This window comes from Pseudofrankia asymbiotica (genome assembly GCF_001983105.1).
Lineage (GTDB): Bacteria > Actinomycetota > Actinomycetes > Frankiales > Frankiaceae > Pseudofrankia > Pseudofrankia asymbiotica.
This window is the reverse complement of the sequence record NZ_MOMC01000010.1, coordinates 57,672-153,373: the sequence shown is the minus strand read 5'-3', so window position 1 is coordinate 153,373 and position 95,702 is coordinate 57,672. Positions and strand designations below refer to the sequence as shown.

Below are 95,702 nucleotides of genomic sequence, written 5' to 3'. Positions count from 1 at the left end.
GGCCACACCCACCACGTCAACACCAATTCCAACGACGAAGAAGGCCACCTCCCGCAGGAAGACCCCCACACCTGGACCACCAACCCAGCCAACACGGCGTCCGACACCCAGACCAGGACACGGAACAGACCGAGCAATCGGCCGGGTGCCAACGACCCCTGCCCGTTCTAGAGAGCTTGGTCGGCGAAAGCCGCGAAGATCGAGTCAAGTTGACCTACCGCGGCAGGTACCCGCTCTGCGGCGCGCCACGCGAGTCCACCTGATCAGCGGTTTCGGCGTTAAGCCTCGACCATTGTCACTAAGCGTAGCGAGCGGTGGCGGTGGCGGCCGCAGTGGCGGCGCGGCGGCGGCGGCGGCGGTCGATCATTGGTCGGCGGATCGCTGGCCCTGCGCGAGCCTGCTCTCAGGCCGGAACCGCAGCGCGCACGCCTCGTCGAGCTGGGGCGAGGGCGGGTGGCCCCACCAGGGCCATGACGGACCGCGGCGGAACTCAGGAGCGGAGCGCGACGGCTCGCAGGGCGATGTCGACGGAGGCCTGGAGATCTTCGCGGCTCGCACCGGCCGCGGCGTGGACGGCGTGGCCCTCGCTGAGCGCCATCACGAATCGTGCCAGCGTCCGRCTGTCCATACCGTCCGGGAGGTCACCTTCCTTCTCCGCGCGGGACAGTCGCTCCTCGAGGGCGGACTCGGTAGCAGCCCGGCCGGCGGCGAGGATCTCGGAGATGCGGGTGTTCTCCGGCGAACAGGCCAGGCCTCCCTGGATGGAGAGACAGCCCGCGGGGTGATCACCGGCGGTGAGGCCGTCGGCGCTGGAGCGCAGGAAGGCCTCTATCGCGGCGTACGCGGTGGGTTGATCGAGTGCGGCGCGAGCGGTGGCCACCTGCGTCTCGTGGTAGCGGGCGAAGGCGCGCTGGAACAGCTGCTCCTTGCTGCCGAACGTGGCGTACAGGCTCGGCCGGTTGATGCCCATCGCGCCGGTGAGCGCGCTCAGCGTCGCGCCCTCGTAGCCGTGTCGCCAGAAGACCTCCGCGGCTCGGCCGAGGATCGCCTCCTCGTCGAAAGCCCGCGGCCGTCCGATGGCGGGCGCCTCAGTGCTCACGAGATCAGTCTACCGCTCGGTACAGAACGTGGCCCGGCTCACCAACCGATCGGTACAGAACTTGCTACCGTGGCTTCACAACCGATCGGTACAAAATTGCACCGCGGTCGGCCGCACTCGAGTGTCGCGTTCGTTCCTGGCTCTCAGCGGCCCGCTCCGGCCGCATACCTGGAGGAGACGCATGACCGTTACACTGATCACCGGCGCGAACAAGGGCATCGGTTTCGAGACAGCCAGACAGCTCCTCGAGCTGGGTCACGTCGTCTACATCGGCGCGCGCGACGTCGAGCGAGGCGAGAAGGCCGCGGCGACGCTGGGCACACGAGTTCACCATGCCGTTGGCGCTCTACTCGGCGTCCAAGTCGGCAGCCACCATGCTCACTGTCCAGTACGCCAAGTCCCAGCCGGGTATCAAGTTCAACGCGCTCGAGCCCGGCACCACCGCCACCGACATGACCGCCGCCTTCGGAGTCGGAAGATCAGTGGTGGAAAGCGCCAGGACTGTCGTGCGCCTGGCCACGCTCGGCCCCGACGGCCCGACCGGGACCTTCACGGACGAACTCGGAGAGTTGGACTGGTAGGCGCGCAGGAACCTGGAAAACAGGAATATAAGGACGATCCGATGACCGACGACCGTCTGCGTGGCTAGCGCTTGTGCCCGACCGCGAAGACGCGGCGGAACGGCAGCAGCACCCGGCCAGCGCCGTCGGCGGGGAACGTCAGGGCCAGGCGCCGCTTCAGTTCCCGCTCGAAGGCGGGGCGCAGGTCGTCCGGCAGCGCGGCGAGGATGGGCCGCAGGCTCGTGCCGGCGATCCAGGTGAACACCGGGTCGGGCCCGGTCAGGACGTGCAGGTAGGTGGTCTCCCAGGCGTCGGTGGCGAATCCCTCGCCGGCCAGGGCGCGCCAGTACGCCACCGGGTCGTGCGAGGCACCCACCTCGACGTCGGCCGTGTGGGCGGCGTACGGCGCCTCGGCGGCGAGCGCCGCGCCCAGCGTGTGGCTGGGCGCGGCGAAGTTACCGGGCACCTGGAACGCGAACCAGCCACCCGGGCTCACCGCGCGCCCGAGGACCGCCAACAGGTCGAGGTGACCCGCGACCCAGTGGAAGGTGGCGTTCGAGAGCAGCACGTCGACGCTTCCGGCGGCCGCGGTGGCCGCCCAGTCGCGCAGGTCGGCGACCTGCCAGGCGATCCGCGCGTCCACGGCCTTCGCGATCATCGCCGGGCTGCGGTCGACACCGACGACGCGAGCCGACGGCCACCGGTCGGCGAGCAGGGCGGTCAGGTTGCCGGGGCCGCAGCCCAGGTCGACGACCGTGGCCGGCTCGGCCGGGACCCGGGCCATCAGGTCCGCGAACGGCCGGCCGCGCTCGTCGGCGTAGGTCAGGTAACGGTCCGGGTCCCAGGTATCCGCCACCGCAGCCTCCAGACCGCCGAATCCCAGAGCGGCACGCCATCCCGGCACGCCAACCCTCGGGCCGCCAACCCTCGGGCTTACTACTGTGCCCCGGCGGCCAGCCAGGCGTCGAAGGTGGTGGGCAGGATGCGGGCGTCCGCGCCGGGCAGCAGGACGTTACCGGCCATACTGACGCCGTGCGGCCCGTCCCAGGTCGGCACGAGCCGGATCTCCTGGCCGCGCGCCGCGTGGGTGCGCCGCGCCATGTCGACCAGGTCCTGGGTCTCCGGGCCGGCGATGTCGAGCCGCTCGCGCCGGGGCTCACCGACGGCGATCTCGGCCAGGACCGCGGCGACGTCGGCGGGGGCGATCGGCTGCATGAGCAGCGGCGCGACGACCGCCGTGCCGTCGCGCTCCGTCCAGGAGGCGACCATGGCGGCGAAGTCGTGGAACTGGGTGGCGCGCACGATCGTCCACGGCACCGGCCCCCGCTCCACGGTGGCCTCCTGCGCCAGCTTCCCCGCGTAGTGCGGGGTCACCGCCGGTTCCGTCATGCCGACGATGGACAGCGGTACGTGATGCCCCACGCCGGCGCGCTGTTCCGCGGCCAGCAGGTTCGCGGTGGTGGTCGTGAAGAAGTCGACCACCGTCGCGACGTCCTGGGCCGGGCTGTTCGAGCAGTCGATCACGGCCGCCACCCCGTCCATCGCCTTGTCCAGGCCGTCGCCGGTCAGGACGTCGACGCCAAGGGACCGGGCGACGGGAACCACCTCGTGGCCGCCGTCCCGGAGGATCTCGCTGGTGAGCCGCCCGATCCGGCCCGTCGCTCCCACTACCGCCACCCGCATCGCTACCTCCGCGCCTCTGGCCTCGCACGTCCACTATTTCGGAGGAAACATATCTCCAATATCCTAGATCATGCCACCTCCGGTACGGTGGCGGCGTGAGGCTGCCGGAGAGCACCGAGTGGCTGTTGCACTGCGCGGTCACACTCGCCCAGCTGGAACCCGGGCAGGCCACCGCCGCCGRCCAGCTCGCCGACTACTACGGCCTGCCCCTGCCCTCCCTGGCCAAGCAGCTCCAGGCACTCGTGCGCGCCGGCGTGCTCACGGCCACGACCGGTCCGCGCGGCGGGTTCCGGCTGGCCCGGGACCCGGCGGACATCACGGTCCTGGAGGTCGTCGAGGCGGTCGACGGCACCGCTACCCCCTACCGGTGCCGCGAGATCCGCCAGCACGGCAGCGGCGCGCTGCCCGGCGAGGACTGCGCCGAACCCTGCGTCCTCGCCACCACCATGGCCCGGGCGCACCAGGCCTGGCGCGACAGCCTGAGCTCCGTGTCGCTCGCCGACATCGTCGGCGATCTTCCCCCCGGCATCCCGGGCCGCACCCGCCGGCTCCTTCCTCAGCGGTGAGCCGCGGGCGCCTCGACGGTGGCCAGCGCGCCTCGACGGTGGCTAGCGGGAGGTGAAGTCGCAGCTCAGGCGCTTGACGCCGTTGATGAAGCTGCTGGCCAGCCACTCGGGCTCACCGACCGCCCGGATGTCGGGGGCCTGGGCGAACAGCTCCCGCCACATCACCGAGATCTCGCGGCGGGCCAGGTGGGCGCCGAGGCAGAAGTGCGGGCCGGCGCCACCGAAGCCCAGGTGGGGGTTCGGGTCGCGGCGGACGTCGAACCGGTCGGCGGCGGCGAACACGGCCTCGTCGCGGTTCGCCGACGAGTAGAACAGCAGCACCTTGTCGCCGGCGCGCAGCCGCTGCCCCGAGATCTCGACGTCCTGGGTGACCGTCCGGCGCATCCAGCGCACCGGGCTCGACCACCGGACGATCTCCTCGACGGCGGTCCGGCTCACCCCCGCCACGTCGTTCCGCCAGGCGGCCCGCTGCTCGGGAAACGCCGTCAGCGCGAGGAGCGCGTGACTGATCGCGGTGCGGGTCGTCTCGTTGCCGGCGACCAGCAGCAGGATGAAGAACGAGGCGATCTCGCTGTCGTCGAGGCGTTCGCCGTCGACCTCGGCGAGGGCGAGCGCGGTCGTGAGGTCCTCGGTCGGCTCGGTCCGCCGGCGCGTCGCCTCCTGGTGCAGCAGGTCGGCGAGCTCCGCGCCGGCGCCGAGCAGGGCGGCCACGATGTCGGCGCCCTCCGGGACGTAGTCCGGGTCGCCGGAGCCGAGGATCACGTTCGTGCAGCGGAAGACGTCGCCGTACCGCTCCCGCGGCAGGCCCATCATCCGGCAGATGACCTCCAGCGGGAGCCGGGCCGCGACCCGCGAGACGAAGTCGCCCGGCCCCCCGGCGACCAGGTCGTCGACGATCGCGCGGGCGATCGCCGCGATGTCCTGCTCGGTCTGGGCGATGATGCGCGGCGTGAACGCCCGGGAGACGCTGCGCCGCAGCCGGTGGTGCCGCGGCGCGTCGAGGTTGATCATCCCGCCGAAGAACTCGAGGAACTCGGGCGGCAGGTCCTGGATCGAGGTCGCCCTGCGGGCCGAGGAGAAGGTGCCCGGCTCCGAGCTGATCCGGACGATGTCCGCGTGCCGGGTGACCGCGAAGTACCCCGCCCCGGACGGGATCAGGTCGTTGGCGAACGGCGGTTCCGAGTAGAACGGCAGGCCGGGCCGCGCGCGCAGCACGGCGAACGCGGCGGCGATCTCGGCACGCGGCCGGACCCAGAAGGCGAGGTCGGAAAGGTCGACGTCGTCGACCGCCCCGATCGGACCGGCACCGATGGCGGCTGACATGACTCTGCGTCCCTCCTGTCGTTCGGCTGGCCCGCCCTCTCCCGCTGCCGCGTGTCACGCGTACCCGCCACGAGCGACTGTTCCAGCCAGCCGTCCGCGCGCGGTGGACACGGCCGGCGGACACGGCCGGCGGACACGGCCGTCCGTGCTCGTGCCGGCGAGGCAGCACCAGCGTCGCGGTAAGTGTGACCCGGATCGCATCGCACGGTGATCCGAAACGCCATACCGGTCCCGCGGGAGCATCACCGATCAGGTGGTCGAGGGCGCGGAACCGCTCGCGCCGTCACGTCGGCGCGGGGCCGTCCAGGTGAACGAGCAGGACGGCGATGTCGTCCTGCTGGGATTCGGCGGCCGGCACCTGGCTGGTGAGCGCGTCGGCCAGTCGGTCCAGGTCGGGGCGGGCGGCACCGGCATCGGCGCCGGCGGCCGCGGCGTGGGCGACGCCGGCGCGGCGGGAGACGAGCCCCGGGAGGTGACCCGCGAGGAGGGCGGCGGCCTGGTCGATGCCCTCCTCGATGTCTCGCCCGCGCTGCTCGACGAGTCCGTCGGTGTACAGGAGAAGGGTCGAGCCCAGGGGCAGCGGGACACTCGCCTCGTCGCGCCCACCGGCGTCGCCGACGCCGAGCGGGAGCGAGCTCGCGTCGGCGAGAGGCCGGACGGTGCGCTGCCCGGCACCACCGCCGGTACACACCAGCGGCGGAAGATGACCGGCGTTGGCATAGCTGAGCCGCGCCCCGCCGCCGGCGGGATCCTGTTCCAGGACGGCGTAGAAGACGGTCGCGAAGCTGTCCGTGTCGAATCCCTGGGCCAGCCGGTCGAGGCGGTCGAGCACCTCCCCCGGGCCAACCAGCTCCCAGGCATAGGCCCGCAGCATGCTGCGCAGCTGCGCCATCGTCGCGGCCGCGGGCAGGTCGTGGCCCATGACGTCACCGATGACGAGTCCGACCCTGCCGTCCGGCAGCAGCAGGACGTCGTACCAGTCGCCTCCGACGCGGGCCGTGTCGCTCGCCGGGAGGTACCGGGCGGCGAGCGACATGCCGGGCACGGTCGGCATGTCGGGAAGCAGGCTGCGCTGCAGGGTCTCGGCGACCGTGTGCGCCCGCCTGTAAAGGCGGGCGTTGTCCAGCAGCATGCCGGCGCGTCGGCCGAGATCGACGGCCAGGTCCTGGTCGTCCTGGTCGTAGTGGCGGCCGGACGCCGCCGTGGTGATCAGGCGTAGCACGCCCACCGCCCGGCCGCGGGCCGGCAGCGGGACCGCGAGGAAGGAACACGGCCGCATCCGGCGGTAGGCGTCGAGCTGGGCGGTGCTGGTGGCGGCTAGCACCAGGTCGTCGTCGCGGACCTCGGACACCAGGACCGGCCGACCGGTGGACAGGACGTGGTCGATCAGTCCCCAGGCGGTGTCGGGCAGGCCGCGGGCGGCCTCGCCCGCGATGAAGTCGGCCTCGAGCCCGGAGTCGAGACCGACGAGCGCGATCCGGTACGACTCGTCGTCGACCACGGCCAGGTCGACCACGGCCAGGTCGGCCAGGCGCGGCACCAGCACGTCGGCCAGCGCGCGCGGGGCGGCCGGCATCTGCCGCAACGCTCCCGACATCGCGTCGGTGACCTGTCCCAGCAGCTCAAGGCGGCCACGCGCGGCGCCCTCGACCCGCGCGGCCCACTCGGCCGTGGACCGCGCCCGCTGCTCCCTGACGAGCAGCTCCTCCCGCTGCTCCCTTGCCTCGACCTTGGCGGTCACGTCGTCCTGCACGCCGACGAAATGCGTGAGCCGGCCGGCCCGGTCGAACACCGGGGCCAGCGCGATCTCGTTCCAGAAGGTGCTGCCGTCCTTGCGGTAGTTCAGGATCTCGACCCGGGTCGGGCGGCGCTCCCGCTGGGCGTCCCGCAGCCTGGCGGCGGCCGCCGGGTCGCTGCGTGGTCCCTGCAGGAAGCGGCAGTTGCGCCCCACGGCCTCGGCGAAGGGGTAGCCGGTCACTCGGGTGAAAGCATCGTTGACCCAGGTCAGCGGGGTGTCGGGCTGGTACGGATCGGCGATCGTGAAGCTCACGTCCGTGCTCTGCACGGCACGTTGGTAGAGGTCGTCAACAGACGCCATGCCCACGGACCCACCCGCCGGGTCGGCGGATACCGTCCGACAGCGCCCGGCGCGCCCCGAGCGGGCGGGCACGTCGTGGCTTGGCCACGCACGATCGCCCCACCCTTGCTCACCGTATGTGTCATCGCGATTTCGTCGCGCATCCACCCCTCCAGCTTAGGTCCGACTCCTCACGACGGCCGATCGGCGACCGACGCCCCCGATCGGCGAGAACACGATCGGCGGCGTGCTGACGGTCGGCGGGCGCGGAACCGGCCCGTGGACCGATCCGGCGGTGCTCGCCGCGGCGATCCCGGCGAGCTGCTCCGCCGGCGCTTCGGCCGGGGCAGAGTGGAACGCGGCCCGGACGGTCCTCTCCGCCCTGGACCCGCATCGCGTGTTCAGCGACGCCTTCCTGGACACCCTTCCTGCCCTGACCCTCCAGCCGCCTGGCCCTCGGGGCGCCAGACCGGTGCCTCCATCGCGGGCTTCGACGCGGGTTTCGGGTCGACGACCGGAGGGGCAGGGCGAGGTCAACCCGTCGAGGTTCGCGGCGTTTCCTCGGCGTGGAGCGTGCAGTAGAAGATCCCGGCCACCAGGAGCGGACCGGTGACGAGCAGGCCGGCGGCCGGTGAGACGAACGTCCACAGCGCCCCCGCGGTGACGGTCGCCGCGATGCGTCCGAGGCTCTGGATCGCCGCCAGGACTCCGAAGGCGGTCCAGCGGGCGTCGCGTGACGCCAGGCGGCCCACCCCGGCCTACTCGGCCGCGTCGACGGCTCCGGCCGCGGCGCCGGCCAGGACGAAGAAGAGCGCCATCAGCTTAACTTTTGACAGGCCGGCCCAGGGCTTGGCAGCACCCTTGTCGAACCAGCGCCGACGTGGTGGGAGCGGGACGCGCTGGCCACGACGGCCGGAGGCCGCCGCGCTACGGGCGGGGCCAGCGGTCATCAATGGCCAGAACGGGCCAGTCAACGCCGCGGCGGGCGCCGTCCGTTCCGGTGACGAGAGGCCGGTCGCACAGGCTGGCCGTCACGCAACGTGCATCCTCGCTCTCGGCTCTCCAAGTGTGACCGCGTCGCCACCCCGCGCACGAACTATCTATATCAATGAGGCATCGACCTGTAAGCATGGCCGCGCGGCCGCCGGGATAACCCGCGCCAGAAGACTGTCTGGCAAGCCGCAAGTGCGCCGGATCGGCCCGCCCGCTTATCGGATTTATCTATACGAGCCGGTTCTTAACGGTCGGCACGTCCTCGCCTCGAAACGGGACGGCGCCGCGGTTGGGGCCCCGCCGCCGCGCCCTACCGGCTGCATCCACGCCACCGCCCAGGGCACCGCTCGCGGTGGGCCGCCCCCTGGATCGATGTCCGGATGCGTGACGGCGCTCGTCACGGTACGTGCGGAGCGCGGCGAAGGTGCTGGACCAGGGCAGGCGGTCAGTTCGAATCAGCCGCCGACTGGTCAGGCAAAGTGCTTGCCGTTCCCTGCCGGGATGCGGGAAGCTCACACCGCGCCGCTGGCGAGGGAATTCCGCACGGCCAAGCCCAAGTTCCGACACCGCCACCCGGCATGCCCGAGAAGCCTCCCGGAAACCGAGCAATGAACCATCGGTCGAAGAACCGCCACCATTGGGCGGTCGCCGACCGGGCCGGCTTTATCACGGGCCGCCAGGAAGTCCATCGGCGTTGGAAAGACCGAATCAAAAAATGTCCACGGATGGGTGATGCATGCCATGACCGAGCCTGTCAACGTCACCGACGGCCCAGAGGTGCCTGACAACCAGCTGAGCCTCAGCACCGCGGCCGCGCGGAATCTCGCGACGACCACCAAGTCCGTCCCGCAGATGCAGGAGATCTCCTCCCGCTGGCTGCTGCGCGTCCTGCCCTGGGTACAGACCGCTGGCGGCGTCTACCGCGTCAACCGGCGGCTCACCTACGTCGCGGGCGACCGCCTCGTCACCTTCATCAGCACCGGGTCGGACGTCCGGGTCGTGCCGGCCGAGCTCACCGAGCTGCCGCCGCTGCGCGGGTTCGACGGCCCGGAGCTCACCGCCCTCGCGGACGGCTTCGTCCAGCGCGAGTACTCGGCCGGCGACGTCCTCGTGTCGGCCGGCGACGCCGCCGACGAGGTCTTCCTCATCGCCCACGGGAAGGCCGAGAGACACGCCCCGGGCACCTACGACGACGAGCGGTCGCTGGGCATCCTCAGCGACGGCGAGTTCTTCGGCGACGAGGTGCTCGTCGAGGCGGCCACCACCTGGGACTACACCGTGCGCGCGGTCACCGGCACGACCGTGCTCGCCCTGACCCGCCAGCGGTTCCAGGAGATCGTGGACTCCTCCGACGAGCTGCGGGCGTGGATCGGCGACTACCGCACCCGCCCGGCGCCGGCGCAGAACAGGCTGGGCGAGRCGGAGATCACGATCGCGGCCGGCCACGCCGGCGAGGCGGCTCTGCCAGGYACGTTCGTGGACTACGAGCTGGCACCGCGAGAGTACGAGCTGAGCGTGGCGCAGACCGTGCTGCGCGTCCACAGCCGGGTCGCCGACCTCTACAACGAGCCGATGAACCAGCTCGAGCATCAGCTCCGGCTCACCGTCGAGGCGCTGCGCGAACGCCAGGAGCACGAGCTGGTGAACAATCCCGACTTCGGTCTCCTGCACAACGCCGACCTGCGCCAGCGGATTCACACCCGCAGCGGGCCGCCGACGCCGGATGATCTGGACGAGCTGCTGAGCCGCCGGCGTAGCACTCATTTCCTGCTCGCGCACCCCCGAGCCATCGCCGCGTTTGGCCGGGAGTGCACCGCGCGCGGCATCTATCCGGCCACCGTGCTGTTCCACGACCAGCACGTCCCGGCGTGGCGCGGTGTTCCGATGCTGCCGGTGAACAAGATCCCGGTGAGCCCGACCGGTGCCACATCCATTCTCGCGATGCGTACGGGCGAGGAGAACCAGGGCGTCATAGGCCTGCATCACGTCGGCCTTTCCGACGAGCTGGAGCCGGGTCTTTCGGTCCGTTTCATGGGCATCAGCGAAAAGGCGATCCTCTCCTACCTGGTGACGACCTACTACTCCGCGGCCGTCCTGGTCCCCGACGCGCTCGGCATCCTCGAGAACGTGGAGATCGGGCGCTAGCACCGGACAGTTCCGTGGCCGCGGTGGCGGAGACCCTCCGCCACCGCGGCCACCGCCCAGCGAGAGGAAGGCGGATCGGCCCATGCAGCCGTTCGTGTTGCCGCGTTTCTACGTGCCCTATCCGGCGCGGCTCAGCGCCCACCTGGAATCGGCCCGGTCGCACAGCCGGGCCTGGGCCGCCGCGATGGGAATGATCGACGCGCCGGACGCCGGCGTGACGGTCTGGAGCGAGCGCGACTTCGACGCGCACGACTACGCCTTGCTGTGCGCCTACACCCACCCGGACACCTTCGCCGACCGGCTCGGCCTGATCACCGACTGGTACGTCTGGGTGTTCTACTTCGACGACCACTTCCTCGAGCTGTTCAAGCGCACCGGTGACATGGCCGGCGCCCGCGAGTACCTCGACCGGCTGCGCGCCTTCATGCCCCTCGACGGCGGCGGGGGCGCGGCCGGTGAGGGAACCGCCGACGCGGCGCCGGCGAACGCGGTCGAGCGGGGTCTCGCCGACCTGTGGGCACGGACCATCCCGGACCGGTCCGCGGACTGGCGGCGACGGTTCGTGACCAGCACCCGCAATCTTCTGGACGAGTCCCTGTGGGAACTGGCCAACATCAACGAGAACCGGGTGTCGAACCCCATCGAGTACATCGAGATGCGACGAAAGGTCGGGGGCGCGCCCTGGTCGGCGAACCTCGTCGAGCACGCCGCCGACGCCGAGGTACCCGCCGCGATCGCCGCCCGCCGTCCGATGCGGGTGCTGCGCGACACCTTCGCCGACGCCATCCACCTGCGCAACGACCTGTTCTCCTACCAGCGCGAGGTCGAGGAGGAGGGCGAGCTGAGCAACGGCGTGCTGGTGGTGGAACGGTTCCTCGGCTGCGCCACCCAGACCGCCGCCGACCTCGTGAACGACCTGCTCACGTCCCGGCTGCACCAGTTCGAGCACACCGCGCTCACCGAGGTCCCCCCGCTGCTCGACGAGCACGGGATCGACCCGCTGGCGCGCCTCGCCGTGCTCGGGTACGTCAAGGGCCTGCAGGACTGGCAGTCGGGGGGTCACGAGTGGCACCTGCGCTCCAGCCGCTACATGAACGACGGCCCGGCCCCGGCCGATCTCCTCCCAGCCGGCGACGGGACCGCCGCCGGGCCCACAGCCGGGTCCTCGGCCGCGGGCGACCTATCGCCCGCCGCGGGGCCGCGCTCCGCCGGCGCCGGCGCGCTGCTGGCCGGTCCGACGGGATTCGGCACGTCAGCCGCCCGCGCCGTCGAATCGATCCTGGTCACGACGCCGCGGCGCCTGCGCGCGTTCRGCCATGTCCGGTTTCAGGCCGTCCGGCCGCCGCGGGCACCGGAGCCGTACATGCCCTTCCCGGTGGGCGACAACCCGCACCTGGCGGGCACCCGCGGGGAGACGGTGCGGTGGGCCCGGGTGATGGGCCTGCTGGACCCGGTGCCGGGGATCTGGGACGAGCACAAACTCGTCTCCTACGACTTCCCGCTCTGCTCCGCGGGTCTCGACCCGGATGCCACCCGGGCCGAGCTGGACCGGTCGGCACAGTGGCTGACCTGGGGAACCTACGCCGACGACTACTACCCGGTCGTCTTCGGCCGGACCCGCGACCTCGCCGGCGCCCGCGCGTGCAACGAGCGGCTGCGCCAGTTCCTCCCGGTGGAACTCGAGGAGGGACGGGTGGCCGAGGCCATGCCGGCGCCGGCCATCCCGCTGGAACGGGCGCTCGCCGATCTGTGGGCACGCACCGCGCCGCCGCTCGACCTCACCGGCCGCCGCGCCTTCCGCCGGGCGGTCGACATGATGCTCGACAGCTGGCTGTGGGAACTGGYGAACCACGCGGCGAACCGGATTCCCGACCCGATCGACTACCTGGAGATGCGCCGCTCGACCTTCGGCTCGGAGCTGACGATGGCGCTGGCCCGGCCAAGGGGCGAGCACGGCATCCCGCCCGAGATCTACGGGACGCGGCCGATCCAGGCACTGGAGAACTCGGCGATGGACTACGCCGGCCTGCTCAACGACATCTTCTCCTACCAGAAGGAGATCCAGTTCGAGGGCGAGCTCAGCAACGGCGTCCTGGTGGTGGAGAACTTCCTCGACTGCCCGCGTGAGCGCGCCGTCGGCGTCGTCAACGACCTGATGACGGCCCGGATGTGCCAGTTCGAGCACATCGTCGAGCGGGAGCTGCCCGCGCTGTTCGACACCTACGACCTCACCGACGAGGCCCGGGGCGCGTTGCGGGCCTACGTCGACGACCTGAAGAACTGGTTGGCCGGCATTCTGCGCTGGCACCGAGGTACCCGCCGCTACGACGAGGCCGAGCTACGCCAGCATCCGGCGGCCGGCGTCCCGCCGTTCGGTTCCCCGATCGGGCTGGGCACCTCCGCCGCCCGGCTCGCCGCCGTCAGCCGAGGGCGCGGTCGAGGTTGAACGCGGCGCTGATCAGCGACAGGTGGGTGAAGGCCTGCGGGAAGTTGCCCTGCTGCTCCCCGGCACGGCTGATCTGCTCGGCGTAGAGGCCCACGTGGTTGGCGTAGGTGAGCATCTTCTCGAAGGCGAGCCGCGCCTCGTCGAGCCGCCCGGCCCGGGTCAGCGCCTCGACGTACCAGAACGAGCAGATCGAGAAGGTGCCCTCCTCGCCGCGAAGGCCGTCCGGGCTCGCCTCCGGGTCGTAGCGGTAGACCAGCGAGTCGGAGACCAGATCCTCGCCGAGCGCGTCCAGCGTGGACAGCCACTTCGGGTCGGTGGGCGAGACGAACTTGGCCAGCGGCATCATCAGGAGGGAGGCGTCCAGGACGTCGTCGTCGAGGTGCTGGACGAACGCCCGCCGGTTCGCGGACCAGCCACGGCTCATGATCTGCCGGTAGATCGCGTCGCGGCATCCCCGCCAGCGCGCGAGGTCGGCTGGCAGCCCGCGACGGTTCGCCATCCGGATCGCCCGCTCGACCGCCACCCAGCACATCAGCCGCGAGTACAGGAAGTTCTTACGACCGCCGCGGGTCTCCCAGATGCCCTCGTCGGGCTGGTTCCAGTGCTCRCAGACCCAGTCGACCAGGACGCAGACCTCGTCCCACAGGCCGCTGGAGATGGGCTGCCCCCATTTGTCATAGAGGTAGACGGAGTCGATTAACGCTCCGTGGATGTCCAGCTGGAGCTGGTCGGCGGCGGCGTTGCCGACCCGTACCGGGGCGGAGTCCTGGTATCCGCTGAGATGGCCCATCTCCTCCTCTGGAAGCTCGCCTCGGCCGTCGATGCCATACATGATCTGGAGCGGGCCGCGGGGGCAGTTGTGGCGCAGCGCGACGCGCTCGGAGAGAAAGTCCATGAATGCTCGCGCCTCGTCGGTGAACCCCAACCGAAGTAGCGCGTAAACGCAGAACCCGGCGTCCCTGATCCATACGTACCGGTAGTCCCAGTTGCGCTCGCCGCCGATCTGCTCGGGCAGGCTGGTCGTCGGGGCCGCCACGATCGCCCCGGTAGGGGCGTAGGTGAGCAGCTTGAGGGTCAGCGCGGAACGGTGCACCATCTCCCGCCACCGGCCTCGGTAGCGGGACGCGGCCAGCCACCGGCGCCAGAACGCCACCGTCGCGGTGAACTCCCGCTCCGCCTCGGCATGGGGACACCCGCGCGGCACGATGTCACCGCCCACCCGGTCAAGGGCGAAGACCGCTGACTCCCCCTCCAGCAGCTTGAAGATCGTCCACACGTCCTGGCCGTCCCCGTCGAGCGGCACCGTGGCGGTCAGCGCGAGGGAGAGCGACGCCGACTCGAACAGCGTCGCCCCGTCCTCGGTCCGGACCGTGTGCGGCAGCCTGGCGTAGTCGAACCGCGGGGCCACCCGCGCACGCATCGGGATGGACCCGCGCACGCACACCACCCGACGGATCAGCCGATGCCGGCCGACCGCGCTCGCGTCGCCGATGATCGGCATGAAGTCCTGGACCTCGCCCACGCCATCCCCGGTGAAGAACCGGGTGATCAGGACGTTGGTGTCCGGAAAGTAGAACTGTCTCGACCTCGCCGGCGCGTCGGCCGTCAGCTCGAAGCGCCCTCCCCGGTCCGCGTCGAGGATCGAGCCGAAGACGCTCGGAGCGTCGAAGGACGGGCAGCAGTACCAGTCGATGGTCCCGTCGGTGCCCACGAGGGCGACGGTGCGCAGGTCGCCGATCAGCCCGTGGTCGGCGATCGGCAGGTAGCGCGGGCTCCCGGCCCACCGGTCCTGCCCGGTCATGGAACTGTCGTTCCCTGCGGGAGCGGACCGGTAACGAGCACGGGTGGCGGGCGTGACCTCGGCTACCGGGATCTACCCGGGCCCGAACCGTGCGTGGGTCACGCCGTCATCGAGGTGAAGGCGTTCGGCTGACCACGCCGCCGAGACAATCACTGACGTGTGCCCTGAGGTGCGAACGTGACGGCCATGGCGGGTCCGGTGGTGGTCGCCGGGGTTGCCAACGTGCAGCAGACGGTGCCGGTGGACGACTTCCCGCTTCACTACGCGCCGGTGCGCTATCTGCCCCACCGGCTGCGGCTGGAGGCGGGGGGCGTCGGGCTCAACGTCGCCCGCGTGCTGCGCGCGCTGGGATCCCCGGTAGTGCTGGCGGCGCTGGTCGGCGCCGATCCGGCCGGTGTTCTCGTCCGTGCCGAGCTGGAACGCGCCGGCCTGGGCGGCGCCGGGGTCGTGGCGGCGGCGAGTACCCCGACCTCCGTGGTGCTGGTCGATCCGCGCGGCGCCCGGCAGGTCCACACCGACCTCAAGGACCTTTCCGACGCCGGCTACCCGCGGGCGTTGTTCGCCGAGCTCGTGGCCGGCGCCCAGCTCGCCGTCGTCTCCACCGTTGGTTTCGCCCGGCCGCTCCTGAACGTCGCCAAGGCCGCGGGTGTGCCGATCGCTGTCGATGTCCAGACCGTCACCGGGGTCGACGATTCCTACTGCGGGCCGTGGCTACGGGCCGCCGACGTCCTGTTCTGCTCCGCTGAGCGGCTCGACACGGATCCGGCCGTCTTCGCCCGGACGGCGCTGGAACGCTTTCGCGCGCGGATCGTCGTCGTTGGGCTGGGGGCCGACGGCGCTCTGCTTGCCGTCCGAGGGCGTCCCGCCCGCTTTGTTCGCGCCGTCGCCCCGCACGGGGTGGTCGACACCACCGGCGCCGGTGACGCCCTGTTCGCCGGCTTCCTGCACTACTGGCTCGGCGGCGGCGACCCGGACGACGCGATGGAACACGCCGTCCTCGTCGCGGGCTGCGCCGTCGGCACCGCTGGTACCAGTCCTCATATCGACGAGGCGCACATCGCGGACCTGCTCGCGCGCCCCCGCTGAGCCAACCGACTGGATCATGGCATCGCGGGCAACCCGCCGAAGTCGCGAAGACGCGTCGACAGCCTGAGTGGGAGGACGCGGCTGGTGGCCACGGCCAGCTCCGCCTGGGCGAACACTGCCCGCCGCCCGCGCCTGGAAGGTCAAAGACAAGTCAGACGCCACGCGTCACCTGTGGCGCGCTGCGTCTGACAGATCTCCAGAACTCGCGACGTGGTGGGTCGACGTTGCCTGTCGCACTAGTATTTCGCCATGTTTGGTGCTGGAATCAGCGGGTTGTCGCGGTCGCTCGGCGGGATACTCGTCGCCGGAGCCRTCGTCGCCGGCTGCTCCAGCGAGACGAACGAGTCCAGCCCGCCGTCTCCGTCCTCGTCGCCGTCGCCCGCGCCACCTCGGTCGGTGTCGTTGGCCCCGGTATCTGTGCCCCCCTCGCCCTTGTCACAGGACGCGCACCCACCGCTCGCCGGCTTCGGCGAGGTCCATGACCTCGGCACGGTGGTGAGCATTGACGGCACCACGCTCCGACTCGACCCGAAGGCCTACGTCCACTGCACCCCCGTGTTCGGCGACAGCACGGGGCCCTGCCTGGACGGTTATCGGATCGATGACCTCGGGGCGGAGATCCGTGAGTACCAGCTGACGCCGACGGTCAGGTTCACGTTCTCGGTGGCACCTGAGAAGTACGAGACCGGCGACCTCACGGACTTGCGGAACTTCGCCGCGTCGACTCCCGGAAAACTGGTCATGCTTCAGTCCGACGCGTCGGCGCGGGTGATCGCCGTCGGCCAGCCCTGGCTTCCCTAGCCCGGACCTCTCGCGCACCGGTCAGATGTGATCGCGGCCGCGGTACGGTGAGCGCGGAGATCACTGGGTGGTGGTTGGCGTGAGGAGCCAGCGCGCGAAGCGGTCGTCGCCCAGTTCGGTGTACCAGCGGACCTTCAGCGTGTAGCAGGTATGGCCTGTCCGGAGTAGCAGGCCCGGGTCGGGGGCGAGAGACGACGGTGGTCCGTGCTCGACCGGGACTGGTCCGGGCCGTGGGTCCGCCAGCGGGGTGGAATGAGGGCCGAGGCCATCGACGGCGGAGCTGAACAGGGCGATGTCGCCGCTGGGCACAGAGAGCGGGTCGCCGTCGTCATCGTCGCGCGAGGGGAAGGACAACGCGGCGGAAAGCGCCTCGCCGTAGTCGGGACCCGACGCCTGGACGAGAGCGACTGTGCCCATGTCGGACGTGAGGACCTCGATCCAGCTGTYGTCGCGGACCACTCCATCTCCGCCGACGAGGACCGCCCGGCCCGTGCCGACGGGCAGGCTCGTGACCTCGATCCCCGCCTCGACGACCTGGTCGAAGTGGCTCTCGTCGCTGTGGCCCCGCCAGTCCGCCCGAAGCCCGACGTCCATCGCCAGGAACGGCTCGCCGTTGGTCCACAGACGCCCCAGGTGCACCCAGCCATTCACTGATCCACTATCGCGCAGGCACCCTGCTTATACGCGGCGGGGCCTCGCGGCAGGGACATAGTGTGACCAAGGTGAACGTGTACGAGGTCGCCGCCCGTCTGCCCGATATCTCGGTGCTCCGTGATCGATGCCGCGCGTTGGCGATGCTTGAGGCGATCGTTTGCCCGGAGTGGGAGTTCCGCTACTACTCGTTCGACGCCTCGTGGGCGCCGGCCAAGGAGATGGCGTCGATGCGTGATGGCAGCGGGGACGCGTACTCGATCGTCTTCGGCCCGGCCGGGGCTTTCATCCGCGGCTTCGACCACGAGTCACCGATGAGTCCCGTCGTCGTGGGAGGTCTGTGGCCCGGGCTCGTCGACACCGTTCCGGAGGTCTTCCAGGCCCACGTTGACGAGCCCGCTTTCAGCTTCGACGGCCGTCTGGAGGCCACCTTCGTTCTCTGGCGCCAACACCACGACGACCACTGGCGGACCGGCACCATGGAGCTCCCGCCCCATGCGGGACACCGCGAGAGCCCCGACGGCGCTGAACTGCTGACCATCCTCTGTGACCCCGGCCCGAACATCTATCTGGCCTTCGCCGCCGACTACTACGAGGTCGCGCTCGACACTGTCGCCGTCAGCCGCCTCTGGACGCTTCACCCGCTCGACGGCACGACCGTGACGGCGCTGAACCCGGATCTCACACTCGCCGACGTCCGGCAAGACGCCGAGCAGACCGGATACCCGGTCACACATCCGCGGACTATCGGGCAGAGCGACCCACTCGCCGGGGCCACGTGACCACGCCTCATTCTGCGGATAGCGATCTCACCTGTGCGGTCCATGGACGGGCGGTGCTACGCATTTCCCGACGGCCGAGGCTCGGAGAACGGCGCATAACCTGTGTCGTCCCTCTCGAACTCGTCGCATCCGTCATGCTCGAACACCAGGCGCCCGTCGTATGAGGAAGCGGCGTTCACACAAGCACCCCAGTCGCCACCGAGCGGGCCTTCCAGCGGAACGTAGTGGAGACATCCCCCGCACTACTCGTTGTACCACTCCTCCAGGTACGAGGGGGCGCCTGTATCCCGGTTGCGTGGGGCGGCATTCATCCAGCGCCAATGGATCCGTCCATAATCTTTAGCCATTACCGGCTCCTCGGAGTTCGGCGGACCGGGTTCAGCGAAGTCACGCGCCTCACGTGATCCTCCGGCGGCTTGTGCAGCGGGGATGTCAGCCGAAGAGACGTCATGCGTCGGCGGGATCGCGCAGCGCGAGGGCGTCGGCCTCGCACAACCCGGCACGGACGGCCACACGGCGCCGGGATCGCACATCCGAGCTACGTCGAGGCCGGTATTCCGATTCCCGGCCGCAGCCGCACACCTGGAACCCCTCATAGCGCAGGCCCGCGTCGAGGACCGCGGTGACCGCGCCCCAGCCGCTGTCGTCGGCTCTACGTGGGGCCGCGAAGTCGTGGCCGGCGTATCGCATCGGTACGCGGCACCGGGTACACAGGTGCTCGGCGCCGTCCCAGGGATGCTTGTGGGACTGTCGGCAGGCGACGCACACGTAGTGGACCTTATAGGTCACGAACGCGTACCTGCACATTTTCCAAGTATAAGTCGACCCAGCCCTTTCCGCGGTACGCACAGGTCTCCACGAAGTCGTCGGGGCGGGCTGTCCCTGAATGAGCCGGTCCTGCGGCCAAACGTTGTGGATCACACGCCGGGTGGCCTAGCGAATCAGGCGGTCGTCGCCCTGGGGTCGTCGAGAAGCAGGGACATCAGGCTGACGAACTCACGCCGCTGTGCCGCCGTCAGAGGGGCGAGGAGCCTGTCCTGGATTCCGTCGATCACCGCGTCGAGGTCGAGGAGCTGCTCGGCGCCCTTCTGGGTGATGGTGACGATGTTGCGGCGCCTGTGTTCGGGGTCGACGGTGCGTTCGACGAGGCCGCGCGACTCGAGCTCCGACAGTGCGGCGGTGACGTCACTTCGGTCGATCCCCGTGTTGCGGCCCAGCTCGGCCTGGCTGGCGGGTCCCCACTCCTCGAGCGCGGCCAGCAGTCGGTAGTGGTAGCCGCGAAGGCCGCTGCCGTGAGCCTCGAAGCCCGCGTTGAGCAGCTCCGACGAGCGTGCGTACGTGCGGCTGATGAGCCAGGTCGGGCGGTCCTGGAGCCGGGCCAGGGCGCGGCCGGGCTGATGGCGAGGCATGGGCACACCCGCACGGTAGCACTTGTTGGCCGAGCCAACACTGGCTATGTTGGTGTAGCCAATATTGTTCGCGCCAACACTTATCCGCACCCGCCGCCAAGGAGATCTGGCACATGAACGCCTCACCCATGAACCAGCCCAAGCGAATCCTCATCGTCGGGAGGAGCCCCAGCGTGCTCGTCGAGACCGTCGGGATCCTGCGCGGCAAGGGCTACGCCACGGACGCGACCAACCAGTTCGACCGTGTCCTGGACGACTACGACGTCACGGGCGTCGACATCCTCGTCTTCGGCGGCATGGTTCCGCTGGACACAAAGCAGTACCTCCGCGAGGAGATCTCCAGGCGCAACCCGCATGCCATCGTCGTCCAGGGCCTCGCCGGAATCGCCGGGCTCATCGTGGCCCAGGTGGAGGGTGTCACATCRGTCGATCGGAAGAATGACAGTGAGGTCAGCTACGACGCGGCTCGGCGCTCGATACACCTGACGCTGAACGAGCCCGCGCAGGTCGCCGTCCAGGCCTGGTGGGCCACTTCGCTCACGCCTCCGGAACCGAGGAGCACCTCGATGCGGGTGCTCGATTCCGGGTTCGCCGAGGGCTCCCATACGATCCCGCTGCCGTCGCGAATCCCGATGCGGGCCTCCTACGTGACCGTCGCCGTCGACGCCACCGTCCACGCCTTCACCGTGGGTGCCATGCCGACCTCGGTCACCCGCATGGTCCCTACCAGCGGCAGGTCCGCCGATGGCTTGTCCGGCGGCGGCGGGCTCCCGCCCGTCGCCGAGGTGAACACGGGCGTTCATGGCCGATAGAACCCCGTCCGTCGGAAGCCGATACCGGGGCCTACCGCGCGCCTCGGGCCGGGCTTGGCTCGGCGGGTGTTTCGGCTGCCGGTGACGGTGACGGCGGCGGCGGCGGCGAATCCGGAGTGTCGACGAACTGGCGGGCCTGGAGGGTGAACAGGTCGCGGTAGATGCCGGGGCGGCTCATCAGCTCGGCGTGGTCGCCCTCGTCGACGACGAGGCCCTCGTCGAGCACGTAGATGCGGTCGGCTGTCCGGACGCTGGCGAGCCGGTGTGTGATCAGCAGGACGATCCGGTCCCGGCCGAGCCGCCGGATGAGGCTGAAGAGGGTCTGCTCGGCGCGGGCGTCGAGGGCCGCGGAGGGCTCGTCGGCGATCAGGAACGGCGCGTCCCGGTAGACGGCGCGCGCACAGGCGATCCGCTGCCACTGGCCGCCGGACAAATCGTGGCCGGAGGTGTACTGGCGGGCCAGCGAGGTGTCATAGCCGTGCGGCAGCCCGTCGATGACCTCGTCGGCGCCGGTGGCCCGGGCGGCGGGGATGACGCTGTCGGGGCCGTCGGTCGCCAGCCGGCCGACGCGGCCGACAGCGATGTTCAGCCGGGCCGACATGGGCCAGCGGGTGTAGGACTGCGGGATCAGCCCGACCCGTTCCCGGACGCTGTCCGGGTCGACGCCGGCGAGGTCGACGTCGTCCCAGCGCACGGCGCCGGAGTCCGGCAGGTACAGGCCGGCGAGGACCTTCGCCAGCGTGGACTTGCCGCTGCCGTTCGCGCCGACGAACGCGACCACCTGCCCCCTGCGCAGTTCGACGGACACACCGCGCAGCGCCGCGGTGCCCGTGTGCGGATAGCTGTAGGTGGCGTCGTCGACGCGGATGACCTCCGGGCTTGTCGGTGCCGCCGCCGCCCGCCGGGTGGGGATCCGGCGGGCCGCCTCCTCGATCCAGGCCCGGTACTCGCCGAAGTAGAGGAAGTTCTCGTAGGCCTCGGTGAGGCTGGTCAGCGCGGTCCCCAGCGCGCCGCGCCCGTTGCGGATCGCGAGGACGGCGGTACCCGCCGCGGCGAGCGGCATGATGCCGGCGTCGAGGAGCAGAACGAGCGTGAGGTAGACGGCGCCGAGGGCGAGCCCGGCCACGGACTCGCCGATCAGCCGGTACCGGACCTGGCCGCGGCCGACCCGCAGCTGCTCGGCCTCGTACCCGCGGGCGAGCAGCGTGTACTCGTCCAGCAGGAAGCCCCCAAGCCCGAACGAGCGGATCTCGGCGGCGCAGTCCCGGTCGATCATGCGGTACCGCAGCATGTACTGCCGCCGGACCTGGCGGATGGTGCCTAGCCAGGAGGCGTACGCCAGCCGGGCCGAGCGCGCCGTCGCCCAGCCGTCCGGCAGGATCGACAGGACCAGCAGCGGCAGCAGCAGCGGGTGCAGCACGGTCAGGACGCCGCCCGCGGCCGCCATCCGCACCGCCGAGGTGAACACGTCCGCGGTGTTGTCGACGAGCTGGCGCCCGCCGGCGGCGCCACGCTCGGCGGCGTCGAGGTCGTCGACGAACCGCGGGTCGTCGTAGGCCATCACGGAGGTGCGGGTCGCGACGTCGAGCAGCCGGACCATGCAGACCCGGTCGATCCGCGGGCCGAACCGGCTGCGCAGCAGGCGTTCGACCAGCGTCAGCCCGACGCGGACGACCCCGGCCGCGGCCACCAGCGCCAGCGCCGGCAGCGCCTCGCGGATCCGGTCCGGCGTCGGGCCCTCGCGCAGCAGCTCGGTGAGCGCGCCGGCCACGGCGAGCAGGCCGGCCGCCTCCGCGAGCCCGGACACCACCCGGACGGTGACCAGGGCCAGCAGCCCGGCGCGGTCCGCCTCCCAGGCGAGCGACCACGACAGGCGGAGCAGGCCCGGCAGCCGCCTGGCCATGGTGCGCACGCCGGTGCTCTCCATCGTCTTCTTGTGCTTCGTCCACGCCCCGGTGGCGTCCTCGTCCTCTTTTCCGTACGTCAGGACGGGATCGTGCAGCGCGGCGCCGCTCGCCGGAAGGCCCGCCGGTGGAGGGCCGCTGGTCTCCTCGTCCCGCTCGGAGCTGGGAACGCCCCGCTGAGTTGGTGGCACGCTGATGACGTCAGGGTTGCCGTCCACCCGTCCAGCGTCGGCGAGAAGCCCGCGCCGGAACCCGGATTCTGAGGGTCTTTCGCTTCTCGCGCACGGCTGGGCGGCCCTGCCAGCATTTGCCCCTGTTTCAGACCCGCCTCGCCGTCAGTGGCCTTCCGAGCCGGCCAGCGCGACGTCGAGGACGGGCTGGATCCGCGCGGCGAGCCAGGCGTCGGGCTTGCCTCCGGCCGTGCTGGCCGTGCTGGCCGTACCGCCTGCCAGGCGCCGCCAGCCGAGGCCGGGCGCGAGCAGGGAGAGATCGCCGGCCGCGCGCCGGACCAGTGGGAACCGTTCCTCCCACGCACCGGCCCCCGGGTCGGGGCCAGCGGCGAAACCGACGACGAGCTCGGCGGGCGACGAGATGCCCGCGGCGATCTCGTCCGGCCCGCCGGCCGCCGCGGCGGTCAGGACGAAGGTGTGGGTGACCGCTCCGGCGCTCCCGCCCGGGGGCACCGCGGCGAGATCCAGGGAGCGGACCTCACTGCCCAGCCGGACATACATCCGCGACCCGGCCCCGGCCCCGGCGCCAGCGCCAGGGCCAGCGGCGGGCACGGAGGTGTGCCCACCCGCGGCGCCCGCGGGCGGCCGGATGGTCACCCGGATCTCGACCCGGTTTCCGGTGACCCGGCGCAGCGGGATGAACGAGCCCCGGTAGCTGCCCGGGATGTCCGCGTCGACGAGCTCGTCCGGTCGCAGCCGGTAGAGCGCGCGGCCGGGCATCCGGTCAGGCAGCGCGGCGACGGCGGGCCCGATGTCCGCCGCGTAGACGATCGGGCCGTCGAGCCCCGGGCTGTTGCGCAGCGTGTGGTACGGGACCTGGGTGTACCGGCTGGCCACCCCCGGCGTGACGACGACCAGCGCGGGGCCGGGCAGGTTGTCCGGGACAAGGGCGTCCAGGAAGTCGTTGCCGGCGTCGACGCTGTGCTGCACGTCGATCCTGGGCTGGAGGGTCGGCACCGTGAGCGCCGCGAGCCCGGCCACGGCGAGCGCCATCGCCGTGGGCCGGACGACACCGCCGAACCGGGCGGCCCGCGCGCGGCGGACCGGCCGGGCCGCGTGCGCCGCCCGCGGCGTGTGCGGTCGCGCCGGCAGCAGCGTCCACAGCCACCGGGCGCCGGCGGCAGCGAGGATGACCACCGGGGTGAACCCGGCCAGGTGGTAGTGCGGGCCGAGCCCGTTGCGCAGGCCGGGCACGGCGAACGCCGACCCCCACCAGAAGAAGTAGCCGGCCAGCACCACCCCGGTCGTCGCGAGGAGCAGCAGGCGCTCCGCGCGCCGCCGCGGCGCCAGGATGCCGACGACCGCGAGGGCGATCAGGCCCAGCCCGCCGAAGTACCAGCTCGGCGCCGCGCTCAGGGTGTCCCGGAGCGCGTCCTCGGCCAGGTGACGGGTGAACGGGAAGCTCGACTCGGTGGGCAGGATGCGCCGCGAGCCGAAGCCGAACGTGTCCAGCGGGTCCGAGGCCGACAGCGGCAGGCGCAGCGGCGAGCCCGTCACGTACCAGCAGTAGGCCAGCAGGACGGCGACCAGCGGTGCCGCGCCGAGGGCGGCCCAGGCCGAGCGGGTGGCCAGGGTCCGGGGCGCCCGCCGCTGCCGCACCGCGACGAAGAGCAGGAGGGGCAGCGCGACCAGGACCACGTCGTACGGCCGGTTTAGCAGGGCGAACCCGACGAGCGCGCCGCCACCGATCAGCGCGGGACGCGATCCGGTACGGGCCCCGCGCAGCAGCAGGGCGCTGGCCAGCGTGAGCACGGCCGCGGCGCAGGCGTAGGCGAGCGGAAGGGCGGTGTGCAGCAGGACGAGCGGGGACAGGGCCAGCAGCACGGCGGTCGCCAGGGCCGTCCAGACGTCGTCGAACAGCTCGCGCGCGAGCAGGTAGGCGCCGACGACCCAGCAGGCGGCGACCGCCGCGGGGGCGACGGTCATCGTGCCGAACAGCGCCTGGGAGACGGCGAGCAGCGCGGGCCAGCCCGGCAGGTACTTGGTGAAGACGTGGTTGCCATGGATGCCGGTCAGCCATGGCTGGAAGAACGGCTCCACCACCCGCGCGTCCAGGGTGAGCCGCCCGTGCAGCAGCATCCGCGCCTGCATGACGTATGCGGCCTCGTCGGCGTCCCCGGATCCACGCGGGTAGAGGAATGCCTGCAGGAGGAGGCTGCCGACGAAGGAGCAGAGCGCCAGCAGCAGGACCGCTGCGGCCGGTGCGCTGACCCGGACCCGCCGGAGCCGGTGGAGCGGCCGGAGCCCACGGGGGCGCGCCGGGACCCTCGGGGCCGGTTCGGTGCGCGGCTCCGGGGCGGCGACCGGTGCGGGCTGAGCCGGGATGTCCGGCTTGCGGGTGGCCGTCTCGGGCGCGGAGGAGTCGATGGTCATCGCGGCAGGCCGCGTCCTGACCCGGCCGTCATGGCCGCCTCACGGGCCGGCCCCGTCGTCCCCGATCACGTGTCCGACCCATCTGATGCCCGCCCGCCCTGCCTGTCTCGCGGCCACTAATCCGACATGCACCACCACCAGCACATTCGCGCCAACTGGGATGATAGGTAGTGCGCCAGTCAAGTCGGGCAGGGGTGTCGCCGGCCCACACGCGGGCTTACGTCCAGGTACGAACCCGGGCGGACCCGTCAGCGTGCGGGGTTGCGGGCGGCGATCGCGGCGTTGAGCGCGGTGGCGAAACCGGTCCAGGCCAGGTACGGCAGCAGCGCCGCCCCGGCCAGCCGGTCGGCTCGCCAGGCGCGTGCCAGGAGCGCGGCGTTGGCCGCGTCCAGCGCCGCGATCTCGGCCAGCGCCCAGCGCGGGCGCCTGGCCCGGAAGAACAGCGGCGTCCAGCCGGCGTTCAGGGCGAGGTCAACCGCGAACACGCGCAGCAGCCGCCGCCTGCGCCGCTGGTCGCCGGAGCTGGCGTCGAGCGCGCGGGCGGCCGCGAACGCGATCGAGGCGTACAGCGGCGTCCAGACGGCGGGGAACGCCGCCGGTGGCGGCTGCCACGCGGGCTTGTCCAGCGCCCGGTACCAGGCGGAATCGGGGCTCGTGGCAGCCGCGCCGAGGGCGGCGGCGCCGGCCGTGGCCAGGCTGGTCCTCGCGAAGGTCAGACCGTTCATCCCAGTCTGGTACCCGGCGGGCGCCGAGCATCCCCCGGGGCGCCGGGGCCGCCGCCGAGGCGGGGCCCAGGCCGGGGCTGGGCTGGGCTGGGCTGGGCTGGGTCAGATCATCGCCTGGAACATCCAGTGCTGCATCTCCAGCTCCTTGAGCGCGTCGATGATCAGGTCCTGGGTGACCGGGTCCGGTTCCGCCGTCGCGTCCATCCGGCCGCGCGTCCGGGTGATGACGTCGGCCAGGACGTCGGTCATCAGCCGGACGACCTTCTCGTCCTGGACATAGCCGGACTCGACCCCGTGGATCTGGCCGCGGTGGGCGACGGTGCCCACCTGGCCGTCCGGGTTCACCCCGATGGCCACGGCGCGCTCGGCCGCCAGGTCGGTGTGGCGGCGGGCGACGTCGACGGCCTGGTCGAGCTGGCGGTGGATCGAACGGAACGTCCGGCCGGTCACGTTCCAGTGCAGCTGCTTCGCGAACAGCGAGAGGTCGATCAGGTCGACGACCATGCCCTGGAGGGCCTCGCCGGTCACCGTGCGCGCGTCGTCGGCTAGCGGGCTGCGAATCGCGGTCATGGTGCTCCTCTCCTCGCGACGCCGGTTGCGTCCCTGTCTGGATGCCCATCGAGCAGATCGTTACGGCCCCCTGGCGCCCCGGCGGCTGATCCCGGCACCCGGCCGCGGGGGTGGATCCGGCGGTTTGGGCCTGTGCTGATAGAAGTGGGGAACGGCGATCGGGTCGTGGCGCGGCGCGACGGCGCCAGTGCCGAGGTCACCGCTGGACGAGAGGACGAGGCCGTCCCGTGGCACAGGCAGACGCGCAGGGCGAGGCGAGCGAGACCTCGCTTGAGGCATGGCGGACGGACCCCGTCCCGCCGGAGGCGCGGCGCGCCCAGCCGGTCGAGCTGGACATCGAGATCCCGCATTCCGCGCGGATGTACGACTACTACCTGGACGGCAAGACGAACTATCCGGCGGACCGCGAGGCGGCCGAGCAGGCGCTGTCCGTCTTCCCGCACCTGCGGGTCTACGCCCAGCAGAACCGGGCCTTCCTCCATCGGTCCGTCCGCTTCCTGGCCGAGCACGCCGGCATCGACCAGTTCCTCGACGTCGGAACCGGGATCCCGACGTCGCCGAACCTGCACGAGGTCGTCCARGCGGTCCTGCCGGCGGCCCGCGTGGTCTACGCCGACAACGACCCGATCGTGCTGGCGCACGCCCGCGCGCTGCTGACCAGCTCGGCGGAGGGTCGCAGCGCCTACCTAGAGGCGGACCTGCACCGACCTGACGACATCCTCGCCAGCCCCGTCCTGTCCGGGACGCTCGACCTGACCAGGCCGGTGGCACTCTCCCTGATCGCGATCCTGCACTTCTTCCCGGGCAGCACCGACCCTGGCGCCCTCGTGCGCCGGCTGGTGGYGGCCCTGCCCGCCGGCAGCTACCTGGTGCTCAGTCACGGGACCAGCGACATCGCGCCGGCGGAGACCCAGCGCGTCGTCGACGTCTACAACCAGCGCGGCATCCCCTTCCAGACCCGCGGCCGCGACGAGCTGGCCGCGCTGGTGCCCGCGGGCCTGGAGATCGTCGAGCCCGGGATCACGCTGCTGCACCGCTGGCGCCCGGACGCGGATCCCGACCTCTACTCCGACGCCGACGTCAGCGCGTACGGCCTGATCGCCCGCAAGGGCTGACCGTCAGCCCATGCTCCGGCCGGCGAGCTGACGTGAGCCACCGCCGCGATCAGGCCTGGTCGGGCGGGTCGCGGTCGGGGGCCGCGGGCAGAGTCACGGTCACGACCAGGCCGCCGCCGTCGCGAGCCCGGGCCCTGGCCTCACCGCCATGGGCCTCGGCCACGGACCGGACGATCGACAGTCCGAGCCCGGCTCCTCTGGCGGTGATCAGTCGTTCGGTCACCATCCGGTGGAACGGCTCGAACAGCGACGGGACGTCGTAGGGCGGCACGGTCGGCCCGGTGTTGGACACCTCGATCTCCACCAGGCTGTCGTCCCGGGCACGGCTGGCCACCCACACCTCGCCGCCGCGGCCGATGTTGTGCCTTATGCCGTTCTCGACCAGGTTGTGTACCAGTCGCTCCAGGAGCAGCGCGTCGCCACGGGTCGATGCCTCGGCCGCCGACTCGTGCACGACGACCCCGGCGCGCCTCGCCTCCGTCGCGGTCTGCCCCACGACGTGGGTCACCACGTCCGCGAGGTCGACGGGACGACGTCCGGTGATCTCCTTTTCCGAGCCGGCCAGCAGGAGCAGGCCGCTGATCAGCCGCTCGTGCCGGAGATTGATCGTCAGCAGGTCCTCCCCCAACTGCTTCACGTCCGCGGAGACGGACCGGCGGTGCATCGCCACCTCGACGACGGCGCGGCTCACCGTGAGCGGTGTGCGCAGTTCGTGCGAGGCGTTCGCGATGAACCGGCGCTGCCCGTCGAACGACCGGTCGAGCCGTTCCACCATCGTGTCGAACGCGTCGGCCAGCTCCTTCACCTCGTCGTTCGGCCCGCGCAGGGCGATCCGCTCGTGCAGCCCTCGGTCGGCCGCCGGCGCGCCAGCGATCCGGCGGGCGGTGTCGGTGACCCGGTGCAGCGGCGCGAGGACCCGACCGGCGACCAGCCAGCCGAAGCCGGCCGCCGCGCCACCGACCACGCCCAGCGCGATCCCGCCCTGGACGAGCAGTGACCTGATCGCCGCGTGGCGCAGCTGGTCCTGCTGCTCCCGCCACCACCGCTCGGCGTCCGCACCGGTGATCAGCGGGTCGTCGCCCGAGGGCGCGGCCGTCCGGTCGCCGAGGGTCGCGGAGGTCGTCACCTTCCCGCCGACGTCGATTCGCTGGGCGAGCACCTTCATCCCGGAGGCGCGCAGCTGCTGCTGGAACAACGCGTATGTGGCGCCGAGTAGCACCACCCCGGCGATGAGAAACAGACCGGCGTAGATCAGCGTCAGCCGCGTCCGCAGCGTGCGGCGACGTGGCGCCGCCCCAGGCCGGCGCGGCCGGCGCGGCCGGAGTGCCGGCCCCCGCCGCGGCCGCGACGACCGCGACGGCGCGGGGCGTCCCGATGGGAGCCGGACGGTCGTGGCGGTCATGGGATCTGGTATCCGACGCCGGTAACGGTCTCGACGACCTGTGGGTCACCGAGCTTGCGGCGCAGTTTGAGGATGGCGAGCCGCACCGCTCCGGTCAGCGGGTCGGCATGCTCATCCCACGCCTTCTCCAGCAGGAGCTCGGCGGACACCACGGTCCGTCGGCCCGCAGCAGCTCGGCGAGGACGGCGAACTCCTTACGGGACAACGGCACATACTGGCCATCCCTGAACACCTGCTGCCGGGCCGGGTCCAGGGTGATGCCCGCCCGGCTCAGCACCGGCGGCGTCGCCGGGCGGGCCCGCCGGCCCAGCGACCGGACCCGGGCGGCGAGCTCCGCGATGGCGAACGGCTTGGTCAGGTAGTCGTCCGCGCCGAGGTTGAGCCCGTCGACCCGGTCGGTGACCTCGGCGGCGGCGGTGAGCATCAGGACCCGGGTGTTCGCGCTGGACTCCACCAGCTCCCGGCAGACGTCGTCGCCGTGCACGGCCGGCAGGTCCCGGTCGAGCACGACCACGTCGTAGCTGTGGACCATCAGCCGGTCCAGCGCTGCCTCGCCGTCGTACACGACGTCCACCGCGTGCGCCTCGCCTCGCAGCCACTCCGCGACCGCGTCGGCGAGCATCGGCTCGTCCTCTGCCACCAGTACCCGCACGACGCCACTCCGCTCATCCCGTCGACCCGCCGACACATGTTCGCCGACCACTCTGTTTCTTCACTGTTAGCGCAAGCTGATGATCTTGAGAGGTCACGGCCGGAGGGCGGACCGCCGACGGTCGCCACGGAAACGCCAGCGAAACGCTCCGATGCGTTGCATCAGCGCTCGACCGGCCGCGACCAGCGCCGGCCGAGACAGCGCGAAATCGCAAGGAGACGACGTGATACGAAGGCTTTCCCTGCGAATGCCGACGGTTCTGGCGGCGCTGCCGCTGGTCCTGGTGCTGGCCCTCACCGGCTGCGGCGCCGGCGACGGCAGCGCCACGGTCGCCTCGGCGGCCGGTGCCGGATCCGGTGGCGCGGCCGGGACGAACGGCGGCGCCACAGCCACCGGCACCCCGAGACCAGGGGACCTGGCCGTGAAGTTCGCGCAGTGCATGCGCGAGAACGGCGTCGACATGCCCGACCCGGTGGACGGCCGCATCGAGCTGCGGGTCGACCCGAGCACCCCGAAGGAGACCGTCGACGCGGCCATGGAGGCCTGCCGCGAGTACAGCCCGCAGGCGAACGGGTCCGCGGGTAGCGACCCGGAGATGGAGGCGAAGGCCAGGGAATTCGCCGCCTGCATGCGGAAGAACGGCGTCGAGGCCTTCCCCGACCCCGAGCCGGGCCAGCGCGGAATCATGATCGGCCCGGAGGTCGGGGACGACCCGGACTTCCAGACCGCCCAGCAGGCCTGCGACGGCATCCTGGCCGGGAAGGGATGACCCGGGTGACCCTCGAGGAGCAGACAGACCACCGCGAGCGGGTCCGGACCGCCGAGAGCCGTCGGCGCGGCGGCCGCGGACGGCGACGTGGCCGACGGATCGCGACTGTCCTCACCGTCATGGCCGCGGGCGGGGCGGCGGCCACCTCGGCGGTGCTCGGTCTCGCCGACGACGGCGAGGCGGCAGGGTCGAACGCCACCGCGCCGCCACCGAACACCGCCGAGGTGACCCGGCAGACGCTCACCGACTCCCGGACCGTCGACGGTGACCTCGGCTACGGCCCCTCGACCACCTTGGTCAGCCGCCTGCCGGGCACCGCCACCGCGCTGCCGGACACCGGCGCCCGGATCACCCGCGGCCAGCAGTTGTTCCGGGCCGACGACCAGCCGGTGACGCTCCTGTACGGGACGATGCCGGCCTACCGGTCGCTGCGCGCGGGCACCGAGGGCCAGGACGTCCTGCAACTCGAGGAGAACCTGGCCGCGCTCGGCTATTCCGGCTTCACGGTCGACGACTCCTACACCGACGAGACCGCGCGCGCGGTCACCCGGTGGCAGGAGGACCTGGGACTACCCGGGACGGGCCGGGTCGAGCTCGGCCGGGTGGTGTTCGYGCCGGACGCCGTCCGGGTGGACGCGGTCACCGCCGAGCTCGGCGGTCCGGTGGGCCCCGGCAGCCCAGTACTGAGCTACACCGGGACCGCCAAGGCCGTGACCGTCGAGCTGGAGACGTCCGAACAGCGGTTGGCCGCCGACGGCGCCGAGGTGACCGTCGCCCTCCCGGGCGGGGCGAGGACCCCCGGCCGGATCGACGAGGTGTCGACCCGGATCGTCCCGGGCGACGGCCCCGACGCGGATCCCGCCACCACGGTCGAGGTAGTGGTCGGGCTGCCGGAGCAGCGGGCCGCTGACGCCTACACGCTGGCCTCGGTCGACGTCACGTTCACCGCGGGCCGGCGGGCCGACGTGCTCACCGTCCCGGTCGCCGCGTTGGTGGCGCTGAACGAGGGCGGGTTCGGAGTGGAGGTCGTCGACAGGGCGGCCGGGACCTCGCGGTATGTCGCGGTGACCATCGGCCTGTTCGCCGACGGCCGGGTGGAGATCTCCGGTCCCGGCATCGCCGAGGGCGTCACGGTGGGGATGCCGGCATGATCGAACTACTCGAGGCCGCCAGGGTCTACCCGGGCGGGGTCGCCGCGCTCGCCGGCGTCACCCTGCGGATCGGTCGTGGCGAGCTGGTCGCGATCGTCGGGCCGTCCGGGTCCGGGAAGTCGACGATGCTCAACATCCTCGGCGCGCTGGACCGGCCGACGTCCGGGACGGTGCGCATCGACGGACATGACGTGGCCCGGCTGGCGGACGCCGAGCTCTCCGCGCTGCGCGCCGGCCGGATCGGCTTCGTCTTCCAGCAGTTCCACCTGGCTGCCGGCGTCAGCGCCCTGGACAACGTGGCCGACGGGCTGCTCTACCGCGGCCCGCGGGCGGCGGCGCGGCGCCGCCGGGCCGCCGAGGCACTCGAGCGGGTCGGCCTCGCCCACCGGATGGATCACCGGCCGCACGAGTTGTCCGGTGGCGAACGACAGCGGGTCGCCGTCGCCCGAGCCATCGTCGGCGACCCGCCGCTGCTGCTCGCGGACGAGCCGACCGGGGCTCTCGACTCTGTGTCCGGCGCCGGCGTGATGACACTGCTGCGCGAGCTGCACGACCACGGGACCACGGTGATCGTCATCACCCACGACCGGGAGATCGCCGCGTCGCTGCCTCGGCAGGTCCGGATGCGCGACGGCCGGATCGTGGCCGACTCCTTCGCCGGCCAGGTCCGGACGCCGGTCAGCGAGGTGGCGTGATGACGGCGCCGCCGGCCCCGGCGCCCCCCGAGCCGGCGGCCCGACCGGCGCGGGCGAGGCCGGCTGGCGACGGCGCGCTCGCGCCGGCCCGGATGCGGCCAGGGGACGTGGTGAAGGTCGGAGCCGTGGGGCTGCGTACCCGCCCGCTGCGGGCGTTCCTGTCCGCGCTCGGCATCGCGATCGGGATCGCCGCGATGGTCGCGGTGGTCGGGATATCGTCGTCGTCCCGCGCCGATCTGGACCGCGCGCTCGACGCGCTCGGCACCAACCTGCTGACCGTCTCGCCGGGCACCACCCTGGCCGGGAGACAGGCGTCGCTGCCAGCGGAGGCCGGGGCGATGGTCGGCCGGATCGGCCCAGTCGAGTCGCTGTCGGCGGTCGGGCGGCTCAGGGACGCGAAGGTCTACCGCACCGGCCGGATCCCCGCGGCGGAGACGAACGGGATCGCCGCCTACGCCGCCCGCGCCGATCTGCTGGCCACCGTGGGCGGCGAGCTGGCCAGCGGCACGTGGCTGAACGAGGCGACCAGCGGCTACCCGGCGACGGTGCTCGGCGCCGTCGCCGCGCGGCGGCTCGGGATCGGCCACGCCTCGCCGGACATCCGGATCCTGCTCGGCGGGAGCTGGTTCACGGTCGTCGGCGTCCTCGAACCGGCGCCGCTCGCCCCTGAGCTGGACACCGCGGCGCTGGTCGGATGGTCGGTGGCCGCGTCCAGGGCGGGATTCGACGGGCATCCGACGACCATCTACGTCCGGCCGCGGGGAGATCAGGTGGAGGCGGTCCGCGACGTGCTCGGCGCCACCGCCAACCCGGAGGCGCCGAACGAGGTCGAGGTATCCCGCCCGTCTGACGCGCTCGCCGCCCAGCGGGCGGCCGGGGACGCCTTCACCGGCCTGCTGCTCGGCCTCGGCGGGGTCGCGCTGCTCGTCGGCGGGGTCGGCGTCGCGAACACGATGGTCATCTCGGTACTGGAGCGGCGCTCCGAGATCGGGCTGCGCCGCTCGCTGGGGGCGACCAGAGGCCAGGTCCGCGCACAGTTCCTCACCGAGTCGCTGCTGCTGTCCGCCCTCGGCGGCGCCGGCGGGGCACTGCTGGGAGCCGCGGCCACCGTCGGGTACGCCGCGGCGCGGGGCTGGCCGCCGACGCTCCCGGCCTGGGCGGTGCTCGGTGGTCTCGGCGCGACCGTCGTCATCGGCGGGCTGGCCGGTCTCTACCCAGCGGTCCGCGCCGCCCGGCTCTCCCCCACCGAGGCGCTGGCGGCTCCGTAGGCGAACGGCGCCCCTGCCCCGGTCGCCGTCGGCCGCGTCCCTTCGCGTGACCGGGGCGGGCGGCTCCCAGGCCTGTCGCCGTTCGGCCCGGGAACCGGGCTGTCCTCAGGGGCACCCGGCGTCGCGCGCATCAGCCCTGGGACGTCGCCGCCGGCGCGAGACGGGCCCGGGCGGCGCCCAGGGCCTCGCCCGCCTGTGCGTGCCAGGCGGCGACGAGGTCCCCGGCGGGCACGGCGCGGCTCAGGGACGCCGTCTCCCCCGCCCACAGGTTGACGAGTTCCGGGTCGCCGCGACGACGTCCCTCGGCCCGCAGCGGCGCGGTGATCCGATGGACACGCGGGTAGGCCGCCGGGGCGTCGGCGCCGTGCTCACGGGTGAAAACGTTGTCGAACCCGCGGGCGAGCCGCCCGGTGAACGCCCGGCTGACGACGGTGCGCCGCCCGCCGGCGAGCGCCGCCCGGTGCACGTCCGACGTGCCCGCCTCCGGGGTGAGCAGGAACGCGCTCCCGAGGACGGCGGCGTGGGCGCCGGCGGCCAGCACCGCCGCGATCCCGGCCCCGTCCGCGATGCCGCCCGCCGCCAGCACCGGCAGGCCGACCGCGGCGCGCACCCGGGCCAGCAGCGGCATGAGCGCCAGTCGCACATCGGCGCCCTCCGCGTCGTCCGGGTCGATGCCACCGCGGTGGCCGCCGGCCTCCCAGCCCTGCGCGATCAGCGCGTCCGCGCCGAGAGCGGCGGCGGCGATCGCCTGCCGCTCGTCGGTGACCGTGACCGCGACCGGTATCCCGGCCCCGTGGCAGCGGGCGACGTCCTCGCTGGTCGGCAGGCCGAACGCGACGCTGAGCAGGGCGGGGCGCGCCGCGACCACGATGTCGAGCTTCGCCGCGAAGTCGTCGTCGTCCGCCGCCCCGGGCGGTCCGGCTGGTCCGCCGGCCCCACCGGGACGGGGGTCGCCGGGTGCCACGCCCAGCCGGGCGGCGAGCGGCCCGAGGCGCTCGACGTAGGCCGCGACGGCCGCGTCGAGCGCCTGGGCCGCCGCGCCCCGGGGCCTCCCGCCGCCCAGGAACAGGTTCACGGCGAACGGGCGGCGGGTGAGCTCACGGGTCCGTTCGACGTCCGCGGCGAACCGGTCGGCGGTCAGGTAGCCGGCGGCGAGCGTCCCGAGCCCGCCGGCCTCGCCGACCGCCGCGGTGAGCTCGGGCGTCGACGGCCCACCGGCCATCGGCGCACAGACGATCCTGGTCGGCACGTGTGGCAGCTCCATGCCCGTGACCTTCCCATGGCCAGCCGGCCCGATCCCGAGCGCACGGCGGGAGGCCTCGGCCCGAGGCCCCTGGTGGGCGGCGTCGAACGCGCCGTGCCGGCGAGGCGCCGCGGGCGGCCCGACGGTGATTCCGCCGCATGCCACGCCCGGGAAACAAGAATCAGGTTCTTGTACTGAGAGGAAGACCCGTCTCGTCAGTTTTCCCCAGGGACAGCCAAAAGAAGGCCGGAATTCTGGTTCATCTGGATGAGGCTATGCTCACGTTCCAGAGTGGAATCGGTGGCCGACCATGGTGGGCGGACCAGAGGACCGGCGGCCCGGCGACGTTCGAGGCGGTCGCGAACAGGCGACGAGTCGCGACCGACGTCACGGCACGGGCGCGGGCCGCACGGGCCGTCGCGGCTCGCCGGGAGAGGTCCGCCAGCCCGCCGCGGTCCGGCGCGACATCATCTGGGAGTTGTGCATGCACGCGACGGGTGACGGGCATGGCGGGCCTCGGCTGCCGAGAGCGAGCAGCCGATTATCGGCGCCCGGCCGCGCGCCGGTAGGCCACCAGCTGCCGCGCCGGGCGGTGCGTGGACGGACGCGCGCGGGAACGCTGTCTCTCGCGCTGGCGCTCGTGGCGACGGCCGGCTGTGCCGCCAAGGCCGGCGAGACCGCCGCGGCGAGCTGTGACGCGCCGGGCGTGACCCCCGACGCCGTCAAGGTCGGGCTGCTCTATCCGGACAGTGGGGTCCTGTCCGAGGCCTTCAAGGCGGCGCGCGGCGGGGTCGAGGGCCGGATCGGCCTGGCCAACCAGTCCGGCGGCGTCAACGGCCGCGGGATCGACCTGGTCTGGCGCGACGACGCCGCCACGGCGAGCACCAACGGCACGGCGGCCAGGGAACTCGTCGAGAACGTCCCGGTGCTGGGGCTCATCGAGCTGAGCACGGCCGTCTCCGGGTCCGCCGACTATCTGGACAGGACGGGCGTGCCGGTGACCGGCCTTACCGCCGAGTCACTGTGGAACGACCACGCCAACATGTTCTCGTTCTCCTATCTTTTCGCCAAGGGCACGGCGGTCACCACCTTCGGCCAGTACGCCAGGGCACAGGGCGGCACGCGGGCGGTCGTGCTCGAGGACGCCGCCGACGGCCCCTCCGTGGAGATCGCCAACCAGCTGATCGCCAGCCTCAGGAGCCAGGGCATCGACACCGTGGATCGGGTCGGCTACACGACCGGGTCGAGCAGCGCCGCGCGGACCGCGCAGGACGTCATCGACAGCGGGGCGGACGTCATCGTCGGCACCGTGGCGATGAGCAGCATCGCCGAGGTGCTGGCGGCGGTGCGCACCGCCGGCGGCGATCCCAAGGTCGTGCTGAGCCCGAGCGGCTACAGCCAGGCGCTGGTGCGCGAGCAGGGGCCCGCCATCGCGGGCCTGACCATCTGGGTCAACTACACCCCGTTCGAGGCGGCGTCGCCCGCGATCCGCAGGTACCAGAAGGCGATGGCCGACTTCGCCCCCGAGCTGGACGACCCCGATCAGGAGGTCGCCGTCGCCTCCTACATCAGCGCGGACCTCTTCCTGCGCGGCCTGGAAGCCGCCGGCTCCTGCCCCACCCGGCAGGCATTCATCACCGACCTGCGCAAGGTCACCGACTACGACGCCGGCGGCCTGGTTCCCGGCACCGTCGACCTCTCCCAGAACCGCGGCAAGCCCAACACCTGCTACGCGTTCGTACGCGTCAACGCCACCGCCACCGGCTTCGACCTCGCCGACAACAACGGGTCCGGGCAGTGGTGCGGCCAGCTCCTGACGGGGGCGGCCGCGGGCACCGGGTGACCGGCCACGTCTGACCGGTCCGCGCCCGACCGGTCAGACGCGGTCGATCCGGGCACCCTTCCGGGCCCGGGCGGCCACGGCCTTCCGGCGGCCACGGCCCCCGGCGTGCCGTTGGTTGTATAAAATATTCATTGACGGACTGAAGCCCAGCCCTCCCCCGCGGGGCCGCCAGAACCCGCGCGAACCACCGGCCGGGCCGGCATCCGTCTCGGCCACCCCATCTCCGCCACCGTCGGCGGCGCCGACCGAGGGCAACCGCCCGCGTTCCGCCCCCGCCCGACCCCGCGCGAGACACCAGCACGTCCTGGCGCTTCCTCATCTCGTACACGAACGCTGATCGCGGGTGAGCCGAGTGGATCGGCTGGCAGCTGAAGGAGTCCGGCCGCCTGGTCCCGCTCCAAGCCTGCGACTTCGTACCGGACTCACCCCGGGCCGGCCACTACCGACGCCGCGACGTCCACCAACAATGATCACGGATGCGACCTTGCCGTACTAGACTCCTGAAAGGATCAGGTGGCATAAACGGTTCGGGAGCGGAATGACAAAGGATAGCGACGATCTTGTCGTCAAGGCGGCCGACGAGGATCAGACCGCGGCTACTCTGCATCGCATCGAGCAGATGCTCGAAAGGCTCCTGAACCCGCACGGTCTCAACAGCGGTGGTGGCACCGGCACCAACGGAGGCACAAGCGCCGCCGCCATTCCGGACGGCACACCGGTGGTGATCGTCGATAGTTCGGGGATGCCGATCGGCACCGGGACGTATGACGCCAGTACCGGGACCATCCGCCAGAACGGTTCGGAGACGACTGTCATCGTGCGCACGAGCGCCGGGTCCCGGGCCACGATCGGGGGCCCCGGCGGTGCGCCTGTCGATATCGGCAGCACGAGCCCAGACCGGGAACCTATCCCGACCTCGGGAACGGTTTACCAGCCCGTCGACCCCAGCTTGTTCGAGTTTCGCAGCACGGGCCCGAACTGGCAGGAGTCGAAGTGCGTGAGGTTCGGCCTCGCCTTCCGTGTCAGCGGGTACGTGCTCCAGACCGTCGACCTCTTCGTCCGGGTGGGCGCGCCGAAGCGCCTCAACAGTGGGGTGGCCATCTCACCGGCTCGCGCGGCGGAACTTGCCGCGCTCGCCGTCGCGGAGGCGGCGCCGCCACTCGTCGAAAGCCTCGAGCTGGCCGTCCTGGACCCGTCCGGGGCGCAGCCCAGGTTCCTGGCACTCATGAGCGACATGCTCAGGCTGGCGGGATTCGGCTTCCGTGCCAATCAGTGTTTCACTCAATAGCATCCGCGCGGGAGCCGCACCGAACGCGGGCATCGCCACCGCGGAAGACGACAGAATTCCGTCGTCGCTGCTCCCCGTAGGTCGGCTGTCAAACCTGGTCTCGCTCGGCGGCGGTCCTTCTCGTCAGGCGGGTGAGTCGGTCAGGTACTCCTCGCGGAGCCTCCCCTTCGCGAGCTTGCCGGTGGGCATCCTTGGCAGCTCGTCGCGGAACGCGACGACACGCGGCACCTTGTAGCCGGCGATGCTGTCGCGCAGGTAGGCGCGAAGCTCATCGAGCACCCGGTAGCTGACCCGCTCCCCCGAGGTGCCCATGACGACGGCGGCCTTCTCCGGGTCGGTGGCCGCGTGCGAACCCGGGTACATCAGCGGACCTCCAGGCGGTGGGAGTCGGGCACCGGCGACGGCCGGAGATTCGTGGACCGCGGCGCCATGTCGGTCGTCATGTCTCCGCCTCGATGAGCTCCAGCGACTCCAGGTCACGGATGGCGGCACAGGCGCGCTCGGCCATCGACAGGAACATCCGGTCGGAGCCCGCGGTGCGGACCCCGGCGGCGTAGACGCAGCCAAGCACCGTGATCAGCGGGCCGTGCGGCAGGCCGCGCCGGTAGTCGGTGAAGCAGTCCGCGGCCGAGTAGCCGGTGACCCCGAGCTCGACGAGCCGCTGGTGGTAGGCGAGCACCAGGCCGGCCTGGTGCTCGCGGCGCACGTCCGGGGGCAGCGCCGTGGCGAGGAAGTAGGCGAGGTCCCGGCCCGGCAGCCCGATCGAGATCGTCTGCCAGTCGACGGCGCATACCCCCGGGCCGTCCGCCGGGAACAGCAGGTTGTCGAGCCGGTAGTCGCCGTGCAGTACCGAGAAGGGCGCTTCGTAGCCGCTCTGCCAGCGGTAGGTCAGCGCGGCCGCGCGCCGCAGCGTCTCGGCGTCGAGCGGGTCGAGCTCAGCCTGGTAGCGCGCGACGAACTCGGCGGTGGCGGCGGCGTGCAGCTCGCCCATGAACGCCCTGGCGGCGTCGTCGGAGCGCTCCAGCCAGGACGACTCGGCGCCGAGCAGCGCGCCGTTCCAGAACGGGGCGTGCAGCCCGGCCAGGTTGCGGACCGCGTCGGCGGCCTGGTCGACGTCGCAGCCGGTCTCCTGGCTGCCCGCCCTGGCGGGGTGCGCGTCGGCGAGCACCAGCGTGAACAGGCGGGAGTCCGGGCTGATGGCGGCCTGCCAGCAGTGCGGTGTCCGGATCCGCACGCGGCCCGCGAGGCGGGCGTAGAAGCCGACCTCCTTGCGGTAGCCCTGCCGGACGACGCCGCGGTCGGCCGGGTCGCCCGCGCCCATCTTGACCACGACGGTGCGCGGGGCGGTGGTCACGCCGCCGTCGGACCCGCCGGCGCCGGTCGGGCCGCCGGCGGCGTACTCCAGGTGGAAGCGGTAGCTGGAGCCCATCTGGCCGGTACCGACCGGCTCGTGGCGCAGCCCGGTCACGGTGACGTCACCGGCGCCGCCGCGCAGCGCGGCGGTCATCCAGGCCGGGGTGATCTCGGTCGGGTCGTCGACGACCTGCGCGGCCGTGCCGATCCCGGCGGCGTCGTCGCCCTCGCCGGGCGCGCGGCGCGTGGCCGGTGCGTCCACGTCCGCCGTGCCGTCCGTGGTGGTCATGCCGCCCGCCCCGGGTTGGCCGGCAGGCCGGACAGCCCCGCCGGGCGGATGTCGCGGTAGGCGCGGACGACGGGCGTGAGCTCCGCCGGCGTCGCGCCGTGCATGATCACCCCGGTCACGCCGAGGTCGAACTGGCGGGCCACAGCCTGGGCGCACTGCTCGGGGCCGCCAGTCGCGGCCGTCGCGAGCCACTCCGGTGGGATCAGCGTCGCGATGTGCTCCAGCTGCGCCGTCGTCGCCTTGGCGTCGATCCCGCCCTTGATCGAGGTGACCACCTCGTCGGCGCGGAAGCGGGCCAGCACCGCCGGGTCCCAGTCGTTGACCCGGACCATCAGGTCGCCGTAGCCCTGCAGGTAGGAGCCGAGCCGGCCGGCGGTCTTGAGCAGCCGGCGGTCATCGGGGACCTCGTCGGAGACGGTGGCCAGCACCGACCAGACCCGTACGCTCGCCGGGTCGCGGTCCGCGGCCTTGGCTCCGCGCGCGACGGCGGCGAGCGCCTCGCGCACCGCGGCGTCGGAGTAGAAGGTGTGCAGGATGACGCCGTCCAGGCAGCGGCCGGCGAGTTCCAGCGAGCGCGGGCCGAGCGCGGCGAGCATCACCGGGATGTCCTCGTCGAAGTCGGCGTCCTGGTGCAGGTAGGGCCAGGCGCCGGCCGGGCCGTCGTGGCCGAGCACCATCTCGCCGTGCCACAGCCGGCGCAGCACGCCGACGAAGTCCTCGATCTGCGCCCCGGTGATCGGCTTCAGTCCGAGCGCCTGGAACAGCCGGTCGAAGCCCCGCCCCAAGCCGAGCGCGAACCGGCCTCCGGTCAGCCGGTGCATCGTGGCCGCCATCGTCGCGGTCACGATCGGATGGCGGGTGTTGTGGTTCGTCGCGCCGGTGGCGATGCCGATCGACGTGCTGACCGCACCGGCGGCCCCGGACAGGATCGCCGCGTCCTTGGTGCTGAACCGTTCGGAGATGAAGGCGGCGCCGATGCCCAGATCCTCGGCGGCGCGCACCTCGTCGACCAGGTCACGTGGCGCCGAGCTGTGCCCGGCCAGCGTGTAGAAACCCAGCTCGGTGAGCTGAGGAGGGCCCGCCGGCTGGTTCGGCGGCTGGTTCGGCGTCACGTCATGCTCCGTCCGGGTCGGTCCGGCCGGCCTCATGGCGGCCGACTGGCACTCCAGGTATCCCTGGAAGCCTCCGGGCCGTGGGCGGGCGGTTCCGCTCGGCTCACCGCGCCGGCTCTCGAACGCCTCGGCGTGGCCCGGAGTAGGCGACCGCCGCGAGCGGCGGGTCGTACGACCAGATGTTGCATAAAGTATCCTCTCCCCGGACGGCGCACAACGATCGCCGACCGATCCGCCCACCATCGCCATCGCGCCGGCCCTACACCTTCGACATCGGCCGCAGCCCCAACCCCCAGCTCGGTTTCGGCGGCGGCGGGCCGCACTTCTGCCTCGGCCGGCACCTCGCCATGCTCGAGATCGAGCTGATGTACCGGACGCTCGCCGCCCGGGTGCGCCGCGTCGAGCCCCTCGGACCGCCCAGCCGGCTGCGCTCCAACCTCGTCAACGGCGTCACCGCGATGCCGGTCCGACTCCTTCCGACCTGACGGCCGCCACTGTCAGATACAGGACATTCCCAACCGATATGGGCGGCCCGAGGCCAGTCGGCCGAGCACCTGCTCGCGACTGCCGCGGGGGCATCGCCGCCCGCCTCCACACCGACGGGCCAGGCGGCAGTGGCATGCCACGGTCCGTCAGGAGCGGCCGAGGCCGGCCATGGGCACCGTTCGACCACGTTCATCACTTGTGGGAGACTCCCTCCCATATCCGCTGAAGGTGAGGGGAGTCATACCGCGCGGCGACGTCACGCGCGGAGCTCGCCGGGGACCGGCCTGGCGGTCCGGCCGGCGGTAGCCGTCGTCGGCCCATCTCCCGGCGGGCGATGACACGGATCCTCCTCAGATCGGGAGCCAGGATGGCACGCGACTCTCGGCCACAACCCCGTTCCATCGTGTTATAAAATATACATTATCTAAACCGTCCAGTGGGGACGGCCGACCCGGCGCCCCGCAGGAGGAGGTCATCGATGCGAGGTACCCGATTAGTCGCCGTCCTGGCCGCGACCGCCGCGCTCAGCGCCGGCCTGGCCGCATGTTCGGGCGGCGGTGACGACGGCTCCACCCAGGCGCAGGTCATCGCCGCCGACGACGTGAAGGTCGGCCCGCCGTCCGGCTGGAGTGCCGGCGGCTTCACCCCGGACGCGGCCAGCCTCAGGTGCGGCCAGACCGCGTCCGACCCGACCCGCGGTATCACCGACACCGAGATCACGGTCGGCGGCCTGGCCTACCTGACCAGCCCGAACGGCAGCTCGATGGCCGGCACCGAGCTCGGCGCCAAGGCGCGGTTCGACCGGGCCAACGCCGAGGGCGGCATCAACGGCCGTAAGATCAACTACGTCGGCACGCTGGACGACGGCAACGACCCGGCCCGCAACGGCTCCCAGGCCAAGTCCCTCGTCGACCAGAAGAAGGTCTTCGCGGCCGTCCCGGTCATGACCAGCAGCGCCAACTACCTCGACACCTTCTGCTCGGAGACGGTCCCGTTCTTCGGCTGGGGCTTCAACCTGGGCTTCTGCCAGACCTCGATCGGGTTCGGCATCACCGGCTGCCAGTTCCCCGACAGCAAGCTCGGCGTCAGCTCGACCACCTACGGCCTGATGATCCAGGCCATGTTCGGCGGTGCCGCCAAGGGGAAGACGACCGCGCTCGTCGGCGTCGACAACGACTCCGCCAGCGCCGGCCTGCACGAGCTGGCCGCGCAGATCCGCGCCGTCGGCATCGACGTCGTCTACGAGAAGAACCCGATCCCGGTCGCCGGGATCACCGACACCGMCCCCGTCGTGAGCGCCATCATGACCTCGGACAAGGGCGCGCCGCCGGACGTCGTCCTGTACGTCGCGGACTTCAACTCGGTCATCAAGCTCACCGGCGCGCTGGCCGCGGCCGGGTACCAGGGCAAGAACCTCAACCCGGTCGGGTACGACCCCCGGCTGGCCGGGTTCAAGGACCTGCAGAAGTCCTACACGATCGTCCAGTGGGAGCCGGGCGTCGACACCGCCGTCCCGGCCATCAGGCAGCTGGCCGACGACTTCGCCAAGTACGCCCCCGACGCCGCCATCAGCCTGCCGGCCATGGCCGGCTACTGGGCCGCGGACATGTTCGTCACCGCCGCGACCAAGGCCGGCCGCGACCTGACCGTGGACAGCTTCCTCAAGCTGCTCAACAACAACTACTCCAACTACGTGGAGGACGCGGTGCCCGAGACGCGGTGGCCGGTCAACCACTACGTCAGCGCGCCCTGCGCCTCCATCACGCAGCTGAACGGCGACAAGTTCGACATCACCAGCAAGCTCGCCTGCGGCGCGCTCGTCAAGAAGTAGACCGGGGCCGCCACCGGTCCTGAGAGCTGGCGGCACCACGTGGAAGGACCCGCCCGGACGGACGCGTTCCGGGCGGGTCCTTCTGACCTGGGCGCGCCCGAGGAATCCCGCGGCACAGATTCCGGCCGGCCCCGGGGCGGATCTCCCGCGCGGTCAGGGGCGGGCGACCACCGTCTCCGGTCGCGCCGGCGCCGGCGCCGGTTGTGCGGTGACCGGCTGCAGGAGGCGCAGGCAGATGTCGACGAGGCGTTCCAGGGGGCGGTCTCGCTGGGCGACGGTGGGGATGAGGACCCTCGCCAGGACGCAGCCGAGCAGCGTGTCGAAGACGTCGTCGGGGTCAGCCGCCGGGTCCACGGTGCCGGGCGGCGCGGCCCGCAGGATGTCGAGAAAATGGGGCCGGGCCGAGACGGCGAACCACGTCTCGGCGGCGTTCGCGCGCCCGGCCACCTGGTAGACGGCCAGCAGCCCCGGCACCGCGGCCCGCGCGGCCGGGCCCGCCATCGTCGACGCGTAGGCGCGGACGAAACGGCGCAGGTCGCGGCGCAGGTCGCCCGTCGGGCGCACGGTGACCGGTGCCAGCCCCGGGAAGACGGCCTGCTCGATGATCTCGACACGTGACGGCCACCGGCGGTAGATCGCCGACGCGTGGACCGCGGACCGCTCCGCGATCGCCTGCAGCGTGGTCGCCTCGAACCCCTGCTCCACGAGCAGCTGCCGGGCGGCGTCGAGGACCCGGAGGTCGATGCTCACGTCACGGGGACGGCCCCGGCGTCCGTGCGGCTGGTCCGAGGTCATGGGCCGATCGTACGGCGACCAGCTATTACGGGAGCCTCGATCCTGTTTCCGCCCTCCCGCCCGCCGGCGGGGCCGACGACGGCGCCCTCGCGCCGCCGTGCCCGGACGCCCGCGGGCCGGCCGCTATGCGGGCCTCTGGGCCGCGGGGAGCACCTTCTCGACCACCGTCGTGAGGTAGCGCCAGCCGATCTCGGGCGGCAGGCCGCCGACCAGGGGGTGCAGCTGCAGCACCTCACCCGCCCGCACGAGCTCCACCGCCTCGTCGACCGCGAGGATCTGATGGCTGCGTCGCTCCGCGCGCAGCTGTTCGGCGGTCCGCGCGAACGACAGGCTCGCGGTGTCGGTGTTGCCCTCGTTCCAGGCGGCGTAGCTGCGCACGTCGTGCATCAGGTAGGGCCCGACCTCGTCCCACGCCCGGTCGACGTCGTCGGCGACGAACACGGTGGTGGGCTTGTCCGGCGAGTTCAGCATGCACATCCCGGGCTCGTGGCCCGCGGCGCGGGCCGCTTCCTCGTAGGCGACCTGTAGCTCCTTGCTGTCGCTCTGGGCCAGGAAGCCGATGCCGTGGCGGCCGGCGCGCCGGGCGGCCGCCGGGCTGCCGCCGCCCCAGAAGACCGTCGGCCCGCCCGGCGTCAGCGGCGTCGGGGTGACCTGGACGCGGCGGCCCTCGTGCTCGAACGCCTCGCCGGTCTTGGCTCGCAGCAGCAGCGGCAGCAGCTCGTCGGCGAGCCGGCCGCGGCGGCGGAAGTCCACGCCGTACATCTCGTACTCGGCGGGCAGGTAGCCGATGGCGGCGACGTAGAAGAGCCGCCCGCCGCTGAGGATGTCGAGCACCGCCATCTCCTCGGCGAGGCGGATCGGGTCGTACAGCGGTAACGGCAGGGCGGCGACGGAGAGCGGGAGGGTGGCGGTCCTGGCGGCCATCGCGGCGGCGAGGACCAGCGGCGCGGGCAGGTAGCCGTCCGCCGACATGTGGTGCTCGCAGAGCACCGCCGTCACGCAGCCGCGCGTCTCGGCCCACGCGGCCATCTCCGTCGCGGCGGCGTACAGCTCCCGCGCGGGCGCCCCTGTCGCGGGCGCTCGCATGTCGAACCGCATCATGAACATGCCGAACCTCCTGTGCCGGGCAAGACGGTGCCGAGGGCTCGGGCCAGCGGTCATGCGTCCTGGGCCTGGGCCGTCCGGGCCGCCGCGCGACCGGGTACGGCATGATTTCGGGATGGACCATCCCGAAATAGGGTGGGTATGTCAACCGGTCGGGGCGGGGAGAAGCAGATGACGGACGACCTCGACGGGTCGGTAGAGCACAGATATGCCACGGTCAACGGCGTCACGCTGCACTACGTCATCGGCGGCGAAGGCCCGACGGTGATCCTGCTGCATGGCTTTCCGGACTTCTGGTACACGTGGAGGGCGCAGATCCCCGCGCTGATCGCCGCCGGTTTCCGGGTCGTCGCGCCGGACATGCGCGGGTACAACCTGTCGACCAGGCCGGCCGGCGTCTGGAACTACCAGGCCAGGGTGCTCTGCGACGACGTCGACGGGCTGATCGAGCATCTCGGCGAGGACCGTGTCCATCTGGTCGGGCACGACTGGGGCGGATTCGTCGCCTGGTTCTTCGCCATGCGCCATCCGGAACGGCTCCACCGGCTCGCCGTGCTGAACATCCTGCACCCGGAGAGCTTCTTCGCCGGGCTCCGTAGCTGGAGCCAGCTCAGGAAGAGCTGGTACATGTTCTTCTTCTGCCTGCCGGTCCTGCCGGAGAAGCTGCTCGGAGCCCGCGGCCGCCGCGGCCTGCTCCGCGTCTACGAGACCGAGCCCAACACGCCCTTCCCGCCCGAGGAGATCGACCGGTACCGGATCGCCTACCAGGACGACAGCGCCCTGACCGCGACGATCAACTACTACCGCGCCTTCATCCGTGACCGGAAGGACCTGCGGCGCAACCACATCCGCCGGACGGACACGCCGACGCTGGTGCTCTTCGGCGACCGGGACCCCCACCTGCGCGCCGACCTCGCCGAGCCGCCGCCCCACCTCGTCCCCGACGCAAGGACGATCCACTACTCCGACGCGGGCCACTGGATCCAGCACGACCTGCCCAATGAGGTCACCAAACAACTCACCGCCTTCTTTCGCGGGTAGATCGGGCTCGTCCCGTCCGCCCACGCCGCATCCCGGCGTGTTGGCGGTCATGACCCACGGCGTCGCGGATCGGGTCACCCGGGCGGCCGGGTGACCCGCCAGGACCGCCGGTCCCCAGGCGGCTGGCGGCTGGCGGCTGTACGCGATCGGCGGGTAGCGACGCCGTGATCGCCTCGCGCCGAGGCTGGAAAGCCGCTCCGCGCTATTTCACGTGAGCTTCACATCAGCGCGGCGAAGGCCCCGATCAACGCTTGGCGACGAAGGGGACGTTCTCGGGGGCCGCCTTGCGCGCCGCGAGGAGCGCGGTGGACTGCTCGCCGATCGGCAGGCGCAGCGGAGGGGTGTCGAGTTCCGCGGTGTCGGCGATCGCGCGGGCGACCTGTTCTGGCGTGATGAAGGCACTGGGGTTGTAGCGGCCGACGAGCAGGTCAGGGTAGGGGTCGTCGGGCAACTGGTAGGTCAGAGGTTCATCGAGCGCGCCCGAGCTCACCGTGCCGGGTTCGAGCAGGGTGGTCCGGATCCCGAACCCGGCGGTCTCGACGGCCAGTGACTCGACCAGGGCCTCGAGTGCCCACTTCGTGGCGGCGTAGGCCGCGCTGCCCGCCATCACGAGGCGGCCCACCATGCTGGAGACGAACAGCAACCGTCCATCCCGGCGCTCGCGCATCTGCGGCAGCAGCGCCTGGGCGACTCGGATCGCGCCAGCGGTGTTCTGCGTGAACAGCCGCTCGATCTCGGCCACCGGGCTCGCCTCGACCGAGGCCAGGAAGATCACACCCGCGTTGGACACCAGGACGTCGACCTGGCCGGCGGCGGCGACGGCCTCGTCGACGGTGGCCTGGTCGGTGACGTCGAGGCGGAGCCGCTGCGCCACATCGAGATCGTCAAGCGTTCGGGGATCGCGCGCGGTGGCGATGACGCGGTAGCCGCGGGCGGCGAACTCGGCCGCGGTTGCCCGGCCGATGCCCTTCGAGGCCCCAGTGATCAAGACAGACGTCACGAGCTCTCCCATAGATAGGAAAATCCAACTCACTCGTCCGCCGCCGGCCGGCGGTGGGCCCGGTCATCGGGCGGGCGGTTCCAGGACGAGGACGGGGATCTGCCGGTCGGTCTTCTTCTGGTACTCGGCGTAGTCGGGGTACGCCGCGACAGCGTGGTTCCACCAGGCGGCCTTCTCGTCGCCGGTCACCTCACGGGCCACCAGCCGCTGCCGGACGGGACCGTCCTGGAGCTCCACCTCCGGGTGGGCTCGCACGTTGTAGTACCAGACGGGATGGTTGGGTGCGCCGCCGAGCGAGGCCACGACCGCATAGAGCCCGTCGCGCTCGACCCGCATCAGCGGGCTCTTGCGTATCTTGCCCGTCTTCGCGCCGACCGTGGTGAGGATGACCACCGGCCGGCCGTTCAGCATCGTGCCACGGGTGCCGCCGGAGTTCTCGTACTCCTCGACCTGCTCACGGACCCAGTCCGCCGGGCTCGGCTCGTAGTCACCGGTGAGAGGCATGAGCCGATTCAACGCCGCGCCGCGCCATCCCGCCCGTCGACCTCGACCTCGACCTCGACCCCGGCGGCCGGCGGGCGGCGGCCTCCTGCGCCGCCGGCCGGCGGGCGGCCGGATGTCGCGTCCGGCCGCCCGCCAGTCCCGGGCTGGTCAGACCGGCAGGAGGTTGTGCCCGGTCGCGGTCGGGTTCTGGCCGGCTCCGAACCGTTCGGCCCGTTCCCGCAGGGTCGCGGTCGCGCCGTCCCGGCCGAGCATGATGCAGTACTCCCCCGCCCGGATGCCGCGCAGGACGTCGTCGGCGAGCTCCTCGAGCGGCTGGATCGGGATCTCCGTGCCGGCCTTCGCCGCCGATTCGACGAGCGTCGCGACCGTCATCGCCGGGGTCGTCCGCGGCTTCTCGCGGGCGAGCTCGGCGGGCCGGTTGCGATCCGACGTCCACAGGCCGGTGTCGAGCAGACCCTTGCCGGACGGGAGGAACAGCGACACCGCGATCGGGTGCCCCTCCTGCGCGAGCTGGGCGCCGAGGCACTCGGTGAGGATCGACACGGCCGCCTTGCTCGCCGCGTACACCGACGCGCTCGGCATCGGCGCGACCGCGCCGTCACCGGACGACGTGTTGACGACGTGGCCCGGCTCACCGGAGGCGATCATGCGCGGGACGAACGAGCGGACGCCGTTGGCGACGCCGTGGACGTTGACGCCGAAGGTCCAGCGCCAGTCGTTGGGCGTCGTCTCCCAGACCTTCGCCGACGGCGGCCCGACGCCGGCGTTGTTCACCAGTACGTGGGTGCGCCCGTGAAGGCGGAACACCTCCTCGGTCAGCGCCTCGACCGAGTCCGCGTCGGAAACGTCGGCGACGACGCCGCCGATCTCGGCGCCGGTCGCCTCGCGAAGCGCCGCGACGGTGGCGTCGAGGGCGTTCTTCTCGATGTCGGAGAGCACCAGGACGGCGCCGGCGCGGGCGAAGGCCTCGCCGAGCGCCCGGCCGATGCCCGCCGCCCCGCCGGTGATGACGACGACCTTCCCGGCGAAGTCGGTGATCCTCGGAGCCAGGCTCGGGGCCGGGATCGGGGTGGCGGTCATGCGGCGGCTCCGGCTGGTCCGTGGACGTCCTCGACCGTCAGGCCGATCCGGTCGACGACCGGCGCGAGCCGCGCCAGGTCGAAGCGGTACAGCTCGGCGGCGTTCAGGCCGAGGATGCGGCGGGTGTCGGCCTCCGGCACGTCGGCGAACCGGTCGCGCAGCCACTCCCTGGTGTGCGGCCAGGTGCCCTCCGGATGCGGGTAGTCGTGCCCCCACATCAGCCGCTCGACGCCGATCTCGTGGCGACGTTCCACCTCGACGCGGCCCATGACCGACGACGCCATCCACACGTTGCGGTGGTAGTACTCCGAGGGCTTCATCGTCATCCCGTCGCGGAACGTCTTCGGCCCGAACTTGCGAGTGGAATGGTCGCCCTCCCATTTGGCGTCCATCCGGGTCAGGATGTCCGGCACCCACCAGGCGCCGTTCTCCGCCAGGGCGTACCTCAGCTTCGGGTGGCGCTCGAAGACGCCGCCGAGCAGCAGCGCCCAGAGCGGACGGGCGGCCCACCAGTACGCCTCAGTGGCATAGATCGCCAGGAAGCCCGGCGCCCAGGTGTAGTCGGTCGGCCCGACACCCGAATGGGTGTGCACGACGAGACCCGCCTCGGCGCACACCGACCACAGCGGGTCGTACACCGGGTCGTTGTACGCCGGGTAGCTCCCCCACTTCGTCGGGATCATGATCCCGCCGCGCAGGCCGTTCTCGGCCGCCCACTCGGCCTCGGCCACCGCCGCCGCGACGTCGTGCAGCGCCGGGACGATCGCGATGCCGTAGCGCCGCTCCGGGTCGTTCTGGCAGAACTCCGCCGCCCACCGGTTGTGCGCCTGGGCGCCGGCCATCACCAGCACCGGATCGCTGTCGCCGGAGGAGTTGAGTCCTGAGCCGAACGGCGACCCCGAGACGCCGCCGACGCCGGCGGCGTCCGCGTCCGGGAACACGACCTCGGCCGCGACACCCTCGGCGTCCATCTCCTTGGTGCGCACGGCCGGGTCCCAGGCGCCCTCCATGCCGCCGTGGTCACCGATCTCGGAGTTCCACTCGGCCAGGAACCTCTGATGGTCGTCCTCGGCCACCAGCGCGGCGGCCGTCACGTCCGCGGCCTGCGCTTCGTCGAAGGCCTCGCGGTACTTCGGGTCGATGTACTCGCGGTACTGCTCGGGAGGCAGCCCGGCATGGGTGTCCGTCGAGATGAGCAGGTATTTGTCGCTCATGACCCTTCTCCTGGTATCGGGTCGTAGGTACTTCGGATGCCTGGGGCGCCGCCGCGCGGGTCAGTGGTCGTAGCGGGTGTGCGCGAACGGCTCGAACGCGACCGGGTCGACCGGGCCGACGACGCTGGCGCGGTTCACCGAGGACCGGGTGGTGTAGAGGATCGAGACGGTCTCGAGCACCGGCAGGTCGACGACGGGAGCGGTGGGCTCGTCGCGCAGCACGAGCTTGCCCTCGACCTTCTCGACGCTCGCCGGCGTGCGGGTCTGGTCGAGGCGGACCAGCAGCGGGTCGCCGTCGAAGCCGGAGCCGGAGACGGCGGGCATGAACTTGTACCACCACTGCGTGGCCGGGTAGGGCTCCGGCACCGGCAGGCTCTCGGTGACGTCGCCGACGATCTCGACGAAGGTCACGCCGTTGCGGGTGATCCGCCCCTCGACGTGGTCGCCGTCCCGGGTGAGCTCCAGATCGGCGAGCTTCTTCGGCTCGCCGTGCTTCTCCCGGCTGATCGAGATCGCCGACTCCAGGTCGATCGGGATCAGCAGCGGGTACTCGCCGGTCACCCCGTCGTAGACGGCGTCGACGGCGATGTAGCCGACCAGCTCCTTGTAGTGGTAGGCGCCGAAGTGCAGGTCGATGTCGGTGACCCGGACATGCACCCGCGGCTCGGCCGGCGGGGTCAGCGGTGGCGGAAGCAGCTCCGCGAGCACCGCCGGATCGGTCAGGTAGACGACCTCGAGCGACGGGATCGGCGGCAGGCCGGCCCCGATGCTCGCCTCGGCGTCGGACTTCCTCTCGACGGTGCGTACCCAGCGGTTCCCCATCGGGACCCTCCTCGTCAGTCAGGCGTTGTCAGCGGCGGCGGGGGTCGCCCTCGGGCCAGGAGTAGAACTGCTGGCACCAGCGGCGCTGCTCGGTCACGGCCTTCTCCGAGGGCCGCAGCACCGGCGGATCCTTGAAGATCTTGTTCTCCCAGATGGGGAGGTCCTGGCTCACGCCGGCGGTGAAACTGATCGACGCCTTCTCGGCCGCGCCCTCGCCGAGCGACCGCGGCGCGGTGAAGATCCACCGGACGTGCACGTTCTCCTCGTCGATCGGGGTCGTCGAGGAGACGAACGTGGTGTAGCCCTTCACCCGCAGCACGCCCAGGCCCAGGCCGAAGCCCTCGCGCACGAAGTTCCCGTCCATCCCGACCGTGCGCTTGTAGGGGCCGTCGGTGTGGAACTCCTCCTCCGGGATCGCCGGCGTGCCGTGCACGTACTTGAAGTGCGGGGTGTCGACGTTGTTCTCGGCCATCTCCTGGCAGCAGGTCGCGACCTCGAAGTCCTTGACCACGATCGGAAGCCACTCGGCGTCGTGGAACTCGGCGACCTCGGGCACCTCATAKGTCGGCTCCGCCCGCTCGAGGTGGTGCCAGGCCCAGATCATGTGGTTGCGCTCGACCACCGGGTAGGAGCGCGCGGTGGCCGTCTTCGGGATGAAGGGGTTGTCGTCGTAGGGCACCTCGACGCAGGCACCGCTCGCGCCGTCGAACCGCCAGCCGTGGAACGGGCACCGCAGCGAGCCGTCGACGACCCTGCCGCCGACGCCGAGGTTCGCGCCCAGGTGCGGGCAGTAGGCGTCGAACAGGTACGGGGTCCCGTCGTCGCCGCGGAAGAGCACCAGGTCCTTGCCGAAGTAGAACAGCGTCCTCGTCCGGCCGGGCTCTATCTCGTCGGCCCGGGCGACGATGAACCAGCCGTTGGGGATCGGGAACGGGAAGCGAGGCGCGCGCTCCCGGCGGACCCGGGTACGCAGGGACAGGTCGTAGAGGGTGTCCGGCCGCTGCGGCATCGGCAGGCCGACCAGGTCCTGCGCGGCCGTCGCGGCGACGRCCGACGTCCCGTAGACACCGGTCAGGCCGGGCCGGCCGGCCCTGGTCTCGCCGGAGATCGTCATGTGCTGCCTCCCAGAGAGGTGCGCGCGGGGAGAGACGGAGCAAGATCGGATAAGATATCCGATCTTGCGAGACGGCGAATCAGGGGCGCGCCGTCTACTGAACCATCATTCAACATGATGAACGAGTGGTCTACAACACTGTTTTTCGGGACGGCCGACCGACCGTGAGGTGCCGGAAGACGCGGCACGGGCGCGCACGGGCGGGCACACAACCGCCCACGTCGCCGAGTTCGTCGGCGACGTGGGCGGTAGCGGCCGTGCGGCAGCCGCGGTGGCGGCCAGTAGCAGCCAAGGCGATGTCAGGGCCGGATGAGGATCTTCCCGTCGGCGACGACCTGGGCCAGGTCGTCGAACGCCTCGTTGACCTGGGYGAGCTCGACCTGCCTGGCCAGCAGCGGCGCCGGGGCGATCAGGCCGCTGGTGAACGCGGCGATGACGGTGCGGAACTCCTCCGGCGTGTAGTACACGGCGAAGCCGAGGGAGACCTCCTTCATCACCGCCGCCCACGACTGGAACGGAGTCGGCTCGATCGTCACCCCGGCCATCACGATCCGGCCGCGCGGCCGGGCGGCGGTGACGCAGGCGTCGAGCAGCGCGGCCTTCCCCGCGCACTCGGCGACCACGTCGTACGAGCTGGCCTGCGCCTCCTCGACGGCGGCGAGGACGTCGGTGGCCCCGAACGACCCGGCGGCCGCCCGGCGCTGCGCGGCCGGGTCGACGGCGGTGATCCGGCGGGCGCCGCGCGCCCGCGCCCAGGCGACGGTGGTCAGGCCGACCGTCCCGGCGCCGACCACGAGCACGTCGTCACCGTCGCCGAACCGCCCGGCGCGGGCCGTGTGCAGGCCCACCGCGAACGGCTCCACCAGCGCGCCGTGCAGCGGGTCGATCTCCGGGGTCAGCGGGAACGCGGCCGCCGCCGTCACCACGGCCAGCTCGGCGAAGCCGCCACCGACACCGCCGAGCCCGACGAGCCGCACCTTCGGGCAGTGGATCACGTAGCCGGCGGCGCACCACTCGCACCGCCCGCACGACAGCGCCGGCAGTACCGCCGCGTGCGCGCCCTCCCGCCAGTCCGCCACACCGGGCCCGACCCCGACGACCTCGCCGCCGAACTCGTGCCCCATCACCGTCCCCTCGGGCATGGCCGCCCGCGCCTTCACGTCCGAGCCACAGAACCCGCAGGCCGTGACCCGCAGGAGTAACTCGCCGGGACCGGGCGACGGGTCCGCCACCTCGGTGATCTCGTACCGTCCGCCCGTGGCGACTACAGCCGCACGCATGGCACCTCCACTGACCGGCGGCCGTCCCGCGGCCGCGCTACCTCGTCCGTCCCCTAATCCATATACATGTTTCGGGACGAGGCGGCCGGCAGCGGGGCGGCTCCGCGACGACCTCGACCCCGCAGACGTCCTCCTCGCGCTCGGCGGGTTCGCGCTGATCCTCGGCGGCCAGCCCCAGGCTCCGGATCTGGGCCGGCGCCTCTTCGACCTTCTCCTCGGCGGCCTGTCCCGGCCCTGATCGGCCGGAGCCCCGGTCACGGTGCGAAAGGTTCGGACGTGTGCGGACCTGCCCGGGCGGCGACCCTGGAACGGAAGGGGGATGAGGTGTCGCTTGACGGTGATCGCGCGGATGGCCGCCGCTCGCCCGCCGCGTCCGCCGACCGCGGCCCCGCCGGCCTGACCCGGAACGCCGACCTGGCCCAGGGGGACCACCTGGAGCAGGGTGCACACCTGGCTCAGGATCCGGCGGAGGCCGCGGCGGCGAGCGCGGCGGTGGCGCGGGTGGACGGGCCGGTCAGCGAGCGGACGTACCGGCGGATGGTCGGCGGTACCGCGCTGCTGATCGTGGCGGCGCTCCTGCCGCTGGACTTCCTGACTGGCCGGCGGCTGGTGGTCTTCCAGGGCGTGGCCCTGGTCGCCTGCAGCGTGTTCGCCGTCACCCTGGCCGCCGTCGCCATCGTGCGCAGCCGCGGCGTCGAGCGACGCTGGCGGCTGCTCGTGAGCAGCGGCCTGCTCTCCACCCTGGTCGGCGCGGTCTACTGGAGCATCGTCTGGGCGGACCCCGGCCGTTCCTTACTCAGGCTGCGCGCCGAGGACGGGATCTACCTCCTGGCCCCCCTGCTGGCCCTGATCGGACTGCTGACCATTCCGACCACCCCGGCGGACAGGTCCGGCGCGCAGCGCGCACCTCCGCTCGCCGCCGACGACGACGGCGCCGGACGCCTGGTCGCCGCCGTGGTGGTCGCGCTCGATGGCCTGGTGATCGTGGTGTCGATGTTCCTGATCGCCTGGGTGGCGGTGCTGAGACACGTCGCCGAGAGCGGTGTCAGCGGGTGGCCGTTCGTGGTGGCGCTCGCGTACCCGCTCAGCGAGGTGGTGCTGGTCGTGGTCGCCCTGCTGCTGCTGACGTTCCGAAGGCCCCACAATGGCAGGGCGATGTGGCTGCTCACCGTCGGGCTGCTGTTCTTCTCCATCTCCGAGACGACGCTGGTGTACCTGACGGTGCGGGGGCCGTTCCAGGTCCAGGACACGGCGCTGTACTGGATCGGCCTGGTTTTCGGCCCGCCGGTCCTCGCGCTGGGAATGGTGATCCCGATGGCACCGGCGAGGAGCCCGCGGGTATGGCTCGGCCGGATCGGCGGCGAGGACCTGTACCTGTGGGTCCATGCCTACCTGCCGTATCTGCCGGTGGGCGTCGCCTCCCTGCTCGTCGTCGTGCCCGCCGTCCGGGGCGAGGCGTTGCAGGGCCTGACCCTGCAGCTCTCGATCGTGCTCGCCACGCTGGTCGCGGTCCGCCAGATGGTCACGGTCGCGCAGAACACCCGGCTGCTGGCGAGCCTGCGCGCGACACAGCGCGGGCTGCGCCACCAGGCGCAGCACGACCCGCTGACCGGCCTGGCCAACCGTTCCCTGTTCACCGCCGAGGTCGACCGCGCCGTCGACGCCCACCGGACCGCCGGCCGGCCGCTGGTCGTGCTGTTCTGCGACCTCGACGACTTCAAGATGGTCAACGACACCCTCGGCCACCACGCCGGCGACGAGCTGCTGCGCGCGGTGGCCGGGCGGCTGCGCGGTGCCGTCCGCCAGGAGGACCTCACCGCCCGCCTCGGCGGCGACGAGTTCGCCGTCCTGATGCGCGGCCTGCCCGACGGCCCACGGGCGATGGGTGAAAACACCGCCGCGCGCATCCAGGAGGCGCTGCGCCCGGCGTTCCAGGTCCACGGCCGGCGGCGCGACGTCCAGGCCAGCGTCGGTGTCGCCGTGGCCGACACCAGCTCCCCGGTCGCCAGCACCGAGGAGCTGCTCCACCGTGCCGACCAGGCGATGTACGCCGCCAAGAACCGCCGCCGCCGCGCTCGCCGGACCACCCGCGGCCCGCGGCGGACCGCCCGCCGCTGAGGCCCTGGAACTCACTGCCGGCCGCATTCGTCGCGCGCTTCCGCAATTGTTTCCTAAGTGGCGCGGTGTAGGCGAGGATCAGCGTGTCGTAGTCGCGGACCGGCGGCGACGATCGGCGGTCCGTCGCCGACTTGACGATGGGTGGCGACCGGGTGAGCCTGCGCCGGCGGGTGGACGCGGCCTGGCCGCGCGTTGCCGGCGCGGACCCGCCCAGCGGTGCCGGCCAGCCCGGATGCCACGCTCCGCGTCGGCGGCCGTGGACACCGAGCCGGCCTGAGCCGGCGGTGTCCTCACAGCCGGGCCGCCTCCGGATCGTTGGCGTCGGCGGCACTCGCTCGGGCCGGTGGGAGGTCGGGTCGGGACGGTGCTGTGGCTGGCGAGTCCAGGCCGAACGAGGCGAGGGCCGCCGCCACGAGTGCTCCGGCCGACACGTACCAGGCGTGCTGGAAGACCGCGTGGCTCGCCGCGCCGGAGGCGCGGCCCAGGATCGCGACCAGGACGCTGATCCCGATGACCGAGCCGAGCTGGGTGGCCATCGTCACGATCGCGCTGCCGGTCGCGGAGTCCTTCGGTGGCAGGCCGACTGTGGCCCGGGTGATCGCGGTCGGCACCGCCAGGCCGTAACCCAGGCCGAGGACCACCCAGGTCGGCAGGAACGCGGCCACGAACCGCGGCTCGTCGGTGACCAGGTGGATCAGCATGATCGTGCCGATGGCGGCGAGCAGCGCGCCCGCGACCGCGATCCGTCCGGCCCGCAGCCGGGTACGCGCCTGGAGGGTCTCCGCGACCGCCGAGCCGACCGCGAACATCACCGGGCCAGGCGTGGAGGCCAGCCCGGTGCGGATCACCGAGTAGTGCCAGTGACCCTGGAGCCACAGGATCGTCGAGAGCAGCTCGATCCCGAAGGCGATGAAGGCTACGGTGGCCACCAGGTTGGCGGTGGTGAACACCCGGTTCCGGAACAGGGAGAGGGTGATGACCGGCGCCGGGTGGCGGGCGGAGCTGGCCAGGAACAACGCCAGCGCGACCGCCGCGAGGACGAACGCGACGACCACCCGGACGCTCGACCAGCCCCAGTCCGGCGCCTTGACCAGCCCCAGGGCCAGCGCGCCGATCGCGACGATGAGCAGCCCGCCGCCGCGCAGGTCGGGCAGATGGTCGCCGGCGTCCCGGCTGCTGGGCAGGTAGCGGGCGCCCATCGCGATCGCGGCCACCGCGACCGGGATGTTCACCAGGAACAGCCACCGCCAGGACGCCTCCACGAGCAGGCCGCCCAGCACCGGGCCGGAGGCGGCCGACAGCGCGCCGGTGGTGAACCAGATCTTCACGTAGGTGCCGACCTTCGCCGCGGGCGCGGTCAGCAGCACCAGGCCGAGGCTGGCCGGGGTGAGCAGGGCCGCGCCGACGGCCTGCAGGACCCGGAACCCGACCAGCACCCAGATGTCGCCGGACAGGCCGGCGCCGATGCTGGYGACGGCGAACACGGTCAGGCCGAGCAGGAAGCCGCCCTTGCGGCCGAACCGGTCCACGAGGCGGCCGGCCGGCACCAGCAGCGCGGCGTAGACGATCGCGTAGCCGTTGAGCACCCAGCTCAGGTCGCCCAGGGAACCGGCGTGGGTGCCGCGCCCGATGGCGGGCAGGCCGACGTTGGTGACCCACACGTCGAGCTGGGCCAGGAAGCTCGCGATCGACAGGATCGCCAGCAGCAGGGCCGGGGAGACGGGTCGGGCGACGGCGCCCGCACGGCGCTGGCTCGGGATGGGCGGGACGGCGCCGAGGGTGGGACCGGCCCGGTCGGGCTGGGCGTCCTGCTGAGTCATGAGGTGGCTCGCATCTCGCGGTCGGGGGCCCGGCGTGTGCGRCACGGGACCCGGTCGGCATGGAGGCCCAACGATCTGGACTGCTCAGTAAAGAACCCCGAGGGTTCTGGACTATTCCGCCAACAACCAGATCCGTGGATACGATCGCCCGATGGGGCGCCCACCTGGCTTTGACCGGCGGGAGGTGCTGGCGGCCGTCGAGCGCGAGTTCCGCAAGAACGGCTACGACGGGACGAGCCTCGATGACATCTCGGCCGCGACGGGGCTCGGCCGCGGCAGCCTCTACGCCGCCTTCGGCGACAAGCGCACGCTGTTCCTGACCGCCCTGGGGGACTACTGCGACCAGGACGAGGCGTCTGGCGCCGCCGCGTTGGCCGGCCCGGACGAGACCGCGATGGAGCGCCTGCGGGCCTACTTCATCGACGCGGTCGACCGGCAGCTGAACGACCCCGAGCAGCTGGCCTGCATGACCAGCCGCTTCACCGTCGAGCTGGCCGGACGCGACCGGGACGCCACGGCACGGCTACGCCAGGGCTTCGAAGCGCAGCGGGCGGCCCTGGCCGGCTGCCTGCGGGCGGCGCAGCGCAACGGCGACCTCGATCCGGCGGCCGATCCGGTCACGCTGGCGACGTTGCTGGTCGTCGACTTCCGGGGCATCGGCTCCCTGATCGGGATTGGGCTGGACCGGGCTGAACTCGTCGCCGTCGTCGACGCGACCCTGGCCGGCCTGCCCGCGCCGCCCCCGTCGGCCGCCGCGTCCTGACCGGCGCCGGCGCGTCCTCACCGGCGCCGGCGCGTCCGCCAGGCCACACCCTGGACCAACCTTCGGAACCTAAAGCTGATCTTGTTTCACTGGCATTCCGCGCCGGCGTGCGGTCCGCCGTCTCGATGGCCGCCCCTGATCAGGGGTGCACCACGGCCCCATCCGTTGCGACACCAGTGCCGCCACCGAGCAGCAGCCACGTGAACAACCGATGTGGGCGAGACCTCCCAAGATCACAATTGCCTCGACAGGCGAAGGCTAGAGGTCGATGACGACCTTGCCGTGCACGTGCCGGCTGGCCTGAAGCTCGACTGCCGCGCGGATCTGCTCCACCGGGAAAGTCGCCGCGATGGGCACACGAAGCTGACCCGCCGCGACCAGGCGAGCGATCTGTTCGATGGCGCCGGGGGCGGCGTTGGCGCCGTTCGCCGGTGTGATCCCGTCGACCTGTGCGGCGATGGTGGTGATGCGCTCGTCAGGCACGCCAAGTTCTCGTGCCACGTGCATTGTCTCTGTCCCGAACAGGTCGATCGCCGCGGTGACCCCGGCGGGAGCCATGGCGCGGACCCGGTCGAGCAGGCCGTCGCCGTAGGCGACCGGCTCAGCCGCGAGGGCGCGCAGGGCGTCGGCTGATGTCGCCGATCCCGTCCCGATCACTCGTGCGCCCGCGAGGCGGGCGAGCTGGACAGCGAACACGCCGACCCCGCCTCCGGCGCCGCCGATGAGCAGCGTGTCGCCCGGTCCCGGGTTGACGACGGCGAGGGCGGCCGCGGCCGTGCACCCCGCGATGGCGAGGGTGGCGGCGGTGCGGTCGTCGACTCCGTCGGGGGTCCTGTGCGCGTCGCCGCCCACCGCGATGGCCCCTGCCACGTCGATGACGACATGGTCGGCGACCGCGCGGGAAAGTGCGCCACCGAACACCCGGTCGCCGACCGCGAACGCGGTCACGCCGTCACCGGCCTGGTCCACGACCCCGGCGTAGTCGGTTCCGAACCCGAACGGCGGGGTCAGGCCGAACCGTGTGGCGGTGTCCGCGTCGGAGGTGATGATCCAGTCCATCGGGTTGAGTCCAGCCGCGGTGACCCGCACGCGGATCTGCCCGGAGGCGGCCCGCGGCGCGGGTACCTCGCGGAGGCTCAGGACCTCGGGTCCGCCGAAGGACTCGAGCCGGATCGCTCGGCTGGTGGTCGCCGACGTGTGGACGCCCGGTTTCTGCATGCTCACGTGTCTCCCTTGGCCGCGACAGACGGCGACGAAAACGGACTATGCTCCGTTTGCAGTAGGCACCCTACCGCAATCGGAGCGTGTTCCGTTTTGGCAGAGTCAGACACTCGCGCGCTGCGTGCGGACGCGACCCGCAACCGCAACCAGCTCCTCGACGTGGCGACCCGCGTGTTCCTCTCTGCCGACGGCACCGAGCCGTCCATGCGCGCGATCGCACGCGAAGCTGGGGTCGGCATCGCCACGCTCTACCGACACTTCCCCACCCGCGAGTCTCTCGTCGACGCGATCTACCGCGATCAGGTCGCGCGGCTCACCGCCGGCGCCCGCGAGCTACTCGCCCAGCTTCCCCCGCCCGCGGCGCTGCGACGCTGGATGGACCTGTTCGGGGAGTGGATCGCTACCAAGAACGGCATGCTCGACACGCTGCACGCGATGATCGACTCGGGCGAGATCGCCCACGCCCGGACCCAGACCGAGCTGCTCGCGGCCATCGACGCCCTCCTCGACGCCGGCCGCTCGACGGGCGAGCTTCGCTCCGATGTCACCGCCGAAGACATCGCCGCCAGCCTGATCGGCATCTTCACCGTGGCCCACCCACCCGACGCCAGGGCAGGTCGGCTGCTGAACATTCTGATGGACGGCCTACGGCCTACACCCTGAGCCGCTCCTCCAGCCGCGAACAGCGCGGCGATCGAGGTGAGGCGATGGCAACAACCTCGCGAGATAGACCACCTGGCCGAGCCCGCGCCCGCGAGCCGAAGCGCACCGAAGATCGCCTACCTGGATCTTGTCATTTTCGCCAGGGAGACGACATCCGGCTTGGGAAAACGACACGCGGCGCGAGAACCTACCTGTGGGTTCCGCCGTCGATCTTCCAACCGGTGACGTGCTGCCAGGGGTTTCCCAGCCCGGATGTCAGTAGGCGAAATGCTGACCTGCCAGGTTCTGGTGGCAGTTCCGCGGCGAGATCGACAGGCCTGGTTATGGCGACCTCGCTGCGGCGCTCGCCGCGCAGCGGGCTTTGGTACTCGGCGAGCAGGTCCGCGGGAGCTCGCCCCGCCTACGGGTGTCCTCGGCGTCGAAGGCTGAGCCATCCAGCGGCAGCGGGCCGCCGGCCATCGATGCTGGCAGTGGCGTGTGAAGCGGGTCGGTCAGTGTCACCATGACCGGCATGATGCCCTCGTCGAGCGGGCGAGCGGCGGCGCACATCGCCTCGATGGCGGCCGCGGTCTCGTCTTCGTACTCGCCGGAGAAGCTGGTCCGTACGCCGCTCGGGTCGAGCAGGGTGTAGCGGATCTTACTGTCTGGGTGCTGCTGCACGTAGCCGACGCCGATCAGGTTGTTGAGTCGGCGCCCTGCATGAGCGCGTCAAGGCCCGTGTAGCCGTGGGCACGGTTCAGGTCCTCCCAGCGCACCTCGCTCCTCACAAGATCAGTCTCCTGGTGCGTTGAGGTGATTCAGGCCGATCGTGAGCGTCAATTTGTAGGTGACCTACAAGTCGATGTTGGTGACCCGAGAGGTTAGCCTGCTGGACCGTCCGGGGATGGCCTGGCAGCGTTGCACGAGGTTCTCGTGGCGAGTCTTGGCGATCTGAGTGTGAAGGGGACAACGTGGCGGGCGGCGAGGTCGTGGTTACGGGCATGGGCGCAATGACTCCAGTTGGAGCCGATCTACATGCCTCGTGGAATGCTCTGACGGCGGGAACGTCTGGTATTCCAACATTGGAGGAGCCGTGGGCCGCTGACCTGCCGGTGCGTCTCGTGGGTCAGCTGCCGGCCGATCCGGCCGCGTCGCTGTCCTACCGGGAGGGGCGCCGGTTGGATCGGTGTGAGCAGATGGCGGTGGTGACCGCCAGGGAGGCCTGGGGTGACGCGGGGACGCCGGCAGTGGAGCCGGAGCGGCTTTCCGTGGTGATCGGGACGGGCATCGGTGGAGTACGCACGACCTTGTCCCAGCAGCAGGTTCTGATGGAGGCCGGGCCTCGCAAGCTTTCGCCGCATGCCATCACGATGTTGATGGCCAACGGGCCGGCTGCCTGGGTCAGCATCGACCTGGGAGCGCGGGGCGGCGCCCGTACCCCGGTGAGCGCGTGCGCGTCCGGAGCGGAGGCGATCGCGGACGGCATGGAGATGATCCGCCGGGGCAGCGCCGACGTCGTCGTCGCCGGCGGTGTGGAGGCCCCGATCGCCGGCCTGACGCTGGGTGCGTTCGCTCAGATGAAGGCGCTCTCAACCCGGCACGATGACCCCGAGGGCGCCTCCCGGCCGTTCGACGCGGATCGGGATGGCTTCGTCCTCGGGGAAGGAGCGGGCCTTGTCGTTCTGGAGCGCGCCGAGTTCGCCCGTGCTCGCGGTGCCCGTGTGTACGCGACGGTGGCTGGCGCCGGGATGACGTCCGACGCCCACGACATCGTCGCCGCCGACCCCGGTGGGCAGGCCCGGGCCATCAGGATCGCTCTGCGCACGGCCGGGCTGGCCCCGACAGACATCGGTCTGGTCCACGCCCACGCAACCTCGACTCCGGTCGGTGACCCGCTGGAAGCCGAGGCACTCACCCAGGCCATCGGCAACCACGCCGCGGTGACCGCGTCAAAGTCGATGACCGGGCACCTTCTCGGTGCCTCCGGGGCCATCGGCGCGATCGTCGCGATCCTCAGCCTCCACCACAAGCTGATACCACCGACCCGCAATCTCGAGCACCTCGACCCGGCCATCAAACTCGACATCGTCGCGGACAAAGCACGGCGAGAAAACGTTCACGCCGCCATCGGGAACTCGTTCGGATTCGGCGGGCACAACGTCACCCTGGCCTTCAAACCTGCATAGAACAAATGGCGCTCGTCGGCGGCCTCGCGGAGCTGGCCGCAAGATCCCATCCCCATTGCCTGCGGAGTGGCGGCGCAAGCTGGGAAGTGGCGGTGAGGGCTGGGAACGCGACGGCTCGGGGAGCCTCTCAAGATCTATTCCACCCATTGCCGGTTGAGTGGCGGAGCAAGCTGGGAAATGGCGGAGGGAGCTGGGAACCCGCGACGGGGGAATCTAACGGCGCACCAGCTGAATGGCGAGGCTCCGCGGTCTAGTGTTCGAAGGCGGCTGACCGGCGGGGCCCCGCTGACCTTCGCTTGTCGGTGAGGCGTCGGATCTGCCGGCCACGCCGGCCACGCCGGCCACGCCGGCCACGCCGGCCACGCCGGCCACGCCGGCCACGCCGGCCACGCCGGCCACGCCGGCCACGCCGGCCACCGCATGCTCACCCGTCATCCTGTGCTGTCGAAGGTGCCGCGTCCCACCCGACCAGTGATCCGGGAGCGCGGTCGAGCCGCCTCGGAGGCGCCCGTGTCCACAGATGCTCTCTCGCCCGCGGCCGCTCAAGTGCCCGCTGACGCCTCCGCCACGGCTCGGGCCGAGCCTCCCGCTCCCTTACCCAACCGGGTCGCCCGCCTGCTCGGCGTGCGGATCCCGATCGTCCAGGCACCGATGACCTTCATAGCCGGGGCGACGCTCGCCGCCGCCGTGTCGAACGCCGGCGCGCTGGGCATCATCGAGACCACCTCGCCGCAGGGTCGCGCGGACCTGAAACGGGTCCGTGACCTCACCGACCGGCCGGTCGGCGCCAACGTCGCGCTCGCGATGCGCAAGGATCCCAGCGTCATCGACCTTCTGGTGGAGGCCGGCGTCAGCACGGTCCTCACCTCGGCCGGCGACCCGACGGTGCTGACCGGACGGCTGCACGACGCGGGCCTGACCGTGTTCCATGTGGTCGGCAGCCTGCGCAACGCGCTCAAGGCGGCCGATGCCGGGGTGGACGGCCTCGTCGTCGAGGGCGTCGAGGGCGGCGGGTTCAAGAGCGCCAGGGCGGCGTCGACGCTCGTGCTGCTTCCGCTGGTGGCGTCCCGGGTGTCTCTCCCGATCATCTCGGCTGGCGGGATCTGCGACGGGCCGTCGATGGCGGCGGCGATCGTGCTCGGAGCCGAGGGGGTGCAGATGGGCACCCGGATGCTGGCGTCGCGGGAGTCGCCACTGCACGACAACGTCAAGAACGCCGTGGTGGGGGCGGACGAGACGGGCACCGTCATGATCTCGGTTCCCGGCCTGCCGACCATGCGGGTGCTACGGACCCCGGCGGCGGAGAGGGTGCTGGCCACCGGCCGGCCGGAGGTGGGCCTGGACGGCATTCCGGCGCTCTACTTCGACGGTGACCTGACGGCCAGCCTCGCGAACACCGGCCAGGTCGCCGGCCGCATCGAGCGCGTCGAACCGGTGGCGGACATCGTCCACGAGACATGGACCGGCTGCCGCCAGATCCTGGCGGCAGCCGGCGCGCGCGCGAACGGCTGGTAACGGCCGGAACGGTCGGAACGGCCGGGAGGCCGCCGCCCGGCCCTCCCGGCCACGGCGGCTCAGACCCGGTACAGCTTGGCGGCGTTCCCGCCCATGACCTTCTGCTGGGTCTCCGGGCGCAGGGTGGAGATCTTCTCGGCCACCATGCTGAGCGGGTCCGGGTGCAGGGACGTCGGGTGCGGGAAGTCGGTCTCGAACATGATGTTGTTCTCGCCGACCTGGTCGATGAGGTGCTGCAGGTCCCCGCGGCCGTTCTCGAACCAGAACGTGGCGTACCAGTTGCTCTCGAAGTACTCCGACGGGCGCTTCTGGAGCTTCTTCGCCCACATGGGCGCGTTCTCCTCCAGCTCGTAGTCCATCGCCTCGAGCATGAACGGCACCCACCCGATGCCGCTCTCGACGGAGACCAGCTTCAGGTTGGGGTTACGGTCGAACATCCCCGAGTAGCAGCTGTTGAGCAGGAGCTGCGAGTTGTTCTGGAACAGGGAGGCGCCGCCGATCGCCGGCTTGACGTAGTCGTCCTGGCTGGGCCAGTACGTCGTGCCGAAGTAGGACAGCGACGTCTGGCTCGCGCCGATGTGGAAGTGCACCGGCAGGTTCAGGCCCGCGCAGAGGTCCCAGAGCGCGTCCCAGGCCGGGTCGCCGAGGTCGGGCGAGCCCGAGTCCTGCGGGTGGGCGGTCATGTTGATGCCGCGGGCGCCCAGCGCGGCGCAGCGCTCCGCCTCGCGGACGCAGCCCTGCAGGTCCCAGGCGGGCATGATCGGCATCGGCAGCAGCCGGTTGCCGGACTCCGCCTGGATCTCCTGCATCGCGTCGTTGTACATCTCGACGCAGAGCCGCAGCAGGGACGTGTCCTGGACCGAGTTCCGCAGGTTCTGACCGCCGAGGCCGATGGCGTTCGGGTACAGGATCTGCGTGTCGATGCCCAGCTCGTCCATCAGGCGCAGGCGCGCGGCCGGATCCCACGCCGCCGGGTGCACGTCGCCGATGCCCCACGCGCCGCCCTGGGAGTCGCGGAACGGGTGCTTCTTCCCGTCATGGTCGATGGTGCCGCCCGACCCGGCCTTGCCGAAGGTCTTCCCCTCGATGACCCACATGTCGACGCCGTCGATCCGCTCGACGTGCGGCACCCGGTCCTCGTACCCCTTCGGCGCCCGCTCGGTAAAAAGATCATGCCGCTCGGTCATGTGAGCGTCCGCGTCGATCACCCGCAGACTTTCAGCCAGCTTGACCACTCAGGCCTCCTTGCGCCGTTCGACCACACCGTCCCGATGCCGAGCTGAGCGTACGCTCACTTCCCAGCACCGGCAATCTCCAATTTTTTGTTTTTTATTGACGCGTGCCGACCGGCGCGGCCACGATGGCGACGTGGCGGCCCAACCCCTGTTGCGACGGGCGAAGACGAGCGCGGCGGTCGTCGAGTACGTCCAGCGCGAGATCTTCGACGGCCGCCTGCGGTGCGGCGACCGCATCGACGTCGAGCGCATCAGCTCGGCACTCGACGTGAGCCCCACTCCGGTCCGCGAGGCGCTCGTGCTGCTCGAGCGGGATGGCCTGGTCTCCACCAGGGTGCACCGCGCGACCCTCGTGCAGCACTTCGACGCCCGCACGCTGCGGGCGGACTTCCACGTCCTCGGCCTGCTGGGCGGCGTCGCGGCCGCCCGCGCCGCGACGGACCGCGACCCGGAGGTCATCGCCCAGCTCCAGGACCTCCTGCGGGAGCTCGGGAGAAGCGGCGCGGCCGGCCCCCGGCGCGACGACCTCGCCAACGAGATCGTCCGCGTCCAGCACCGGGCCGGCGCCACGCCGCGCCTGCTCGCCGAGCTGAGAGGGCTGGGGGGCTTCCTGGAGTGGGCGGCCCGCCAGAGCGACGGGCGAAGCCACGACGAGATCGTCGAGGCCCACGCGCGCGTCGTCGACGCGATCGCGGCGGGGGATCCGCGCCGGGCGTCGCGGGCCAGGGTGGCGGACGCCAGGGCCGTCGCCGAAGAGGTCATCAGCGAGCTGATCCGGCGCGGCGTGCTGCGCGACGACGGCAGCAACGCCGCCGCGGGCCGCGTGGACGGCCCGGGCCCGGAGTCGGCGCGCCGAGAGGTCAGCAGCGTCGCGGGCGCCTAGCCCGCCGCTACCGCGGGCGGTCTATTCGAGGTAGTCGCGCAGCGCTTCGGAGCGGGCGGGATGGCGCAGCTTCGCCAGCGTCCGCTGCTCGATCTGGCGGATGCGTTCGCGGGTCAGCCCGAACTCGCGGCCGATCTCGTCCAGCGTGCGGCTGCGGCCGTCCGCCAGGCCGAACCGCAGCTGGATGACCCGTCGTTCCCTGTCCGGCAGCGCGCGCAGGACGGCCCCCAGATGGTCCGCGCGGCCCGAGATCATGGCCGCCTCCATCGGTTCGACCGCCGCGGTGTCCTCGATCAGGTCACCGAGGTGGGTGTCGGCGTCCTCGCCGACCGGGCTGTCCAGGGACACCGGCTCCCTGGAGATCCGGTGCAGCTCGTCGACCCTGGCGGCGGTGACGCCGAGGGCGACGGCGATCTCCTCCCGGGTCGGCTCGCGGCCGAACTCCACCAGCAGCTCCCGGCGCAGGCGCGCCACCTGGTTGAGCAGTTCGACGAGGTGCACGGGCAGGCGGATGGTCCGGGACTGGTCGGCGAGCGCGCGGGTGATCGCCTGCCGGATCCACCAGGTCGCGTACGTGGAGAACTTGTAGCCCTTGGTGTAGTCGAACTTCTCCACTGCCCTGATGAGGCCGAGGTTGCCCTCCTGCACGACGTCGAGGAAGAGCATCCCCCGCCCGGCGTAGCGCCGCGCGATCGAGACGACCAGCCGCAGGTTGGCCTCGACGAGCTGCCGGCTGGCCTTCTGCCCGTCCCACTCGACGGCCTCGAGGTCCTGGCGCTGGCGCGCGGACATCTCGTCGCCGCAGGTCGTGAGCTTGTGGCCCGCGAACACCCCGGCCTCGATCCGCTTCGCGAGGTCGACCTCTCCCTCCGCGGTCAGCAGCGGGGTCTTGCCGATGCTCGACAGATACATCCGCACCGGATCGTGCGCGGCCGACGGTGAGACCCGCGAGTCCGCCGCCCGGCGCCGGGCGGCGGGCGACGCCGGCGCCTCGGCCGGCTCACCGTCGCCGGGCCGGCTGTCCTCCCGCTCGTCGTCATCCCCGCCGTCGACATCCAGGCGGTCCCCGGCGGCGGCGTCCGCGCCGAGGCCGTTCTCGCCCGGGTCTCCCGGCTCGTCGGCGACCAGGACGTCGCCCGGCTCCTGGGCGATACGAACGTCGCCCGGCTCGCCGACGACGCGGACAGGGATCGTGGCTGTCCGCGAACCCGTCGCGCTACCGGGCCGGGTCTTGCTGCCCATGACTAAGCTCCAGCCTGTCGAAGTTCTGAGCGGTTGGAGTCACCAAAGTCATGGGTCATGACCCTGGGGGCGCCTCATGCCCGTCAGCGCATCCRCCGCGGCGGCTCGCGACTGGCGCCGACCAGAGGGTGTAGTTGGGTGCGCCGCCGCCCGACAACGGTCGTGTCGGGCGATGGAACGTGTCGGGCGACTTGGGTCAGGCTACGCCATCATGCGGCGGCGGCCGGGAGCCGCGACCAACCGCCCCATGGTTCTCGCCGGCAGGCGAACCACTCTGGCCGCCCCGGTGACGCCCAATCGGCCCCGGGCACGCTCATCGGCCTCACACCAGCAGCGCGACCCGCGCGACCGGCGTGAACTCGCGGTACGGGCACCGGGACGCGGTGGGTTCGTCGGGGCCAGCAACGAGTAGGGTGGTGCCGTTGCCTGTTCTCCGCTGTGTGAGCGTCATGCATCGTCGAACGGAACGGCCGGATGCGGAGTGATCCGTGGCCGGCGCGACACCGGGAGACGAGAGACGTCTACCGGGAAAGTAGCAAGGAGAACGCTCGTGGCTCAGGGCACCGTCAAGTGGTTCAACGCGGAGAAGGGCTTCGGATTCATCTCCGTGGACGGTGGCGGTCCGGACGTGTTCGTCCACTTCTCGGCGATTGTGGCGGATGGCTACAAGTCGCTCGATGAGGGGCAGAACGTGCAGTTCGAGATCGTGCAGGGCCAGAAGGGCCCACAGGCCGAAAACGTCCAGCCCGTCTGACGACGCTTCGACCTCACACTGAACAGCGCGCGGCCATTTTGGCCGCGCGCTGTTCTGTTTCCGCTGTAGGGCGTCGCCGGCCCCGGGAGGCACGGCAACCGTCACGCGACGTGATCGCGGCGACCCGCGGCCAGCTACCTCCTACTACCGCCTACCGCCGCGAGATATCACCGCCGCCCGCCCCCCGCGCAGACCCAGACGGAGCGAGCGGGGATCCAGGCCCTGTGCCCGTTCTCCCAGCCCCAGTGGCCAGGGTCATGACGCCAGAAACAGCCGGCCGCCGCCTTGCCGACATGGCTCGGCGCCTCCGCGGCCACGGCGGCCGGAGCCACGGACAGGACCGAGCCCAACACAGCGGCGGCGACCACCAGGGAATATCTGCGACCTTTTCGGTACTCCATGCCCGCTCCCCCCGGCGCGTCGCGCCGTCTCATTGAGGAAGTTCCGGATGGGATATGGGCGAAAGATACCCGTGATTACCGAGAGTCAACCAGATCGGTGACGTTCGGTAGTACCAGTCAGAACCATCGAGCACGTTTTCCACCGGCTCGCCGCGCCTGGACGGGGGGCCCGGGCGACACCACCCGCCGGTCACGGTGCTCCGGCGTCATGGTGGCGAGCACCGGGCATGGGGAAGAGACTGCGGACATGGGCGGGGGGTCGGGGTCGAGCCCCGCTGGACCACCCGCCGGCCCTGGCGGCCCTGGCGGCCCTGGCGGCCAGGCGGTCGCCGCGGGTGGGGCCCCGGGCCGCGAGGCTGGCTCCGCGGCCGGCGCTCTGGACGGCCGGACGGTCGTGGTCACGGGCGCGAGCGCGGGCATCGGCGCGGCGGCCGCGCGGCGTTTCGCCACCCTGGGTGCCCGCGTCGTCGTGGTGGGGCGATCCCCGGAGCGGACCCCGGCGGTCGCGGCGAGCATCGGCGCGGTCCCCCTGCTCGCGGACTTCGCCCGGTTGGACGACGTTCGGCGAGTGGCTGCCGAGATCCTGGGGCTGTGCCCGCGTATCGACGTGCTGGCGAACAACGCCGGGGCGATGTTCCCGGAACGGCGAGTCACCGCGGACGGCCACGAGATGACCTTCCAGGTCAACCATCTCGCCGGGTTCCTGCTCACCGGCCTGCTGATGCCACGGCTGGCCTCGACGCCGGGCTCCCGAGTGGTCATGACCAGCAGCGTCATCAACCGGCTCGGGCATATCGACCTCGACGATCTCGACCGGACCCGCCGTCCCTACCGGCAGTTCCCGGCCTATGCCGACAGCAAGCTCGCGAACGTCCTGTTCGTCCGAGAGCTCACCCGCCGGGTCGCGGCCCGGGCCATCGCGGGCCCGGGGGCCTACTGGCCGACCGCGACCGCCTTCCATCCCGGCTTCGTCGCCAGCAGCTTCGGCCGCGACACCCGGTCCGTGATCCGGCTGCGCGGCCGGTGGTGGGCCCGGTTCGTCACGCGCACTCCCGACCAGGGCGCGCGGCCACTGGTCGCGCTCGCCGTGCGCGCCGACCCGCGCACCGTCGACGGCGCCTACCTGCACCGTTTCCAGCACCACGAGCGCCTGCTGACATCCCGCGAGTCACGCGACCCGGATCTCGCCCGCGGCCTCTGGGACCGCAGCGTCGCCCTCGTCGGCCTGCCCGGCTGACGGCCGGGCAGGCCGACGAGCGGTCGCGCCAGCGACCTTCGAGCCGATCCGGCCTAGCGCTTGTTGAGCAGGCCGGCGTCGACGGGGACGACCGTGCCGGTCACGTAGCGGGCGTCATCGGACACCAGCCACGCGATGGCGTTGGAGATGTCGACCGGCTCCACCAGGTCGACGGGCATCGCGTTGGTCAGCGCGCCCGCGAGCGCCGGCGACCTCTCCAGGATCGCGGCCAGGTTCCCGTCGCCGGCCATGGGCGTGCGCACCGCCGTCGGCGCGACGCTGTTCACCCGGATGCTGTACTGCGCCAGGTAGTTGGCCCACGACCGCATCAGCCCGATGACGCCGTGCTTGGCGGCGGTGTAGCCCAGGAAACCCGCCACGGGGATACCCACGCCGATCAGGCCGCCCGTGGAGCTGGTCAGCACGATCGACCCGCCCTGGTTCCGCTTGACCATCGGCGGGATCGCGACACGGCCGGTGTTCCAGACGCCCGTGAGGTTGACGGCGACGACGTCATCCCACTCGGCCTCCTCCGAGGCGCTTCCGCCACCCGCGCCGATGCCGGCGTTCGCCACCACGATGTCGACCGATCCCAGCTCGGCCACGCCCTCGTCATAGGCCTTCCGCAGCGAGGCCACATCGCGCACGTCGGCCTGCCGGGCGACGATGCGCCGGCCGGTCGCCTCGACCTCCTTCRCCGTCTGGGCGAGCTCCTCCGCCGTGCCCATCGGGTACGTCACCGTGGCGATCTGGGCGCAGATGTCCACCGCGATGATGTCGGCGCCCTCCTGCGCCAGCCGGATCGCGTGGCTGCGGCCCTGGCYGCGCGCGGCACCGGTGATGAACGCGACCTTGCCGTCCAGTTTTCCCATTACCCATCCTTAGCTCATGGTGCGGAGGTCAGGGCCGGGCATTCCGCGATGACAAGCGGGCGCCCACGCTAGCCGACGGTGATCGGCAACGTTTCCCAACCGCGCATCGTCGACGTCGACGACAGCGCGACGTTTTCCCAGTCGACATCCCACGTCGGGAAGCGCTTCACGAACTCCTCGAGCGCGATCCTGGCCTCGAGCCGGGCGAGTGAGGCTCCGAGGCAGTAGTGGGTGCCGAACCGAAGGTGCGCAGGTTGCTGACCTTGCGGTGGATGTCGAACCGGGCGGGCTCCGGCCAGCAGTCCTCGTCCCGGTTCGCCGAGGCGAGCAGCAGCATCATCGCGCTGCCGGCGGGCACGGTCCGGTCGTGCAGCTCGACGTCGGCCGTGACGTACCGGGCGACGGCGTGGCCGGTCGGCTCGAACCGCAGGGTCTCCTCGACCGCGTTCGGGACCAGTCCCGGATCGGCCACCAGCTCGGCGCGCTGGTCGGGGTGCCGGTCGAGCAGCGCGGCCAGCCAGCCGATCAGCCGGGCCGTGGTCTCGTTGCCGGCGCCGGCCAGGACGGTGACGTAGGTCAGGATCTCCGCGCGGGTGAGCGTGCGGGTCGTGCCGGCCGTGTCCACGAACTCGGCGCGCAGCAGCTCGGTCATCAGGTCGTCCGACGGGTGCCCGGCGCGCCAGTCGATGTAGTCGGCGAACAGGTCAGTGTCCATCAGCGCCTTCTCGGACACCTTCATCTGCTGCCCGGGCTCGGTGCGCAGCTTCGCGTCCGCGCGCTCGCGGACCGCCGCCTGGTCCGATTCCGGGATGCCGAGCAGCATCCCGATCACGCGCATCGGCACCTCGTTCGCGAACTCCGTCATGACGTCGAAGCGGCCGGCGCCGCCGAGCCGGTCAAGACAGCGGGTGCAGAAGTCCCGGATCTCCGTCTCGAGCGAGGCGACCCGCCGCGGCGTGAACACCCGCGCGAGAAGACCTCGATGGATGTCGTGGGCCGGCGGGTCCTCCATCAGCAATGTGCCCGGTGGAATCCGGATGTTCGCCTTGATGACTTCCAGGATCGGCCCCCGGGCGGAGGAGAACGTCTTCCAGTCGATGAGGCCACGATTGATGTCCTCATAGCGGCTGAGCACGTAGAAGTCGTGCTTGTCGTTGTGGTAAAGGGGCGCCTCGGCGCGCAGCCGTTGGTAGACGGGATAGGGGTCCGTGGCGATATCACGATCGAAGGGATCCCAGTAGACCGCGCCGTCACGACTCACCTGGCGAGCCCCTTTCGATGACCGCGGCACCGCGGCTGGCAACGCCCGGTCGGACGCACGGAAGTATTAACAGCCGTTCTAGCTGGGCGATCGCCCAATGTCAACAGATGTCGCTCGCCGGGCCGCCCGCCCGCCGATCGCGGGATCGGCGGACGGGCGGCCCGGCTGCCCCGGCTACCGGGAGGCCGGGTCCAGATCGCCCGCCACCAGGGGCGGCGTCACGGTCGCCGCGCCGGGGACCGCCGCGGCCGCCTGGGCCTTGTTCGGCGCGAGCGCCGCGACCAGCGCGCCCGCGGCGGCGACCACCGCGGCGACGATCTCGGCGTGCCGGAAGCCGTGCATGAACGCGGCCGCCGACTCATAGCCGCCGTTCGCCGCGAACACGGCGGCGAGCACCGCCACCCCGAAGACGCCGCCCGTCTCGCGCACGGTGTTGTTCGTGCCGGCGGCCAGGCCCGACTCGGTGATCGCGACCGAGCCGACGACCGCGTTCGCGACCGTCGGGAAGACCATCGAGATCCYGATTCCGGAGACGACGAGCGGCAGTATCAGCGAGCCGTAGCCGACGCCGGGCTTCGCCTCCAGCCCCAGCCACAGCAGGCCACCGGCCTGCAGGAACATCCCGCCGAGCAGGAACGGCTTGTTGCCCAGCCTGTCGGAGAGCACGCCGGCGACCGGGGCGACCAGCATCGGCATCGCGTTCCAGACCAGCATGCGCAGCCCGGCACCCAGCGGATCATGCCCCAGCCCCGTCTGGAACATCTGGGCGACCATGAACAGCGAGCCGATCAGGGAGAAGGAGAGCAGGAACGCGACGCCGTTGGCGGTGGAGAACCCGCGGCGGCGGAAGTACTCCAGGGGAATCATCGGCGCGGGGGTGCGGCGCTCCCAGTACAGGAATGCCGCCAACAGGACGACGCCGGCGGTGAGGGCGCCGATCGTCTCGCCGCTGGCCCAGCCGACGGACGGCGCGCGCACGGGCGCCCAGGTGAGGGCGAGGAGCCCGGCCGCGGCCAGGACGAGGCCGGGCAGGTCAAGCTGGGTGCGGCCGCCGTGGCTCTCGGGGACCTTCAGCAGGCAGAGCACCATCGTGACCAGGCCGACCGGCACGTTGATCCAGAAGATCCACTGCCAGTCGAGCCCCTGAATGATCACGCCGCCCAGCACCGGGCCCGCGGCGACACCGAGGCCGGTGATGGCGCCCCAGATCCCAATGGCCGCACCGCGCTTCTCCACGGGGAAGGCGTCGCTGACCAGGCTCAGCGAGAGCGGGAGAACGGCGGCGGCGCCCAGTCCCTGGACCACCCGCGCGGCGATCAGCGCGTCGGTGCCGCCGGCCAGCGCGCAGGCGATGGAGGAGGCGACGAAGACCCCGAGGCCCAGGACGTAGACCGTTCGCTTGCCGAACCGGTCGCCGAGAGCGGACGCGGTGAGCATCCCGCACGCGAACGCCAGGTTGTACCCGTTGATCGTCCACTCGAGATCGGACAGGCTCGCGTGCAGATGTTGCCGCAACGACGGCAACGCGGTCGACACGACGACGACGTCGAGCGACGTGACAAATGCGCCGATCGACGCGAGGACCACTATCCAGCCGGCGGACGGTGCGGCCGCCGTTTTGGTGCGCGATGGCATCTGGAACCCTTTCCGGTGGCCGCCGGTCGAATGCGGCCTCACACAATGGAGACCAGCCCCGCGGCACAGAGGAATCGGTCTCCAGGCGGCGGCGGGTCACACCTCCGGCGGCGTGTCGGGGAAGCCGAAAAGCCGGACCAGCGCCGGGTCGACGAAGGTCGTGATGCGGGTGACCTGGTGACCGTCCGTGCGCAGGACCGTGACCCCGAAGGGCAGGTGCGGCTCCTGCGCCTGGCGGCGGCGGTACGCGACGGCCGCGGGCTGGCCGTTGGCCACGACGGGGTACAGCAGATACCGCCCCGGGGTGGTCAGCACATGACCCGCCAGATGGGCCAGGCAGGCCCGCTTGCCGGGAAGCCAGCGACCGAGGGGCACGACCTCCAGCGAGGCGTCGGCGCGGAGCAGGTCGGTCATCGCACCGACGTCGGCGCGCTCGAACGCCGTCATGAACCGGTCCAGGACCGCCCGGGCCGCGGGTGAGTCGGGTTCGACGAGCGTCTCGGGGCTCGCGGCCACCTCGTCGAGCCTCGCGCGGGCGCGCTGCAGGGCGCTCTTGACCGCGGCCACGCTCATGTTCAGCATGTCCGCGACCTCGGTCGCGGGAAACGCCAGCGCCTCGCGCAGGATGAACACCGCGCGCTGGCGGGCCGGCAGGTGCTGCAGGCTCGCGACCAGCGCCAGCCGCAGGCTGGAGCGGGCCGCCACCACCTCGGCCGGGTCTCCCCCGCCGCCGAGGAGGTCCGGGAACGGCTCGAGCCACAGCACCTCCCCCGCGGGCGCCGGCATCGGCACGTCGGGGTCCTGACCCGGGACGCCCAGCCCGGACGGCAGCACCCGGCGAGGGCTCTGCCGCAGGGCGGTCAGGCACACGTTGGTCGCGATCCGGTAGAGCCACGCCCGCACCGAGGAACGTCCCTCGAACGACCCCCATGCCCGCCACGCCCGCAGATAGGTCTCCTGGACGAGGTCCTCGGCCTCGTGCAGCGAGCCGACCATCTTGTAGCAGTGGGCCAGAAGCTCGGCCCGGTACGCCTCGGCGTCCCGGAGGAAGTCATCCCGGTCGACGGCGGGCAGGACTGTCGCGGTCATACGGGCTATGACCTCCGCCGCCGGCAAAAGGAATCGGTCGAGGCGCGATTGGTCAGACGCGGACCGCTTTCCACCCATGCTTGATGCATGTCTCATGCATCATGCATGATGACTGCCCAGCGCACATGATGTGCGCTATGCATTCATCCAGGCCCAGCGGGTGGAGCCCCTGCCGGTGAGCGCCGCCGTGTCCCCAGCCGCCCCCGTCTCCCCCGTGTCCACCCGGCGGGTCGTGGTCGTGCTGGCCGGCGCCGGCACCATGGTCTCCCTGATGCAGACCCTGGTCATCCCGCTGCTCCCCGAGCTGCCCAGGCTGCTGCACACCAGCACCGCCAACGCCTCCTGGGTCATCACCGCGACGCTGCTCACCTCGGCCGTCGCCACGCCGCTGCTGGGCCGGCTCGGGGACCTCTACGGCAGGCGCCGGCTGATGCTGACAGCCGTGCTCTCCCTGACGGCGGGCTCGCTGGTCTGCGCGCTGGGCTCGACCCTGCTCACCATGGTCATGGGGCGCACGCTGCAGGGCCTGGGCATCTCCGTCATCCCGCTCGGCATCAGCATCATGCGCGACGTGCTGCCGTCGGAGAGGCTCGGCCCGGCGGTCGCGCTGATGAGCTCCTCGCTCGGCGTGGGCGGGGCGCTCGGCCTGCCGCTGTCCGCCACCGTCGCCCAGCATCTCGGCTGGCACGCGCCGTTCTGGTTCGCCGTCGGCCTGGGGTGTGTCTTCGCCGTACTGATCATCGCCGTGGTGCCCGAGTCGCCGGTCCGGGTGAGGCAGCGGTTCGACGCCCCGGGAGCGGTCGGGCTGTCGGTGGGCCTGGTGGCGCTGCTGCTGCCGATCTCCAAGGGCGGCGACTGGGGCTGGACCAGCATGCCCGTGCTCGGGCTTCTCACGGTCTCCGCGGTCGTCCTCGGGTCCTGGGCGATGTGGGAGCTGCGTGCCGCGGCGCCGATCGTCGACCTGCGCAGCAGCGCCCGCCGGCCCGTGCTGATGACCAACCTCGCCACCGTCGCCGTCGGGTTCGCCATGTACTCCGCGAACCTGCTCGGGCCGCAGATGCTGCAGCTGCCCACCGCGACCGGCTACGGCCAGGGCCTGTCCATGCTCCAGGCCGGGCTGCTGATGGCACCCGGAGGCCTGGCCATGATGGCGTTCTCGCCGGTGGCCGCGCGCATGAGCCAGGCTTTCGGCCCACGGTCCTGCCTGCTGCTCGGCACCATGGTCATCTGTTGTGGCAACGTCCTGGCCCAGCTGCTCATCGGCACCGCGTGGGGCGTCCTGGTGTTCACCATCGTGAACAGCGCCGGGGTCGGCTTCGCCTACGCCGCCATGCCGAACCTGATCATGAGGTCGGTTCCGGTGTCGGAGACGGCCGCGGCCAACGGCCTCAACTCGCTGGCCCGGTCGCTGGGCACGTCCACCGCCAGCACGGTTATCGGTCTCGTCCTGGGCCAGTTGACGATCCAGCTCGGATCGGTCGCCGTACCCTCCGAGACCGGCATCCGGGTATGCCTGGCGATCGGCGCCGCCGGCGCGCTCCTCGCCACCCTCGTGGAGCTGGCCATCCCCGTACGCCCCGCGCCCCAGCCGCCGAGGGCCCCGGTCGGCAGCCTTGAGAAGATCACGAGGCCCGCGACCGGTTGAGAGAAGGGGAGGTAACCACGCGTGGTTGCCTCTCGGTACGACGAAGTCGGAGATGGAGACGACGTGCGAGCGCAGGAGATCACCCGGCTCGAGCACGAGCTGATGCTGCTCACCCGCCACCCGTCCATCGGGCAGCTCTCCGCGGCCTTCCGCGTCAACGCCTCCACCGTGCACCGCCAGACCGCGGCCATCGTGCGCGCCGGTCTAGCCGAACGCATCCCCGACCCCGACGGCGGCATGGCCCGCAAGTTCCAGCTCACGGAGAACGGCCGCGACCGGCTGCGCCAGCACCACTCCTGGTCGGTCCAGGCCTCACCCGGGTCCTCACCGAATGGGACGGCGAGGCGATCCACGGTCTCGTCCAGGCACTGACCCGGCTCAACGCCAGCATCCAACAGCGGCTACAGACCCTGGCCCCCGAGCCCGAGGACACCGTCCCGGCCGACCGCTGACCGGGGCGACCCGCGTCCCGGGCCAGATGGTCTGCGAGGCTGGTGCTTGTGGGACGGATTGGTGCGCTGGTGCGGGCCTGTCACCCGGAGCCGACCGTGGCGGTGACGCTGTTCGCCGCCGCGCTGGCGATCGCCGTCGGACGCTCGGCGGGCGGTGTCGCCGCGGTCGCGGCGGCGGTCGTCACGGGGCAGCTGTCCGTGGGCTGGAGCAACGACGTCATCGACCGTCACCGGGACGCGATCGGCGGGCGGGCCGAGAAGCCCGTCGCCGCGGGCGGTGTCACGCCGAGAACCGTCGCGCTCGCGGCCGCGGTCGCGCTGGTCGCCTGCGTCCCGCTGTCGTTCGCCTCCGGCTGGCGGGCGGGGTGGGTTCATCTGGGCGCGGTCGCCAGCGCGTGGGCGTACAACCTCGGCCTCAAGGCGACGCCGCTGTCGGTCGTGCCCTACGCGGTGTCGTTCGGGCTGCTGCCCACGTTCGTCGTCCTCGGGCTGGAGGGGCATCCGCTGCCGCCGTGGTGGCTGCCGCTGGCGGGTGCCCTGCTCGGGTGCGGAGCACATTTCGCGAACACGCTGCCCGATCTCGCCGCGGACGCCCAGGCCGGGGTCCGGGGGCTGCCGCAGCGTCTCGGGGCCGCCGGCGCGCGCTGGTCGGCCGTGCTGCTGCTCGTCGCGGGCTCCGTCGTCGCCCTGCTCGGCCCGGGCGCCAACGCGTGGCGTCTAGCCGTCCTCGTCCTCGTGGCCGCGCTGACGGCGTTCGGTCTCCGGCTCGGCGACCGGCACGCGTTCCGCGCCGCCCTGGTGATCGCCGCGATCGACGTCGCCCTGGTCGTCGCCGGCGGCACCCAGCTGCGCTGACCCTGGCCTACTGACACTGGCCGCGCCACCAGGACTCGTCACGGCCGGCAGCCTCGAGCGCATCGATCGTCGCCCATACGTGGGCGACGAACGGCTTGGGAGGTCGAACGCCATGGTCGGTGAGATAGTGCGCCAGCCCTTCCGGCCAGACGTATGTTCCGTCGCTTAGTTCGAGGCTGCCGTTGTCACGACCGCAGATCCGACACGGCGAGACACCCATATACGCGCCGTGGACGAATCCGCGTCGCAGGTAGTCCGCGACAAGGTCGCGCTCGTCGGCATCCCAGTTCGCGTCGATGAAGTCCCCCGGCGACGGCCAGCCCTCGGCGCCCTTGCCAGCCCAGTAACCGATGAGGATCAGCCCGGATCGGGCCATCACCGCTCGCCCCCGTTCAGAAATTCGAACGCATTCCCACATTCATGGGCGTCGACGCGCGTCAGGACAGCCGCGAGTCTGCCAGACCCGCGCGCTGGCTCGGCGCGTGAGGCTGAGCAAGATCGGTCGGGCGGGGAGTGGGGTGCGGCCGACAGACTGGCCTCATGCCGCTTCCCGGACGTGACCGCCTGCGCGAGCTGCTCGACGCGGTGCTCGCCGGCGCCGACGAGGGCGTCCCGCGCTCGCTCGACGAGATGGCCGGGGAGGCGTTCTCCTCGCCGTTCCACTTCAGCCGGCTGCTGTCGCGCGGCGCGGGTGAGCCGCCGGTGGCGATGCGGCGCCGGGTGATGCTGGAGCGCGCCGCCTGGCAGCTGCGGCGCGGATCGACGGTCACGGACGCGGCCTGGGCCGCGGGCTACGACTCCGTCGACGGCTTCACCCGTGCCTTCACCAGGGCCTTCGGCCATCCGCCGAGCGTGCCCGCCGGCAGCCACTGGCTGCCGGCGCCGAACGGCATCCACTACCACCCACCGATGTCGCTGTGGGTGCACTCCACGGAGCAGACGATGAACCCCCTCACCGAACAGCTGGTCAGCCACGACCTTGACGACACCCGGGCGCTCCTGGAGATCGTCAAGGGGCTGCCCGACGCCGAGCTGCGCGCCGAGCGGCTTCCCTTCCCGACGGTGACGTCCTGGGAGGGTCCCGAGCGGTCGATCGCCGCGGTGCTGGAGCACCACATCTGGACGAAGGAGGTCTGGCTGGCGGCGATCGAGGGCCTCGACCTGCCGCCGCGGGACGAGAACGACGGCGTCGCGCGGCTGCTGGAACGCCACGACGCCACGGCCGGCCGGTGGCTGGCGGTGGTGCGCGACATCGAGGCCCGCGGCGCGTGGGACGACCGGCTCATCGACGCGCTGTGCGACCCGCCGGAGAGCTTCGTCCTGAGCGGCGTCGTCGCGCATGTCCTCACCTACGCGGCGCACCGCCGCCAGCTGACGCGCCACCTGCTGCGCGCCGCGGGACACGAGGTCGACGACGGCGACCCGATCATGTGGCTGCGCGCCGTCCGCGGCGAGGCCGACAACCACCCGGCGACCGGGACGGAAGGTAACGACCGATGAGCCGCACGACCTACTACACCGCGACCACCCTCGACGGCTTCATCGCCGACGAGCACCACTCGCTCGACTGGCTGGTCACCCAGGACATCGACCAGGCCGGCCCGATGAACCACAACGACTTCATCGCGAACGTCGGCGCGCTGGTGATGGGGTCCTCCACCTACCAGTGGCTCCTCGACAACCACATCTCCACCGGCGGCACCTGGGACTACCAGCAGCCGGCGTGGGTGCTGACCAGCCGCGACCTCAGGCCCGTCGACGGCGCCGACATCCGGTTCGCGCGCGGCGACATCCGGCCGGTGCACGCCGCGGCCGTCGAGGCCGCCGGGACGAAGGACGTCTGGGTGGTCGGCGGCGGCGACCTCGCCGGTCAGTTCGCCGACCACGGCCTCCTCGACGACCTGATCGTCTCCATCGCCCCCGTGACCCTCGGCGCCGGCAAGCCACTGCTCCCCCGCCGGCTCGACCTGCGCCTCGTCGAGGTCACCCGCAACCGGGCCTTCGCGTGCGCCCGCTACGACCTGGCCGGCCCGCGCGCCTGACCGGTCGGTAACGGACCGTCGTAACCCCGGCCGTCCAGAGGAGCGGGACGGCCGGGGTTACGACGGCTTGCACCGCGGGGCCTTCTCCGCCTTGGGCAGCACGAGGTTCGTGGCGACCGCCGACAGCGACAGGCCCGACGCGTCGGTCGACGCCTTGGTGATGTCCAGCTGGAAGGGCAGCTCGCCGACCGGGATCGGGATCGACGGGATCAGCTCGCCGAGACCGCCCAGCGGGATGTTGAGGTTGAGCAACCCGCGCAGGGTGATCTCGGTGGGAACCAGGATGAGCTTGTTGTCGCGCACCTCGAACGTCGTGACACCGCCGACCCGCTGGGATCCGAGCAGCGGGACATCCGCCGTGCCGGTGATCTCGACGCGCCGCCCGTTGTCCGTCGGGGTGATCTGGAGGTCACCCGGCTGGGTGGCGAGGAAGGTGTTGAGGTCGTCGTAGCGGACCCGGACCGTCGCCTGCGCGCTGTCGACACGCACCTCTCCGACGTCGTTCCTGACGATCTGGCTGAACGGGACGTGGATGCCCTTCAGATGCGCCTGGATCGAGGCGATCCGCAGATCCGGGGTCGAGAGGTTCTCGACGTTCACGCCGATGTTCTGGAACTTCCCGAACAGCACCTGGGTGAGGAACGGGAAGCCCCCGATGCTGACGTCCTTCACCGTCGGCGGCGGGGCGCCGCAGGCCACGTTCTCCACGACGCTCGTCCTGAGCTGCTTCGCCATCTCCCGTTCGGCGACGGAGACCGCGACCCGGTCGAACACCACGAGCAGCAGGATCAGCACCAGCGGGATCGCGGTGAGGATGATGACGCGACGCCGGGGAGGGTGCCATCGCGTCGGCGGCTCGACGCCGACCCCGCCCCCGACCCCGGGTCCCGCCCCCGACGCGTCGTCCGGTGGCCGGCCGCCGCCCGAGCCGGGCGGTGCGGCGTCGAAACCGCCGTACGCCGCGGCGGGGTACAGCACCTCGTAACCGCTGTCCTGCCCGGTTGGCCGGGCCCATCCCCGGGTCTCGTCCCAGGGCTCGGCGGCGGCCGTGGGCGCGACCCGACCCGGGCGGTAGGAGCTCGCGGGCGGCGGCGGATCGGTCGGGCCGAAGGTGCCGGGCGGCCGCGCGGGTACGGGCGTCGAGCCGGGCGGCACGGTCCGGCGAGGGATGTGCTGGGTCGCGGACCCGTCGGCGTCGGGCGCCTCCGGCCATCCTCGGGAGGCTCCGGGTCGCGGGACACGGGTGGCGTCTCCGGGCTCCCGCCCGTCCTCGCCACGTTCCTGGTTCACCGAATCTTCTCCCGCTCCCGCGCGCCAGAACCCTGACGTCGCGCCAGCCGCCTCACGGCGGGCCATCCCGTCCATCCACCTGCGTCGCTACCCGCGGCGGACGCCGTCCGCTGGCTTTCGGCTGGCTTCGCCGGCCCCAGCGACCACTCTCGCACCCGGCCGCAATGCCGGCTCCGAAGCGTCGCGCTTCGTACTGCGCCCGCGGCGGACGCACGTCCTCAGCCTTGTCCGGGACGGGCCGGTCTGGGCCCAGGCGGGGCTCCGTGTCGAGCTCGGTCCTGTCCACGGCCAGGTCCACGCCCAGGTCCAGCGGGGTCCGCGCTGGTCGGCGGATGTCCGGCCTGTGGACCTCCCGCGACGGGCTTCCGCGGTGCGCTCGGCTCCGCCGCGCTCGGCGCCACTGTGGTCGCCACCACCAAAGCGGAAGGATCTCATCCGTTTGCACTACCGTAACCGGAAGAAGTTCTTCCAGTAGAAGGATGGGCAGGCCGGCCAGGCTCCGTCCACCTCTTTGATCTTGGCCCRAAGGGTGACGCATGACCGAGCTGTCCGAAAAGGTGGTGGACCGTCCCGCGCGGGCGACGGCGCGCCCGGCGCAGGCGGCGATCCGCGCGACCACGTCCCCCGGCCRCGCGAGGCTGCAGCTCCTCGCGGTCGGCATCGCCGCGCTGATGGTGTCGATGGCGCAGGGACTACTCGTCCCGGTGCTGCCGATCCTGCCGGCCGAGCTGCACACCAGCCAGACCAACGCCGAGTGGCTGCTGACCTCGACGCTGCTCGTCGCCGCGGTCGCCGTGCCGGTGTTCGGCCGGCTGGGCGACATGTTCGGCAAGCGCCTGATGCTGCTGATCGCGGTCGCGACGCTGGCGGTCGGGTCGCTGATCTGCGCGCTGACCGACGACGTCGGCCTGATGATCGCCGGCCGCGCGCTGCAGGGGGTGTCGGGAGCGGCGGTCCCGCTCGGGATCAGCCTGCTCAGCTCGCTGCTGCCGCGGGAACGCGCCGGCTCCGCGATCGCGCTGATCAGCGCGATGCTCGGCGTCGGAACCGCGCTGAGCCTCCCGGTGGCCGGCGTGATCGGCGAGCACGCGGACTTCCACGTGCTGTTCTGGATCACCTGCGTCGGCGGCGTGATCGCGTTCGCCGGTGTGCTCGGGCTCGTGCCCGAGGCACCCAACCGCAGCGGCGGGCGGGTGGACCTGGTCGGAACCGCCCTGCTGAGCGCCGCCCTCGTCGCCCTGCTCCTGCCGCTGGCGGAGTCCGCCAGCTGGGGCTGGGGCTCCGCCCGGGTGCTCGGCCTGCTCGCGCTCGCCGTGGTCCTGCTCGTGGCGCTGGTCCTCGCCGAGCGCCGGATCCGCGGGCCTCTCGTCGACATCGCGACGCTGCGCCGCCGGCCGCTCGTCCTGACGAACCTCGCCTCGCTGCTGTTCGGGTTCGCCCTGTTCGCCTCCCTGATCGGGACGTCGTCCTACGTCCAGGCGCCCGAGGCGACCGGGTACGGCTTCGCGTCGTCGATGCTCGTCGGCGGTCTCACGCTGCTGCCCAGCGGCATCTGCATGCTCCTGCTCGCGCCGGTCTCCGCGCGGCTGGTCGCGATGCGCGGCGCCGGGCGGACCCTCGCCCTCGGCGCGATCGTCGTCGCCTTCGGCTGGGGGATGCGCATCGTCCTCACCGACTCGCTCTGGCAGATCATCCTCGGCGCCTCCATCGTCGGCATCGGCACCGGCATCGGCTACGCCGCCATGCCCTCCCTCATCAACGCCTTCACCCCACCGGCGGAGATCGCCGCGGCCAACGGGATGAACACCCTGTTCCGGGCCATCGGCAGCTCGCTCGCCAGCGCCATCGGCGGCAGCATCCTGGCGGCGCAGACGATGTCCCTCGGCTCGGCCGACCTGCCCTCGCTGACCGGCTACCGGGAGCTGTTCGCGCTCTGCGCCGCCGCCGGCGTCGCGGCCGCGATCGCCGCGCTGGCCATCTCGCCGCGCGCCTCCCGGCAGGCAGGGCAGGTCTCCTGACGGCGCAGGTCGAGATCCTTGCTGGCCCAGGCGCCCGGCCCCACATCGCGAGATGCCGGGGCCGGACGCGTCGGGTTCACCGCCGGGCGGTCCGCGCGTTCCGCGACGGCGCCGGCCCGAGGTGGGGCGGGCCGGGTGGCGGGACCGAGTGGGCGGGGCGGGCCGGGGCGGTCCCCCTCGTGGTCGCCCGGGGCCGCCGGCCGAGCGCTGACTATTCCGGCTGTCGCGACCGGGCGCGCCCTACGATCGGCCGTATGACGTCGCCGTTGGCCGTGCCCGCCGCCAGTGCCGTGCTGCTGCGTGACCGGCCGTCCGGGCCGGAGGTGCTGCTGCTGCGGCGCAGCCTCACCGCGTCGTTCGGGCCTGGCGCGTGGGTGTTCCCCGGCGGGCGGGTCGATCCCGGCGATCTGGGCGGCGAGGACACGGGTGACGCGTCCGTCGAGCTGGCGGCCGCCCGCCGGGCCGCCGTGCGGGAGACGGCGGAGGAGGCGGGCCTCACCATCGACGGCGCCGCGCTGACCCCGTTCTCGCGCTGGTGCCCGCCCGCCGCCGCGACGCGTCGTTTCCTGACCTGGATGCTGCTCGGCCAGGCGCCCGAGCAGGGCGTCACCGTGGACGGCGGCGAGATCATCGAACATCGCTGGGTGCGCCCGGCGGACGCCCTGGCCGCGCGTGACAAGGGCGAGCTCGAACTGCTGCCACCGACCTGGGTGACGCTGTGGGCGCTCGCGCCGCATCCCAGCGTCGCCGCCGCCCTGGCCGCCGCGTCGGCCGCGGCACCCGAGCTGTTCGAGACCGAGTTCACCCAGGTGCCCGGCGGGCTTCTCGCGATGTGGCACGGCGACGAGGGGTACAGCGRCACCCCGCCCGCCAGCCGGGAGGGCGCCCGCCACCGGCTGTGGATGCTCGACAACGGCTGGCGGTACGAACGCGCCTTCTGATCTCCGGATGGGATGAACGCCCGAACCCCGAACAGGAACCCAGAAAGAACGAACGCCGTAAAAGAGAAGCGCGGCCGCCCGGACGGGCGGCCGCGCTGCAGGTTTTCCTGTCACCGGGACAGATCGACCCTCGGTCAGAACGGAAACGACCGTTCATGATCTGGTGGATTTCTCGGGGCTGTGGCTCCCAGAATCGCACCAGATCATGAAACGTGGCCCCGACGGCATCATCTGGTCGAACTCCCGGCCGCTGGAGACCTGGTCAGTCCCCCGGCCACACGCCGGTCGCGCGTCGGAAACCGAGCGCGCCGAGACGGTTGACGGCCGTGCTGGTCGCGGCGAAGATCGCCCCCTGCAGGGCGGCGGCGAGGACGACCTCGGCGAAACTGTGGTCCAGCCGCAGCGCGTCCGGAGTCTCGTCCTCCCCCGCGGCCGCCGACCACACCTTCCGGACGATGGCCCCCGAGACGGCTCCCGCCAGGACGCCGCTGACCATGCCGACAGGCTTGTAGGCGAGTTTCTTTCCCGTGCTCACCTGCGCTTCCTCCTCACGGCCCAGGCCAGGACGGCCGCGGCGCCGGCGACAACCGCGCACTTCTTGGCGGCGGGTGAGGACAGCTTGCCGTCGGTGCGCTGGTCCAGCTGGGTCGTGAGCTCGGCCGTCTTCTGCCGGGCCGGAGCGGTGACCTCCGCGGCCTTCTGCACGGCCGGAGCGGTCACCTCCGCCACCTTCTGCCGAGCCGGAGCCGTGACCTCGGCCGCCTTGTGCACCGCCGGAGCGGTCACCTCCGCCACCTTCTGCACGGCCGGAGCGGTCACCTCCGCCACCTTCTGCACGGCCGGAGCGGTCACCTCCGCCACCTTCTGCCGAGCCGGAGCCGTGACCTCGGCCGCCTTGTGCACCGCCGGGGTTGTCACATCAACGGCCTTCTGCCGGGTGGCCGCGCCGATCTGGGCCGCCTTCTGCCCGACCTCGGTGGCCTTCGTCWGGGCGCGGGACTTGACGTCCAGCTTGCCGGCCAGCGCGTCGACGGTCTCGCCCAGCTCGGCGCGGGTCCGGTCCCGGTCGGCGCGCAGCACGTCGGGATCGGTCGCCGGCGCGGTCTGCTCTGTCATCGCTGTCGTGCCTCCTTGACGGTGTGAAGATCGTCCTTGACGCCCTCGATGGCGTCGACGGGCAGCGGCGGAGTGGCCTGGCTGACTTCTTTCTTGCCGGTCAGCGCCAGGACGCCGGCGATCGCCACCAGCACGGCGCCGACAATCAGCGCTGCCAGCCACGCGGAGACCGCCGTCGCCAGGCCGAGGACGGCTGCGGCGAGCAGCACACCGACGCCGAAAACAGCCGCGACGCCGGCCCCGCCCAGCATTCCGCCACCCAGAGCCGCCTTCTTTCCCTTTCGGCTCATCTCCGCCCGAGCGAGCGCGAGCTCGTCGCGCACGAGCCGGCTCACCTGCTCGGACAGCCGCGTGACCAGTTCCCCGGCGGTGGCATCGCTGCCCGGGGTCCGGACCTCGTTACCCACTGACATGACGGACCTCAATACTCCCGGCTGGTGTGAACAACGTTTCGGTGATCGGGCTTTGCCCCGGGCGGGCCGCCATACACCTGCCGCTCGGGGATTTGGTCCTACCGAGCCCGCCGGACCACCGACCGGGCCACGGCGCGACGGTCGGCCGTCGCCGTTTCGACCGGGCGAAGCGGGCTGACCAGCGTATGTTCACCCGCGCTTCATCGGTCAGTTCTACGTTTCTGGGATGACTACCGCCCATCACGAGCCCAGCTGGATCGAGCTGACCGGGGCCCACAACGTGCGGGACCTCGGCGGGCTGCCCGCCGCCGGGGGGACCGTCCGCCCTCGGGTGCTGCTCCGCGGCGACAACCTGGACAGCCTCACCACCGAGGATGTCGCCTTGCTGCGTGACGACGTCGGACTGCGCGGCGTCGTGGACCTGCGCGCGCCGTTCGAGAACCCCAGGGAGGCCGAGTGGTTCCCTCAGCTCGGCGTCACCTGGCTGCACGAGCCGCTCATGGACTTCACCGGCCTCTCGGACCAGCGGGCGCTGCGTGACCGCATCGGCAACGACTACACCTCGTTCTACGCATACATGCTCGAGTGGTCCGGTGCCGGGCTCGCCCGCATCCTGGAGTTCCTCGTGTCGGGCCCGCGCACACCCGCCCTCGTGCACTGCGCGGCCGGCAAGGACCGCACCGGCATCGTGACGTCGGTCCTGCTCGCCGTCGCCGGCGTCGATCGCGACGCGATCGTCGCGGACTACCTGGCCACGGAACAACGGATCCAGGCGGTCCGGGAGGCGCTGGCCCAGCGGGAGGAATACCGCCACCTGCGCGAACAGGCCGCCTCGAACCAGTCCACCGGGGCCACCGGGTCACTCGGGTCACTCTCGCTCGACCCGCGCGCCATCATCACCGTCCTGGACACCGTCGAGGCCGCGCCCGGTGGCCCGGCCGGCTTCCTCATCGCGAACGGCGCGACCCAGGAGCAGATCGACCGCTGGCGCGAAATGATCATCGAGCCGAGCTGACCGGAGAAGACTCGACGACGGGTTTCCGCCCGCGCCACCGCCATCCGCCCTCCCGGGCGGGTTCCTTCCCCGCCCGGCCTGGCTCCGCCCACCGTTGACCTCTACCTCACTTGAGGTTCTACGGTGGAGGCATGATCTTCAGCGACGCCGAGCAGCGGTTTCTGCTCCGCCAGCCCCGAGGGCACCTGTCGACCATCGGACCGGACGGCGTGCCGCAGGTCAAGCCGCTCGGGTTCACCTACAACCCCACCCTGGGAACGATCGACATCGCGGGCTACAGGATGGCGTCCAGCGCCAAGTACCGCAACGTCCAGGCCAATCCGCGGGTGGCGTTCGTCGTCGACGAGGTGACCGGGCAGACCATGCAGGGCGCGCACTTCCTGGAGATCCGCGGGGTCGCCGAGATCGCAACGCTCCCGCCGGCCGACCCGCATCTCGCGGCGGAGATCATCCGGATCCATCCGCGGCGCGTGGTCGCCTACAACGTCGACCCGGACAGTCCGGGCCTGCACACACGCGACGTCACGGACGACATCGCGCACGGCGTCACGCACGACAGCGACTGGCCCAGGACGGCGTGAGCGCATGCGCGCGATCGAGGTGGCCCGCTTCGGCGGCCCGGAGGTTCTCGTTCCCACCGACCTTCCCGACCCGGTTCCCGGCCCGGGCGAGGTCCTCCTCGCCGTCACCGCCAGCGACGTGATGTTCGTTGACATCATGGTCCGGTCCGGCCTGGGCAAGGATGTCTTCCCGATCCGACCCCCTTACGTGCCAGGCAACGGGGTCGGCGGGCGGGTCGTCTCGGTGGGCGACGGCGTCGAGGACGGCTGGCTGGGGCGACAGGTCATCGCCCACACGGGCGGCCCCGGCGGCTGGGGAGGCTACGCCGAGCGGGCCGTCGCCGCGGCGGACGAACTGGTGATGGTGCCCGACGGCGTCGACCCGCTCGACGCCGTCGCGGCGCTGCACGACGGGCCGACCGCCCTGCGTGTCGTCGAGCTCGCCCGCGTCAGGCCCGGTCAGTGGGTCCTGGTCCTGGGTGCCGCCGGAGCGATGGGCATCCTGCTCGTCCAGCTGCTGCGCGCCCGTGGTGCGCGGGTCGTCGGCGCGGCCCGCGGCGACGCCAAGCTCGACGCCGTCGCGGCCGTCGGCGCCGACGCCGTCGTCGACTACAGCCGGTCTCGCTGGACGAACCAGGTGCTGGAGGCGACGAGCGCCGCCCGCGTCGACGTGGTGCTCGACGGGGTGGGCGGCACCCTCGGCCGGGAGGCCTACTGGCTCGTCGCCGACGGCGGGCACTTCTCCGCCCACGGCACGCCCAGCGGCTCCTTCGCCCAGATCGACCCGGACGACGCCCGCGAGCGAGCGGTCACGGTCACCGGCATCGGCGACCTGCGGATTTCAGCCCCCGAACGGACCCGCCTTGCCCGCGGCCTCCTGGCTGGCCTGGGCCGCCAGGTACGTCCGGTCATCGGGCAGGCATTCCCGCTCGCTGAGGCAGCCAAGGCCCATGCGGCGATGGAGAACCGGGAGGCGATCGCCAAGACCGTTCTGACCGTGGGCTGACCATCAGCGGTACGCCGCGCCGGCGACGCGGAAGGACCGCATGCTCGAACGCTCGAACGCCGTCACGCTCCCGGTGGCCGCGGCCTGCTCCCGCCGAGAGGTAGGACCACGGTGACCACGGCGCCGCCGTCGGGATGGTTGGCGGCGGCCGCGTGGCCGCCGTGGGCGGCCGCGATGGCGGCCACGATGGCGAGGCCGAGACCGGCGCCGCCGTCGACGCGGCCGCGGGCGGCGTCGGCGCGCGTGAACCGTTCGAAGGCATGCGGGAGGAACGCCGGCGGGAAGCCCGGGCCACGATCGCGCACCTCGATCATCACGGCGGGTAGAGCGGCCGCGCCCTCGGCACGGATCTCGGTGGGTGTGGCGCGGACGTCGATGGATGAGCCGGCGGGTGCGTGTCTGATGGCGTTGCTGAACAGGTTGTCGACGGCCTGGCGGATCCGGTCCGGGTCCGCGTCGAGGGTGACGGGCTCGGTCCTGGCAAGCCGAAGGGTCGTCCCGGCGCTCCGGGCCGCGGGCAGGGCGGATCTGACGGCGCGTTCGAGGAGTGGCGTGAGGGGCGTCCGCTCGGGGTGGACGAACTGGCCCGGATCCGCGTCGTAGCGGGCGAGAGCGAGCAGGGTCTCGGCCAGCCGGACCAGGCGGTCGGTCTCGACCGTCGCGCTGGACAGCGCCGCGGTCAGGTCCTCGTGGGTCCGGCCCGGCCGTAGGGCCAGCTCCAGCTCGGCCTTGAGGTTGGTCAGCGGGGTGCGCAGTTCGTGGCCCGCGTCCGCGACGAAGGCCCGGTCACGGGTGCGCGCGACGTGCAGCCGGTCCAGCAGGTCGTTCAGGGTCCTGGCGAGCGCGGCGAGCTCGTCGCGCGTGGGTGGGACCTCCAGATGGCCACCGAGGTCGGCCACGCTCATCGCGGCGGCCTGCCGGCGCATGCGCTCGACGGGCCGCAGCGCCGCGCCGGAAAGCCACCACGCCGMCAGGGTGGACAGGGCGACCAGCGGGACGCAGGCAATCGCCATCACGTCACGGATGCGGTCCTCGGCGTCGTCGGTGATGTCCCGGGGCGCGGCGACGACAAGCACCACCGAACCCACGGACAGGACGTTGACGGGCTCCGCGAGAACTCTCGCTTCCTCCCCATGCGTTCGGACGGTGACCAGCGTCGTCCCGCGCTGGCCCGCCTGGAGGACGTCGGCGCCGACCAGCGGTCGGGTCTCCGTGCTGGGGGACGCCGCGAGCACCCGGCCATCGGCCGTGACCAGCTGGGTGAGCGGGCTCGCGGACGCCAACGCGCGCTCGGGTGACGTGCCGGTCACCGCGATCCGGGTGCGCAGCGCCTCGGCACGGGCCGAAAGGGTCGCGTCCAKCGAGCGCCACAGACTCGCCCGCAGCTGAACGTAGAACAGCACGCCCGCGCCAGCGAGCACGAGCGTCGTGCCCAGGCCGAACAGCGCCGCGAGCCGAATCCGAAGGGACATCGACCGGCCGTTCAGGCCGCCCGGCCACCGGGCGGTCGTTCCACGGTCCGCGTCCCGCCATCCACCAGCATGGTCGCACGATAGGACCACCGAGATGTGGATCCGATGTACGCCCGCGTCGACCCACCGTCGGCCGTTCGCTTTCCGCCTTCCACCGCCGCCTTCCACCGCCGCTCTCCGCCTTCCACCGCCGGCTTGCGGCCACGGCCGGCCCGACGTGGTCCGTCGCCGGCGCCGGTGGCGCTCACACAGTCCTCACATCGCCCGCCCGATAACGTCCACCTCGTCATGTCAAGGCCGCGCGGCCCCTGGCGTGGGCGGCTGGCGGACGGGCTTCGGATACATCTCCGTACTGTGATCGGCATCCAGGCCGTGGCCGACCCGCCTCGACGGCGTGGGYGCGGCGCGAGTGCGCCGGAACCAGCGGAGGACCCGATCACGTGAGTGCGATCAGCGCCGGCCAGGCCGTCGTCCTGGGGATTGTGGAAGGGCTGACGGAGTTCCTGCCGGTATCGTCCACCGGCCACCTGAAGATCACCGAAGGCCTCATGAACATACCGGTCGACGACAACTCGGTCGTCGGCTTCACCGCGGTGATCCAGGCGGGCGCGATCCTGGCCGTGCTCGTCTATTTCTTCAGCGACATCCGGCGCTTCGCCACCRCCTGGGGGCGCGGCCTGGCCAGCGCTCCCGCCCGCGGCAACCCCGACTACAAGTTCGCCTGGTGGGTGATCCTCGCGACCATCCCGGTCGTACTCGTCGGGCTCGCGGCCAAGTCGCTCATCGACGGCCCTCTCGGCTCGTTGTGGGTGGTGGCCGGCTCGCTCCTGGCCGGGAGCGCCTACATGTGGGCGGGTGACCGGTTCGGCCGGCACAAGCGCGGCGAGCTGGACATCCGGCTGCCCGACGCGATGATCGTCGGATCGTCGCAGATCCTCGCGCTGCTGTTCCCCGGGTTCTCCCGGTCCGGCGCCACCATCAGCACCGGCCTTTTCCGCGATCTCGACCGGGTCGCGGCCACCCGGTTGTCCTTCTTCCTCTCGATACCGGCACTGGCGGGCGCGGGGCTCTACGAACTGAAGGACGCGACCAACGGCTCCGTGTCCACCACCGCCCTCGCGATCGGCACCGTCGTGTCCTTCCTCGTCGCCTACGCGTCCATCGCCTGGCTGCTGAGGTTCGTCGCCGGCCACACCTTCCGCGCGTTCATCGCCTACCGCGTAGCCGTCGCCGTGCTCCTGATCGGACTGCTCTCGGCGGGGACCCTGAACGCCTGACAACCGCGGCGGCCGGAGTCAGCCCAGGCACGGATCCGCTCCCCGGCGGCTCGCACGCCGGGGCCGAGCCGAGCCGAGCCCGGTCCCGTGCGCCGCCGACGGCGCCCGCCCAGCCGCCCATCCGCTCAGCCGCCCGTCGGCCACCAAGTCCGCCCAGGCGTTGTTCCCAGGCCAGCCCCACAGCATTGTTCTCGAAAGGACGACCCACCATGCCAGGCCCCCTGGCCGTCAACGTTCTTGACCCGGCGTCGCTCGCCTCGGCCTTTGGCCTGACCGGACTCATTCTGATCATCTTCGCCGAGACCGGGCTGCTCATCGGGTTCTTCCTGCCCGGCGACTCGCTCCTTTTCCTCGCCGGCGCCTACAGCGCGACCGCCGCCACCGGTGACCGCCCGCATTTCAACATCGGCGCCGTGCTGGTCGGTGTCGCCGTGGCGGCGCTTCTCGGCGCGCAGACGGGCTATTTCATCGGCCGGCGAACCGGCCCCAGACTGTTCAACCGACCGGACTCACGGCTCTTCAAGCGGGAGAACGTCGCGCGGGCCCAGGACTTCCTCGAGCGATACGGCTACGGAAAGTCGATCGTCCTGGCACGGTTCGTCCCGATCGTCCGCACCTTCATGAACCCGGTCGCCGGTGTCATCGGTGTCCCGGCCCGCACCTTCCTGCTCTACAACGTCGTCGGCGGCCTGGTGTGGTCGGTGGGCGTGACGCTGCTCGGGTACGGCCTCGGCCGGTCGGTTCCGATCGACCACTACATCATCCCCATCACCCTGGTCATCGTCCTGCTCTCGGCCATCCCGGTCCTGCGCGAGCTGGCGAGCCGGCGTTCGGCCAGCGGCAGGCACCGCTCCCCCGACCGCGCCGAGGACACCGACCGCCGGCCGACCCGCTGAACGCGGGCGCGGGCACGGGGCCGCCGACACCGGGCGGACCACCGGATCCGCCGGGACCACGCACCCGGGCGTCCGTGACCTCCAGACGCCTACGCGCCGCCGCGGCGCTCGGGAGGCCGGGGGCCGAGGGGAAGCACCTGGGGCGCGCCGAGCAGATAGGCGAGCGCGACGGCGGCGACCGTCTCGGCCGTGAGCAGGCCGGTCAGGATCACGATCTGGAAGCGGGCCGCGTCCCCAGGGCTCGCCCCACCCAGCAACGCCCCGACGAACGCCCCGGGCAGCGTCACCAGTCCCGTGGTTCGGGTCTGGTCCAGCGCGGGCACCAGCGCCTCGCCGACCGCCCCGCGGGCGATCGGGGCGCAGGCCTGCCGGGGCGTGGCACCGAGCGCGAGCCAGCCCTCGACCTCGTCACGACGCCGCGCCAGCCCGTCGGAAAGCCGGCGACCGACCAGGGTGCAGGCCGTCATGGTGCCGCCGAACACGCTGCCGGACAGCGCGATCAGGTGGCGCGTCGACGGGTCGAGGACCGGAACCGCGAACACGATCCCCAGCGTGACCGCGGCGCCGGCGACGCACGAGGCGGCGACGGCCGGGAACGGCCGCCGGAAGGCCGCCAGCCTGCGCGTGGAGGTGACCACGGCGGCGCCGAGCATCACGGCCAACGCCGCCGCGGCGGCCGGCGGGGCCGAGAACACCCCGCGCAGTGCGAGGCTGACGAGCGCGAGCTGGACGACCGCGCGCACCACCGCCGTGACCGCCGCCGCGGACCCGTCGACCCGCGCCCACGACAGGCACCCGACCGCCACCGCGAGAAGGCACCCAAGCCCGACAATCATGTGTACGTCCACCGGCACCGACGAGATTCTCCTCGCACGCTGGCGGCCAGCGAACCGGCACGTCGGCGTCGGACCGGCCGGGCGCACATCGAATTCACATCCTGGCGGCCCTATCGTGCGGCCATGCGGGTGCTGGTGGTCGAGGACGAGACGCGCACCGCCGCGTTGCTGCGCCGGGGGCTGGCCGAGGAGGGGTTCGCCGTCGACATCGTCGCGGACGGCGCCGACGCGGTGTGGCAGGCCAGCGAGGTCGACTACGACGTGATCGTTCTCGACCTGATGCTGCCGGGRCTCGACGGGTTCGAGGTGTGCAAGCGCCTGCGAGCGGCCGGCCGCTGGGCCCCGGTGCTGATGCTCTCCGCCCGCGGCGACGTCACCGACCGGGTCCGTGGGCTGAACGTCGGCGCCGACGACTACCTGCCCAAGCCCTTCAGCTTCGACGAGCTGTCGGCCAGGGTGCGGGCGCTGATCCGGCGTGGGGCCCACGAACGCCCCGTCGTGCTCGACGTCGGCGGGCTACGTCTGGACCCGGCTGGCCGGGCCGCGAGCCGCGACGGCGTCAGCCTCGACCTGTCCCCGAAGGAGTTCGCGCTCCTGGAGTACCTGATGCGCCATCCCGGCGAGGTCCTCAGCCGCACGGCCATCCTCGAGCACGTCTGGGACTTCGCCTACGACGGCACCTCCAACGTGGTCGACCAGTACATCGCCTATCTCCGCCRCAAGCTCGACAAGCCTTTCGGGGTCTCCCAGCTGGAGACAGTGCGCGGGGCCGGCTATCGGCTGAGGAGGACCGCCACGAGGGACTGATTCGTCGCGTTCCGCCCTCCCCTGTCGTTCGCGGGCACCGCGGACGGTCGGCGCGGAACTGGGCGGGGCTGGGCGGGGCGGGGTTGGGGCGGGGGGCTGAGCCGGGTTGGGAGGGCACCGATCAGCCCGCCGACGGCTCCAGTCAGGTACACCGTGGCGCGGACGGCTTCAACCGCGGCCTTCCAGATCGCGGGCGCGTGGGTCGCGCAGGGCGCGCCATTCCCTGTCCAAGATCGCGAAGTCAATCTCGGTGCTCCATCGGCCCTTGAACCACTCGTTCTCCACCAGCACCGCCTCCTGCCGCATTCCGAGCTTGGTCAGCACCGCCGCCGAGGCGGGGTTCTCGGCGTCGATGCGGGCGGTGACGCGGTGCAGCCCGAACTCGTCGAAAAGCAGCGCGAGCAGCGCCCGCGCCGCCTCGGTGGCATAGCCCCTGCCGTAGTGATCCGGACTGATGACATAGCCGATCTCGCCGCTCCGGTGCTCAGTGYTGCGCCAGAAGACGACCAGATCGCCGATGAGCTCCCCCGTCTCCCGGAGCACGACGGCGAGGGCGAGCATCTGCCCCTCCCGCTCCAGCTCCGACCGGACGAGGTCCGGGTTGGCGAGTCGCTCGGCGATCTGCTCCCGGTTCATCGGCTCCGGCGGGATGTAGCGGCAGACGTCCTCACGGGAGCGGTAGGCGTGCATCGCGTTGACATCCCCGACCGGGTCGATCGGGCGCAGCAGCAGTCGCTTGGTCTCGAGGGGGTAGGTCGGCCGCAGCGGACCGAGCGCGGGGCTGGGTGACGGCATGGTGGCGACCCTAGGGAACGTCGCCGCCGCCGCCCGGGCCACCGGGCTGCCCCGCTCCCGACGGTGGCGTAGCGTCACGACCCGACGACACAACTCGCCATCACACCCGGCCGGAGGGCGCCGCGGACACCGCCGTTTGCTCGTAGGAAAAGTCCAGATTAGGACGGCCACCGGCGGGTATGGCAGGAACAGCATCATCTAGGAGGCTGTTATGGCTCTGATCGTCGCGGTCCTGATTCTCGCGCTGCTCTTCGGCGGGCTGGGATTCGCCGTACACGCCCTGTGGATCGTCGCGCTGGTGGTCTTCGCGGCCTGGGTCCTCGGTTTCTTCCTGCGTAGCGGCAGCACCAGCGGAAGTGGCCGCTGGTACCGCTGGTGAGTGTTCTCACCGCGATTCCGGCGCCGAAATGCTCATGTACTGAAAACGTGGAGCACGTAAGCGCGTTCTAAGTAGTTCGCGGACGGTCGGCCCCGGCTGGCACGCGTTCAGGTGTCGCTCGGACAGGTCTCACTCGGAATCAGCCGAACCCGCGCCGACCGTCCGCGCGTCTCCGCCCGGACTGAGCCGGGCCCAGCCCCGCTGGGCCCGGCTCAGTCCGGGCGGGTCTGCTCGACCACCGCGGCGCCGATCAGAACGGCGGTGAGGCCTCCCGCGGCCGCCAGGCTTGGGACGCCGGCGACGAGGGGCGCACAGCCGATCACGACGACCGCCACCGCGAGCGGCCACCAGGCCTGGCGGCGGCGGACCCGCGCGCAGCAGGCGGCCAGGCCGGCGAGGAACAGGGCCGGCCCGCCGCAGGTCACCAGAGCGCCCGCCAGGTGCAGCTCGTCGTGAGGGTGGGCGATCACCAGCTCGAGGCCGACGGCGGAGAGCACGATACCGGCGATGATCGGCAGGTGCAGGTAGGTGTAGACGTCCCGGCCGAGCCGGCCGGCCTCGGTCGGCGCGCACTGGGCGATCCGCCGCGCCACGGCTTCGGCGACCTGGCCGAAGTACAGCCACCACAGCGCCGTCGACAGGAGGAAGGCGACGCCGAGCGCGACGACGACCGCGGCGGTGAGATCCGACTCGGACGCGGTCACGCCGGCGAGGACGATGCTCTCCCCGAGGGCGATGATGACGAACAGCTGGAAGCGCTCGGCGAAGTGGTTGCCGTCGACCTGCCACTCGGTGGCGGGCGCCTGCCCCATCCGGGGAATCCAGTACTGGACGAGGGGCGCGACCAGGTCCACCAGGAGCGCCGCTCCCCATGGCGCCCAGCGCGCCTCGCCGTCGACCAGTCCCCCCGCGATCCAGAGCGGCGCGGACAGCACGCTCCAGGACAGGATCTGCACGAAGTTGCGGTGGAACGCACCGGCCGGGGTGACCGCGACGACGAAGGCGTTGCGCCCGATCTGCAGTGCCACGTAACTGGCCGCGAACAGGAGCCCGCGCTCGCCGAAGGCGTCCGGAACCGCGACCGCCATCAGCAGGCTCGCCAGCATGACGAACACCAGCACCAGCCGGACGGCGACCGTGTCCGGGTCGAACCAGTTCGCCATCCAGGTCGTGTAGTTCCACGCCCAGCAGACGACGACCAGCAGGAAGGCGGCCCGGCCGGCGCCCGCCCAGCTCAGGTCCGCGAGCACGTAGTGCGAGAGCTGCGTGATCGCGAAGACGTACACGAGGTCGAAGAACAGCTCGAAGAACGTCGCCCGCTGCTCCCCGCCGGTCCGCCTGCGGATCAGCCGGATGTCCGGGACGACCAGCCCGGTGGTCCCCACCGGAACCCGCGGTCTCGGGACCGCCGCGTCGCCGACGGGTTCCTCGCCGCTCCCCGGGCCAGGGGCGAGCCGCGCGTCCGGCTCGCCCGACCCGACCGGCTCCGCCCATGAGGGGGACGGTGGCCGCGAGTCCGGATCCGCCGACGACGGTGCCCCCGAAACCGGGTCATGCCCCATGCGGCCGAGCATACCCACGCAGCGATCTTCGCCGGGTCCCGCGGCCGAGAAGCCAGATTGGTCACGCGCCGGGTATGCGCGAACGCCACCAGACGGGCGACGGGACACCGGTCCGCGTACCCACATGACGATCACGAGCCGTCGACCCGGGCCCGATCCTCATCCGGTCCGGCCGGGTCTCGACCTCCGCCGGGGTGAGCGCCGGGATGGACCTGGCGCTGGCCAGGCCGCCGGCCGACCGTCCCGCCCGTGTCGTCGCGGGCGCCGAGCGACGTCGCGGGCGACCTCACCGGTCCCCGGCGGCGGCGCGGGTCGCGCGCTCGGCGACGGCGTGCCGGTCGGTGCGCGCGTCGTAGGACCAGAAGTCGCGCAGCCAGGCCGCCGTCGCGCCGACACCGACGACGCAGGCCAGGCCGCCGGAGGTGATGCTCCCGCGGACGCTCCACAGGTCGGCGGTGACGCCGGCACGCACCTGCCCGCCGAGCGGGCCGAGGGAGTAGGAGAGCAGCTCGATGCCGGCCAGCCGGCCGCGCATCGTCTCCGGGATGGTCTGGTTCCAGATGGTCGAGCGGAAGACGCCGGAGATCATGTCGGCGGCACCGGCCGCGGCCAGGGCACACGCCACCAGCCACAGTGCCGGCAGCACGCCCGCCAGCGCGACGCACAGCCCGTACACCGCCGCGGCAGCCGCGATCGCGCGGCCGTGACGGCGCACCCGGCTGGTCCAGCCGGACAGCGCCGTCGCCACCAGCGCCCCGACCGTCTCGGCGGAGTAGAGCAGGCCGAGCAGCTGCGGCTGGTGGAAGGTCCGCTCCGCCAGCGCGGGGAAGAGCACCACTGGCATCGCGAGCAGCATCGCGGCGATGTCGACCAGGTAGGTACCGACCAGGTCACGACGGGACAGGGCGTACCGCAGGCCCTCTGCGACCGCGGCCAGGCTCGGCGGTGTGGTCTCGACCCGGTG

General features: G+C 72.0%; 89 protein-coding genes and 4 pseudogenes (1 of these 93 only partly in view). 42 read left to right on the top strand and 51 right to left on the bottom strand.

From position 1 onward, the window contains the following. Nucleotides 1–490 precede the first annotated feature (490 nt). Complete coding sequence (locus BL253_RS05625; protein WP_076814151.1) at nt 491–1,099, bottom strand: TetR/AcrR family transcriptional regulator; 609 nt, start codon at nt 1,097–1,099, stop codon at nt 491–493. Between BL253_RS05625 and BL253_RS45780 the strand changes: the two are divergent. Both BL253_RS45780 and BL253_RS45775 read left to right on the top strand, forming a co-directional pair. Beyond that, nucleotides 1,077–1,373, top strand: a pseudogene (locus BL253_RS45780) (hypothetical protein); the annotation flags it as partial. The gene BL253_RS05625 and the pseudogene BL253_RS45780 sit on opposite strands and share 23 nt — an antisense overlap. Before the next feature lie 58 nt (nt 1,374–1,431). Beyond that, nucleotides 1,432–1,680, top strand: coding sequence for an SDR family NAD(P)-dependent oxidoreductase (locus BL253_RS45775; RefSeq protein ID WP_241834556.1), 249 nt, complete (start codon nt 1,432–1,434; stop codon nt 1,678–1,680). Nucleotides 1,681–1,744: 64 nt separating this feature from the next. Here the strand turns inward: BL253_RS45775 and BL253_RS05615 are convergent, their stop codons facing one another. Continuing rightward, complete coding sequence (locus tag BL253_RS05615) at nt 1,745–2,515, bottom strand: methyltransferase domain-containing protein (protein ID WP_076814149.1); 771 nt, start codon at nt 2,513–2,515, stop codon at nt 1,745–1,747. A gap of 80 nt (nt 2,516–2,595) precedes the next feature. Further along, complete coding sequence (locus tag BL253_RS05610) at nt 2,596–3,342, bottom strand: SDR family oxidoreductase (protein WP_076814147.1); 747 nt, start codon at nt 3,340–3,342, stop codon at nt 2,596–2,598. A gap of 95 nt (nt 3,343–3,437) precedes the next feature. Here BL253_RS05610 and BL253_RS05605 point away from each other — a divergent pair, with 95 nt between their 5' ends. Further along, entirely contained in the window at nt 3,438–3,908 is a 471-nt protein-coding gene (locus BL253_RS05605) for an RrF2 family transcriptional regulator (protein WP_076814145.1), read from the top strand. Between the two features lie 42 nt (nt 3,909–3,950). Here the strand turns inward: BL253_RS05605 and BL253_RS05600 are convergent, their stop codons facing one another. Further along, entirely contained in the window at nt 3,951–5,231 is a 1,281-nt protein-coding gene (locus BL253_RS05600) for a cytochrome P450 (RefSeq protein WP_076814143.1), read from the bottom strand. A 283-nt stretch (nt 5,232–5,514) separates the two neighbouring features. Further along, nucleotides 5,515–7,329, bottom strand: coding sequence for a SpoIIE family protein phosphatase (locus tag BL253_RS05595; protein ID WP_076814142.1), 1,815 nt, complete (start codon nt 7,327–7,329; stop codon nt 5,515–5,517). A 226-nt stretch (nt 7,330–7,555) separates the two neighbouring features. On the opposite strand from BL253_RS05595, the gene BL253_RS43480 reads away from it, so the two are divergent. Beyond that, nucleotides 7,556–7,921 (top strand): cholesterol oxidase substrate-binding domain-containing protein, encoded by a 366-nt coding sequence (locus BL253_RS43480; protein ID WP_274535185.1) that lies wholly within the window; start codon nt 7,556–7,558, stop codon nt 7,919–7,921. Here BL253_RS43480 and BL253_RS42815 read toward each other — a convergent pair. Both BL253_RS42815 and BL253_RS05585 read right to left on the bottom strand, forming a co-directional pair. Next, nucleotides 7,842–8,060: a hypothetical protein gene (locus tag BL253_RS42815; protein WP_198946180.1), complete on the bottom strand. Its 219-nt coding sequence runs from the start codon at nt 8,058–8,060 to the stop codon at nt 7,842–7,844. The genes BL253_RS43480 and BL253_RS42815 overlap by 80 nt on opposite strands. A gap of 6 nt (nt 8,061–8,066) precedes the next feature. Continuing rightward, nucleotides 8,067–8,258: a hypothetical protein gene (locus tag BL253_RS05585; RefSeq protein WP_076814139.1), complete on the bottom strand. Its 192-nt coding sequence runs from the start codon at nt 8,256–8,258 to the stop codon at nt 8,067–8,069. 784 nt (nt 8,259–9,042) lie between these two features. Here BL253_RS05585 and BL253_RS05580 point away from each other — a divergent pair. Continuing rightward, a complete protein-coding gene (locus BL253_RS05580) occupies nt 9,043–10,446 on the top strand; it encodes a family 2B encapsulin nanocompartment shell protein (RefSeq protein ID WP_076814197.1) in 1,404 nt (467 codons plus the stop codon). A gap of 82 nt (nt 10,447–10,528) precedes the next feature. Next, nucleotides 10,529–12,892, top strand: a complete 2,364-nt coding sequence (locus BL253_RS05575) for a family 2 encapsulin nanocompartment cargo protein terpene cyclase (protein WP_076814137.1) — start codon at nt 10,529–10,531, stop codon at nt 12,890–12,892. Here the strand turns inward: BL253_RS05575 and BL253_RS05570 are convergent. Continuing rightward, entirely contained in the window at nt 12,867–14,693 is a 1,827-nt protein-coding gene (locus tag BL253_RS05570) for a glycoside hydrolase family 15 protein (RefSeq protein WP_076814136.1), read from the bottom strand. The genes BL253_RS05575 and BL253_RS05570 overlap by 26 nt on opposite strands. Nucleotides 14,694–14,879: 186 nt before the next feature. Here BL253_RS05570 and BL253_RS05565 point away from each other — a divergent pair, with 186 nt between their 5' ends. After that, nucleotides 14,880–15,779 (top strand): carbohydrate kinase family protein, encoded by a 900-nt coding sequence (locus tag BL253_RS05565; RefSeq protein WP_076814195.1) that lies wholly within the window; start codon nt 14,880–14,882, stop codon nt 15,777–15,779. A gap of 432 nt (nt 15,780–16,211) precedes the next feature. Continuing rightward, complete coding sequence (locus BL253_RS05560; RefSeq protein WP_241834552.1) at nt 16,212–16,580, top strand: hypothetical protein; 369 nt, start codon at nt 16,212–16,214, stop codon at nt 16,578–16,580. Between the two features lie 60 nt (nt 16,581–16,640). Here BL253_RS05560 and BL253_RS05555 read toward each other — a convergent pair whose 3' ends face one another. After that, on the bottom strand, nt 16,641–17,219 hold the full coding sequence (locus BL253_RS05555) for a hypothetical protein (protein ID WP_198946176.1): 579 nt from the start codon (nt 17,217–17,219) through the stop codon (nt 16,641–16,643). A 74-nt stretch (nt 17,220–17,293) separates the two neighbouring features. Between BL253_RS05555 and BL253_RS05550 the strand changes: the two genes are divergently transcribed. Further along, complete coding sequence (locus tag BL253_RS05550; RefSeq protein WP_198946175.1) at nt 17,294–18,013, top strand: hypothetical protein; 720 nt, start codon at nt 17,294–17,296, stop codon at nt 18,011–18,013. A gap of 56 nt (nt 18,014–18,069) precedes the next feature. On the opposite strand, the pseudogene BL253_RS45295 reads toward BL253_RS05550, so the two are convergent. The 3 genes and pseudogenes from BL253_RS45295 to BL253_RS05535 form a co-directional block, all read right to left on the bottom strand. Next, nucleotides 18,070–18,243, bottom strand: a pseudogene (locus BL253_RS45295) (hypothetical protein); the annotation flags it as partial. Nucleotides 18,244–18,460: 217 nt separating this feature from the next. Next, nucleotides 18,461–18,802 carry a hypothetical protein gene (locus BL253_RS05540; protein ID WP_198946174.1) on the bottom strand — a complete coding sequence of 114 codons (342 nt, stop codon included), beginning with the start codon at nt 18,800–18,802 and terminating at the stop codon, nt 18,461–18,463. Between the two features lie 152 nt (nt 18,803–18,954). Beyond that, nucleotides 18,955–19,422, bottom strand: coding sequence for a MarR family winged helix-turn-helix transcriptional regulator (locus BL253_RS05535; protein ID WP_076814130.1), 468 nt, complete (start codon nt 19,420–19,422; stop codon nt 18,955–18,957). 113 nt (nt 19,423–19,535) lie between these two features. On the opposite strand from BL253_RS05535, the gene BL253_RS05530 reads away from it, so the two are divergent. Then, a complete protein-coding gene (locus tag BL253_RS05530) occupies nt 19,536–20,234 on the top strand; it encodes a hypothetical protein (protein ID WP_076814129.1) in 699 nt (232 codons plus the stop codon). A 31-nt stretch (nt 20,235–20,265) separates the two neighbouring features. Here the strand turns inward: BL253_RS05530 and BL253_RS05525 are convergent, their stop codons facing one another. From BL253_RS05525 to BL253_RS05510, 4 genes are all read right to left on the bottom strand, one after another. Continuing rightward, entirely contained in the window at nt 20,266–22,356 is a 2,091-nt protein-coding gene (locus BL253_RS05525) for an ABC transporter ATP-binding protein (RefSeq protein ID WP_076814127.1), read from the bottom strand. A gap of 117 nt (nt 22,357–22,473) precedes the next feature. After that, nucleotides 22,474–24,741 carry a DUF6541 family protein gene (locus BL253_RS05520; RefSeq protein ID WP_076814125.1) on the bottom strand — a complete coding sequence of 756 codons (2,268 nt, stop codon included), beginning with the start codon at nt 24,739–24,741 and terminating at the stop codon, nt 22,474–22,476. A 248-nt stretch (nt 24,742–24,989) separates the two neighbouring features. After that, the gene (locus tag BL253_RS05515) at nt 24,990–25,466 is read right to left on the bottom strand and encodes a TspO/MBR family protein (protein WP_076814123.1); all 477 of its coding nucleotides are present in this window, start codon (nt 25,464–25,466) and stop codon (nt 24,990–24,992) included. 102 nt (nt 25,467–25,568) lie between these two features. After that, on the bottom strand, nt 25,569–26,036 hold the full coding sequence (locus BL253_RS05510; protein ID WP_076814122.1) for a Dps family protein: 468 nt from the start codon (nt 26,034–26,036) through the stop codon (nt 25,569–25,571). A 227-nt stretch (nt 26,037–26,263) separates the two neighbouring features. On the opposite strand from BL253_RS05510, the gene BL253_RS05505 reads away from it, so the two are divergent. Then, nucleotides 26,264–27,151 carry an SAM-dependent methyltransferase gene (locus tag BL253_RS05505; RefSeq protein ID WP_076814121.1) on the top strand — a complete coding sequence of 296 codons (888 nt, stop codon included), beginning with the start codon at nt 26,264–26,266 and terminating at the stop codon, nt 27,149–27,151. 49 nt (nt 27,152–27,200) lie between these two features. Here BL253_RS05505 and BL253_RS05500 read toward each other — a convergent pair whose 3' ends face one another. Both BL253_RS05500 and BL253_RS05495 read right to left on the bottom strand, forming a co-directional pair. Beyond that, a complete protein-coding gene (locus BL253_RS05500) occupies nt 27,201–28,553 on the bottom strand; it encodes a sensor histidine kinase (RefSeq protein ID WP_081438028.1) in 1,353 nt (450 codons plus the stop codon). Further along, nucleotides 28,550–29,205: pseudogene (locus BL253_RS05495) on the bottom strand (response regulator transcription factor). The gene BL253_RS05500 and the pseudogene BL253_RS05495 overlap by 4 nt, the downstream one beginning before the upstream one ends. Before the next feature lie 223 nt (nt 29,206–29,428). Here BL253_RS05495 and BL253_RS05490 point away from each other — a divergent pair. From BL253_RS05490 to BL253_RS05475, 4 genes are read left to right on the top strand one after another with little or no spacing between them, the layout of a single operon-like run. Then, entirely contained in the window at nt 29,429–29,974 is a 546-nt protein-coding gene (locus BL253_RS05490) for a hypothetical protein (RefSeq protein WP_241834551.1), read from the top strand. Beyond that, nucleotides 29,971–31,125, top strand: coding sequence for a peptidoglycan-binding protein (locus tag BL253_RS05485; protein WP_076814119.1), 1,155 nt, complete (start codon nt 29,971–29,973; stop codon nt 31,123–31,125). Before BL253_RS05490 ends, BL253_RS05485 begins: the two co-directional genes overlap by 4 nt. Next, entirely contained in the window at nt 31,122–31,820 is a 699-nt protein-coding gene (locus tag BL253_RS05480) for an ABC transporter ATP-binding protein (RefSeq protein WP_076814118.1), read from the top strand. Before BL253_RS05485 ends, BL253_RS05480 begins: the two co-directional genes overlap by 4 nt. Further along, nucleotides 31,820–33,088 (top strand): ABC transporter permease, encoded by a 1,269-nt coding sequence (locus BL253_RS05475; protein WP_081438027.1) that lies wholly within the window; start codon nt 31,820–31,822, stop codon nt 33,086–33,088. Before BL253_RS05480 ends, BL253_RS05475 begins: the two co-directional genes overlap by 1 nt. A gap of 130 nt (nt 33,089–33,218) precedes the next feature. Here BL253_RS05475 and BL253_RS05470 read toward each other — a convergent pair whose 3' ends face one another. Beyond that, nucleotides 33,219–34,352, bottom strand: coding sequence for a nitronate monooxygenase (locus tag BL253_RS05470; protein WP_076814186.1), 1,134 nt, complete (start codon nt 34,350–34,352; stop codon nt 33,219–33,221). Between the two features lie 463 nt (nt 34,353–34,815). Here BL253_RS05470 and BL253_RS05465 point away from each other — a divergent pair, with 463 nt between their 5' ends. Together BL253_RS05465 and BL253_RS05460 are read left to right on the top strand one after the other, a co-directional pair. Beyond that, a complete protein-coding gene (locus tag BL253_RS05465; protein WP_081438032.1) occupies nt 34,816–36,174 on the top strand; it encodes an ABC transporter substrate-binding protein in 1,359 nt (452 codons plus the stop codon). A gap of 538 nt (nt 36,175–36,712) precedes the next feature. Beyond that, nucleotides 36,713–37,462 (top strand): hypothetical protein, encoded by a 750-nt coding sequence (locus BL253_RS05460; RefSeq protein ID WP_076814117.1) that lies wholly within the window; start codon nt 36,713–36,715, stop codon nt 37,460–37,462. Between the two features lie 123 nt (nt 37,463–37,585). Here the strand turns inward: BL253_RS05460 and BL253_RS05455 are convergent, their stop codons facing one another. The 3 genes from BL253_RS05455 to BL253_RS05445 form a co-directional block, all read right to left on the bottom strand. Then, the gene (locus tag BL253_RS05455; protein WP_076814115.1) at nt 37,586–37,825 is read right to left on the bottom strand and encodes an AMP-binding enzyme; all 240 of its coding nucleotides are present in this window, start codon (nt 37,823–37,825) and stop codon (nt 37,586–37,588) included. A gap of 76 nt (nt 37,826–37,901) precedes the next feature. After that, nucleotides 37,902–39,104, bottom strand: a complete 1,203-nt coding sequence (locus BL253_RS05450; protein ID WP_076814114.1) for a phosphotransferase — start codon at nt 39,102–39,104, stop codon at nt 37,902–37,904. After that, entirely contained in the window at nt 39,101–40,216 is a 1,116-nt protein-coding gene (locus BL253_RS05445; RefSeq protein WP_076814183.1) for a TIGR03857 family LLM class F420-dependent oxidoreductase, read from the bottom strand. The genes BL253_RS05450 and BL253_RS05445 overlap by 4 nt, the downstream gene beginning before the upstream one ends. 179 nt (nt 40,217–40,395) lie before the next feature. Here BL253_RS05445 and BL253_RS05440 point away from each other — a divergent pair, with 179 nt between their 5' ends. Together BL253_RS05440 and BL253_RS05435 are read left to right on the top strand one after the other, a co-directional pair. Continuing rightward, nucleotides 40,396–40,701: a hypothetical protein gene (locus tag BL253_RS05440; protein ID WP_274535184.1), complete on the top strand. Its 306-nt coding sequence runs from the start codon at nt 40,396–40,398 to the stop codon at nt 40,699–40,701. Between the two features lie 479 nt (nt 40,702–41,180). Continuing rightward, on the top strand, nt 41,181–42,533 hold the full coding sequence (locus BL253_RS05435) for an ABC transporter substrate-binding protein (RefSeq protein WP_076814113.1): 1,353 nt from the start codon (nt 41,181–41,183) through the stop codon (nt 42,531–42,533). 153 nt (nt 42,534–42,686) lie between these two features. On the opposite strand, the gene BL253_RS05430 is transcribed toward BL253_RS05435, so the two are convergent. Beyond that, a complete protein-coding gene (locus BL253_RS05430) occupies nt 42,687–43,328 on the bottom strand; it encodes a TetR/AcrR family transcriptional regulator (RefSeq protein ID WP_076814112.1) in 642 nt (213 codons plus the stop codon). 123 nt (nt 43,329–43,451) lie between these two features. Further along, complete coding sequence (locus BL253_RS05425; RefSeq protein WP_076814111.1) at nt 43,452–44,435, bottom strand: LLM class flavin-dependent oxidoreductase; 984 nt, start codon at nt 44,433–44,435, stop codon at nt 43,452–43,454. Between the two features lie 168 nt (nt 44,436–44,603). Between BL253_RS05425 and BL253_RS05420 the strand changes: the two genes are divergently transcribed. Continuing rightward, complete coding sequence (locus tag BL253_RS05420; RefSeq protein ID WP_081438031.1) at nt 44,604–45,473, top strand: alpha/beta fold hydrolase; 870 nt, start codon at nt 44,604–44,606, stop codon at nt 45,471–45,473. A gap of 244 nt (nt 45,474–45,717) precedes the next feature. On the opposite strand, the gene BL253_RS05415 is transcribed toward BL253_RS05420, so the two are convergent. From BL253_RS05415 to BL253_RS05385, 7 genes are all read right to left on the bottom strand, one after another. After that, entirely contained in the window at nt 45,718–46,473 is a 756-nt protein-coding gene (locus BL253_RS05415; protein ID WP_076814181.1) for an SDR family oxidoreductase, read from the bottom strand. A gap of 63 nt (nt 46,474–46,536) precedes the next feature. Beyond that, complete coding sequence (locus BL253_RS05410) at nt 46,537–46,977, bottom strand: nitroreductase family deazaflavin-dependent oxidoreductase (RefSeq protein ID WP_076814109.1); 441 nt, start codon at nt 46,975–46,977, stop codon at nt 46,537–46,539. A gap of 147 nt (nt 46,978–47,124) precedes the next feature. Further along, nucleotides 47,125–48,057 (bottom strand): SDR family NAD(P)-dependent oxidoreductase, encoded by a 933-nt coding sequence (locus BL253_RS05405; RefSeq protein WP_076814108.1) that lies wholly within the window; start codon nt 48,055–48,057, stop codon nt 47,125–47,127. Next, nucleotides 48,054–49,271, bottom strand: coding sequence for an amidohydrolase family protein (locus BL253_RS05400; protein WP_076814105.1), 1,218 nt, complete (start codon nt 49,269–49,271; stop codon nt 48,054–48,056). Before BL253_RS05400 ends, BL253_RS05405 begins: the two co-directional genes overlap by 4 nt. A gap of 60 nt (nt 49,272–49,331) precedes the next feature. Further along, a complete protein-coding gene (locus tag BL253_RS05395) occupies nt 49,332–50,093 on the bottom strand; it encodes an acetoacetate decarboxylase family protein (protein WP_076814103.1) in 762 nt (253 codons plus the stop codon). A 28-nt stretch (nt 50,094–50,121) separates the two neighbouring features. After that, entirely contained in the window at nt 50,122–51,207 is a 1,086-nt protein-coding gene (locus tag BL253_RS05390; protein ID WP_081438026.1) for a Rieske 2Fe-2S domain-containing protein, read from the bottom strand. A 299-nt stretch (nt 51,208–51,506) separates the two neighbouring features. Further along, nucleotides 51,507–52,487 carry a zinc-dependent alcohol dehydrogenase gene (locus BL253_RS05385; RefSeq protein WP_076814102.1) on the bottom strand — a complete coding sequence of 327 codons (981 nt, stop codon included), beginning with the start codon at nt 52,485–52,487 and terminating at the stop codon, nt 51,507–51,509. Between the two features lie 324 nt (nt 52,488–52,811). Here BL253_RS05385 and BL253_RS05380 point away from each other — a divergent pair, with 324 nt between their 5' ends. Then, entirely contained in the window at nt 52,812–54,605 is a 1,794-nt protein-coding gene (locus BL253_RS05380; protein ID WP_076814101.1) for a GGDEF domain-containing protein, read from the top strand. 290 nt (nt 54,606–54,895) lie between these two features. Here BL253_RS05380 and BL253_RS05375 read toward each other — a convergent pair whose 3' ends face one another. Next, entirely contained in the window at nt 54,896–56,425 is a 1,530-nt protein-coding gene (locus tag BL253_RS05375; RefSeq protein WP_076814100.1) for an MFS transporter, read from the bottom strand. A gap of 151 nt (nt 56,426–56,576) precedes the next feature. On the opposite strand from BL253_RS05375, the gene BL253_RS05370 reads away from it, so the two are divergent. Then, nucleotides 56,577–57,188, top strand: a complete 612-nt coding sequence (locus BL253_RS05370; protein ID WP_076814099.1) for a TetR/AcrR family transcriptional regulator — start codon at nt 56,577–56,579, stop codon at nt 57,186–57,188. Between the two features lie 258 nt (nt 57,189–57,446). Here the strand turns inward: BL253_RS05370 and BL253_RS05365 are convergent, their stop codons facing one another. After that, entirely contained in the window at nt 57,447–58,406 is a 960-nt protein-coding gene (locus BL253_RS05365; RefSeq protein WP_076814177.1) for an NADP-dependent oxidoreductase, read from the bottom strand. Nucleotides 58,407–58,502: 96 nt separating this feature from the next. Here BL253_RS05365 and BL253_RS05360 point away from each other — a divergent pair, with 96 nt between their 5' ends. Next, nucleotides 58,503–59,072 carry a TetR/AcrR family transcriptional regulator gene (locus BL253_RS05360; RefSeq protein WP_076814098.1) on the top strand — a complete coding sequence of 190 codons (570 nt, stop codon included), beginning with the start codon at nt 58,503–58,505 and terminating at the stop codon, nt 59,070–59,072. A gap of 321 nt (nt 59,073–59,393) precedes the next feature. On the opposite strand, the gene BL253_RS05355 is transcribed toward BL253_RS05360, so the two are convergent. Beyond that, nucleotides 59,394–59,732: a hypothetical protein gene (locus tag BL253_RS05355; protein WP_076814096.1), complete on the bottom strand. Its 339-nt coding sequence runs from the start codon at nt 59,730–59,732 to the stop codon at nt 59,394–59,396. Nucleotides 59,733–60,022: 290 nt separating this feature from the next. Between BL253_RS05355 and BL253_RS05350 the strand changes: the two genes are divergently transcribed. After that, nucleotides 60,023–61,237, top strand: a complete 1,215-nt coding sequence (locus tag BL253_RS05350) for a beta-ketoacyl-[acyl-carrier-protein] synthase family protein (protein ID WP_076814094.1) — start codon at nt 60,023–60,025, stop codon at nt 61,235–61,237. A 510-nt stretch (nt 61,238–61,747) separates the two neighbouring features. After that, nucleotides 61,748–62,752, top strand: a complete 1,005-nt coding sequence (locus tag BL253_RS05340; RefSeq protein ID WP_241834550.1) for an NAD(P)H-dependent flavin oxidoreductase — start codon at nt 61,748–61,750, stop codon at nt 62,750–62,752. 59 nt (nt 62,753–62,811) lie between these two features. On the opposite strand, the gene BL253_RS05335 is transcribed toward BL253_RS05340, so the two are convergent. Further along, nucleotides 62,812–63,987 carry an amidohydrolase family protein gene (locus BL253_RS05335; RefSeq protein ID WP_076814086.1) on the bottom strand — a complete coding sequence of 392 codons (1,176 nt, stop codon included), beginning with the start codon at nt 63,985–63,987 and terminating at the stop codon, nt 62,812–62,814. A 133-nt stretch (nt 63,988–64,120) separates the two neighbouring features. Between BL253_RS05335 and BL253_RS05330 the strand changes: the two genes are divergently transcribed. Beyond that, nucleotides 64,121–64,870: a GntR family transcriptional regulator gene (locus BL253_RS05330; protein ID WP_096335921.1), complete on the top strand. Its 750-nt coding sequence runs from the start codon at nt 64,121–64,123 to the stop codon at nt 64,868–64,870. A gap of 21 nt (nt 64,871–64,891) precedes the next feature. On the opposite strand, the gene BL253_RS05325 is transcribed toward BL253_RS05330, so the two are convergent. Together BL253_RS05325 and BL253_RS44680 are read right to left on the bottom strand one after the other, a co-directional pair. Continuing rightward, nucleotides 64,892–66,112, bottom strand: a complete 1,221-nt coding sequence (locus BL253_RS05325; protein WP_076814085.1) for an RNA polymerase sigma factor — start codon at nt 66,110–66,112, stop codon at nt 64,892–64,894. Between the two features lie 322 nt (nt 66,113–66,434). Then, the gene (locus BL253_RS44680; protein WP_274535183.1) at nt 66,435–66,563 is read right to left on the bottom strand and encodes a hypothetical protein; all 129 of its coding nucleotides are present in this window, start codon (nt 66,561–66,563) and stop codon (nt 66,435–66,437) included. A 99-nt stretch (nt 66,564–66,662) separates the two neighbouring features. Between BL253_RS44680 and BL253_RS05320 the strand changes: the two genes are divergently transcribed. Both BL253_RS05320 and BL253_RS05310 read left to right on the top strand, forming a co-directional pair. Further along, a complete protein-coding gene (locus BL253_RS05320) occupies nt 66,663–66,866 on the top strand; it encodes a cold-shock protein (protein WP_071051949.1) in 204 nt (67 codons plus the stop codon). Nucleotides 66,867–67,514: 648 nt separating this feature from the next. Next, on the top strand, nt 67,515–68,504 hold the full coding sequence (locus BL253_RS05310) for an SDR family NAD(P)-dependent oxidoreductase (RefSeq protein WP_081438025.1): 990 nt from the start codon (nt 67,515–67,517) through the stop codon (nt 68,502–68,504). A gap of 53 nt (nt 68,505–68,557) precedes the next feature. On the opposite strand, the gene BL253_RS05305 is transcribed toward BL253_RS05310, so the two are convergent. The 4 genes and pseudogenes from BL253_RS05305 to BL253_RS05290 all read right to left on the bottom strand — a co-directional run bounded on the left by BL253_RS05305 (nt 68,558) and on the right by BL253_RS05290 (nt 73,361). Continuing rightward, nucleotides 68,558–69,376, bottom strand: a complete 819-nt coding sequence (locus tag BL253_RS05305; RefSeq protein ID WP_076814081.1) for a mycofactocin-coupled SDR family oxidoreductase — start codon at nt 69,374–69,376, stop codon at nt 68,558–68,560. Nucleotides 69,377–69,444: 68 nt separating this feature from the next. Continuing rightward, nucleotides 69,445–70,637: pseudogene (locus BL253_RS05300) on the bottom strand (cytochrome P450). A gap of 174 nt (nt 70,638–70,811) precedes the next feature. Beyond that, nucleotides 70,812–72,272, bottom strand: coding sequence for an MFS transporter (locus tag BL253_RS05295; RefSeq protein WP_081438024.1), 1,461 nt, complete (start codon nt 72,270–72,272; stop codon nt 70,812–70,814). Between the two features lie 96 nt (nt 72,273–72,368). Then, complete coding sequence (locus tag BL253_RS05290) at nt 72,369–73,361, bottom strand: sigma-70 family RNA polymerase sigma factor (protein WP_076814079.1); 993 nt, start codon at nt 73,359–73,361, stop codon at nt 72,369–72,371. A gap of 175 nt (nt 73,362–73,536) precedes the next feature. On the opposite strand from BL253_RS05290, the gene BL253_RS05285 reads away from it, so the two are divergent. The 3 genes from BL253_RS05285 to BL253_RS05275 all read left to right on the top strand — a co-directional run bounded on the left by BL253_RS05285 (nt 73,537) and on the right by BL253_RS05275 (nt 76,313). Beyond that, entirely contained in the window at nt 73,537–75,006 is a 1,470-nt protein-coding gene (locus BL253_RS05285; protein WP_241834549.1) for an MFS transporter, read from the top strand. Nucleotides 75,007–75,069: 63 nt separating this feature from the next. Continuing rightward, nucleotides 75,070–75,378, top strand: a complete 309-nt coding sequence (locus BL253_RS05280) for a MarR family winged helix-turn-helix transcriptional regulator (RefSeq protein ID WP_241834548.1) — start codon at nt 75,070–75,072, stop codon at nt 75,376–75,378. A gap of 176 nt (nt 75,379–75,554) precedes the next feature. Continuing rightward, on the top strand, nt 75,555–76,313 hold the full coding sequence (locus tag BL253_RS05275) for a UbiA family prenyltransferase (protein ID WP_241834547.1): 759 nt from the start codon (nt 75,555–75,557) through the stop codon (nt 76,311–76,313). A gap of 7 nt (nt 76,314–76,320) precedes the next feature. On the opposite strand, the gene BL253_RS05270 is transcribed toward BL253_RS05275, so the two are convergent. Next, entirely contained in the window at nt 76,321–76,689 is a 369-nt protein-coding gene (locus tag BL253_RS05270) for a hypothetical protein (RefSeq protein WP_076814169.1), read from the bottom strand. 164 nt (nt 76,690–76,853) lie between these two features. Here BL253_RS05270 and BL253_RS05265 point away from each other — a divergent pair, with 164 nt between their 5' ends. Together BL253_RS05265 and BL253_RS05260 are read left to right on the top strand one after the other, a co-directional pair. Beyond that, nucleotides 76,854–77,813, top strand: a complete 960-nt coding sequence (locus tag BL253_RS05265; RefSeq protein ID WP_076814076.1) for a helix-turn-helix domain-containing protein — start codon at nt 76,854–76,856, stop codon at nt 77,811–77,813. Then, the gene (locus BL253_RS05260) at nt 77,810–78,355 is read left to right on the top strand and encodes a dihydrofolate reductase family protein (protein ID WP_076814074.1); all 546 of its coding nucleotides are present in this window, start codon (nt 77,810–77,812) and stop codon (nt 78,353–78,355) included. Before BL253_RS05265 ends, BL253_RS05260 begins: the two co-directional genes overlap by 4 nt. A 57-nt stretch (nt 78,356–78,412) precedes the next feature. On the opposite strand, the gene BL253_RS05255 is transcribed toward BL253_RS05260, so the two are convergent. Continuing rightward, nucleotides 78,413–79,645: an LmeA family phospholipid-binding protein gene (locus BL253_RS05255; RefSeq protein ID WP_076814072.1), complete on the bottom strand. Its 1,233-nt coding sequence runs from the start codon at nt 79,643–79,645 to the stop codon at nt 78,413–78,415. A gap of 536 nt (nt 79,646–80,181) precedes the next feature. Between BL253_RS05255 and BL253_RS05250 the strand changes: the two genes are divergently transcribed. Both BL253_RS05250 and BL253_RS05245 read left to right on the top strand, forming a co-directional pair. Beyond that, nucleotides 80,182–81,663 carry an MFS transporter gene (locus BL253_RS05250; protein ID WP_076814070.1) on the top strand — a complete coding sequence of 494 codons (1,482 nt, stop codon included), beginning with the start codon at nt 80,182–80,184 and terminating at the stop codon, nt 81,661–81,663. Nucleotides 81,664–81,917: 254 nt separating this feature from the next. Next, nucleotides 81,918–82,604, top strand: a complete 687-nt coding sequence (locus BL253_RS05245; protein WP_076814068.1) for an NUDIX hydrolase — start codon at nt 81,918–81,920, stop codon at nt 82,602–82,604. 262 nt (nt 82,605–82,866) lie between these two features. Here BL253_RS05245 and BL253_RS05240 read toward each other — a convergent pair whose 3' ends face one another. The 3 genes from BL253_RS05240 to BL253_RS05230 are packed head-to-tail and all read right to left on the bottom strand — an operon-like array spanning nt 82,867 to nt 84,133. Then, nucleotides 82,867–83,139, bottom strand: coding sequence for a DUF4235 domain-containing protein (locus BL253_RS05240; protein ID WP_076814067.1), 273 nt, complete (start codon nt 83,137–83,139; stop codon nt 82,867–82,869). Then, complete coding sequence (locus BL253_RS05235; RefSeq protein WP_076814066.1) at nt 83,136–83,720, bottom strand: DUF3618 domain-containing protein; 585 nt, start codon at nt 83,718–83,720, stop codon at nt 83,136–83,138. Before BL253_RS05235 ends, BL253_RS05240 begins: the two co-directional genes overlap by 4 nt. After that, on the bottom strand, nt 83,717–84,133 hold the full coding sequence (locus BL253_RS05230) for a phage holin family protein (RefSeq protein ID WP_076814065.1): 417 nt from the start codon (nt 84,131–84,133) through the stop codon (nt 83,717–83,719). Before BL253_RS05230 ends, BL253_RS05235 begins: the two co-directional genes overlap by 4 nt. Before the next feature lie 226 nt (nt 84,134–84,359). Here BL253_RS05230 and BL253_RS05225 point away from each other — a divergent pair, with 226 nt between their 5' ends. The 3 genes from BL253_RS05225 (at nt 84,360) to BL253_RS05215 (ending at nt 86,714) form a co-directional block, all read left to right on the top strand. Further along, nucleotides 84,360–85,148, top strand: coding sequence for a tyrosine-protein phosphatase (locus tag BL253_RS05225; protein ID WP_076814064.1), 789 nt, complete (start codon nt 84,360–84,362; stop codon nt 85,146–85,148). Between the two features lie 131 nt (nt 85,149–85,279). Next, on the top strand, nt 85,280–85,729 hold the full coding sequence (locus BL253_RS05220) for a PPOX class F420-dependent oxidoreductase (RefSeq protein ID WP_076814062.1): 450 nt from the start codon (nt 85,280–85,282) through the stop codon (nt 85,727–85,729). Between the two features lie 4 nt (nt 85,730–85,733). Continuing rightward, a complete protein-coding gene (locus tag BL253_RS05215; RefSeq protein WP_076814060.1) occupies nt 85,734–86,714 on the top strand; it encodes a zinc-binding dehydrogenase in 981 nt (326 codons plus the stop codon). A 62-nt stretch (nt 86,715–86,776) separates the two neighbouring features. Here BL253_RS05215 and BL253_RS05210 read toward each other — a convergent pair whose 3' ends face one another. Further along, nucleotides 86,777–88,186 (bottom strand): ATP-binding protein, encoded by a 1,410-nt coding sequence (locus BL253_RS05210; protein ID WP_076814059.1) that lies wholly within the window; start codon nt 88,184–88,186, stop codon nt 86,777–86,779. 440 nt (nt 88,187–88,626) lie between these two features. On the opposite strand from BL253_RS05210, the gene BL253_RS05205 reads away from it, so the two are divergent. Further along, complete coding sequence (locus BL253_RS05205) at nt 88,627–89,463, top strand: undecaprenyl-diphosphate phosphatase (protein ID WP_076814057.1); 837 nt, start codon at nt 88,627–88,629, stop codon at nt 89,461–89,463. Nucleotides 89,464–89,672: 209 nt separating this feature from the next. Further along, on the top strand, nt 89,673–90,359 hold the full coding sequence (locus BL253_RS05200; RefSeq protein WP_076814055.1) for a DedA family protein: 687 nt from the start codon (nt 89,673–89,675) through the stop codon (nt 90,357–90,359). An 89-nt stretch (nt 90,360–90,448) separates the two neighbouring features. Here BL253_RS05200 and BL253_RS05195 read toward each other — a convergent pair whose 3' ends face one another. Further along, the gene (locus BL253_RS05195) at nt 90,449–91,213 is read right to left on the bottom strand and encodes an ABC transporter permease (protein WP_081438023.1); all 765 of its coding nucleotides are present in this window, start codon (nt 91,211–91,213) and stop codon (nt 90,449–90,451) included. Nucleotides 91,214–91,318: 105 nt separating this feature from the next. Between BL253_RS05195 and BL253_RS05190 the strand changes: the two genes are divergently transcribed. Next, nucleotides 91,319–92,002, top strand: a complete 684-nt coding sequence (locus BL253_RS05190) for a response regulator transcription factor (RefSeq protein WP_076814053.1) — start codon at nt 91,319–91,321, stop codon at nt 92,000–92,002. Between the two features lie 168 nt (nt 92,003–92,170). Here the strand turns inward: BL253_RS05190 and BL253_RS05185 are convergent, their stop codons facing one another. After that, nucleotides 92,171–92,797 (bottom strand): GNAT family N-acetyltransferase, encoded by a 627-nt coding sequence (locus BL253_RS05185; protein WP_076814052.1) that lies wholly within the window; start codon nt 92,795–92,797, stop codon nt 92,171–92,173. 211 nt (nt 92,798–93,008) lie between these two features. On the opposite strand from BL253_RS05185, the gene BL253_RS05180 reads away from it, so the two are divergent. Beyond that, a complete protein-coding gene (locus BL253_RS05180) occupies nt 93,009–93,176 on the top strand; it encodes a hydrophobic protein (RefSeq protein ID WP_076814050.1) in 168 nt (55 codons plus the stop codon). 212 nt (nt 93,177–93,388) lie between these two features. Here the strand turns inward: BL253_RS05180 and BL253_RS05175 are convergent, their stop codons facing one another. Further along, complete coding sequence (locus tag BL253_RS05175; protein WP_076814167.1) at nt 93,389–94,561, bottom strand: low temperature requirement protein A; 1,173 nt, start codon at nt 94,559–94,561, stop codon at nt 93,389–93,391. Between the two features lie 463 nt (nt 94,562–95,024). After that, on the bottom strand, nt 95,025–95,702 hold the 3' portion of the coding sequence (locus tag BL253_RS05170; RefSeq protein ID WP_076814048.1) for an MFS transporter. It continues 612 nt past the right edge of the window; 678 of the gene's 1,290 nt are visible here — the last part of the coding sequence; the start codon falls outside the window, past its right edge; it ends in the stop codon at nt 95,025–95,027.

Coding starts and splice junctions, on each gene's coding strand:
- BL253_RS45775 (WP_241834556.1), top strand. CDS start 1,432: ATGCCGTTGGCGCTCTACTCGGCGTCCAAGTCGGCAGCCACCATGCTC.
- BL253_RS05610 (WP_076814147.1), bottom strand. CDS start 3,342: ATGCGGGTGGCGGTAGTGGGAGCGACGGGCCGGATCGGGCGGCTCACC.
- BL253_RS05600 (WP_076814143.1), bottom strand. CDS start 5,231: ATGTCAGCCGCCATCGGTGCCGGTCCGATCGGGGCGGTCGACGACGTC.
- BL253_RS05595 (WP_076814142.1), bottom strand. CDS start 7,329: ATGGCGTCTGTTGACGACCTCTACCAACGTGCCGTGCAGAGCACGGAC.
- BL253_RS05585 (WP_076814139.1), bottom strand. CDS start 8,258: ATGACCGCTGGCCCCGCCCGTAGCGCGGCGGCCTCCGGCCGTCGTGGC.
- BL253_RS05565 (WP_076814195.1), top strand. CDS start 14,880: ATGGCGGGTCCGGTGGTGGTCGCCGGGGTTGCCAACGTGCAGCAGACG.
- BL253_RS05535 (WP_076814130.1), bottom strand. CDS start 19,422: ATGCCTCGCCATCAGCCCGGCCGCGCCCTGGCCCGGCTCCAGGACCGC.
- BL253_RS05520 (WP_076814125.1), bottom strand. CDS start 24,741: ATGACCATCGACTCCTCCGCGCCCGAGACGGCCACCCGCAAGCCGGAC.
- BL253_RS05515 (WP_076814123.1), bottom strand. CDS start 25,466: ATGAACGGTCTGACCTTCGCGAGGACCAGCCTGGCCACGGCCGGCGCC.
- BL253_RS05510 (WP_076814122.1), bottom strand. CDS start 26,036: ATGACCGCGATTCGCAGCCCGCTAGCCGACGACGCGCGCACGGTGACC.
- BL253_RS05500 (WP_081438028.1), bottom strand. CDS start 28,553: ATGACCGCCACGACCGTCCGGCTCCCATCGGGACGCCCCGCGCCGTCG.
- BL253_RS05480 (WP_076814118.1), top strand. CDS start 31,122: ATGATCGAACTACTCGAGGCCGCCAGGGTCTACCCGGGCGGGGTCGCC.
- BL253_RS05475 (WP_081438027.1), top strand. CDS start 31,820: ATGACGGCGCCGCCGGCCCCGGCGCCCCCCGAGCCGGCGGCCCGACCG.
- BL253_RS05470 (WP_076814186.1), bottom strand. CDS start 34,352: ATGGAGCTGCCACACGTGCCGACCAGGATCGTCTGTGCGCCGATGGCC.
- BL253_RS05465 (WP_081438032.1), top strand. CDS start 34,816: ATGCACGCGACGGGTGACGGGCATGGCGGGCCTCGGCTGCCGAGAGCG.
- BL253_RS05460 (WP_076814117.1), top strand. CDS start 36,713: ATGACAAAGGATAGCGACGATCTTGTCGTCAAGGCGGCCGACGAGGAT.
- BL253_RS05455 (WP_076814115.1), bottom strand. CDS start 37,825: ATGTACCCGGGTTCGCACGCGGCCACCGACCCGGAGAAGGCCGCCGTC.
- BL253_RS05450 (WP_076814114.1), bottom strand. CDS start 39,104: ATGACCACCACGGACGGCACGGCGGACGTGGACGCACCGGCCACGCGC.
- BL253_RS05440 (WP_274535184.1), top strand. CDS start 40,396: ATGTTGCATAAAGTATCCTCTCCCCGGACGGCGCACAACGATCGCCGA.
- BL253_RS05430 (WP_076814112.1), bottom strand. CDS start 43,328: ATGACCTCGGACCAGCCGCACGGACGCCGGGGCCGTCCCCGTGACGTG.
- BL253_RS05425 (WP_076814111.1), bottom strand. CDS start 44,435: ATGTTCATGATGCGGTTCGACATGCGAGCGCCCGCGACAGGGGCGCCC.
- BL253_RS05420 (WP_081438031.1), top strand. CDS start 44,604: ATGACGGACGACCTCGACGGGTCGGTAGAGCACAGATATGCCACGGTC.
- BL253_RS05410 (WP_076814109.1), bottom strand. CDS start 46,977: ATGCCTCTCACCGGTGACTACGAGCCGAGCCCGGCGGACTGGGTCCGT.
- BL253_RS05405 (WP_076814108.1), bottom strand. CDS start 48,057: ATGACCGCCACCCCGATCCCGGCCCCGAGCCTGGCTCCGAGGATCACC.
- BL253_RS05400 (WP_076814105.1), bottom strand. CDS start 49,271: ATGAGCGACAAATACCTGCTCATCTCGACGGACACCCATGCCGGGCTG.
- BL253_RS05395 (WP_076814103.1), bottom strand. CDS start 50,093: ATGGGGAACCGCTGGGTACGCACCGTCGAGAGGAAGTCCGACGCCGAG.
- BL253_RS05370 (WP_076814099.1), top strand. CDS start 56,577: ATGGGGCGCCCACCTGGCTTTGACCGGCGGGAGGTGCTGGCGGCCGTC.
- BL253_RS05365 (WP_076814177.1), bottom strand. CDS start 58,406: ATGCAGAAACCGGGCGTCCACACGTCGGCGACCACCAGCCGAGCGATC.
- BL253_RS05325 (WP_076814085.1), bottom strand. CDS start 66,112: ATGGGCAGCAAGACCCGGCCCGGTAGCGCGACGGGTTCGCGGACAGCC.
- BL253_RS44680 (WP_274535183.1), bottom strand. CDS start 66,563: ATGACGCTCACACAGCGGAGAACAGGCAACGGCACCACCCTACTCGTT.
- BL253_RS05310 (WP_081438025.1), top strand. CDS start 67,515: ATGGGCGGGGGGTCGGGGTCGAGCCCCGCTGGACCACCCGCCGGCCCT.
- BL253_RS05290 (WP_076814079.1), bottom strand. CDS start 73,361: ATGACCGCGACAGTCCTGCCCGCCGTCGACCGGGATGACTTCCTCCGG.
- BL253_RS05270 (WP_076814169.1), bottom strand. CDS start 76,689: ATGGCCCGATCCGGGCTGATCCTCATCGGTTACTGGGCTGGCAAGGGC.
- BL253_RS05265 (WP_076814076.1), top strand. CDS start 76,854: ATGCCGCTTCCCGGACGTGACCGCCTGCGCGAGCTGCTCGACGCGGTG.
- BL253_RS05260 (WP_076814074.1), top strand. CDS start 77,810: ATGAGCCGCACGACCTACTACACCGCGACCACCCTCGACGGCTTCATC.
- BL253_RS05230 (WP_076814065.1), bottom strand. CDS start 84,133: ATGTCAGTGGGTAACGAGGTCCGGACCCCGGGCAGCGATGCCACCGCC.
- BL253_RS05225 (WP_076814064.1), top strand. CDS start 84,360: ATGACTACCGCCCATCACGAGCCCAGCTGGATCGAGCTGACCGGGGCC.
- BL253_RS05220 (WP_076814062.1), top strand. CDS start 85,280: ATGATCTTCAGCGACGCCGAGCAGCGGTTTCTGCTCCGCCAGCCCCGA.
- BL253_RS05215 (WP_076814060.1), top strand. CDS start 85,734: ATGCGCGCGATCGAGGTGGCCCGCTTCGGCGGCCCGGAGGTTCTCGTT.
- BL253_RS05200 (WP_076814055.1), top strand. CDS start 89,673: ATGCCAGGCCCCCTGGCCGTCAACGTTCTTGACCCGGCGTCGCTCGCC.
- BL253_RS05180 (WP_076814050.1), top strand. CDS start 93,009: ATGGCTCTGATCGTCGCGGTCCTGATTCTCGCGCTGCTCTTCGGCGGG.